This is a genomic window from Acidovorax sp. DMC1 (assembly GCF_056314325.1).
Genome location: NZ_JBQUYO010000007.1, coordinates 1 through 112,959, shown reverse-complemented (window position 1 = coordinate 112,959; position 112,959 = coordinate 1). Strand labels below are relative to the sequence as shown.

The 112,959-nt window shown below is 65.0% G+C and carries 104 protein-coding genes (1 of these 104 only partly in view); 44 read left to right on the top strand and 60 right to left on the bottom strand.

Features of this window, described 5'->3' with window-relative positions; genetic code table 11:
• Positions 1-640 carry the 3' portion of an SDR family NAD(P)-dependent oxidoreductase gene (locus tag ACT531_RS15395; protein WP_309828060.1) on the top strand. Its footprint begins 143 nt before the window's first position, so the window shows 640 of its 783 coding nt (coding positions 144-783); its start codon lies off the left edge, out of view; it ends in the stop codon at positions 638-640.
• A 6-nt stretch (positions 641-646) separates the two neighbouring features.
• Entirely contained in the window at positions 647-1,102 is a 456-nt protein-coding gene (locus tag ACT531_RS15390) for a nuclear transport factor 2 family protein (RefSeq protein ID WP_015016267.1), read from the top strand.
• A gap of 12 nt (positions 1,103-1,114) precedes the next feature.
• Here the strand turns inward: ACT531_RS15390 and ACT531_RS15385 are convergent, their stop codons facing one another.
• From ACT531_RS15385 to ACT531_RS15350, 8 genes are all read right to left on the bottom strand, one after another.
• Positions 1,115-2,020 carry a sugar phosphate isomerase/epimerase family protein gene (locus ACT531_RS15385; protein WP_422848098.1) on the bottom strand — a complete coding sequence of 302 codons (906 nt, stop codon included), beginning with the start codon at positions 2,018-2,020 and terminating at the stop codon, positions 1,115-1,117.
• A gap of 15 nt (positions 2,021-2,035) precedes the next feature.
• Complete coding sequence (locus ACT531_RS15380) at positions 2,036-2,935, bottom strand: VOC family protein (RefSeq protein ID WP_110960786.1); 900 nt, start codon at positions 2,933-2,935, stop codon at positions 2,036-2,038.
• A gap of 37 nt (positions 2,936-2,972) precedes the next feature.
• Positions 2,973-3,833 (bottom strand): shikimate dehydrogenase, encoded by an 861-nt coding sequence (locus ACT531_RS15375; RefSeq protein ID WP_043567043.1) that lies wholly within the window; start codon positions 3,831-3,833, stop codon positions 2,973-2,975.
• 129 nt (positions 3,834-3,962) lie between these two features.
• Positions 3,963-4,967 carry a TRAP transporter substrate-binding protein gene (locus ACT531_RS15370; RefSeq protein ID WP_476017967.1) on the bottom strand — a complete coding sequence of 335 codons (1,005 nt, stop codon included), beginning with the start codon at positions 4,965-4,967 and terminating at the stop codon, positions 3,963-3,965.
• A gap of 55 nt (positions 4,968-5,022) precedes the next feature.
• Positions 5,023-6,303, bottom strand: coding sequence for a TRAP transporter large permease (locus tag ACT531_RS15365; protein ID WP_476017966.1), 1,281 nt, complete (start codon positions 6,301-6,303; stop codon positions 5,023-5,025).
• 27 nt (positions 6,304-6,330) lie between these two features.
• Complete coding sequence (locus ACT531_RS15360; RefSeq protein WP_110960783.1) at positions 6,331-6,915, bottom strand: TRAP transporter small permease; 585 nt, start codon at positions 6,913-6,915, stop codon at positions 6,331-6,333.
• Between the two features lie 213 nt (positions 6,916-7,128).
• Positions 7,129-7,845 (bottom strand): TetR/AcrR family transcriptional regulator, encoded by a 717-nt coding sequence (locus ACT531_RS15355; protein ID WP_476017965.1) that lies wholly within the window; start codon positions 7,843-7,845, stop codon positions 7,129-7,131.
• Positions 7,846-7,917: 72 nt separating this feature from the next.
• A complete protein-coding gene (locus ACT531_RS15350) occupies positions 7,918-8,532 on the bottom strand; it encodes a glutathione S-transferase N-terminal domain-containing protein (protein WP_476017964.1) in 615 nt (204 codons plus the stop codon).
• A 131-nt stretch (positions 8,533-8,663) separates the two neighbouring features.
• Between ACT531_RS15350 and purB the strand changes: the two genes are divergently transcribed.
• Positions 8,664-10,043, top strand: a complete 1,380-nt coding sequence (purB, locus tag ACT531_RS15345; RefSeq protein WP_209816827.1) for an adenylosuccinate lyase — start codon at positions 8,664-8,666, stop codon at positions 10,041-10,043.
• Between the two features lie 103 nt (positions 10,044-10,146).
• Positions 10,147-10,707, top strand: coding sequence for a YaeQ family protein (locus tag ACT531_RS15340; RefSeq protein ID WP_476017963.1), 561 nt, complete (start codon positions 10,147-10,149; stop codon positions 10,705-10,707).
• 85 nt (positions 10,708-10,792) lie between these two features.
• On the opposite strand, the gene ACT531_RS15335 is transcribed toward ACT531_RS15340, so the two are convergent.
• Entirely contained in the window at positions 10,793-11,098 is a 306-nt protein-coding gene (locus ACT531_RS15335) for a putative signal transducing protein (protein ID WP_476017962.1), read from the bottom strand.
• 47 nt (positions 11,099-11,145) lie between these two features.
• Entirely contained in the window at positions 11,146-11,592 is a 447-nt protein-coding gene (locus ACT531_RS15330; protein ID WP_476017961.1) for a DUF3717 domain-containing protein, read from the bottom strand.
• 523 nt (positions 11,593-12,115) lie between these two features.
• Between ACT531_RS15330 and ACT531_RS15325 the strand changes: the two genes are divergently transcribed.
• The 3 genes from ACT531_RS15325 to ACT531_RS15315 all read left to right on the top strand — a co-directional run bounded on the left by ACT531_RS15325 (position 12,116) and on the right by ACT531_RS15315 (position 13,844).
• Entirely contained in the window at positions 12,116-12,871 is a 756-nt protein-coding gene (locus ACT531_RS15325; protein ID WP_060984482.1) for a TerC family protein, read from the top strand.
• Positions 12,872-12,962: 91 nt separating this feature from the next.
• Positions 12,963-13,421 carry a hypothetical protein gene (locus tag ACT531_RS15320; RefSeq protein ID WP_476017960.1) on the top strand — a complete coding sequence of 153 codons (459 nt, stop codon included), beginning with the start codon at positions 12,963-12,965 and terminating at the stop codon, positions 13,419-13,421.
• 69 nt (positions 13,422-13,490) lie between these two features.
• Positions 13,491-13,844, top strand: coding sequence for a phage holin family protein (locus tag ACT531_RS15315; RefSeq protein ID WP_422848110.1), 354 nt, complete (start codon positions 13,491-13,493; stop codon positions 13,842-13,844).
• Here the strand turns inward: ACT531_RS15315 and ACT531_RS15310 are convergent.
• The gene (locus ACT531_RS15310) at positions 13,812-15,290 is read right to left on the bottom strand and encodes a M48 family metalloprotease (RefSeq protein WP_476018071.1); all 1,479 of its coding nucleotides are present in this window, start codon (positions 15,288-15,290) and stop codon (positions 13,812-13,814) included. The genes ACT531_RS15315 and ACT531_RS15310 overlap by 33 nt on opposite strands.
• 186 nt (positions 15,291-15,476) lie before the next feature.
• Between ACT531_RS15310 and moaC the strand changes: the two genes are divergently transcribed.
• On the top strand, positions 15,477-15,998 hold the full coding sequence (moaC, locus tag ACT531_RS15305; RefSeq protein ID WP_476017959.1) for a cyclic pyranopterin monophosphate synthase MoaC: 522 nt from the start codon (positions 15,477-15,479) through the stop codon (positions 15,996-15,998).
• A gap of 8 nt (positions 15,999-16,006) precedes the next feature.
• On the opposite strand, the gene ACT531_RS15300 is transcribed toward moaC, so the two are convergent.
• The 11 genes from ACT531_RS15300 to sucC all read right to left on the bottom strand — a co-directional run bounded on the left by ACT531_RS15300 (position 16,007) and on the right by sucC (position 29,770).
• Complete coding sequence (locus tag ACT531_RS15300; RefSeq protein WP_476017958.1) at positions 16,007-16,750, bottom strand: hypothetical protein; 744 nt, start codon at positions 16,748-16,750, stop codon at positions 16,007-16,009.
• A complete protein-coding gene (locus tag ACT531_RS15295; protein ID WP_476017957.1) occupies positions 16,747-18,594 on the bottom strand; it encodes an O-antigen ligase family protein in 1,848 nt (615 codons plus the stop codon). The genes ACT531_RS15300 and ACT531_RS15295 overlap by 4 nt, the downstream gene beginning before the upstream one ends.
• Positions 18,522-19,007, bottom strand: coding sequence for a pilin (locus ACT531_RS15290; protein WP_476017956.1), 486 nt, complete (start codon positions 19,005-19,007; stop codon positions 18,522-18,524). The genes ACT531_RS15295 and ACT531_RS15290 overlap by 73 nt, the downstream gene beginning before the upstream one ends.
• A gap of 319 nt (positions 19,008-19,326) precedes the next feature.
• Complete coding sequence (locus tag ACT531_RS15285) at positions 19,327-20,115, bottom strand: MBL fold metallo-hydrolase (RefSeq protein ID WP_476017955.1); 789 nt, start codon at positions 20,113-20,115, stop codon at positions 19,327-19,329.
• Positions 20,116-20,125: 10 nt separating this feature from the next.
• Entirely contained in the window at positions 20,126-22,393 is a 2,268-nt protein-coding gene (locus ACT531_RS15280) for a CHASE2 domain-containing protein (protein ID WP_476017954.1), read from the bottom strand.
• Positions 22,394-22,465: 72 nt separating this feature from the next.
• A complete protein-coding gene (locus ACT531_RS15275; protein WP_015016290.1) occupies positions 22,466-23,116 on the bottom strand; it encodes an FHA domain-containing protein in 651 nt (216 codons plus the stop codon).
• Between the two features lie 41 nt (positions 23,117-23,157).
• Positions 23,158-23,946 carry a Stp1/IreP family PP2C-type Ser/Thr phosphatase gene (locus tag ACT531_RS15270; RefSeq protein WP_209816814.1) on the bottom strand — a complete coding sequence of 263 codons (789 nt, stop codon included), beginning with the start codon at positions 23,944-23,946 and terminating at the stop codon, positions 23,158-23,160.
• 17 nt (positions 23,947-23,963) lie between these two features.
• Complete coding sequence (locus tag ACT531_RS15265) at positions 23,964-26,558, bottom strand: CHASE2 domain-containing serine/threonine-protein kinase (protein ID WP_476017953.1); 2,595 nt, start codon at positions 26,556-26,558, stop codon at positions 23,964-23,966.
• A 308-nt stretch (positions 26,559-26,866) separates the two neighbouring features.
• Positions 26,867-27,553, bottom strand: a complete 687-nt coding sequence (locus ACT531_RS15260; RefSeq protein WP_476017952.1) for a TerC family protein — start codon at positions 27,551-27,553, stop codon at positions 26,867-26,869.
• A 144-nt stretch (positions 27,554-27,697) separates the two neighbouring features.
• Positions 27,698-28,594, bottom strand: coding sequence for a succinate--CoA ligase subunit alpha (gene sucD / locus ACT531_RS15255; protein ID WP_015016294.1), 897 nt, complete (start codon positions 28,592-28,594; stop codon positions 27,698-27,700).
• A 15-nt stretch (positions 28,595-28,609) separates the two neighbouring features.
• Positions 28,610-29,770: an ADP-forming succinate--CoA ligase subunit beta gene (gene sucC / locus ACT531_RS15250; protein WP_015016295.1), complete on the bottom strand. Its 1,161-nt coding sequence runs from the start codon at positions 29,768-29,770 to the stop codon at positions 28,610-28,612.
• Positions 29,771-29,973: 203 nt separating this feature from the next.
• On the opposite strand from sucC, the gene argC reads away from it, so the two are divergent.
• Positions 29,974-30,906: an N-acetyl-gamma-glutamyl-phosphate reductase gene (gene argC / locus ACT531_RS15245; protein WP_476017951.1), complete on the top strand. Its 933-nt coding sequence runs from the start codon at positions 29,974-29,976 to the stop codon at positions 30,904-30,906.
• Positions 30,907-30,961: 55 nt separating this feature from the next.
• Here the strand turns inward: argC and recX are convergent, their stop codons facing one another.
• Positions 30,962-31,420, bottom strand: coding sequence for a recombination regulator RecX (gene recX, locus ACT531_RS15240; RefSeq protein ID WP_476017950.1), 459 nt, complete (start codon positions 31,418-31,420; stop codon positions 30,962-30,964).
• Positions 31,421-31,504: 84 nt separating this feature from the next.
• Positions 31,505-32,581: a recombinase RecA gene (gene recA, locus ACT531_RS15235; protein WP_015016298.1), complete on the bottom strand. Its 1,077-nt coding sequence runs from the start codon at positions 32,579-32,581 to the stop codon at positions 31,505-31,507.
• 140 nt (positions 32,582-32,721) lie between these two features.
• Here recA and ACT531_RS15230 point away from each other — a divergent pair, with 140 nt between their 5' ends.
• A complete protein-coding gene (locus ACT531_RS15230; protein ID WP_476017949.1) occupies positions 32,722-33,243 on the top strand; it encodes a MarR family winged helix-turn-helix transcriptional regulator in 522 nt (173 codons plus the stop codon).
• Between the two features lie 9 nt (positions 33,244-33,252).
• On the opposite strand, the gene ACT531_RS15225 is transcribed toward ACT531_RS15230, so the two are convergent.
• Complete coding sequence (locus ACT531_RS15225; RefSeq protein ID WP_476017948.1) at positions 33,253-34,176, bottom strand: LysR substrate-binding domain-containing protein; 924 nt, start codon at positions 34,174-34,176, stop codon at positions 33,253-33,255.
• Between the two features lie 109 nt (positions 34,177-34,285).
• Between ACT531_RS15225 and ACT531_RS15220 the strand changes: the two genes are divergently transcribed.
• Together ACT531_RS15220 and ACT531_RS15215 are read left to right on the top strand one after the other, a co-directional pair.
• Positions 34,286-35,251: a Bug family tripartite tricarboxylate transporter substrate binding protein gene (locus ACT531_RS15220; protein ID WP_015016301.1), complete on the top strand. Its 966-nt coding sequence runs from the start codon at positions 34,286-34,288 to the stop codon at positions 35,249-35,251.
• Positions 35,252-35,393: 142 nt separating this feature from the next.
• Entirely contained in the window at positions 35,394-36,326 is a 933-nt protein-coding gene (locus tag ACT531_RS15215; protein WP_476017947.1) for an N-formylglutamate amidohydrolase, read from the top strand.
• Positions 36,327-36,350: 24 nt separating this feature from the next.
• On the opposite strand, the gene ACT531_RS15210 is transcribed toward ACT531_RS15215, so the two are convergent.
• The 3 genes from ACT531_RS15210 to ACT531_RS15200 all read right to left on the bottom strand — a co-directional run bounded on the left by ACT531_RS15210 (position 36,351) and on the right by ACT531_RS15200 (position 39,728).
• Entirely contained in the window at positions 36,351-37,562 is a 1,212-nt protein-coding gene (locus tag ACT531_RS15210; protein WP_476017946.1) for a serine hydrolase domain-containing protein, read from the bottom strand.
• A gap of 100 nt (positions 37,563-37,662) precedes the next feature.
• Positions 37,663-39,075: a sensor histidine kinase gene (locus tag ACT531_RS15205; protein WP_476017945.1), complete on the bottom strand. Its 1,413-nt coding sequence runs from the start codon at positions 39,073-39,075 to the stop codon at positions 37,663-37,665.
• On the bottom strand, positions 39,072-39,728 hold the full coding sequence (locus tag ACT531_RS15200; protein WP_476017944.1) for a response regulator: 657 nt from the start codon (positions 39,726-39,728) through the stop codon (positions 39,072-39,074). The genes ACT531_RS15205 and ACT531_RS15200 overlap by 4 nt, the downstream gene beginning before the upstream one ends.
• 148 nt (positions 39,729-39,876) lie before the next feature.
• Here ACT531_RS15200 and ACT531_RS15195 point away from each other — a divergent pair, with 148 nt between their 5' ends.
• The 3 genes from ACT531_RS15195 to ACT531_RS15185 all read left to right on the top strand — a co-directional run bounded on the left by ACT531_RS15195 (position 39,877) and on the right by ACT531_RS15185 (position 43,216).
• Positions 39,877-40,551 (top strand): response regulator, encoded by a 675-nt coding sequence (locus ACT531_RS15195; protein WP_015016303.1) that lies wholly within the window; start codon positions 39,877-39,879, stop codon positions 40,549-40,551.
• 80 nt (positions 40,552-40,631) lie between these two features.
• Entirely contained in the window at positions 40,632-42,083 is a 1,452-nt protein-coding gene (locus tag ACT531_RS15190) for a sensor histidine kinase (protein WP_110960762.1), read from the top strand.
• A 128-nt stretch (positions 42,084-42,211) separates the two neighbouring features.
• Positions 42,212-43,216, top strand: a complete 1,005-nt coding sequence (locus ACT531_RS15185; protein ID WP_476017943.1) for an MBL fold metallo-hydrolase — start codon at positions 42,212-42,214, stop codon at positions 43,214-43,216.
• 31 nt (positions 43,217-43,247) lie between these two features.
• On the opposite strand, the gene ACT531_RS15180 is transcribed toward ACT531_RS15185, so the two are convergent.
• The 4 genes from ACT531_RS15180 to ACT531_RS15165 are packed head-to-tail and all read right to left on the bottom strand — an operon-like array spanning position 43,248 to position 46,254.
• Positions 43,248-43,991 carry a DUF6882 domain-containing protein gene (locus tag ACT531_RS15180; RefSeq protein ID WP_476017942.1) on the bottom strand — a complete coding sequence of 248 codons (744 nt, stop codon included), beginning with the start codon at positions 43,989-43,991 and terminating at the stop codon, positions 43,248-43,250.
• Positions 43,992-44,013: 22 nt separating this feature from the next.
• Complete coding sequence (locus tag ACT531_RS15175; protein WP_476017941.1) at positions 44,014-44,751, bottom strand: SPOR domain-containing protein; 738 nt, start codon at positions 44,749-44,751, stop codon at positions 44,014-44,016.
• A 46-nt stretch (positions 44,752-44,797) separates the two neighbouring features.
• Positions 44,798-45,667: a biotin--[acetyl-CoA-carboxylase] ligase gene (locus ACT531_RS15170; RefSeq protein WP_476017940.1), complete on the bottom strand. Its 870-nt coding sequence runs from the start codon at positions 45,665-45,667 to the stop codon at positions 44,798-44,800.
• Positions 45,664-46,254, bottom strand: a complete 591-nt coding sequence (locus ACT531_RS15165; RefSeq protein WP_060984134.1) for an SET domain-containing protein — start codon at positions 46,252-46,254, stop codon at positions 45,664-45,666. The genes ACT531_RS15170 and ACT531_RS15165 overlap by 4 nt, the downstream gene beginning before the upstream one ends.
• Positions 46,255-46,373: 119 nt before the next feature.
• On the opposite strand from ACT531_RS15165, the gene ACT531_RS15160 reads away from it, so the two are divergent.
• From ACT531_RS15160 to ACT531_RS15140, 5 genes are all read left to right on the top strand, one after another.
• The gene (locus ACT531_RS15160; RefSeq protein ID WP_476017939.1) at positions 46,374-49,283 is read left to right on the top strand and encodes a DNA topoisomerase III; all 2,910 of its coding nucleotides are present in this window, start codon (positions 46,374-46,376) and stop codon (positions 49,281-49,283) included.
• Positions 49,280-49,501: a hypothetical protein gene (locus tag ACT531_RS15155; protein WP_476017938.1), complete on the top strand. Its 222-nt coding sequence runs from the start codon at positions 49,280-49,282 to the stop codon at positions 49,499-49,501. The genes ACT531_RS15160 and ACT531_RS15155 overlap by 4 nt, the downstream gene beginning before the upstream one ends.
• 32 nt (positions 49,502-49,533) lie before the next feature.
• Positions 49,534-49,872, top strand: a complete 339-nt coding sequence (locus ACT531_RS15150; protein WP_476017937.1) for a DUF4124 domain-containing protein — start codon at positions 49,534-49,536, stop codon at positions 49,870-49,872.
• Between the two features lie 201 nt (positions 49,873-50,073).
• Positions 50,074-51,057 (top strand): glycerophosphodiester phosphodiesterase family protein, encoded by a 984-nt coding sequence (locus ACT531_RS15145; protein WP_476017936.1) that lies wholly within the window; start codon positions 50,074-50,076, stop codon positions 51,055-51,057.
• A 134-nt stretch (positions 51,058-51,191) separates the two neighbouring features.
• Positions 51,192-51,944 carry a tyrosine-protein phosphatase gene (locus ACT531_RS15140; protein ID WP_476017935.1) on the top strand — a complete coding sequence of 251 codons (753 nt, stop codon included), beginning with the start codon at positions 51,192-51,194 and terminating at the stop codon, positions 51,942-51,944.
• Between the two features lie 36 nt (positions 51,945-51,980).
• Here the strand turns inward: ACT531_RS15140 and ACT531_RS15135 are convergent, their stop codons facing one another.
• Entirely contained in the window at positions 51,981-53,309 is a 1,329-nt protein-coding gene (locus ACT531_RS15135) for an MFS transporter (RefSeq protein WP_476017934.1), read from the bottom strand.
• Between the two features lie 132 nt (positions 53,310-53,441).
• Complete coding sequence (locus tag ACT531_RS15130) at positions 53,442-54,038, bottom strand: flavin reductase family protein (protein ID WP_476017933.1); 597 nt, start codon at positions 54,036-54,038, stop codon at positions 53,442-53,444.
• Between the two features lie 326 nt (positions 54,039-54,364).
• On the opposite strand from ACT531_RS15130, the gene ACT531_RS15125 reads away from it, so the two are divergent.
• On the top strand, positions 54,365-54,748 hold the full coding sequence (locus ACT531_RS15125) for a VOC family protein (RefSeq protein WP_015016318.1): 384 nt from the start codon (positions 54,365-54,367) through the stop codon (positions 54,746-54,748).
• Here ACT531_RS15125 and ACT531_RS15120 read toward each other — a convergent pair whose 3' ends face one another.
• From ACT531_RS15120 to ACT531_RS15105, 4 genes are all read right to left on the bottom strand, one after another.
• Positions 54,749-55,360, bottom strand: a complete 612-nt coding sequence (locus ACT531_RS15120; RefSeq protein WP_309827971.1) for a hypothetical protein — start codon at positions 55,358-55,360, stop codon at positions 54,749-54,751.
• 25 nt (positions 55,361-55,385) lie between these two features.
• Positions 55,386-56,207, bottom strand: a complete 822-nt coding sequence (locus tag ACT531_RS15115; RefSeq protein WP_309827969.1) for a DUF899 domain-containing protein — start codon at positions 56,205-56,207, stop codon at positions 55,386-55,388.
• Positions 56,208-56,391: 184 nt separating this feature from the next.
• Positions 56,392-57,084, bottom strand: a complete 693-nt coding sequence (locus tag ACT531_RS15110) for a Vgb family protein (RefSeq protein WP_476017932.1) — start codon at positions 57,082-57,084, stop codon at positions 56,392-56,394.
• A 44-nt stretch (positions 57,085-57,128) separates the two neighbouring features.
• Complete coding sequence (locus tag ACT531_RS15105) at positions 57,129-58,388, bottom strand: helix-turn-helix domain-containing protein (protein WP_476017931.1); 1,260 nt, start codon at positions 58,386-58,388, stop codon at positions 57,129-57,131.
• 111 nt (positions 58,389-58,499) lie between these two features.
• On the opposite strand from ACT531_RS15105, the gene ACT531_RS15100 reads away from it, so the two are divergent.
• The 6 genes from ACT531_RS15100 to ACT531_RS15075 all read left to right on the top strand — a co-directional run bounded on the left by ACT531_RS15100 (position 58,500) and on the right by ACT531_RS15075 (position 62,262).
• Complete coding sequence (locus tag ACT531_RS15100; protein WP_476017930.1) at positions 58,500-59,108, top strand: class I SAM-dependent methyltransferase; 609 nt, start codon at positions 58,500-58,502, stop codon at positions 59,106-59,108.
• On the top strand, positions 59,105-59,851 hold the full coding sequence (locus ACT531_RS15095; protein ID WP_476017929.1) for a tRNA-uridine aminocarboxypropyltransferase: 747 nt from the start codon (positions 59,105-59,107) through the stop codon (positions 59,849-59,851). Before ACT531_RS15100 ends, ACT531_RS15095 begins: the two co-directional genes overlap by 4 nt.
• 272 nt (positions 59,852-60,123) lie before the next feature.
• Positions 60,124-60,540: a hypothetical protein gene (locus ACT531_RS15090; protein WP_476017928.1), complete on the top strand. Its 417-nt coding sequence runs from the start codon at positions 60,124-60,126 to the stop codon at positions 60,538-60,540.
• Between the two features lie 178 nt (positions 60,541-60,718).
• Positions 60,719-61,204 carry a GNAT family N-acetyltransferase gene (locus ACT531_RS15085; protein ID WP_476017927.1) on the top strand — a complete coding sequence of 162 codons (486 nt, stop codon included), beginning with the start codon at positions 60,719-60,721 and terminating at the stop codon, positions 61,202-61,204.
• A 166-nt stretch (positions 61,205-61,370) separates the two neighbouring features.
• Positions 61,371-61,622: a hypothetical protein gene (locus ACT531_RS15080; RefSeq protein ID WP_476017926.1), complete on the top strand. Its 252-nt coding sequence runs from the start codon at positions 61,371-61,373 to the stop codon at positions 61,620-61,622.
• A gap of 67 nt (positions 61,623-61,689) precedes the next feature.
• Positions 61,690-62,262: a DUF1439 domain-containing protein gene (locus tag ACT531_RS15075; protein ID WP_476017925.1), complete on the top strand. Its 573-nt coding sequence runs from the start codon at positions 61,690-61,692 to the stop codon at positions 62,260-62,262.
• 25 nt (positions 62,263-62,287) lie between these two features.
• Here the strand turns inward: ACT531_RS15075 and uvrA are convergent, their stop codons facing one another.
• Complete coding sequence (gene uvrA / locus ACT531_RS15070; protein WP_476017924.1) at positions 62,288-65,383, bottom strand: excinuclease ABC subunit UvrA; 3,096 nt, start codon at positions 65,381-65,383, stop codon at positions 62,288-62,290.
• Positions 65,384-65,600: 217 nt separating this feature from the next.
• On the opposite strand from uvrA, the gene ACT531_RS15065 reads away from it, so the two are divergent.
• The 4 genes from ACT531_RS15065 (at position 65,601) to ACT531_RS15050 (ending at position 69,234) form a co-directional block, all read left to right on the top strand.
• Positions 65,601-66,779: an MFS transporter gene (locus ACT531_RS15065; protein WP_476018070.1), complete on the top strand. Its 1,179-nt coding sequence runs from the start codon at positions 65,601-65,603 to the stop codon at positions 66,777-66,779.
• Between the two features lie 126 nt (positions 66,780-66,905).
• Entirely contained in the window at positions 66,906-67,460 is a 555-nt protein-coding gene (gene ssb, locus ACT531_RS15060; RefSeq protein ID WP_015016327.1) for a single-stranded DNA-binding protein, read from the top strand.
• A gap of 380 nt (positions 67,461-67,840) precedes the next feature.
• Positions 67,841-68,416, top strand: coding sequence for a hypothetical protein (locus ACT531_RS15055; RefSeq protein ID WP_476017923.1), 576 nt, complete (start codon positions 67,841-67,843; stop codon positions 68,414-68,416).
• 104 nt (positions 68,417-68,520) lie between these two features.
• Positions 68,521-69,234, top strand: coding sequence for a Bax inhibitor-1/YccA family protein (locus ACT531_RS15050; RefSeq protein WP_015016329.1), 714 nt, complete (start codon positions 68,521-68,523; stop codon positions 69,232-69,234).
• Positions 69,235-69,370: 136 nt separating this feature from the next.
• On the opposite strand, the gene mnmA is transcribed toward ACT531_RS15050, so the two are convergent.
• The gene (mnmA, locus tag ACT531_RS15045; protein WP_476017922.1) at positions 69,371-70,540 is read right to left on the bottom strand and encodes a tRNA 2-thiouridine(34) synthase MnmA; all 1,170 of its coding nucleotides are present in this window, start codon (positions 70,538-70,540) and stop codon (positions 69,371-69,373) included.
• Complete coding sequence (locus ACT531_RS15040) at positions 70,537-71,478, bottom strand: LysR family transcriptional regulator (protein WP_056056686.1); 942 nt, start codon at positions 71,476-71,478, stop codon at positions 70,537-70,539. The genes mnmA and ACT531_RS15040 overlap by 4 nt, the downstream gene beginning before the upstream one ends.
• 189 nt (positions 71,479-71,667) lie before the next feature.
• Here ACT531_RS15040 and ACT531_RS15035 point away from each other — a divergent pair, with 189 nt between their 5' ends.
• The 3 genes from ACT531_RS15035 to ACT531_RS15025 all read left to right on the top strand — a co-directional run bounded on the left by ACT531_RS15035 (position 71,668) and on the right by ACT531_RS15025 (position 74,989).
• Entirely contained in the window at positions 71,668-72,759 is a 1,092-nt protein-coding gene (locus ACT531_RS15035) for a 4-oxalomesaconate tautomerase (protein WP_476017921.1), read from the top strand.
• Positions 72,760-72,837: 78 nt separating this feature from the next.
• The gene (locus ACT531_RS15030; protein WP_015016333.1) at positions 72,838-73,836 is read left to right on the top strand and encodes a Bug family tripartite tricarboxylate transporter substrate binding protein; all 999 of its coding nucleotides are present in this window, start codon (positions 72,838-72,840) and stop codon (positions 73,834-73,836) included.
• Between the two features lie 88 nt (positions 73,837-73,924).
• Positions 73,925-74,989, top strand: coding sequence for a porin (locus ACT531_RS15025; protein ID WP_476017920.1), 1,065 nt, complete (start codon positions 73,925-73,927; stop codon positions 74,987-74,989).
• Between the two features lie 121 nt (positions 74,990-75,110).
• Here the strand turns inward: ACT531_RS15025 and ACT531_RS15020 are convergent, their stop codons facing one another.
• Complete coding sequence (locus ACT531_RS15020) at positions 75,111-76,772, bottom strand: L-lactate permease (protein WP_295936551.1); 1,662 nt, start codon at positions 76,770-76,772, stop codon at positions 75,111-75,113.
• 350 nt (positions 76,773-77,122) lie between these two features.
• Between ACT531_RS15020 and ACT531_RS15015 the strand changes: the two genes are divergently transcribed.
• The 4 genes from ACT531_RS15015 to ACT531_RS15000 all read left to right on the top strand — a co-directional run bounded on the left by ACT531_RS15015 (position 77,123) and on the right by ACT531_RS15000 (position 81,950).
• Complete coding sequence (locus ACT531_RS15015; RefSeq protein WP_476017919.1) at positions 77,123-78,106, top strand: LysR family transcriptional regulator; 984 nt, start codon at positions 77,123-77,125, stop codon at positions 78,104-78,106.
• A gap of 192 nt (positions 78,107-78,298) precedes the next feature.
• On the top strand, positions 78,299-79,765 hold the full coding sequence (tcuA, locus tag ACT531_RS15010) for an FAD-dependent tricarballylate dehydrogenase TcuA (RefSeq protein ID WP_476017918.1): 1,467 nt from the start codon (positions 78,299-78,301) through the stop codon (positions 79,763-79,765).
• Positions 79,752-80,933, top strand: a complete 1,182-nt coding sequence (gene tcuB, locus ACT531_RS15005) for a tricarballylate utilization 4Fe-4S protein TcuB (RefSeq protein ID WP_476017917.1) — start codon at positions 79,752-79,754, stop codon at positions 80,931-80,933. Before tcuA ends, tcuB begins: the two co-directional genes overlap by 14 nt.
• Before the next feature lie 36 nt (positions 80,934-80,969).
• Positions 80,970-81,950, top strand: a complete 981-nt coding sequence (locus tag ACT531_RS15000; protein WP_309827917.1) for a Bug family tripartite tricarboxylate transporter substrate binding protein — start codon at positions 80,970-80,972, stop codon at positions 81,948-81,950.
• A gap of 36 nt (positions 81,951-81,986) precedes the next feature.
• Here the strand turns inward: ACT531_RS15000 and ACT531_RS14995 are convergent, their stop codons facing one another.
• The 4 genes from ACT531_RS14995 to ACT531_RS14980 form a co-directional block, all read right to left on the bottom strand.
• On the bottom strand, positions 81,987-82,475 hold the full coding sequence (locus ACT531_RS14995) for an NUDIX hydrolase (protein WP_116750205.1): 489 nt from the start codon (positions 82,473-82,475) through the stop codon (positions 81,987-81,989).
• Between the two features lie 44 nt (positions 82,476-82,519).
• Positions 82,520-83,020 carry a GNAT family N-acetyltransferase gene (locus ACT531_RS14990; RefSeq protein WP_476017916.1) on the bottom strand — a complete coding sequence of 167 codons (501 nt, stop codon included), beginning with the start codon at positions 83,018-83,020 and terminating at the stop codon, positions 82,520-82,522.
• A 17-nt stretch (positions 83,021-83,037) separates the two neighbouring features.
• Positions 83,038-83,742 (bottom strand): riboflavin synthase subunit alpha, encoded by a 705-nt coding sequence (locus ACT531_RS14985; protein ID WP_116748371.1) that lies wholly within the window; start codon positions 83,740-83,742, stop codon positions 83,038-83,040.
• 77 nt (positions 83,743-83,819) lie between these two features.
• On the bottom strand, positions 83,820-85,175 hold the full coding sequence (locus tag ACT531_RS14980) for an esterase-like activity of phytase family protein (protein WP_476017915.1): 1,356 nt from the start codon (positions 85,173-85,175) through the stop codon (positions 83,820-83,822).
• Positions 85,176-85,370: 195 nt separating this feature from the next.
• Between ACT531_RS14980 and ACT531_RS14975 the strand changes: the two genes are divergently transcribed.
• Positions 85,371-85,622 (top strand): hypothetical protein, encoded by a 252-nt coding sequence (locus ACT531_RS14975; RefSeq protein ID WP_056056709.1) that lies wholly within the window; start codon positions 85,371-85,373, stop codon positions 85,620-85,622.
• Between the two features lie 28 nt (positions 85,623-85,650).
• Here the strand turns inward: ACT531_RS14975 and ACT531_RS14970 are convergent, their stop codons facing one another.
• From ACT531_RS14970 to ACT531_RS14940, 7 genes are all read right to left on the bottom strand, one after another.
• Positions 85,651-87,369, bottom strand: coding sequence for an NAD(P)-binding protein (locus ACT531_RS14970; protein WP_476017914.1), 1,719 nt, complete (start codon positions 87,367-87,369; stop codon positions 85,651-85,653).
• A gap of 11 nt (positions 87,370-87,380) precedes the next feature.
• Complete coding sequence (locus tag ACT531_RS14965; protein ID WP_343734004.1) at positions 87,381-88,373, bottom strand: response regulator; 993 nt, start codon at positions 88,371-88,373, stop codon at positions 87,381-87,383.
• Entirely contained in the window at positions 88,370-92,122 is a 3,753-nt protein-coding gene (locus tag ACT531_RS14960; RefSeq protein ID WP_476017913.1) for a PAS domain S-box protein, read from the bottom strand. The genes ACT531_RS14965 and ACT531_RS14960 overlap by 4 nt, the downstream gene beginning before the upstream one ends.
• Positions 92,123-92,242: 120 nt before the next feature.
• On the bottom strand, positions 92,243-93,817 hold the full coding sequence (locus ACT531_RS14955; protein WP_476017912.1) for a polyamine aminopropyltransferase: 1,575 nt from the start codon (positions 93,815-93,817) through the stop codon (positions 92,243-92,245).
• Between the two features lie 85 nt (positions 93,818-93,902).
• Entirely contained in the window at positions 93,903-94,121 is a 219-nt protein-coding gene (locus ACT531_RS14950) for a DUF350 domain-containing protein (RefSeq protein ID WP_015016355.1), read from the bottom strand.
• A 73-nt stretch (positions 94,122-94,194) separates the two neighbouring features.
• On the bottom strand, positions 94,195-95,709 hold the full coding sequence (locus tag ACT531_RS14945) for a DUF4178 domain-containing protein (RefSeq protein WP_476017911.1): 1,515 nt from the start codon (positions 95,707-95,709) through the stop codon (positions 94,195-94,197).
• A gap of 114 nt (positions 95,710-95,823) precedes the next feature.
• Positions 95,824-96,873 carry an SPFH domain-containing protein gene (locus ACT531_RS14940; protein WP_015016357.1) on the bottom strand — a complete coding sequence of 350 codons (1,050 nt, stop codon included), beginning with the start codon at positions 96,871-96,873 and terminating at the stop codon, positions 95,824-95,826.
• A 272-nt stretch (positions 96,874-97,145) separates the two neighbouring features.
• Between ACT531_RS14940 and ACT531_RS14935 the strand changes: the two genes are divergently transcribed.
• Positions 97,146-97,418: a DUF2061 domain-containing protein gene (locus tag ACT531_RS14935; RefSeq protein WP_476017910.1), complete on the top strand. Its 273-nt coding sequence runs from the start codon at positions 97,146-97,148 to the stop codon at positions 97,416-97,418.
• Positions 97,419-97,636: 218 nt separating this feature from the next.
• On the opposite strand, the gene ACT531_RS14930 is transcribed toward ACT531_RS14935, so the two are convergent.
• Positions 97,637-97,942, bottom strand: a complete 306-nt coding sequence (locus ACT531_RS14930) for a flagellar basal body protein (protein WP_015016359.1) — start codon at positions 97,940-97,942, stop codon at positions 97,637-97,639.
• A 94-nt stretch (positions 97,943-98,036) separates the two neighbouring features.
• On the bottom strand, positions 98,037-99,017 hold the full coding sequence (locus tag ACT531_RS14925) for a LysR family transcriptional regulator (RefSeq protein WP_476017909.1): 981 nt from the start codon (positions 99,015-99,017) through the stop codon (positions 98,037-98,039).
• Between the two features lie 128 nt (positions 99,018-99,145).
• Between ACT531_RS14925 and aptA the strand changes: the two genes are divergently transcribed.
• The 4 genes from aptA (at position 99,146) to ACT531_RS14905 (ending at position 105,839) form a co-directional block, all read left to right on the top strand.
• On the top strand, positions 99,146-100,507 hold the full coding sequence (gene aptA / locus ACT531_RS14920; protein WP_476017908.1) for an omega-aminotransferase AptA: 1,362 nt from the start codon (positions 99,146-99,148) through the stop codon (positions 100,505-100,507).
• 20 nt (positions 100,508-100,527) lie between these two features.
• A complete protein-coding gene (locus ACT531_RS14915) occupies positions 100,528-101,172 on the top strand; it encodes a DJ-1/PfpI family protein (RefSeq protein WP_476017907.1) in 645 nt (214 codons plus the stop codon).
• Between the two features lie 55 nt (positions 101,173-101,227).
• Positions 101,228-102,745, top strand: coding sequence for a CoA-acylating methylmalonate-semialdehyde dehydrogenase (locus ACT531_RS14910; RefSeq protein WP_476017906.1), 1,518 nt, complete (start codon positions 101,228-101,230; stop codon positions 102,743-102,745).
• Positions 102,746-102,998: 253 nt separating this feature from the next.
• On the top strand, positions 102,999-105,839 hold the full coding sequence (locus ACT531_RS14905) for a beta strand repeat-containing protein (protein WP_476017905.1): 2,841 nt from the start codon (positions 102,999-103,001) through the stop codon (positions 105,837-105,839).
• A 109-nt stretch (positions 105,840-105,948) separates the two neighbouring features.
• On the opposite strand, the gene ACT531_RS14900 is transcribed toward ACT531_RS14905, so the two are convergent.
• The 5 genes from ACT531_RS14900 to ACT531_RS14880 all read right to left on the bottom strand — a co-directional run bounded on the left by ACT531_RS14900 (position 105,949) and on the right by ACT531_RS14880 (position 112,218).
• Entirely contained in the window at positions 105,949-107,220 is a 1,272-nt protein-coding gene (locus ACT531_RS14900) for a TolC family outer membrane protein (protein WP_476017904.1), read from the bottom strand.
• Positions 107,221-107,294: 74 nt separating this feature from the next.
• Complete coding sequence (locus ACT531_RS14895; protein ID WP_476017903.1) at positions 107,295-108,620, bottom strand: HlyD family type I secretion periplasmic adaptor subunit; 1,326 nt, start codon at positions 108,618-108,620, stop codon at positions 107,295-107,297.
• Between the two features lie 21 nt (positions 108,621-108,641).
• Positions 108,642-110,339 carry a type I secretion system permease/ATPase gene (locus ACT531_RS14890; RefSeq protein ID WP_476017902.1) on the bottom strand — a complete coding sequence of 566 codons (1,698 nt, stop codon included), beginning with the start codon at positions 110,337-110,339 and terminating at the stop codon, positions 108,642-108,644.
• A 1-nt stretch (position 110,340) separates the two neighbouring features.
• Positions 110,341-112,044 (bottom strand): type I secretion system permease/ATPase, encoded by a 1,704-nt coding sequence (locus ACT531_RS14885; protein WP_476017901.1) that lies wholly within the window; start codon positions 112,042-112,044, stop codon positions 110,341-110,343.
• 6 nt (positions 112,045-112,050) lie between these two features.
• Positions 112,051-112,218, bottom strand: a complete 168-nt coding sequence (locus ACT531_RS14880; RefSeq protein WP_476017900.1) for a hypothetical protein — start codon at positions 112,216-112,218, stop codon at positions 112,051-112,053.
• Between the last annotated feature and the right edge of the window lie 741 nt (positions 112,219-112,959).

The following is a 112,959-nucleotide window of genomic DNA, read 5'->3' as shown; positions in this document are numbered from 1 at the left end:
GCTGAACGCCTTTGTGGTGCAGCACCCCGGCAGCACCGCGCTGGCTTTTGACACGGCTGAACCTGCCCAGGTACAAGCCGCCGCCGCGCAGGTGCTGGCGGACGGCGTGCCCGACCTGGTGTGCTACTGCGCGGGCTACTACCGCGACATGCGCGCGACCGACTTCGACCTGACCGTGATGCTGCGCCACGAGCAGATCAACTACAACGGCGCACTGCATGTGCTGGCCGCCGTGCTGCCCGCCATGCTCACTGCGGCCCAGACGGGGCACCCTGGGCATGTGAGCCTGATCAGCAGCGTGGCGGGGTTCCGGGGCCTGCCCAAGAGCCTGGCCTACGGGCCCACCAAGGCCGCGCTCATCAACCTGGCCGAGGCGCTGTACCTGGACCTGCACGACCTGGGCCTGGGCGTGAGCGTGATTAACCCCGGCTTTGTGGCCACGCCGCTCACGGCGGGCAACGACTTCACCATGCCTGCGCTCATCTCCCCCGAAGCGGCAGCCGACGCCATCCTGCAGGGCTGGGCGCGCGGGCAGTTCGATATTCACTTCCCCAAGCGCTTTACGCGCGTGATGAAGCTGCTGCGGCTGCTGCCCTACCGGTGGTACTTTCCAGCCGTCCGCAAGTTCACGGGACTCTGAGTTTCCATGCAACCCCCTTACACCGCCCCCGCTACCGAAGAAGCCGTCACGCGCGTCATTGCGTTTTTTGAAAACCTGTCGCCCGCCGATGTGGCGACGATCGGCCAGTTCTACGCGCCCCAGGCGCGCTTCAAGGATCCGTTCAACGAGGTGGTGGGCGTGCCTGCCATCCAGGGCATCTTTGCCCACATGTTCGAGGCCCTGGAGCAGCCGCGTTTTGTGGTCACGGGCCGCGTGGTGCAGGGGCAGCAGTGTTTTCTGACCTGGGACTTTTTGTTCGCCTTCAAGGACTTCCACAAGGGCGTGACGCAGACGGTGCGCGGCGCCTCGCACCTGGTGCTGGACGCCCAGGGCCAGGTGACCTTGCACCGCGACTACTGGGATGCCGCCGAAGAGCTGTACGAGAAGCTGCCCGTGGTCGGAGCACTGATGCGCTGGCTCAAGAAGCGCGCCAATAGCTAACAGTGCAAGCCTTCATGCGGCTGCACGGATGCGCGGGTGCCCCGGCAGCGGCACGGCACGCTGCAACACGCCTTCGGCCAGCCACAGCGCGCTGTTCCATGCGCGTTGCGCCACATAGGGCAGCGGCAGCTGCTGGTAGTCGTCGTTGAAGACCTCGAAGCTGTAGTCGCCCTGGTAGCCCATGCCGTCTAGCGTGCGCACCAGCTCAGCCAGCGCCTGGCTGTGCACGCCCTCGCCGGGGAACACGCGAAAGTGCCGCGCAGTCTCGATGCGCTCCTGCACCGTGCGCGTCTCCTGCCACATGAAGTCCGACAACTGCACGAGGTAGATCTTGGCCGGGTCCACATTCTCCAGGGCCGAGAGCGGCGTGCTGGTGGCGAACTGGTGGTACGAGTCGATGGCCAGCCCGAGGTTGGGGCAATCGGCCTGCTCCACGGCCGCCCAGGCCTGGTGCACCTCGTTGATGTGGCGGCCCCACGAGAGGCCTTCAAACGCCACGCGAATGCCGTGCGGCAACGCCAGCAGGGCCAGCTTGCGCAGGTCCCGTGCAATGGCATCGGCGTCGGCCGTGGCGTGTGACGATGTGGAGCTGCAGGCCAGCAGCACGGGCGCACCCAGGTCGCGCGCCATCAGGATCATCTGCTTGGCAATGTCCACCTTGTAGCTGTGCAGGTGGCCTGAGAGGCCTTCAAAATCGCGCAGCACCTGAAAGCCCGTCACGCGCAGGCCGCTGTTGCGCACGGCGTGCACAGCGGCCTCGATGCCCGCAGGGTGGCCCACGATGTCGCGCGCGGCCAGCATGATCTGACCGAAGCCTGCGGCCTGGACGGCAGCGAGCTTGGCCTCCAGCGGCCCGGCCAGGCTGATGGTGTCCATGCCGAAGTCGGCGACGTTGCGTTGCATGGTGGATCGGCGCATGGGCGGTCTCCAGGCTCAGCGCGCGTCGAGCACCAGCTCGAAGCTGGGCGATGCTGCATCGGCACGCGTGAGGGCGCCGCGCGTGCCGGTGTGCACGCCCGTGGGCGACTCCACAAACTCCACGCCCCGCGCACGCAGTGCATTCACAGTGGCCAGCACGTCGGGCGTGCCAAAGGCCACGCGCTGCAGCAGCTCCTCGGGGTCGGCATCCAGTGCATCGACCTGCGGCTCAATCAGTTGCCAGTGCAATGTGCCGCACGGGCTGGACAGGATGCGGCCATGGGTGAGCACGCCAAACGACTGGTTGGGCGCCAGCTCGGCAAAGCCGAACAGCTCGCTGTAGAAGTGGATCCAGTCTGCCGCGCGACCCAGACCGATGTACTGCACCACACCGAACAGGCGCAGGCCCTGCAGCGCGGGCGGGCGCGGGTGGACGGTGGGGATGGGCACAAAGTCCACGTCGTAGATGGAGAACTCTTTCCAGCGGTCCACGAAGTAGATGCGGCTCGCGCCCACACCGTGGATGGCGGGGATGTTCAGCTCCATCACCTCGACCTCGGTGTGCACAGCCCAGGCGCCCAGCTCCAGTACACGGCGAAACGCTGCGGCGGCGTTGCTGACGCGGAATGCGACGGCCGCCAGCACGGGGGCTTCGGTGAGCGCAGGCGGTGCATGCAGGCCGGTGCGCTCGGCATCCTGGTGTGCGTTGACGATGATGTTCATGTCGCCCTGGCGGTACAGCAGCACCTCGCGCGAGCGGTGGCGCGCCACGGGCTGGAAGCCCATGCGCTCCAGCGCCTGGCCCAGCGCTTGCGGGCGGCTGGTAGCGTATTCGATGAACTCCACGCCCTGCAAGCCCAGGGGGTTGGGCAGTTCGCCCAGCGCTTCGCGGGCGGCCATCATCGGGGTGCTCATGGGGTTGGCTCCTTGTGGTTTGCTGCGGGCGTTGGCATCAGCGGGTACTGACCAGGCGGCGGAAATGCGCGTCCATGCGTGCGGCATCGGGCGCCTCGCCAGTGAACAGCTCGAACGCGCCCACAGCCTGGCCCACGGCCATGCCGCCGCCGTCCGACACGCGGCAGCCCAGTGCGCGCGCGGCCTGCACCAGCGCGGTGTCGAGCGGGAAATACACCACCTCAGACACCCACATCGCGGGCCGCAGCAGCGCCACGTCCAGCGGCAGGCCGGGCAGTTTGTCCATGCCCGTGGGCGTGGCGTGGATCAGGCCGGTGGCTTGTGCCATGGCCGCTTGGATGTCAGCCGCTTCGGCCCGGGCGCCGTAGAGCGCATTCACGTCGGCCGCCAGTTGCGCTGCGCGCTCGGGCTGTGCATCGACGATGCTCAGGTGCTCGGCGCCCAGGCGCAACACGGCGTGTGCAATTGCAGCGCCCGCACCGCCTGCGCCCAGCAGCACCACGCGGCGCAGGTCGGCGCCGGGCAGCGCGCGGGTAAAGCCCCAGGCCCAGCCCGATCCATCGGTGTTGTGCCCCACCAGTTGTCCATCACGGATAACCACGGTGTTCACGGCGCCCATAGCGCGCGCTTCTTCGGACAGGCTGTCGAGGTGCGGGATCACTGCCTGCTTGCAGGGGTAGGTCACGTTGCAGCCCGCATAGCCCATGATGCGCGCCGCTGACAACAGCGTGGGCAGATGCTCCACCGAGGACGCCGAGCGGTCCAGGTCAATGAGCTGGTAGTGCAGGCGCATGCCGTGGTGGCGTGCTTCTTCTTCGTGCAGCGCGGGCGACAGCGACTTCTGGATGCCGGCACCGATCAGCCCGATCAGCACCTTGCGGGGGCTTGTGGAGGACATGGTGGACATGGGTGTGGTGACCGGGGGATCAAGCAGCTGGGTGCTCATGGGGCGGGCGGAATGCGGGGTGAATGCACGGCCGGGCGTGGCCAGGCCATGGGCGGCCGTGCGAGGAGGACAGCGTGGGGCTTACTTGCCGCCGCGCAGCTTGGCCAGCGTGGCGTAGACCTCTTTCACCGTCTCGGCGCCGACTTTTTCGCTGTGCTTTTCGACCACGGGCTTGACCTTGGCGCGCAGCTTGTCCAGCTCGGCGGGCGAGAACTCGGACACCTGCATGCCGGCCTTCTTGAGGTCTTCCAGCGCCACGTTGGCCTGCACGCGCGACACACCGCGCTGGAAGGTGGTGGCCTCGGCCATGGCGTCGGTGAGCGCCTTCTGGTCGGCAGGGTTCAGGCTGTCCCAGAACTTCTTGCTCACGATCACGGCCTGGGGGTTGTACATGTGGCGCGTGACGGTCAGGTACTTCTGCACCTCCGCAAACTTGGACGACAGGATGGTGGAGAACGGGTTCTCCTGGCCGTCCACGGCCTTCTGCTCCATGGCGGTGTACAGCTCGGGGAACGGCATGGGAACGGCGTTGGCGCCCAGCGCGTTGAACATGTCGATGTAGATGGGCGACTGGATCACGCGGATCTTGAGGCCCGCAATGTCCTCGGCCTTGGTGATGGGACGCTTGCTGTTGGTGAGGTTGCGAAAGCCCAGCTCCCAGTAGCCCAGGCCGATCAGGTTCTTGGCCTGCAGCTTGTCGAGCAGCTTCTTGCCGAAGGGGCCGTCGGTCACGGCATCAGCCTCTTGGGGCGTAGCGAACAGGAAGGGGAAGTCGTAGATGCCGAATTCCTTGGCCTGGGCGGACAGGATGCCGGCATTGAGCACCGTCATCTCCACCGTGCCACCTTGCAGCGCCGACACGGTCTGCAGGTCGCCGCCCAGCGTGCCACCGGGGAAGAGCTTGACGGCAATGCGGCCGTTGGTCTTGACTGCCACCAGGTCTGCAAACTTTTGCGCGCCCTGGGCCTGGGGGTGGTCCTTCTGGTTCTGGAAGGCGAACTTGATGGTGCGCTCCTGCGCGTGCGCGGCGGGCAGCAGCGATGCGGCGACGAGGGCCGTGGCGAGCAGGGTTTTGAGCAGCTTCATGGAATGGTCTCCTAGGGTTTTGGGCAGGCAGGAACGGTAAGGGCGGAAGGGCGTGTCAGCCCCCCAGCAGGCGCAAGGGCACGAGTACGATGGACGGGAACAGCACCAGCAGGAACATGACAATGAACTGCGCCACCATGAACGGCATGACGCCCCGGGTGACCTGCGACATGGAAATGCGGCCCACCCCGGCCACCACGTTGAGCACGGTGCCCACGGGTGGCGTGATGAGGCCAATGGCGTTGTTGATGATGAACAGCACACCGAAGTACACCGGGTCAATGCCCGCTGCCTTGACCACCGGCATCAGCACGGGCGTGAGGATGAGGATGGTGGGCGTCATGTCCATCGCGGTGCCCACCACCATGACCAGCACCATGATCGCGATCAGCAACAGCGTCTGGTTGCCCATGAAAGGCTCCAGCATGCCGATGACGGCAGACGGGAGATCGGCCACGGTGATGAGCCATGCCGACACCATGGCGGCAGCCACCAGGAACATGACCACGGCGCTGGTGCGCGCAGAGGTCTGGAAGATCTCCACCAACTGGCGTAGGCTGAGTTCGCGGTACACGACCATGGCAACAAATAGCGAGTAGACGGCGGCCACCACAGCGGCTTCTGTCGGCGTGAATACGCCCATGCGCAGGCCCACCAGGATGATGATGGGCAGGCCCAGGGCCCACACGGCCTCGCGCAGCGCCAGCAGCAGCTCGGCGCGCGTGGCGCGCTTCGGTGGAGCCACGTTCTCGCGCCGCACCAGCCACCACCATGTCACCGCCAGCGAGAGTCCCAGCAGCACGCCCGGAACAATGCCCGCCAGGAACAGCTTGCTGATGGACACGTTGGCGGCCACGCCAAAGATCACAAAACCAATGGAGGGCGGGATGACCGGCGCGATGATCCCGGCAGAGGCAATCAGGCCCGCCGAGCGCTCCTTGTTGTGCCCAGCCGCCACCATCATGGGCAGCAACAGCGACGCCAAGGCGGCCGCATCCGCCACGGCTGAGCCCGACACTGCCGCCAGGATCACGGCCGCCATGATGGCCACATAGCCCAGGCCACCGGGGACATGGCCCACCACGGTGAGCGCCAGCTTCACGATGCGCTTGGACAGCCCGCCCACATTCATGATCTCGCCTGCCAGCATGAAGAAAGGCACGGCCAGCAGCGGAAAGCTGTCGGCGCCATTGATCACGTTTTGCGCCAGGATCTGCGCGTCGAACAGGTCCAGATGCCACATCAGCGCCACGCCGCAGATCAGCAGCGCGTAAGCGATGGGGATGCCGATCGCCATGGCAAGCAGCAGGGAGCCCAGGAAGATGGTGACGGTCATGGTGCGCGTTCCAGTGCAAAAGGGGGATCAGCGGCGCGGGCCTACCGAGGGAGGGGTGGCACTGGCGTCTTCCGCGCGGTGTTGCAGCGCCGCGAGTTCTTCGCTCTCCTGCACCATGACCAGTTCGTTTTCGCTCAGCGGCACAAACAGCGTGCGCAGCAGATCACGCAGCAGGATGGCAATGGCCGACCCGCCCATGAGCACACCGCTCGCGTAGAAGATGCCCACCGATGCCCCCGTGACCGGTGCTTCGGTGTCGGCATTGATCACCATCTGCGCCCAACTGCCCTTGAGCAGCAGCCAGGAGACATACAGCATGGCGACCTGCGCCAGAACCAGACAAACCTTTTTGCCCGCGGCAGGCAGGCGAGACACCAGCACGTCGGTACCCAGGTGTCCGTGCTCCCGCAAAGCCACCACGGCTCCCATGAACGTCAGCCACACGAACAGCCAGCGCGACAGCTCTTCGGACACCGTGATGCCCGAGTTCGCGGTGTAACGCAACACCACATTGCCAAACACCAGCACCACCATGATGGCCAGGCACAGGCCGGAAAGCATGTCGAGTGCGCGGGTGTATCGCCCGAGCCAGCGGTCGGCCAGTGCAAGCATGGTGTCTCCAGTCGTTATCGGTTGCTGTTTTTAAATTTTGTACGAACTGGTTAGTATTTGATCTAGGTGCAAACCCTGCTCGTTGGCGGCGGTCAGGCCATGCGGGAAAGGCTGCAATGCAGGGACGCACGGCGCCAGACGCAGAGCGCCCCCGGCTCCGATGTCCGGGAGCACCGCACGGTCAAGGCGCGCAATGCGTCGGAGAAATGCGAATCAGGGCCGCAGAAAGCGCACGATCATTTCAATGATCGATTCACGGCGTTGCGCCGTGGCGGCAGGCGTGTCCAGCGAGCGCTTGAAGATCGCGCCAAAGGTGTGGCGGTTGGCCACGTTGAAAAAGCACAGGGCGGAGATCGACATGTGCAGATCGACCGGGTCCACATCCGGACGAAAAACCCCCGCCGCCACGCCGCGCTGGTACACATCGCGCACGGCATGGATGACCGGGATGTTCAGTTCCTGGATCGTGGCCGATTGGGTGATGTACTCGCCCCGGTGCATGTTCTCGTTCATCACCAGGCGGATGAAGTCGGGGTTGGCGAGCTGGTAGTCCACCGTGAAGCCGACCAGGGTGCGCAGCGCCTGCTCGGGCGCCAGGTCTTCGAGGTGCAACTCGGACTCGATGCGGCGGATGCGCCGGTAGGCATCCTCCAGCACCGCCACGTACAGACCTTCCTTGCTACCGAAGTAGTAATAGATCATGCGCTTGCTGGTGCTGGTCAGTGCCGCGATCTCGTCGATGCGCGCCCCGGCGAGGCCCTTGTCGGCAAACTCTGCCGTGGCCACCTGCAGGATGTTGGCCATGGTGCGGTCCGGGTCGTTCACGCGCACCCGGTCGGCGCCCGGGGTGGCTGCGGCCTCGCGTGCGGCGCGCTGGCGGGTCGCCCTCGCACCAGAGACTAGGGGTGGATTTTGAACCATTTCGTTCATACACCCGGGAGCATACGGCAAGCGAAGGGTCGAACGGCACAAAGCCCCGCCGCACGCTGCGGCAGGACAGGATCAGGCAGGCTTGGTGTCAGCGAAGCTGGGGCGCTGCATCAGCTTGTCGAGCAGCTTGCCCAGGTTGGGGTACTCGCTGCGCCAGGCGATCTCGGGAAAGCGGAACTCCAGCCAGCCCAGGGCACAACCCACCGCAATGTCGGACAGGCTCAGGTGGATGCCGCTGCAATAGGGCTTGTCACCCAGGCCCTGGCTCATGGACTTGAGGCCATCGTTCACCTTGAGCAATTGGCGGTCGATCCAGGCCTGGCTGCGTTCGCTGTCCTTACGATGGACCCAAGTGGCTTCCAGGCGGGCCAGGATGCCGGCGTCCATCACGCCGTCGGCCAGCGCCTCCCAGGTCTTGACCTCTGCGCGCTCGCGGCCCTGGGAGGGGATGAGCTTGCCCACGGGCGACAGGGTGTCGAGGTATTCCACGATGACGCGCGAGTCAAACACGGCCTCGCCGCCTTCCATCACCAGGCAGGGCACCTTGCCCAGCGGGTTGGATGCGGAGATGTGGGTGTCGTCTGCCCAGACGTTTTCTTGCACGAACTGGTAGTCGAGCTTTTTCTCAGCCATCACGATACGTACCTTGCGCACGTAGGGGCTGGTGGTGGCTCCGATCAATTTCATGGTGTGTCTTCCAGTGCGCGGGGATGCTGAACAATTCGGGTTTGATTCTATCGACAGCGACCCGGCGTGAGGCTGACTGATGCGCCGCCCCCACAAACCCCGCCAACCCACCCCGCCTACAATGGCGCGCCATGAGCCTGTCCACCATCACCGCCCTGTCGCCGCTTGACGGCCGTTACGCCCCCAAACTTGCCGCCCTGCGCCCGATCATGAGCGAACACGGCTACATGCACCGCCGCGTGCAGGTGGAAGTGGCCTGGTTCATTGCGCTGTCGGATGCGGGATTTGCAGAGTTCAAGCCCCTCACTACCGGAGCACGTGCTTACTTGCTGGGCCTGGTCAAGAACTTCTCCGAGGCTGACGCCGCCGCCATCAAGGAGATCGAAAAGACCACCAACCACGACGTGAAGGCGGTCGAATATTGGATCAAGAGCAAGTTCGAAGCCCGTCCTGAGCTGGAAAAGGCCTCCGAATTCGTGCACTTTGCCTGCACCAGCGAAGACATCAACAACACCAGCCACGCGCTACAACTGCGTTCCGGCCGCGACCAGGTCATCCTGCCGGGCCTGGACCGCATCATGCTCAAGCTGCGCGAAATGGCCCACGCCTTTGCCGACGTGCCCATGCTCAGCCGCACGCACGGCCAGACGGCCAGCCCCACCACCGTGGGCAAGGAAATGGCCAACGTCCTGATGCGCCTGCAAACGGCCTGCGAGAAGATCGCCGCCGTCAAGATCATGGGCAAGATGAACGGCGCCGTGGGCAATTACAACGCCCACTTGTCCGCCTGGCCCGAGTTCGACTGGGAAGCCTTCAGCAAGAAGGTGATTGAGACCCCCGAACCGCTGGGCCTGGGCCTGACCTTCCAGCCCTACTCGATCCAGATCGAGCCGCACGACTACATGGCCGAGCTGTTCGACGCCGTGGCCCGTGCCAACACCATCCTGATCGACCTCTCGCGCGACATCTGGGGTTATGTGAGCCTGGGCTACTTCAAGCAGCGCCTGAAGGCGGGCGAAATTGGCTCGTCCACCATGCCGCACAAGGTCAACCCCATCGACTTCGAGAACGCCGAAGGCAACCTGGGCCTGGCCAACGCACTGCTCAAGCACCTGTCTGAAAAGCTGCCCATCAGCCGCTGGCAGCGCGACCTGACCGACAGCACCGTGCTGCGCAACATGGGCGTGGCGCTGGGCTACGCCACGCTGGCATACGCCTCGCTGCTCACCGGCCTGAACAAACTCGAAATCAACGAAGAAGCGCTGGCCGAAGACCTGGACGCAGCCTGGGAAGTGCTGGCCGAACCCATCCAGACGGTGATGCGCCGCTTTGGTGTGCAAGGCGCCTACGAAAAGCTCAAAGAAGTGACCCGCGGCAAGACCGTGACGGCCGAGGCGCTGCACGGGTTGATCCAGTCGCTGGAGATTCCCCAGGCTGAAAAGGACCGCCTGCTGGCCATGACGCCCGGCAGCTACGTGGGCAAGGCGGCTGAGCTGGCACGCCGCGTATAAAAAAATGATAGCTGCCCGCGCTTATTGCGTGGGCATTTAAAACCTCTGGAGCTGCCAAAGCAAGCAAACACTTGCGCTGGCAGCTCTTGTTTTTGATACATCCATGGCCATCAAATCCACCATCTTCAAGGCGAACCTGCAGATCGCCGACATCGACCACGGCTACTACGCCGACCATGCGCTCACCCTGGCCCGCCACCCCAGCGAGACGGACGAGCGCATGATGGTGCGGCTGGCGGCCCTGGCCATGCAGGCGCACCAGCTCAATGACATGTGCAATGGCGACGCCACATTGGCGTTTGGCGCGGGCCTGTCCGACCCGGACGACCCGGATGCGTCCCTCACTGACTTCACGGGCCGCAAGCGCCTGTGGATCGAAGTGGGTCAACCTGAGGACAAGCCGCTTACCAAGGCCTGCAGCAAGGCGGACTCCGTGATCGTCTACTGCTTCAACCACGCCGCAGAAATCTGGTGGAAAGGCATCGAAAGCAAGCTCTCGCGCTTAGACAAGCTGCAGGTCTGGCGCATCCCCACCGAAGCCTCCCAGGCCCTGGCGCAACTGGCCGAACGCAGCATGCAGCTGCAGGCCACCGTGCAGGAAGGGGCCATCACCCTGAGCAGCACGCAGGGCAGCGTGCATGTGGAGCCGGTGCGCTGGAAGTAAGGGAGTTTTGAGCCAAAGTGCCCGCTAGCGCTAGTGCAACAAGCCTCAATAGCTATTAAATGTATAGCAAACGAGTCCTATGCCGTCAGTCGCGCGGCATGAACGCGCCGCAATTCCAGCATTGCTCAAAACCGCCTTCCACCATCTCGCCGCAGGGGCAGGCCCAGTGGCGCTGTGGCAGGTCTTGCAGCTCCTGCAGCAAGGCCCGGGCGCGGGCAACATGCTCTTCATGGTCCAGCCAGATCTCGGGCAGGCACTGGTCGGGCGGCAGGTGGCCCGCAGCGGCCCCCAGGTACTGGCGCTGAACGGAGGCGGTCATGCCCGCCTCGCACAGCAGGTCCGCCCACAGGGTGGCGATGGCGATATTCGGGGCTTGGGTCAGACGCTGCATGGCACCACCTTAGCGGTTTGCCGGGCCGACGCATAGCCCGCCACGCGCTAAACCCCCTTGCTGCTGGCGGCGCCCGGGGTCGTCACCCCCTCGGCCGCCCGCTCGGCATACCGGTTGAACCGCCAGGCCGAGTGCTCCAACGTAATGCGACGCCACACCCCTCGCTTTTCCGCTGGCGTGAACGATAGCCAGAATTGCACTTCGTCGAACGTGCGTCCGCAGCCTTTGCACAGATCGTCGCCCTGGCTGGTGGAACAAATGGCGATGCAGGGCGTGTCGGGTGTCGTGTCGTACCAGCTCTGCCATGCGGCCATGGCGGAGTGAGGCAGGCTGTCCTCGTCGATCTCCGTGGTATGACCATAGACCATGCGGGCATAGACCTCCCCCAGGGCCTGGACCTCAGGCGCCAGGCCCAGCCCCTCGGCCGATGCAGGCGCGCGGTGGCGCCAGTAATTGATGGCGGCTTCGATGTCGGTGATGTGGATGGCAGCCATGGGAACGGGGCGAGAGGGCAGAAGCGCAGCGTTACAGCAGGAGAAGGGGGCTGGATCATAGCGGTCCGCCACAAGGGACGCTGGCAGTGGTGGTATCCATCGTCTGCCCGCCTCAGCCACCTCACCAGCCCCACAGAAGTACGCAGTAACCACAACGCCCGAGCCCTTGCGCTGCCACGCCGGGGATGTTCCAATCGCTGTCTCGAAGGGGAGTAGCTCCCGCCTTGCCAGCCGACCCGCCATCAGTCGGGCCGTGCCAGCGCAAGGCATCGGATTTGTCGTCAATACGAAGCCATGCTTCCGGCGATCCGGGTTCACATACAGCCAGCCTGTGTGGAACTGAGCAAGACCTTTGATGGGCCCACCGTGGGCTGATCAAGGCCGTCCCTTCGCTTGCCAACGCACCCCTGTCTGGGGCAAGCCTTCCTTGACCAGGTCACCCAAAGCCCCCTATCCCTGCGGGGGACTCGGCGCTACAGTGGCGCCAGGATCCTCGTTTCGCGCCACTGACATTGAGGAATTTATGGACTTTTTGGCTTCGCCCGAATTCTGGCTCGCACTCGGCCAGATCATCATCATCGACATCCTGCTGGGAGGCGACAACGCCGTGGTCATTGCCCTGGCCTGCCGCAAACTGCCTCCCGCACAGCGCACCAAGGGCATCATTTGGGGCACAGCCGGTGCCATCGTGCTGCGCGTCATCCTGATCGCCTTCGCAATGACCTTGCTGGCACTGCCCTTCCTCAAGTTCGTGGGCGCACTGCTGCTGGTGTGGATTGGCGTGAAGCTACTGGCCCCCGATGAAGACGGCCATGGCGACGTGCAAGGCAGCGACAAGCTGCTGGCCGCCATCAAGACCATCATCGTGGCCGACCTGGTCATGAGCGTAGACAACGTGATCGCCATTGCCGGTGCGGCCCAGAATGCGGGCGACCATTCGTTCCTGCTGGTGGTGCTGGGTCTGCTGATCTCTATCCCGATCATCGTCTGGGGGAGTCAGCTGGTCATCAAGCTCATGGAGCGGTTTCCCCTCATCATCACGCTGGGCGGGATGCTGCTGGGCTGGATTGCGGGCGGCATGCTGGTCACAGACCCGGCGCTCGCCAACCCCGACAAGTGGCAGTGGATGCTCAAGATGCCCGTCGATAGCGTGACCGGCGAAGTGACCGATGTCGTGAAGTACGGGGCGAGCGTGGCTGGCGCGCTGCTGGTTTTGCTGGCGGGCAAGATCATTCTGGCTCGCCGCGCCAGTTCCGGCTCTGCACCGGCTGGGCACTGACCTGACCGTTTCGCGCGGATTGCATTGCATCTGAGGCAGCACTGGGGGCCATACCGCGCCCCTGTGGCCTGCCGCACACTTGGAGGTGGGTATGGACAAAGTCATCGTGTATGTGGACGACGCAGCGTACGCGCAGCAGGTACTCGCCCCCCTGTGCGGGCGCCCCGCCAGCGCGAACACCCATTGGGTGCTTGTAGCGTGTGCACCCCGCATGACCCACCGCGTCAGCAAATGGGTGAGCCACAGCACCCGTGAGAACTGGCGCACCAAATGGGCGGACAAGCTGTTCGCACAAATTGTCCCGACGTTGCATGCACCTTCGGGCGCGGTGACCACGGTAGTGGCCAAGGGCCCGCTGGCCGAACTCACGGCCCAAATTCAGGCAGATGCCGGTGATGCAGTGGCGGCACCCGTGGTGGATGCACGTCGCCCCAAGTCCGAGCCCGTGCAGCCCGCCGGCCGTCTGGACGGGCGCTGGTCGTCACTGTCGGGCACCCTCGGCAGTGTGCTCACCGGCGTTGGTGTGTTGTGGGTGCTGGCGCTCGAATAATCCGCTGAGGAGGGCAAGCTCGCCACATCCAGCGATGGCACAGGTGCAGGCCAGTGCTATTCTCCGGCCATGCGACTTCTTCTGAAATGGCTGCTCAGCGCTGCATCGCTGCTGTTTGTGGCTTACATCTACAGCGGTGTGGAGGTGAAGAGCTTCACCTCGGCATTGATCGCGGCCTTCGTGATCGGCCTGTTCAATGTGGTGTTACGGCCGGTGCTGGTCGTGCTTACCTTGCCCGTCACCATCGTCACGGTCGGGCTCTTTCTTTTCGTCATCAACGCGCTCATGTTCTGGGCAGCGGCCAGCGTGCTGGATGGCTTCCATGTCGCAGGGTTTGGCGCTGCGATGCTGGGTTCGCTGATCTATTCGGTGCTAGGCGTGATCATCGAATCAGCGCTCGGCGGCCTGTTCGCGAAGAAGTGACTCCATCGCGCGCAAACGGGTGTCGATGATGGAAGCCTCAATGTGGTCCACCGCAGGTCCACCTCGGCGGGCCATCTCTTGGCCGGCCTTGAACCGGTCTACCGCAGCAGCATAGTCATACCGCGCGGCTTGCGCTTCGGCCTCTGCACGAATCGCCCTCAACGCCTGGCCTTGCGCTTGCCAGCTTGATGCGAGCAGTTGCCACACGGTCGCATCCTTGGGGTGGGTGGCCACCCAGGTTTGCAACGCCTGCGTGGCGTCCGCTGCTCGGTTGGCGCGCAACAGGGCTTGAGTACGCAGCACCAACTCTGGCCTGCGTGCGTTGTTGCCCTCTGGCATGGACGCAAGGGCTGCAGAGGCATCGCCCGCTGTCAGCTCGATCTCCGCCGCCAACAGGCGTGACAGGCGGTGAGCGGCGGGGTCCTGCCGCACCAGGTCATCCAGCTGGCGGGCAACCAGACGCGCATTGGCTGCATCACGCAGCTGGCTGCTTGCCAGCGCCGCCGCATACAGCGCGGCGGCCCGTCGCGGCAGCGGCTGTGACTGAAACCCTGAGCCCTTGGGCTCCGCAATCCACTGACGCAAAGTGTCCACCCCAGGATTGGACAACACGCGCGCCCGCGCGGCCACCATGGCATGTTCGCTGGAAGTCTGCGTTGGGCCCCCAGGCGCAGACGCTGCTCCCGGAGGGATGCGCGACTGCATGTCTGCCATGCGCTCTGTGGTCAGCGGATGGCTGCGCAAATAGGGCCACGATCCGTTGTCGTTGAGCCGGTTGGCCTGCTGCAGCTTTTCAAACATGCTCACAAAGCCCTGGGGCGCGAAGCCTGCCGGGGCCATCAGCCCATAGCCAATACGGTCCGCCTCGCGCTCCATGTCCCGCGAGAAATTGAGCTGGTTCTGAATGGCCAAGGCATGACCACCTACGACCAGGGCCTGCGTGGCGCCAGGGTTTTTGCTGGCTGCAAGCGCCCCCAACACCATCGCCCCCAGCAGTAGCGGCGTCTGCTTGCTCTGCTGCGTGATCAGCCGCGAGATATGGCGCTGAGTCACATGGCTCAGTTCGTGCGCTAACACGGAAGCCAGTTCATCACGTGTCGCCACCACACCAATCAAACCCAGATGCACCCCTAGGTAGCCGCCGGGCAGGGCAAACGCATTCACCGTGCGGTCTCGACCCAGCAGGATTTCCCAGGCAAAGCGCTCATCAAGCTCGGCGCTGAGTTCACCACGTGACTTGGCTGCGGAGAGGAGAGGCTGCCAGATTCCCTGTACATAGTCGGCCACAACGGGGTCATCGACGTAGTCGGGGTCCCTGTACAGCTCGCGGATGATGCGGTCGCCCAGACGGCGCTCGGCGCTGGTGGTGAGGTCGCTGGAGTCGCCGAGGGTGGGAAGCTCAGCCTGAGCCTTAACTCTTGCAGGAGCAAAAGCGCCGCACGCCATGAAAGAAAGAGCGGTCAACACAGAAAGACATCGCATCCGCGGGCTTTTTTTATTCAATATCCACACTCGGGGACTCCCTGCTGTCATCCATCACCCAACACGCTGTTTGGTGGTGGATCACCTTATGATGCACTGACTTTCTAATTGTTTCACACAGGCTTGCAACCCAGCTCGCGCGCCAAGATCATGAGCCCCAAAACATCAGTCCTCCCTGAAACAGCCAATGCCTCGCCTCTTACCCACTTCGACGCTCAAGGCAAAGCCCACATGGTTAACGTTGGCGCTAAAGCCACTACGCATCGATTAGCAGTGGCTACCGGTCGCATCGAAATGCGGCCTGAAACCTTAGCATTAATCGAATCGGGTACCACCAAAAAAGGTGACGTCCTGGGAATCGCCCGTGTCGCCGGCATCATGGCCGCCAAGAAAACAAGCGATTTAATACCCTTGTGCCACCCCCTTGCAATAACGCGGGTTGCTATTGAGTTTGAGACTGATAACATCCCCACAACGGGCACTTCGTGCATATTATGTGCAGCCACTGTGGAAACGGTAGGACAAACCGGGGTCGAGATGGAAGCACTGACGGCTGTACAAATTGCCCTTTTAACAATTTACGACATGTGCAAGGCGGCAGATCGGGGAATGGTAATCACGGAAGTAAAAGTTAGGGAAAAGCGGGGAGGAAAATCAGACTATGCTGCCTGATGGCTATATCATCCCCCCAATGGATCCCATTCTGCAAAATCAATGATTTCTGCATCGCCATTCAGAATGACCGACCAAAACCCCTTAACACCTTGCAACGGTAAATAATATAAAACATCACCATCGTGGTAGATTTTTTTCTCAATCAAAATCTCCAGCAAATTGGGCGCGCTGGCCACTAATTTTGCCTCGGAGAGCACGCTAGATTGCGACTCTTGATAGGACCTCCAGAGCTCGGTTCTGAATGCCAATGGTATACCCGACAATGCGTCCATGGTGTACTGATATTGCTCCTTAGAATCACTAAAAGGGCGTAAAGCCACATAGCGGGGTGCTGAAAAAATTCCCCTTGTTAATTCAGCAGGGATTTTTTTAGCAAAAGCCCCCTCCAAATCCATTTCCCGCACTACGGAATATTGTCCGTACTCATAGACAAGGTAGGCTGGCCTAGCGGACGCCAGAGACCACACGCCGTAAACCAAAGCTCCCATCTGCAAAAAAATAACAATAGAAACATCAAAAAGTATTTCTTTTTTCGATTTTATTTTGGAAAATACAATTAATGTAAGCAATGGGCCCATGACAAAATCGATTGCAACCAAGGCAGCAAACATCTGCAGGCCGCCGGATATTTTTACAAAATGCCCAGGATACCAAACCTGAAATACCAAGATTGCAGCACAAACGGATAAGACCAGACTAAAAAGCAAATGATAAAAAGAAGCCTGCCAGCGGTTTTTGACTGCAATCATTCAACACCCCCAGACTCCTGAATCTCCTTACGCAATAACTCTATTCTGCGCAATGCTACATCTTTTGCGTGCTTTCCATAAAAGGATTCCAGGATTTTCAATGCTGAATCTGCAGAGTATTTAGAGCCTTCTGCAACGCCATGCAGTCCCGATGCAACTGCATAGCCACGCAAAGCAGGCTCATAGGGATTACGGAAAGCTGCCTTCCGGTATTCTTCAATTTCTTTCGAATTCATTGTTGCAAAGTCATTTTGCCTCACCATGAAGATCAAGGCTTGTAGATTAGTCAACAACAGAGATTGCGGATAAGAATAGCCTGGAGGAAACGTACCTGCACGGGCCGCCTCAAACCTTGCAACTTGGAGAGAATATGCTAACCTGTAATAGTCCACAACTACGACACTACCAAGGGCGAAAAAACTTAAAACAACTAGTGATGTAACTATTTTTTTTATGCCAGCCTTTAACTCACCCGTACCGCGCCCTTCACTCTGTAAGCCCGACCCCTGCTCCATTAATTTAAAGCTAGCGAAGCCCATGATATACATAAAAAGCAACAGGCTATTTAAATACGCATGCGGGTATTCAGTATTGCAAGCAACAGCAAATGGTATCACTGCAAGAACCACGAATTGATTATCCTGAATCCAACTATTTTTAATCAATCGAATTGCAAAATACCCAATCAATAACACAAAGATAATGGCAACAGGTACTCCAAAAAGAAGCGCCATATCCAACGCAATGTTATGCGACCAAAAACTGACCAATACGGGAATTGCGTTAGCGGCCTGCTGCACCTGCACCTGCACGATTTGTCCAGGCCCGTAGCCCCACCAAGGTTGCTGCAGCACCCCGTCTATAAAACCCAGCATCAGAGAAGTTCGCGAGCCCATGGCCAGACGACTCGTGCGGATCAACCCCAATTCCAGCGCTGACGAAACGGTCGGCAGTGCCCAGAAAAGTGAAAACACCGCGACAAGCAGGGCACTATAGAACACCATTGAACGGCGGCGTTCTCGGCAAAAATACACTGAGAAACCCAGAATCAGCACAGCAGACAATAAGCCTGCTCGTGATTGCGTGAGGGCCACGCCCAATCCCAGAAAACTCACCAACAGAGCCGTAGCCCAATGGGTCAGAATGCCGCGCTGATTCAGACAAAATGCAGCCGCAATGCCTACTGCCGTATGCAATGCCATACGATTGGCTTGTGCAAAATTTCCCGAAGGGCGCACATTCTCAGGCAACTGAATCACCCAGAAACCCAAGCCGTCGAGTTGCAGCCACTGATACAGAGCTTCAGCGACGCTGGTTATGCCCGATACGAGTAACAACAAACATAAGACCTCGATGCCACCACTGCGATGCAGCGCCGCCGAAATACGGCCTTGCTCCAAAGCAACGAAGGCCCCTATGGCGTATAGAGTGACTAAGGCTACGTCACCCAAAAACACTTCAGGATTGAACAGCAAATGTCCGCAGGCAACAAATGGCAGTGCCAACAAAAACCAACTCAGATAATCTAAAGGGACACCAACCTGCCGTGAGTGTTTTCGAGATGGTAACGCACATGCCGCTACCACGAAAAGTAAGCTGACAGCTGCCCATCCCTCTGACTGAAACTTAAGCCACGGGTAATACAGATCGCTAGCATGCCAACTGACAAATGCACAGAGCAGGGCAAAGGCCCAAAGTAGTTGCGACATAGAAAACAGGAAGCCCAAATAAAAAACGGCGGTAAGACCGCCGTTTTTTAGACTGCTCTGTATTAACCGCGGCAAGAAGAAGGCAAATACTTCGTGCTCACAGTGGTGCCGTCCGTAGTGTTGCCACAACGCCATTTGTACACCTTCGTACGAACATCGGTGTTTGCGAAGAGGGTCGTGTCATCTTTCATGGGAGCCAAAGACACGATCTTCGAGTCAACAACAGCAGCGATGTTTTGAACAGTAACCCGCACAACGCCAGTGTTTGTTACATGCAATTCGTCAACATACTTTGTTTCTGCGCTGGCACCGATTGGGCAGCCCCACTTTTCGTCATCTGCAGCTGGCAGAGTTGCAGCGGTGGTGCCTTCGATCAGTTCTTGGACGCTGGTGCGGCAGCCCGACAACGCCAGAGTGGGCTCAGACATCTTGGCTCGGATGGTGTAGTCCTGGTACGCAGGCAGAGCCACAGCAGCCAAAATACCGATGATCGCAACCACGATCATCAGTTCGATCAGGGTAAAACCCTTTTGGATAGAACGCTTCATGAAGAACTCCTAAAAAAATTGCAGATGCGAGGTGGATATGCAATTGCTGTGCCTGGTGCCCAAAACAAGCACTATTTCGGACTTGAGCAGCCAAAGGCCGTAGCAACAGGTAAGAACTCCTCCACACCTTGTACAAGTGCATCGGGAGTCAAGCCGATTTTCGAGGCGTTCCCCAGGAAAACGCCTCCTTCGAGTCTAGGTGATGCAAAAAGCTTCCATCCCCAACTAGACCGCCCGAATTCACACAATCAACGACCCAAGACTTTTCATAGTTTTACATTTTTGTCGTTCAGTATTGTCAGAACGGCGCGCAACGGAATCAAATCTCCAACGTCTGCCCGGCAACCAGCCACCGAATGTCATGAGGGCCATGACGCTCGATGGCGGTGCATTCAAGCTGTCGGATCTCGTTCATGATGAGCGATGTCTCAGAAGGCTTCGTGTGCGTAATGTAGATGGGATAGCGCTGTGTTACCGGGACGTTAGCCAGTTCCTGCGCCAAGGTGGCAGGGGACAGATGAAGACTGCGGCAGGCTAGGTCGCTTTCGCGATCGCTGAAAGCCGTCTCTATCACCAAGCAAACCACTGACAATAGGTTGACGCGAGTCCAAAAGGCAGGATTGCGTTCAGTGTCGCCGCTGAATACCCACCAGCCGGTGTCGCCTTCCACCGCAAACCCCACGGCAGGGACGGTATGGTGGGCTGGCAGCACTTCGATCTGAACACCTGCGATGCTCAGTACGTCACCGCATACAAAAGCTTGATATTGCAAAAACGGAGATGCAGCAGACGGTATCGCACTGAAATCAGGCCAGATGACATTGTTGAACACATGCTTCTGCAGCGCAGAGATGGTGGCAGCCAGGGCATGCACTTGCACCGGGTGACGGCGCTGCGACGACACCGCGTCGAGCATCAGGGGCAGCGCGGCGATGTGGTCCAAGTGGGAATGTGTCAGGAGTACGTGGTCAATCTTGCCCATCTCTTCCAGCGTCAGGTCACCCACGCCGGTGCCAGCATCGAGCAAGATGCTGTCACCAATCAAGAACGATGTCGTGCGACAGTCCTTGGCGATAGCGCCGGAACACCCCAGCACGCGAACCTTCATGTCGAGCCTTCTACTTGGTGTCGAAATTGGTGGCGCTGTCCCAGTCAGGATTAAAAGGCAACCCACGCAGGCCTTCGACCCGTGCAGCATACAACTCGTAGAGAGTGCAATGAGGTCGGCAACCTCGCAACTGCGCCATCAGCTTGTCGCATTGTGCCCACTCCTGCGCCGCATAGGCTCGCAGAAAACCCTCCCATAACACCAGTTCTTCGCCAAGTTCGGCGGGTAGCTGATCCCGGGGCGCCAGCGGCTGGTAAATCGGGACGGCCTGCGCCTTGCCCTTGACGCGAACGCGATCCATGGCCTGCCATGCAAACTGAGGGGCGAGCTGCATGGCGGACTCGCTCACCACGATCGACGTGCCGTAGTGTTTGGACAACCCCTCAAGCCGCGAGCCAAGGTTGACCGCATCCCCGATGACCGTGTAGCTGCGCCGGATGTCAGAGCCCATATCTCCCACGCACATGACGCCCGTATTGAGACCAATGCCCACTCCGATCTCGGGCAGGCCGCGCTGGCGATGATTGGCGTTGATTTGCCCAATGGCCTGCGACATTTCCAGGGCCGCAGTCACCGCCAACTGCGCGTGGTCTGGTGTAGCCACAGGAGCTCCCCAAAACGCCATAACGCAGTCGCCCATGTATTTGTCGATGGTGCCGCGGTGACTGCGGATGATATGGGTGAGCTTGCTGAACACTTCATTCAACAACCCCTGCAGCTGCAAAGGCTCCATCCGCTCAGACATGGCGGTGAAGCCCCGCATGTCGCAGAACATCACCGTCAGCTCCCGGTTGGTGGCCTGCATGCTGTAGTGCTCCGGCTGCTTGACCATTTCGGCCACCAGTTCTGGAGGCACATAGGCGCTGAACAGCGCTGCGAGTTCGCGCTTGGACCGGCTTTCCACAAAATAACCGTAGGCCATGTTGAGCGCGAAGGCCAGCATGGACATCACCACCGCCGTAGCCAGCGGCAACGCCAAACCTTGCGCAATGTACATCCACAGGTTCAGCCCCACGAGCGCAGAAACCACGCCGGCGCTCAGTAAGACCGCTGAAGATGCAGACAGGAGCGGCAATGCCACCGCCAAAAGTAGCCCTGCGCAGAGGAGCTGCAGCACATCAAACCCGGCGGCATAGTCGGGCCGGACGATGCTTTTGCCATCCAGGAATGCCGACAACACGTTGGCATGGGTTTCTACGCCAGGGTAGGTTCTGCCCACTGGCGTCACACGCAAATCGAGCAAGCCAGGCGCGGTGGACCCAACCAGCACCAATTGATCCTTGAGCTGGCCCGGTGGGAGCACGCCATCCAGAACGTCCGACGCTGAGATGTACCGAAAGGAGCCCCCTTTGGCATCTCCCGGTCCCCGATAAGGAATGAGGGTGGCCAGTTGCTGGTCTACAGGGAGTGCCAGCGTGCGACCATCCTGGCGCAACACGATGCTTTGCAGCAAATCATGCGTCCCAACGGGCGTGGGGTTTACAAAGCCCGGATGGATTTCTGGCAACCCGATGGCTGTGCGGAACATGGCCAACGCCAGCGACTCGTAATACTGCCCCTGGTACTCGGCCAACAACGGCAGGGAGCGAACGACCCCATCCTCGTCCGTGATGGAATTGAAGAACCCCGCAGCAGGGGCTGCGCGGGTCAATGCCTCGATATTGCTGCTATAGCCGCGCCAAGTGGTTGCTCCCAGCGGCAGGCCCCGTAAGCGTTCCAACGGGAGCGCAGAGTCCGGCAGCGTGCCTTTCGTGATGCCATCGCGGTCTTCGCCCGAAAGGTAGTAACCCAGCACCACGGGCTGCCCACGCAAGGACTGCGCAAAAAGCGCGTCATAGTCCAGCGACGGTGCCAGTCTTTTCAGTTGCTCCTGGAAGGCCGGCTGGCTGCGCAAAGGGCCTTGGGCCAGCTCTTGCAACGTAGAGAGACCTGAACTCTCGTCGGCCTCGGCAAACAGAACGTCAAACCCGATGACCGACACTTGCTGGCGCTCAAACAGTTCGCGCACCAGCGCGGCCAATTTGTCCCTGCGCCAGGGCCATTGGCCCACACGCCCCAGACTTTTCTCGTCGATATCGACAATGACGATGCGCTCGTCCAGCGTTCGAGGCATGGTCACCCGCAGGCGGGTGTCGTAGATGATGTTGTCCAGTCTCTCCAACACCTGCAGGTGGAGCACATCGGCCACATGCAGCAGTGCAAAAACCAGCGGTATCAGCGTGACTGCAATGCGCCGCCAGCGTCGGCGGAACAGGTGCGACAGGGACTGCAGCAGCATGGGTCCGCGCGCAAGGAGAGAAGATTCAGTTCAGCAAAGGCCCGCAGCCATAGCGCGGGCCCATGCCAAGCGTCAGGTCTGTTCGAACTGCATTTCGGTGCCAGCCAGTTCCAGACGATCGCCATGCTTGAGGGGAACAGGCGAAGCACCAATGGCCGCACCGTTGAGCAGGGGCATTTCAGGCCCCTCCACGTGAGCCAATACAAAACCTTGGTGCCGCTTGGTGATGGATGCCACGGCCACGCCAGGCTTGCCAATGGTGGTCACAACCTTTTGCAAGGACACCTCGCGCCCCGCTGCAGCGCCCGACATGACACGAATCACTGCTGAAATCGGAGCGGGCGCAGGGGCGGCTGGCGCGGGCCTGGCGGCGGCTACTGCAGGCGGCACCATGCCGGGCTTGAAGATCATGGTCTTCTCGAAATTCTGACCTTCGGCATCCTGCAAAAAGCGGATCTTGTACTTGCCCACCTCGACCGTGTCGCCATTGCGCAGCTCCTGGCGCTTGACGGCCTTGGCATTCACGTAGGTGCCGTTCGTGCTGCCCAAATCCTCAATCTCCACATCGTGTCCCACCATGTGGAGCACCGCATGTTCACCGCTCACCGCGAGGTTGTCGATCACGATGTCGTTGTATGGGCGCCGACCCAGCGTAGTCCGCTCCTTGGTCAGCTGCACTTCCTTGATAACAACGCCGTCGATTGAAACGATCATTCTCGGCATGATCCACTCCTGATGTGATGAATTGTTGTAGTTCGGGCCGTTCAAGAGGCCCCTAGCAATCGGGACATGAGGCCGCGCTTCTTGCCTCCTGCGGCAGCCTGCACCAGCAGCACGCTCACGTTATCACGACCACCGTTGGCATTGGCGGTGTCAATGAGCAGTGTCGCTTTTTCTTCCAAAGGCATGGGCGCCCGTATCAGCTCCGCCAGATCCGAATCGGACACCATGTCGGTGAGCCCATCGGAACACAGCAGGAACAGGTCATTCGGCGCCACCTGGAACTCGTTGACTTCCATCAGCACATTGGGCTCCACACCCAGGGCCCGGGTCACCAGATTGCGATTGGAAGACAGGGCCGCCTGCTGCGCCGTCAGCAGCCCTGCATCGACCTGCTCCTGCAACCAGGAATGGTCCCGCGTGATCTGCTGCAAAGCACCATCGCGCAGGCGGTAGCAGCGCGAATCGCCGATATGCCCCAGGATCAGGCGGCTGCCGTGGAACACCGCCACCACCAGCGTCGTACCCATGCCCGCGTACTGCGGATTGGAGAGCGACGCCCCCAAAATGGCGTGGTTGGCGTTCTCGACACAGATTTCCAGCGCCCGGCGCACGTCCGTGGACTGGGGACTTGCGCCCGCTTGGGCCAGCCAGCGGGCCATCTCGGTACGAATGAAGGTGGTGGCCATGCCGCTGGCCACCTCACCCGCGTTGTAGCCGCCCATGCCATCGGCCAGTATCGCGACCTGCGCATCGCGGTCAACGGCGACCGCGTCTTCGTTGTTGGAACGCACGCGGCCCTTATCGGTCCGCGCAGTGAATTCGTAGGTCATGGATGTGGAGGCGTGCGTCATGGGGCGCCCGAAATCGGCGGGGCTGCCGCACCCCGCACGGCGGGGGGCTCCATCACGGTTTCCTGAAAATCCGCCATTTCTTGCCCTGTTGCATCGCGGTCCGCATCATAGACGACTGCCTCAGGGCTGGATTGCGCGTCGCCCGCCAAGGCCTGCCGCAGGTCCGCCGCAAACTGCCGCCCGGTCTGATAGCGTGCCTCCGGGCGCTTTTGCAAGGACAGCGCCACCACCTTGGCCACAGCCGCTGAAAGTTCAGGGCGCAGCTGCCGCACATCGGGAGCCTCCACGCTCGCAATCTTGTGCATCAGCTCGGTCATGGACGCACCCCGCAGCGGCAGCGTACCCGTCAGCAACTGGAAGAGGGTGATGCCCAGCGAATAAAGATCCGAACGCCCGTCGACCTTCTTTCCGGCCAATTGCTCCGGGGACATGAAGCTGGGGGTCCCCAGAACAAGCCCCGTGCGGGTCTTGCTCGAATCCGTGATGCGCGCAATGCCAAAGTCCGTCACCTTCACCGCGTCGGTACTGCTGTCAAACATGATGTTGGCCGGCTTGATATCGCGGTGCACCACGTTATGGGCATGGGCATAGTCCAGCGCATCGGCCACCCTGGCCGCAACGGAGAGTACGGTGGGGACTGGCAGCAGCCGGTCCTGGCCGCAAGCATGGGTCAGGTCCTGGCCTTTGAGGAACTCCATGGCGATGTAGGCCAAGTCATGCTCCTCGCCGGCATCAAAAATGGTGACGATGTTCGGATGCTGCAATCGCCCCGCAGTTTCGGCCTCGCGAAAAAACCGCGCGCGCGCATCAATCAAGGCATCGCCTTCAAACTCCTGTCCCAAGGCCAGCGTCTTGATGGCCACGACGCGGCCGATTTTGGGATCGCGCCCCAGATACACCACCCCCATGGCACCTTTGCCAATTTCGCGATCAATCTGGTAGCGGCCCAACATGGGCACGCCGACGCTCGCATCGCCTGGCAGGCGGGGTGTTGCGGCGGAGGCGCCAGGCAAAGAGTCTGTGGCGCCCTGCGGAGCTTGCGCCCCCCCTTGAGCCTGCGCCTTGGCACGCTTGTAGCGGCTGCGAGCGTCCTTGTAGTGCCGGTCATGGCGCAGGATATGTTCGTATACCGCCTGCGCCTTGCCGAAGTGGCGCTTGCGCTCGAAGTCCTCCGCCAGATGGTAGAGATTGTCCAGAAGTGCGCCGCTGGCAGGCACCTTGCGCAAGCGCTCAAAGGCCATGTCCAGCTGCCCTTGGCCTTGCAGGGCCAAGCCCATCATGCGGTCGGCTTCGGCGGCTTCGGCAGAGCGCGCGGAGGTTTCGCTGCGCTGCCCTTGGTGCAAAAGTGCTACGACGGTGGTACCGGTCAGTACGGCCAGAACGGGCGACAGCAACGAAAGCCACAAACCGCCGTAACGCAAAAGAGTCCACTCCGTGGCAACACCCGCAAGCACGAGCCCAGCCCCCACAGCCACCACCAAGGGGCGAGCCAAACGGGGCGCTACCAGCACCACATAGAGCAGCGCCAGCGCCAACACCAGCCAGGTGAGCGGCATGGCCCAGCCTGGTTCGACCACCCCCAATCCGAGGCGCATGGACGACACGGCTTGCGCAAGCACCTCCACGGGATGGACGAGACGCTCTCCCACCCTCACAGCGGCAGCGCCCGGCGCATATGTCATTTCGCCCACCAGCACGATCTTGCCCTTGAGGCTGCCGGCGGGAGCCGTTCCATCGAGCACACTTGCAGCTGAGAGCGTTGGGAATGTGCCTGCGCTGTCGCCAGACACCTGCCAGCGGGGGCGCAGCATGACTCCTGCATTGGTGGGAATGTTCAACCCGCCCAGGCGCAAGCCCTCCGACGCATCCAGCGCACGAAGGTCATCCAGGCCCAGGTGCAGGCTGTGTTGTACCGCCAGCAACGCCAAGGACGGCACCCCGACGCTGTCGTAGCGAAGCAGCAGAGGAATCTGGCGCACACGACCGTCGTTGTCGGGCTCTACGTACACATGCCCCACTCCCGCCGCCACCGTTCCCAACGACGGGATGGGGTGCTGCGCGGATTGCAGCGTGGTGGCAGTCGTACCCGGGTCGGGTGCCGTGCTGCGGCGTACGTACGCGGGCAGAGGGGCTGCAGCACCCGCATTTTCATACCGCGAGGCCAGAAACACGTTACCCGCCCGCTGGATGGATGCCGTCAGACGCGCATCTCCGTCCAGTGCGGCTTCTGCCTCTCCTACCACGCGGCCCAGCTCGGCTGTCAATGGGGTTGCTTCTGTCGAAGCAGACAGGGTGTCGCGGATCTTTCGCAGATAAACCAACCCCCTGTCACTCTGGGGCTGCGTGAACGCGGGGGTGTAAACAACGGTTTGGGCGCCCGCTGCGGAGAGGCGATCAATCAAGCGGGCATGGATATCGCGCGACCAGGGCCACGGGCCCAGTGCTGCCAAGCTGGCATCGTCCATGCCCACAATCACCACGTCGGCCAGCGGGGCGGGTGACGAGGTGCGGATGGCCGCGTCGTAGAGCTTGAGTTCAAGCGTGAGCGATGCGCCCGTCACTGCGCACAGGCCTGCAACAGCCAATGCCACCAATCCGCCCCACAAGCCATCGGTACGCCATCCACCCATCCGCCGCGCCGAGGTTTTTCGTCCCACTTGCTGTTGTTCCACTCAGTATTGGGTGGGTTTCAAGCAATAACCGCGCCCAAGCAAACACAGGCAGTCGGGACAGCAGAGACAAGGGGATGGGCGGCGAATCGGCCCCCGGGGCAGCGTCAGGTGCCGTTCTTGTCACGCAGCCTTTCCATGGGAAGTGACTGCTGTGCCATTTTTGTCACACGTTATATCTGACACAGCAGCCGAGGCTTGCGCGCAAGCCCCGGCCGCAGCTCCAGCCGTCAAGTGGCGGAGGCGCTGTTCGACCCCTTGCGCCAGAACTTGCCGACGCCTACGACCAGCGCTGCGCCGAGTGCGGCCGCCACATAGTGCAGTGCGGGATGCGCCACCGCATAGTCGTGCAAGATGGCATCGCTGGCGATGGTTTCCCCACCCACCCAACCAATCAGGGCTGCACCCAGCACCACGATGATGGGGAAACGCTCCATGAGCTTGATCATGAGGGTGCTACCAAAGATGACCAGCGGAATGCTGATGGCCAAGCCCAGCACCAGCAGCACCACATTGCCCTGTGCCGCAGCGGCCACGGCGATCACGTTGTCGAGGCTCATCACCAGGTCGGCAATGAGGATGGTGCGAACGGCGGCCATCAGGCTGCCATAGGTCTTGGACTCGCCCTCTTCCTCGTCGTCATCGCTGAGCAGCTGAAAACCAATCCACAGCAACAGGCACCCCCCCACGATCTGCAGGAACGAAAGCTCCAGCAGCTTGGCCGCCACCACCGTCAACAAGATCCGCAGAACCACGGCGGCGCCAGAGCCCCAGAACACGGCTTTCTTTTGCTGATGGGGGGGAAGGGACCGGGCGGCCAGCGCGATGACCACCGCGTTATCGCCCGAAAGAATGATGTTGATCCAGACGATCTTCACCAGGCCGATCCAGAAATCGGCGCTTTGCAGAAACTCCATGACTGACTCCACTGTTATGAATGCAAGAAGCGCCCGGAACCGGGGTTCCGAGCGCTTCTCTTTTTGTTGGAGCCGCTAGTCTAGCGGTCTGTGCCGAGCGCCGCGTCCGTAATTGTGCTTACGGTCGCGACGGGGCCAGGCAACTTACTTCAGCTGGGCCTTGAGCAGCTTGCCCAGTTCAGACGGGTTGCGCGTGATCACGAAGCCCGACTCTTCCATGATGGCGAGCTTGGCGTCGGCCGTGTCCGCACCGCCGGAGATCAGCGCGCCCGCGTGGCCCATGCGCTTGCCGGGAGGGGCTGTCACGCCAGCGATGAAACCGACCACGGGCTTCTTCATGTTGGCCTTGCACCATTGGGCGGCTTCAGCTTCGTCAGGACCGCCGATTTCGCCGATCATGATCACGGCGTCGGTGTCTGGATCGTCGTTGAAAGCCTTCATCACGTCGATGTGCTTCAGGCCGTTGATGGGGTCGCCACCAATGCCCACAGCGCTCGATTGGCCCAGACCCACTTCGGTCAGCATGGCCACGGCTTCGTACGTCAGCGTGCCCGAACGGGACACCACGCCGATACGGCCCTTGCGGTGGATGTGACCGGGCATGATGCCGATCTTGATTTCGTCAGGCGTGATAAGGCCAGGGCAGTTGGGGCCCAACAGCAGCGTCTTCTTGCCGCCGGCAGCTTCCTTGGCCTTCATCTTGTTGCGCACCATCAGCATGTCCTTGACGGGAATGCCTTCGGTGATGCAGATGGCCAGGTCCAGGTCGGCTTCGACGGCTTCCCAGATCGCGTCTGCGGCGCCTGCTGGAGGCACGTAGATCACCGACACGGTGGCGCCAGTCTGCTGGGCGGCTTCCTTGACGGAGGCGTAGATTGGGATGTTGAAGATCGACTCGCCCGCCTTCTTGGGGTTCACGCCCGCCACGAAAGCGTTCTTGCCGTTCGCGTATTCCTGGCACTTTTCAGTGTGGAACTGGCCAGTCTTGCCCGTGATGCCCTGGGTGATGACCTTGGTGTCTTTGTTGATGTAGATCGACATGTGTGTTCTCCGGGCTTACTTGACGGCAGCAACGATCTTGGTCGCAGCTTCGGCCATGGTGTCTGCAGCGATGATGGGCAGGCCGGACTCGGCCAGCATCTTCTTGCCCAGCTCTTCGTTCGTGCCCTTCATGCGCACGACCAGCGGCACGTTCAGGTTCACGGCCTTGCAAGCGGTGATCACGCCGGTGGCGATGGTGTCGCACTTCATGATGCCGCCGAAGATGTTGACCAGAATGCCCTTGACCTTGGGGTTCTTGAGCATGATCTTGAAGGCTTCGGTGACCTTCTCGGGGGTAGCACCGCCGCCCACGTCCAGGAAGTTGGCAGGCTCGCCGCCGAACAGCTTGATGGTGTCCATGGTGGCCATGGCCAGGCCAGCGCCGTTCACCAGGCAGCCGATGTTGCCGTCCAGGCTGATGTAGGCCAGGTCGAACTTGGAAGCTTCCACTTCGGCAGGGTCTTCTTCGTCCAGATCGCGGAAGGCGACGATTTCGGGGTGGCGGAACAGGGCGTTGGCGTCAAAGTTGAACTTCGCGTCCAGGGCCATCAGGTTGCCCTTGGAGTCGCAGTTCAGCGGGTTGATTTCCACCAGCGACGCATCGGTGTCCATGTAGCACTTGTAGATCTTGGCGAAGATGTCCACAGCCTGGTCGATGGAAGCGCCGGTCAGGCCGATGGCGGCAGCCACCTTGCGGCTTTGCGCTTCGGTGATGCCGGTCAGCGGGTCGATCATCTCGGTGACGATCTTCTCAGGCGTGGAGTGGGCCACCTCTTCGATGTCCATGCCGCCTTCGCTCGAAGCGATCAGGGCGACCTTCTGCGTGGCGCGGTCGGTGACCAGCGAAACGTACAGCTCGTTCTTGATGTCGGCGCCATCTTCGATGTACAGGCGGCGGACCTTCTGGCCTTCGGGGCCGGTCTGGTGCGTGACCAGTTGCATGCCCAGGATTTCGCTGGCGCGAGCCTTCACGTCATCAATGGTCTTGGCGACCTTCACGCCGCCGCCCTTGCCACGGCCACCGGCGTGGATCTGGGCCTTGACCACCCACACGGGGCCGCCGAGCTTCTGGGCTGCTTCCACGGCTTCTTGCACCGTGAATGCGGGAATGCCACGCGGAACGGGCACACCAAAATTGCGCAAGATTTCCTTGCCTTGGTATTCGTGAATCTTCATGAGGTCTCTCTCAGGGAAGGGTGGTAGTTACCCGTTTACCATGAACAGTTGTCTGGCCGCGGGCTTGGGACATGGCAACCCGCGACTGTATCATGCTGCAACGCACCATCCTTGTGCCTGGCTTACATCCAGGGTTGGCGTCGCAGCCTTTCCCATCCCTTTTGCCGGCAGACGCTGCCGTCCTTTTTTGCAGGAGCACCTCCATGTCCAAAGTCTTTATTGATGGCGAAGCCGGCACCACAGGCCTGCAGATCCGCGAGCGCCTGCAGGCCATGCCGCAGATCGATCTGGTCAGCATTGCGCCCGAGCTGCGCAAAGATCCTGCCGCCAAGCGCGACCTGATCGCGGGGGTGGATCTGGTGGTGCTGTGCCTGCACGACGACGCCGCGCGCGACACCGTGGCCATGGTGGACGAGATCGAGCGCAGCTCGGGCCGCAAAGTCAAGGTCATCGATGCCAGCACCGCGCACCGCACGGCCGATGGCTGGGTGTACGGGTTTCCAGAACTCGCCGCAACGCAGGCGCAAGCAGTGCGCGAAGCCAGCCGCGTATCCAACCCCGGCTGCTACGCCACCGGGGCCATTGCCATCTTGCGCCCGCTGGTCGATGCGGGGCTAATCCCTGCGGACTACCCTTTGAGCCTGCCCTCGGTGTCGGGCTACTCCGGTGGTGGCCGCACGATGATCGAAGCGTACCAGGCAGGTACGGCAGCACCTTATGAAGCGTATGCGCTGGGCCTGTCGCACAAGCACATCCCAGAGATCCTGCGCTACACCGGGCTCACGCGCCGCCCGGTGTTCATCCCTGCAGTGGGCAACTTCCGCCAGGGCATGTTGGTGCAGTTGCCGCTGCACCTGGACTTGCTGCCCGGCGCCCCCAAGGCCAGCGACCTGCACGACGCGCTGGCTGCCCACTACAGCCGCACCAACACGCCCGAACAATGGGTGAGCGTGCTGCCGCCCACCGACGATTTGAAGCTGGCAGCCGACACGCTGACCGACACCAACCAACTGGAGCTGCGCGTGTTTGCCAACGAACAATACCGGCAGGCGGTGGTCATTGCGCGCCTGGACAACCTGGGTAAGGGCGCCAGTGGCGCCGCAGTGCAGAACCTGCAGCTGATGCTGGGCGTCTAAGCACACCACAGCCCTAGCGAAGGTGGGTCGAAAGCCCTGCTTGTGAGCAGTGCGCTCATCCCTCGTCGGAATCGTCGGCGCCCTGCACGGCGCGCCGCACCACATCGCCCGAGAACCCCCGCGTCAGCAAGAAGCGCATCTGTTTGGCGCGGGTTTGCGGGTCGGTGGCGGGCTCGCCAAACTTGCGGCGCCACACCTCGCGGGCACGCTCCAGTTCGCTGCCTTGCAACTGGGCCACTGCCTGCTGCACGGCCTCGGCGCCCAGCCCTTTGGATTGCAGCTCCTGTCGGATGCGCGATGCACCCAGGCGCCCTGCGCGCCGGTTCAGCACCGACTCCACGACCCGCGCCTCGCTGATGAAGTCCCGGGCCTGCAGGTCGTCCAGCACGGCCTCCAGGTCTTCGCCCTCTTGCACATGGGGGCTGAGCTTGCGCTGCAGCTCGGCCCGCGAATGCTCGCGCTGGCTCAGCAGCCGCAGTGCACGGCCTTTGAGCGAGAGCGCAGTGAATCCCATGGCTGACCAAACGCTATATTTTCAATAGCTGCCGGCGCATATGGAATGTGCGCCTGCAGGCCATTTGGCTTCAAAAACCGCAAATCACTCGTCTGCAGCCGCTGCCGGGGCTTGCAGTGCGCCAGGCAGCAGCGCAATGCCCAGCCCTTCGCGCACCTTGTTCTCGATCTCGCGGGCCAGGTCGGGGTTTTCACGCAAAAACTCGCGGGCGTTGTCACGGCCTTGGCCGATCTTCTCGCCGTTGTAGGCGTACCAGGCACCGCTCTTTTCGATGACCTTGGCGTTCACGCCCATGTCGATGATCTCGCCTTCGCGACTGATACCTTCGCCAAACAGGATGTCGAACTCGGCCGTCTTGAAAGGCGGGCTCACCTTGTTCTTGACCACCTTGACCTTGGTCTCGTTGCCGATGGCTTCGTCGCCCTTCTTGATGGTGCCGGTGCGACGGATATCGAGGCGCACGGAGGCATAGAACTTCAGCGCGTTACCGCCGGTCGTCGTTTCCGGCGAGCCGAACATCACGCCAATCTTCATGCGGATCTGGTTGATGAAGATGACCATGCAGTTGGTCTTCTTGATCGTGGCGGTGAGCTTGCGCAGCGCCTGGCTCATCAGGCGGGCCTGCAGGCCGGGCAGCGCGTCGCCCATTTCACCTTCGATTTCGGCCTTGGGGGTGAGGGCTGCCACCGAGTCCACGATGATCAGGTCCACGGCGCCCGAGCGCACCAGGCTGTCCACGATTTCCAGGGCTTGTTCTCCGGTGTCGGGCTGGCTGATCAGCAGGTCGGACAGCTGCACGCCCAGCTTCTGGGCGTATTGCACGTCGAGGGCGTGCTCGGCATCGACAAACGCGCAGGTGCCGCCTTGCTTTTGCATCTCGGCCACCACCTGCAGCGTGAGCGTGGTCTTGCCCGACGATTCCGGTCCATAGATCTCGACCACGCGGCCGCGCGGCAGGCCGCCCACGCCCAGGGCGATGTCCAGGCCCAGGGAGCCGGTAGAGACCACCTGGATGTCCTCGATCACCTCGCCTTCACCCAGGCGCATGATCGTGCCCTTGCCAAATTGCTTCTCGATCTGGGCGAGCGCGGCGGCCAGGGCCTTGGCCTTTTCGGTGTTCACGGGCAATGCGGGGTTGGTGCCTTTGACTGCGACGTCCATGAGAAACTCCTTGAAAAACAACAGGTTGGATGCTTGCATTGCTCTGCGGTTAATCACAGGCTGGATGCTTGAACAGTAGTTTATGCGAGCAATGAAATCCAGATAAAGCGATTTTTAGTCAGTTTGCCTGACAATATCGCATGGCCGATTTTTCCCCTGCCGCCGTCTCCGCCCCATCCGCCCCGGAAGCTGATGACCGCTGGCGCCAAACCCACCTGGGCCGCCTGATGGGCAGTGCATTGCGCCGCTTCGACGCGCGGGTGCTGCAGCTCATGGCGCGCAACGTGGAGGTGCCGCTGGCACTGTCCAACCTGGCGGCGCGCGACCAGGTGACGGCTGCGCACGTGCACATCACCCGGCACCTGGCCCTGCAGGGCGACCGGCTGACCGACCTGGCCCAGCGCGCGGGCATGACCAAGCAGGCCATGGCCAACCTGGTGGACCAGTGCGAGGCCTGGGGGCTGGTCACACGGCGGGCAGACCCACTGGATGCGCGGGCGCGGCGCGTGTGCTTCACGCCCACCGGCCTGGCATGGCTGCAAGCGTTCCAGGATGCGGTGGCGCAGGCCGAGGCGGAGTTCCGCGCCGAGGTGGGCCAAGACGTGGCCACCGTGGTGGCGATCGGGCTGGAGGCCTATGCGGGCGGCGATACGGGCGTCTAAGAACTGGTTCTATGCCCCCACAGGCTCAGCGCACGCCAGCAACCATTCCTTGAAGCACTGCAGCGCGTGCAGTTGCGTGCGGCCTTCGGGGTAGCAGAACCAGTAGCCCACATCGCTCCGGTAGCCGCCACGCAGGTCGGCATCGGGCAAGGGCTCGCGCACCAGGCCCGCCGTGATTTCGTCCTGCACCAGGCAGCGCGGCACCAGCGCCAGGCCCATGCCTGCCATCACAGCGCGGATCATGGTCTGGAACTGGTCAAACTGCGGCCCAGCCAGCGGGTCGATGAGGCCCTCCACCCCGTGCGTCTCGCTCCAGCGCAACCACGCCTCAGGCACGGTCACGTGGCGCAGCAGGGTGTAGCGGGCCACATCGCGCGGGGTGTGGATGGGCCAGTCGGCCACCTTGGTGCGGGGGGCGATCAGCGCCACCTCGTTGCCCGTGATGTGGTGGGCGTGCGCACCGGGCCAGTGGCCGTCGCCGAACAGGATGGCGCAGTCCAGCTCGGGCCGGGTGAAGTCGTAGCTGTGCACATAGGGCACAAAGTGCAGCGTGATTTGCGGGTGCTGCTGCTGGAACTGCGGCAGGCGCGGGATAAGCCATTTGGCCGCAAACGTGGGCAGGCTGGACAGGTGCAGCGCGCCGCCGCCGTCATCGCTGGTGATCAGCTCCAGCGTGGCGGCCTCGAGCTGCGCCAGCACGCCTCGCACGGCCTTCTCGTAGCGCTCGCCCGCCGGGGTCAGCGCCAGGCGCTTGCGGCTGCGCTCGAACAACGGTACGCCCACCCAGCCCTCCAGTTCCTTGACCTGCTTGCTGACCGCGCTTTGGGTGAGGTGCAAGGCCTCGGCCGCGCGGGAGACGCTGCCAAATCGCGTGACCATGGAGAACGCGCGCAACAGGTGCAAAGGGGGCGACAACCGGCGGAGGGAGGACATGGGCTCAGCGCTTGATCATTCCAATATGGAATGTTATCAGGCCCAACCATTGCTTGTTGATTGGGAGCAGCCTCCGTAACCTTGAGTCTCTTCAACAGGAGAATCCTCCATGCAACGCCGTCATATGCTCTCAGCGCTGGCCGCTGTATCTTTCGTTCCTGGAATATCCTTGGCGCAAGAGGGCAAGCCTCTGCGCATCATCGTGCCCTTCCCCCCGGGCGGAGCGACCGACATCACGGCCCGCAGCCTGCAAGAGCCGCTGGCGCGCATCCTCAAGCAGCCCGTGGTGCTGGAGAACCGGGGCGGTGCAGGCGGCTCCATCGGCATGGCCGAAGTGGCGCGGGCTCCGGCAGACGGCCTGACCCTGGGGGTGGCCACGCTGTCCACCCATGGCGTGAACCCCGCCGTCTACAGCAAGCTGCCATACGACCCCACCAAGGACTTTGTGGGCGTGACCGAGATCGTCAAGGCGCCTGGCGTGATCGTGGTGAATCCGACGGTACTGCCCGTCAAGGACCTCGCCGAGCTGGTGAAATACCTCAAGGCCAACCCCGGCAAGGTGTCGTACGCCACCCCCGGCAATGGCACCATCGGCCACATGTGGGGCGAGCTGTTCAAGCGCGCATCGGGCACCTCCATGGTCCACATCGCCTACCGGGGCGCGGGCCCGGCCATCAACGATGTGCTGGCGGGCCAGGTAGGGGTTTACTTTGACCAGGTGGCCTCGTCGCTGCCCTACATCAAGGCGGGCAAGCTCAGGGCGCTGGCCGTGTCCTGGCCCGTGCGGCTGGACGTGCTGCCCGACGTGCCCACCTACGCCGCGCTGGGCTACAAGCAGGCCAACGAACCCTCGTGGTTTGGCATGGTCGCCCCCACGGGCACACCCACCGCCGTGGTGGAACGCATCCAGCAGGCCGTGGCCCAGGCCCTGAAGGAACCCACCGTGCGGGAGCGCCTCGCGGGGCAGGGCCTGTACCCATCGGGCACAACGTCCAAAGAGTTCACCGCGCAGATCGCCCACGAGATCGAGAAAATGAAGGGCGTTGCCGCCTACGCCAAGGTGGTGCTCGACTGACCTGATTCCCCCCCGGGCCCTGGGCCCGGGGACGGCCACAGCCGGGATGACGAAACGACGCGGATGCCCCTCAGGGATAACCATAGTCACATCCCGGTCTGGGCGGCTAGGCCAGCCGCCCTCCTTTGCGCACACTCTGCCTATGCATGCAGCCTTGAAACTGATCCACCACCGCTTCCAGCAAGCCCAGCCCGGCGTCACCGGCTCCCCGGGGCTTGCCACCCAACCCTCCACCGCCACCGTCACTGCGGTGCCCGGCAGCACCCCGCTGGTGCTCGACTCTCCCCACAGCGGCACCCAATACCCCGACGACTTTGGCTCCGCCCTCGACCTGGCCACGCTGCGCCGGGCCGAAGACACGCACGTCGAGAAGATCTACGCCTTTGCCCCCCCGCTCGGCGTGGCCTGGGTCGAGGCCCATTTCCCCCGCATCTACCTGGACGCCAACCGCGACACCACCGAGCTGGACACCAGCCTGCTCGACGGCGACTGGCCCGACCCCATTTCCACTGACCCCAAGGTGCTCAGCAAGGTGCGCTTGGGCAAGGGGCTGATCTGGAAGTTCACCGACCAGGGCGAGCCCATCTACCAGCGCCAGCTCACGGTGGCCGAGGTGCGTGCGCGCATTGTCCGCTGCTGGCGCCCGTACCACGCCGCCGTGGCACAGGCCATCGATGCCGCCCACGCGCGCCATGGCTACAGCATCCACCTCAACTGCCACTCCATGCCCGCTGTGGCCGGGCGCTTTGCCACCGAGTTTCCGGGGCTGGAGCATGCCGACTTCGTAGTGGGCGACCGGGACGGCACCACGGCCAGCCCGGCGCTGTCGGCGCTGATCTGCGAGCACCTGCGCGCGTGCGGCTACAGCGTCGAATACAACCACCCCTACAAGGGCGTGGAACTGGTGCGCCGCTACGGCAACCCCGCGCAGCACCGCCACAGCATCCAGGTCGAGATCAACCGCAAGCTCTACATGGACGAGCAGACGCTCGCCCAGCACCCCGAGGGCATGGCCCGCCTGCAGGCCGACCTGCAAGCCCTGGTACACAAGCTGCTGGCGCACGACCCGCGCTGAGCACCCGGCGCGGGCCCGGCGGGCTCAGGCCACCAGCGTGGAGACACCGTCGTAGAGCTGGCCCATGCTCTCTGCCGTGGCGATGTTGCTGTGGGCCAGGCCCGCGCGCGAGCCATCGAGTGCGACCACCGACATGGCCTGAAAGCCCGCGTCCTGGCCGTTGTGCAGCAACCAGCCTGTGCCGTGCGCCGCATGCACCAGCCAACCCAGGCCATAGCGGCCTGCGGGGGCGTGCCCCAGGTCCTGCAGACCCTTCACGTAGCTTCGCGGCAAGGGGGTGGCGTCGCCGCGCAATGCCCGCAGATGCCACTGCAGCCACCGTGCGTCCTCGTCCACCGTCAGGCTCACGGCGCCTGCCGGGTCCAAGACCTCCAGCCACACACGTTCCGGCGCCTCGGCCAGCGGCAGGGGCTGCAGCCGCCCGTCCAGGATTTCATGCCCGGCGGGCTGCTGGCTCCCGGCACGCATCGGTTCTCCCACAAAGAGCGACAGGCCCAGGGGCTGGGCCACGCGCTGGCGCAGCAGATCCGCCCACTCCAGGCCCGTGGCCGCGCGCAGCATGCGGGCCGCCAGCGCATAGCCTGCGTTGGAGTAGGCAAAGCCGGGGTCCGCGCCTGTCCCGCGAACGGGCGGCTGGCGCAGCAGCCACTGCAGGAAGAACGCCTCCGCCTGCGCAGGTTGCTGCCAGCGCGCCAACACCTCGGGGCCCACTGCATTCACGAACAGGTCCACGTCTTCGATGGCTGAAAAACCCATCACCCCAGCGCGGTGGTCCAGCAGGTCGCGCAGCGTGATCTGCTGGTAGGCGGGCAGGGCGCTCTGCGCCAGCTCGGGCAGTGTCTGGGCCAGCGTGCTGTCCCAGCGCAGCAGGCCCTGGTCCACCACACTCGCGGCCGCGCAGGCCGTCATGGCCTTGGTGTTGGAGCCGATGGCCATCAGGTCGCCCGTGGCCAGGGGTGCATTGCCCGCCAGGCGGCGCAGCCCCGCGACGGCTGTGCGGACCTGGCGCGGGTCCGCCCACCCGGCTGCTGCGCCCACCACGCCCTGCTTCACCAGCCCTTGGGCCAGAGCCTGCACCCGCTTGTGGGCTTCGTGGGGGCCGTCGTCGTCGCCACCGCCGCAGGCGGTGAGCACACTGCCCAGCGTGGACAGACCTGCGGCGGCCAGCCAGTGGCGGCGCGAGAGGAGGAGGGCGCTGCGCGCCGTGGAAGGGGTAACAAGGTGGGTAGGGTTCATGGCATCTCGTGAAGTGAAGAAGATGCCGGGATTGTTGAAACGCGAACCTTGGGCGAACCCAAAGATCTGCGCTGGGCGTGGAGCTGCCGGGTGCGGATTGTCAGCCCGCCACCGGCCAGCGCAGCGTGAAGCCCACGCCCCGCCCGTGAAGCCCCGGCCCCAGGCGGACCTGCCCGCCCAGGTGGCCGATGGCCTGCTGTGCAATGGTGAGCCCCAGGCCCGATCCGCTGCTGCGCGCGCGCGGCGAGCGCCAGAAGCGCTCAAACACCCGGTCTTGCTCGCCGGCCGCTATGCCCGGGCCGTCGTCGGCAATCCAGACCACCACGTCGCCGCCCTCCTGCCGCACCCGCAACTGCACCTCGCGCCCCGCACCGGGGCCGCAGCCGTGCTTGAGCGCGTTGTCCAGCACATTGCCCAGGGCGGACCAGAGCAGCTGTCGGTCAAACGGCAGCTCCAGGGTGTCCGGGCCGTCAAGCGACAGCTCCACACCCAGACCCTCGGCCCAGCCCGCGCGCTCTGCCAGGCAGTCCTGCAGCAGCGCCATCAGGTCCTGGGGCGCGGCGGGGTGCAGCGCGGGGGCTTCTTCCAGTGCCGCCAGTGTGAGCAGCTGTTCGCTCAGGTGCGCGGCGCGCTGCACGGCGCGCATCAGCGCCTCGCTGGCCTGCGCGCGTGCGGGGCCTTCGGGGGCTTGCGCCAGCACATGGGCCTGGGTGGCGATGACGGCCATGGGCGTGCGCAGCTCGTGGGCAGCGTCATGCACCAGCGCCTTTTCGCGCGCCAGGTGGGCGCGCAGGCGGGCCAGCAGCTGGTCGAACGACTGGGCCAGGCCGTGCAGCTCGCGCTGGGGCGGCAGGTGCTGCAGCGGCCGCAGGTCGTGGGCCGAGCGCGCGGCGATCTGGGCATCCAGCCGCGCCAGCGGGCGCAGCCCCGTGCGCACGGCCAACCACAGCGGCAAGCCCACCAGCGGCAGCGCCAGCAGCACCGAGGCCGCCAGATCTTCGCCCATGAAGCCCAGCAGCCGCGCATCGGCCAGGCGGGGCTCGGCCACCACCACGCGCCAGGGGCCCGTGCTTTCCCACGCCACCCAATGGGGTGTGCCAGCCACGTCCATCGCGGCATGGCCTGCGTCGCCCGCCAGCACCACCGCGTGCACACCGGCCGTGCTGCTGTGCAGCAGCTGGCCTGTGCGGTCCTGCAGCTGCAGCAGCACCAAGGTGCCCTGCAGCAGATCCACATCGGCGCGCATGGCGTTGAGGGTGTGGGCCATGCCGTGCACCAGCGCGCGGGCCTCGGCGGGCTGGTCCAGCGTGGCCAGCGCCCCTGCCAGCCCCTGGGCGAGCTGGCGCACGCCGGGGTTGGTGTCCATGGCGCGGTAGTGGGTGATGGCCGCCTGGCCCAGCAGCACCAGCCACACCAACGCCATGGCCGCGAGCAGCGCCAGCAGGGTGCGGCGCATGAGGCTCGGGCCCCACCAGCCGCGTGGGCGCGCGGGGGTTTCGGTCGGTGGTGTCATGGCTGCAGCCGGTAGCCCACGCCACGCACCGTGACCACGCGCTCGGCGCCGATCTTCTTGCGCAGGTTGGAGACATGCACCTCCAGCGTGGCGGCGTCCAGCGCGTCGCCCAGGGGTTCGAAACGCTGGGCAAGCACGTTCTTGGCCACCACCTTGCCGGGTTCGCGCGCCAGCTCCACCAGCAGCCGGAACTCGCGCGGTGACAGCGCCAGGGGCTCGTCGCCCACCCAGGCCTCGTGCCGCCGAGGCGCCAGGCGCAGTGCGCCCAGCGTCCACTCCTCGCTGGCCTGGCGCGCACTGCGCCGCAGCACGGCGTGCAGGCGCGACAGCAGCTCGGGCACATCGAAGGGCTTGAGCACGTAGTCGTCGGCACCGCCGTCCAGGCCGTCAAGCCGGTCCTGCAAGGCGGTGCGGGCCGTGATCACGATCACCGGCAGGCTGAGGCCCGCGCGGCGCCAGCGACGCAGCAACGCCATGCCCTGACCGTCGGGCAGGGTCAGGTCCAGCAGCACGGCGGCGACCTCGTTGGCGTCGGGCAGGGGCGGCGTGGCGGCCACGCTGCGCAGCCATTGCACAGTGAATCCGCCCTGCTGCAGGGCTTGCAGCAGGGCCTGGCCCAGGTCCAGGTCGTCTTCGATGAGCAGGATGTGCATGGCCGCCATTTTCCGTGCCCCAAGCTTGCAGTCAGCCAAAGACGCCGGACAGGGAGCGGGCGCCTTGGGCACCCTAAAATCCTCGCACAGGCAGACAATGACGACACAGGCCCGCCCACGGGCCGCACCACCCAAGGAGACAGTCCGCATGCGCATCCTCATTGCCGAAGACGACCAGGTGCTGGCCGATGGCCTGCTGCGCACGCTGCGAGCCTCGGGCGCCGTGGTGGACCATGTCGCCAGCGGCAGCGAGGCCGACGCGGCGCTCATGACCAACAACGAGTTCGACCTGCTCATCCTGGACCTGGGCCTGCCCAAGATGCATGGGCTGGAGGTTCTGAAAAAGCTGCGCGGCCGGGGCTCCGCCCTGCCGGTGCTCATCCTCACCGCCGCCGACAGCGTGGAAGAACGCGTGAAGGGCCTGGACTTTGGCGCCGACGACTACATGGCCAAGCCCTTCAGCCTGCAAGAGCTCGAAGCCCGCGTGCGTGCCCTCACGCGCCGGGGCATGGGCGGCACAAGCAGCGCGATCAAGCACGGCCCGCTGGTGTACGACCAGGCCGGCCGCGTGGCCACCATCGACGGCAAGATGATCGAGCTGTCCGCCCGCGAGCTGGGCCTGCTGGAGGTGCTGCTGCAGCGTGCCGGCCGCCTGGTGAGCAAGGAGCAGCTGGTGGAGCGCCTGTGCGAGTGGGGCGAGGAGGTGAGCAACAACGCCATCGAGGTCTACATCCACCGCCTGCGCAAGAAGATCGAAGGCGGTCCCATCCGCATCGCCACCGTGCGCGGCCTGGGCTACTGCCTTGAGAAGATCCCCAGTTAACTATCAAAACGATAGCTGCTCGTGCATATGAATCTAGCGCTATCGGGTGTTTTGGCTTCAAAAATGCCTCGGCGGGCGCTGTGAAGATCTTCCAGCGCGAGCAGCGCTCCCTGTTCGGCGAAATCCTGGACTGGATGCTCACGCCGCTGCTGCTGCTGTGGCCCGTGAGCCTGGCGCTGACCTGGCTGGTGGCGCAGGGCCTGGCCAACAAGCCGTTTGACCGCGCGCTGGAGTACAACGCCCACGCCCTCGCCCAGCTGGTGAGCGTGGTGGGCGACAAGGCCCAGTTCAACCTGCCCCAGCCCGCCAGCGAGATCCTGCGCGCCGATGACTCCGACATCGTGTACTACCAGGTCATCGGCCCGGGCGGCGAGTTCCTCTCGGGCGAGCGCGAACTGCCCGAGCCCCCGAGCGACGAGGTGCCCATGTCCGGCGAGGTACGGCTGCGCGATGCCGAGATGCGCGGCATTGACATCCGCGTGGCCTACATCTGGGTGCGCCTGCCGCTCAAGGACACGCCGGTGGCGCTGGTCCAGGTGGCCGAAACGCGCGAAAAGCGCAGCGTGCTGGCCACCGAAATCATCAAGGGCGTGATGCTGCCGCAGTTCGTCATCCTGCCGCTGGCGGTGCTGCTGGTGTGGCTGGCGCTGGCGCGGGGCATCCAGCCGCTCAACCAGCTGGAGCAGCGCATCCGTGCGCGCAACCCCGACGACCTCTCGCCGCTTGACGACCGCACCGTGCCGCTCGAAGTGGCGCCACTGGTGTCGTCCGTCAACGACCTGCTCACGCGCCTGAACGATTCGCTGGCCACCCAAAAGCGCTTTCTGGCTGACGCCGCCCACCAGCTCAAGACCCCGCTGGCGGGCCTGCGCATGCAGGCCGACCTAGCCCAGCGCGAAGGTACCAGCACCGAGGAGCTCAAGCGCTCGCTGCAGCAGATCGGCCGCTCCAGCATCCGCGCCACGCACACCGTCAATCAGCTGCTGGCACTGGCCCGGGCCGAAGGCAGCGGTGTGGGCATTGCCCGCCAGCCCTGCGACCTGGCACGCCTGGTGATCGAGGTGGTGCGCGACTCGGTGCCCCGCGCGCTCGACAAGCACATCGACCTGGGCTACGACGGCGCCGAGCCGGGATCGCCGGGCGTGCTGATCGACGGCAACCCCACGCTGCTCAAGGAGCTGGTGCGCAACCTGGTGGACAACGCCATCAACTACACCCCCTCCACGCCCGACAAGCCCGGCGTGGTCACCGCCCGCGTGCTGGCCGACACCTTCGGCCATGTGCTGCTGCTGCAGGTCGAAGACTCCGGCCCCGGCGTGCCCGAGGCCGAGCGCGAGCTGGTGTTCCAGCCGTTCTACCGCGCCCTGGGCAGCGAGGCCGATGGCTCCGGGCTGGGCCTGCCCATCGTGCTGGAGATTGCCAGCAAGCACGATGCCGAGGTCACGCTCGAAGACGCGCGCCCTGGCCAGACCCCGCCCGGCGCGCGCTTCAGCGTGCGTTTTGCGGCGCGGGACGTGGTGGCAGGCAGCTGACCCTGTGGCAGAAGACAAGGCCGGCACGCCGCAGGGTTGATGCGCCGGCAACCCGCCACAGCACCGGGCATCCGGCATCATGCGGCCTCATAGCTTGGCCCGATCTTTTTGCACGGACGCAGCCCCCCATGACCTCACCGCCCCGCCGCTTTGCCAACACGCACCCTGACGTGGTGATCGGCAACTTCCCCTGGTACGAAATGGTCTGGCGCTCGCTGCGCGGCGATTTCAAGCCGCGCAGCGAACCGGCGGGCGGCTACGCGGCATTTGCCCGGCAGTGGACGCAGCCCGTGGACCCTGCGCGCCTGGCGCAGCGCCAGCAGGCGCCCGTGATCACCTGGCTGGGCCATGTCTCCATGCTGCTGCAGGTGGCGGGTCTCAACGTGCTGATCGACCCCACGCTGTGCGATTTTGCGGGCCCCCTAGGCCGCTTCGGCGCCCCGCGCCGTGTGCCCGCGCCCCTGGCGCCCGAGGACCTGCCGCCCATCGATGTGGTGCTGATCTCGCACAACCACTACGACCACTTGTGCTACGGCACCCTGCGCCGGCTGCGCGACGCGGGCCAGTCACCCCGCTTTGTGGTGCCACTGGGGCTGGCCGACTGGTTCACCCAGCGGGGCATGGGCCCCGTCACCCCACTGAACTGGTGGGAGCACGCCGACATCGCCCCCGGCGTGCGCGTGGTGTTCACACCGTCGCAGCACTGGAGCCGCCGCACCCCGTGGGATACCAATGCCTCGCTGTGGGGCGGGTACCTGCTGGAATGGGCGCGCCCGCAGGCGGCGGCGCCCTGGCGCTTTCTGTTCCCGGGCGATACGGGCTACAGCGAAGACTTCAAGGCCATCCGCCAGCGCCTGGGGCCGGTGGACTTTCTGGCCCTGCCCATCGGCGCCTACCTGCCCCGCGACTTCATGAAGCCCATGCACGTGAACCCGGAAGACGCCGTGCAGCTGATGCTGGATGTGGAGGCCAGGCAGGCCATGGGCGTGCACTGGGGCACGTTCATGCTGACACAGGAGGCCTTCGACCACCCACCGCGCGACCTGGCCGCCGCACTGGCGCAGCGGGGCCTGCCGCTGGACCGCGTCTGGCTCCTGCGGCAGGGCGAGACGCGCGCCATCCCGTTGCCATAGCGCTGCACCCGGGTGGGCGCAGCAATCGTGCTCACGCCACGCGTTGCACCGACATCAGGGCCATGTACAAAAAGCCCCGCTCCATCGGCACGCGGTACACCCCCTGGGCGCCCAGCACCTGCGCGGCCACGCCCGACAGCTCCCAGCCATCGACGGCATCGCCCTTCCACAGCGGCACCGTGAGGTGCAGAAAGCCCTGGGCTTCGCCCCACTCCCGCACGGCCGCGATGCGCGACACCACCGGGGCTTCGTTGTGGAAATTGGCCCAGGCCCACAACCAGGTGCCACTGACCTCCGACACCGATCCGATGAACTCGATGTCGGCCACCACCCGGGGCACGCCACCGGCCGAAAAGGTCAAAGTGCCGGCGGACTGGTCGTAGTCCCAGCGCTCAAAGCTGGCGATGCCGTAGTCCTGCTCCAGCGCGCGCTGCTTGTCCCGCAGCGCGTGGTGGCCCTGCGTCACCGCCTCGATCCAGGCGGCTTGGGTGTCGCCGTCCAGCGCCTCCACACTGCGCGCCATGGCGTCCTGGTAGCAGTGGTGGCACAGGATCTGAAGGTCCAGGCATTGCGTGTTGTGCTCGGTCCACTCACCCCCCTGCCGCATCAGCTCGGCGTTGCAGCTGGCGCACCATGCGTCCGGGTAGGGGGTGTCTGGCGAGGGTGCATCGCAAAACCAGCGCTGCACCGGGTGACGGCACAGGTGGCCGCACACGAAGGTGGGTGCGGCATCGCCGTGCTCGCCGCACTGGATGGACGTTGGCTCTTCATTCATGGTGGCAATGTGCAAAAGGGGGTCAGCCGCAGGCACGCAGCGTCTTGCCCGCCATGGCCGTGCGCAGCACATCCAGCTGGGCACGCAAGGCGTCGTTCACGGCGGGCAGGCGCAGCGTGAAGCCGGGGGCTTCGGCACGCTCCTGAATCACGCGGGCGGTGCGCACGCCCTTGGTGCCCAGGTTGGTCAGCTCGCGCTCGGCCGCCTCCTTGGAGGCAAAGCGGCCCAGCGACAGGCCCAGCTCGAGCGTGCCTCCGGCGCGGTCGTGGTCCACCTTGCGGGCGCGCAGCTCGGCGCGTTTGCGGTCCAGAGTTTCGATGTCGTCAAACCGCCCCATGTAGACCATCCAGCGGCCTGGGATGGGCGTGGGCTCCAGCGTCCAGCTGCCGGCGGGCAACCCGGCGGCCGCCGTGCGCAGCGCTTCGGCCTGGCGGTCGTCAAACACGCCAGCCTGCAGGCACTCCGCAGAGTCTGCGGGGGGCGAGGCGGCCGGTGTGGTGGGGGGGGCGGGGGAGTCGTTGGCGGCGGTGGCCTGGGAGGGGGAAGCGGGGGTGGACGTGGAACCGGGAGGCGCAGCGGAGGAGGTCTTGCTGGGGTTGACCTTCAGGATCTGCAGCGTTTCGGGCCGGATCTGCTGGTTCATGCGCTGGGGTTCCGACTGCTCCTGCGGCGCGTAGCCCAACGGGCGCAGCAGGCCCTGTGACCACGCGTAATAGCCCGCGTTGGCCAGGAGCAGCACGATCACGGCAAGACGGAGCATGGGGCGCGGCCTTTCAAGAACACTCGCATCGGAAGGAAAAGCGGGCTCACACCGGTGGCACCGCTGTCGGCCGCACGCTGATTTCGGAACTGGTGATGGCCTGCATGCCACCCGCCGTGTGCACCAGCAGCGCCCCGTCATCACCCACGCCATGCGCGGTGCCCGTGTGGCCGTCGCTCAGCGTCACGGCGCGGCCCTGCAGCACATCGCGCGCCGCAAAGCGGGGCTGCATGGGCGCAAAGCCATAGCCCGCAAACGACTGCAGCATGGCCACCAGCGGCGGCACGATGCGCAGCAGCGCGGTGGGCGCGTCCAGGCCCGGCTCCACCTCCTGCAGGCTGCCGGGGGGCATGCTCATGCCCTCGGGGCTGCGGGGCAGCACGTTGATGCCGATGCCCACCACCACATAGCGCGCGGTGCTGGTGTTCGTCTGCGGGGCTACGGCCTGGGCGGCCTGGGGCGCCACAAAACTCGCGGTCTCCACCAGAATGCCGCCCAGCTTGCGGTCGCCCGCCGCACCGCCCAGCCAGAGGTCGTTGGGCCACTTGAGCCCCACGCGAGCGGGCTGGTTCGCGCCCAGCGGCGGCAGCACGGGCTGCAGGCTCTCGGCCACGCTCACTCCCACGGCGAGCGACAGGCCCGACCAATCCTTGGGTGCCAGCGGCAAGCCCAAGGACATCATCAGAGAAGCCCCCACATCGCTTTGCCATACCCGCCCCAGCCGCCCACGCCCTGCGGTCTGCTGCTCAGCCACCAGCAGGGTGGGCTCGCACTGGCCGTTGCGCGCACGGCGCATCAGCTCGGTGTTGGTGGAGTCGATGGTGGGCAGCACCTCCACCGTAAAGCCCGGCAGCAGCGGGGATACCGCCTCCCAGATGGCTTCGGCGGGCCAGCGGATCGGAGAGGTGGCGCTCACTGGCTGCGGCCTCGCGGCTTGGCCTTCTGGGGAGCCTTGGCGGCCTTCTTGACCTTGGTAGAAAACGGCTTGGACGGTGGCAGCGGCACCGGCGGTGCCCAGCCGCGCTTGGGCGCCAGCAGCGTGCCCCGGCAGTTGGGGCTGCCGCACCAGCAGGGGTACTCGGCCTTGAGCTTGGGGGTATAGCGCTCTTCGATGATCAGGCCGTAGTCGTAGTTCAGCTCTTCGCCCGCCTTGATGTTGCGCAGCGCGGTGATGAAAATGCGGCCGTCGCGCTCGTCGGCGTAGCAGTTGGGGTTGCAGCTGTGGTTGATCCAGCGCGACGAATTGCCGCCGAACTTTGCATCGATCACATGGTCTTCATCCACATGGAAGTAGAACGTGTGGTTGGGCTGCAAAGGGTCGTGCGGGTGCCGGTCCTGCGCTTCCTGCCAGCCGATCACTTCACCCGTGTATTCGACAAGGACCTCGCCCTCTGCAATATCCTGCACGGCAAAAACGCCCTTGCCGTGCACGCCCGAGCGCCGGGTCTGGATGCGACGCCCCTGCGCAGGGGTCGGGGTTGCAGGCGGTGCGGTGCGGGGCATGGCAAAAACTCTGTTAACTTGAATATGCACACATGCGCGTGCGCGTGTACGCGTGAGGCAACGGATTGTAGAAGCGACCGGCCGGATGCCGGACAGCCAGACTGGCGAGAAACCAAAAAATGACCAAGACCCTGGTAATTGCAGAAAAACCCTCGGTGGCGCAAGACATCGTGCGCGCACTGACCCCCGTGGCGGGCAAGTTCGAGAAGCACGAAGACCACTTCGAGAACGACCGCTATGTCGTCACCAGCGCCGTGGGCCACCTGGTGGAGATCCAGGCCCCCGAGCAATTCGATGTGAAACGCGGCAAGTGGAGCTTTGCGCACCTGCCTGTGATCCCGCCGTACTTTGACCTGAAGCCCGTGGACAAGACCAAGAGCCGCCTGAACGCGGTGGTCAAGCAGGCCAAGCGCAAGGACGTGACACAGCTCATCAACGCCTGCGACGCGGGCCGCGAGGGAGAGCTGATCTTCCGCCTGATCGAACAGTACGCCGGTGGCGCCAAGCCTCTGGGCAAACCGGTCAAGCGCCTGTGGCTGCAGTCCATGACGCCCCAGGCCATCCGCGACGGCTTTGATGCGCTGCGCACCGAGCAGCAGATGGCGGGCCTGGCCAGCGCGGCCCGCAGCCGCTCCGAGGCCGACTGGCTGGTGGGCATCAATGGCACGCGGGCCATGACGGCGTTCAACTCGCGCGATGGTGGGTTCTTCCTGACCACCGTGGGCCGGGTGCAGACGCCCACGCTGTCGCTGGTGGTGGAGCGCGAGGAAAAGATCCGCAAGTTCATCAGCCGCGACTATTGGGAAATCCACGCCACCTTTGGCGCGGAAGCCGGCGAGTACCCCGCCAAGTGGTTCGACCCCAAGTGGAAGAAGGGCGAGGATGTGGAAATGCGCGCGGACCGTGTGTGGTCCGCCGCCGAGGCCACGGCCATTGCCAACGCCGTGCGCGGCAAGCAGGCCACAGTCACCGAAGAGAGCAAGCCCACCACCCAGGCGTCGCCCCTGCTGTTCGACCTGACCAGCCTGCAGCGCGAGGCCAACGGCAAGTTCGGCTTCTCGGCCAAGACCACGCTGGCCCTGGCGCAAAGCCTGTACGAGCGTCACAAGGCCCTGACCTACCCGCGTACCGACTCGCGCGCGCTGCCGGAAGACTATCTGCCCGTGGCCAAGCAGACGTTTGAGATGCTGGCCGACAGCGGTATGCGCCACCTGGCGCCCCACGCGCTCACGGCGCTGAACAACAACTACATCCGCCCGTCCAAGCGCATCTTTGACAACAGCAAGGTGAGCGATCACTTTGCCATCATCCCCACGCTGCAGGCACCGAGCGGCCTGAGCGAAGCCGAGCAAAAGCTGTACGACCTGGTCGTGCGCCGCTTCATGGCGGTGTTCTTCCCCAGCGCTGAATACACGGTGACCACGCGCATCAGCACCGTGGCCCCGCACAGCTTCAAGACCGAAGGCAAGGTGCTGGTCAAGCCGGGCTGGTTGGCCATCTACGGCAAGGAAGCCGCCGACGAAGTGGAAGGCGGCAAGGACGGCGACAAGGGCCAGAACCTGGTGCCGGTGAAGCCCGGCGAGAGCGTCAACACCCTGGCTGCCGACCCCAAGAGCCTCAAGACCAAGCCCCCCGCCCGCTACTCCGAAGCCACGCTGCTGGGCGCCATGGAAAGCGCGGGCAAGCAGATCGACGACGACGAACTGCGCGAAGCCATGCAGGAAAAAGGCCTGGGCACCCCTGCCACGCGTGCGGCGATCATCGAAGGCCTGCTGACCGAAAAGTACATGCTGCGCGAGGGCCGCGAAATCATCCCCACGGCCAAGGCCTTCCAGCTCATGACGCTGCTGCGCGGTCTGGAGGTGGAAGAACTCTGCCGTGCCGAACTCACGGGCGAGTGGGAGTACAAGCTCTCGCAGATGGAGAAGGGCCAGCTCAGCCGCGAAGCCTTCATGCAAGAGATTGCCGCCATGACCGAGCGCATGGTGAAGAAGGCCAAGGAATACGACCGCGACACCATCCCCGGCGACTACGCCACGCTCGAATCCCCTTGCCCCAACTGCGGTGGCGTGGTGAAGGAAAACTACCGCAGGTATGCCTGCGTGGGCAAGCCGGGCGCAGAAGGTTGTGGCTTCAGCTTTGGCAAGTCGCCCGCCGGCCGCACGTTTGAAACGGCCGAGGCCGAACAGCTGCTGCGCGACAAAAAGATCGGCCCACTGGAGGGCTTCCGCTCCAAGGCGGGCTGGCCGTTCACCTCTGAGATCGTCATCAAGTACGACGACGAGGCGCACAACTACAAGCTCGAATTCGACTTTGGCGACGACAAGAACGCCGAGGAATCCGGCGAGCTGGTGGAGTTTGAAGACGCCTCGCTGGGTGCCTGCCCCATCTGCGGATCGGAAGTGCACGAGCACGGCAGCAACTATGTGTGCAGCAAGGCCGTGCCTACTGCCGCGCAGCCCACGCCCAGCTGCACCTTCAAGAGCGGCAAGATCATCCTGCAGCAGCCCGTGGAGCGCGAGCAGATGCACAAGCTGCTGGAGACCGGCAAGACCGACCTGCTCGACAAGTTCGTGAGCATGCGCACGCGCCGCAACTTCAAGGCCCACCTGGCGTGGGACAAGGAGGCAGGCAAGGTCAACTTTGAATTTGCCCCCAGCAAGTTCCCACCCCGCCCAGGAGCCGCTGCAAAAACAATAGCAGCCAAGGCAAAAGCCACTAGCGCTACCGCCAAAAAGCCCCCTGCAAAGAAGGCCGCAACCAAAACCGCTGCCGCCAAAGCCCCGCGCAAGGCCGCCGCAGGCAAGGCGCCCAGCGCCGCCCTGGCCGCCGTGATCGGCAACGAGCCCGTGGCCCGCCCCGAGGCCGTCAAGAAGATGTGGGAATACATCAAGGCCCACAACCTGCAGGACCCCAAGGACAAGCGCACCATCGTCGCCGACGACAAGCTGCGCGCCGTGTTCGGCAAGGACAGCGCAGGCATGTTCGAACTGGCCGGCATTCTGGGCAACCACCTGGGCGGCGAATGATGAAGCCGCTGAACAGGGCACCTACCGCGTCGATGGCGGGCAGCGTCTGCCGCAGCGCGCTGGTGGCCATCGCGGTTGCAGCTGCGCTGGGGGGTTGCACCACCACAGGCTCCGCGCGCTCCAGCGACCCGGCCAGCCAGCAGCAGCCCCAGGGTGCCAGCGGCGTGACCGTGTTTGGTGACATCGACGTGAACGTGACGCGCGAGCGCACACGCTGACGGACCTTAGCAGGCACTCTCACCGCATCAGCATGCGTAGCCGCACTGAACGCACCGTCCTCACCGCCATTGCGATCGTGGTGGTGGCTACCGCCGCCGCTGCGTGGTGGACGCGCGATGCCTGGCTGCCGCAGGCAGGGCCGTGGTCCGCACAGATGTGGAAAAAGATCACCCGCCCGGGCCCCGACACCCTGCCGCCTGACAAGCGGCCCGCCCAGGCGCAGCCCGCGCGCAACGGAGCCTCAACGCCCGCTGCGCCGCAACCGCGCAAGTGTGTGAAAGACGGCCGCACTACCTACACCGACCAGCCCTGTCCCAAGGGCATGCAAGAGCTGCCGGTGGATGGCGCGGTGACCTCGCTCCCGCCTTGACGGTTCGCTGCCCATCGGACAAAGGCGTAACCAGACGCCTGAACCCGCGCTTGCATGCGGCATGGGTTCTTGTATCGCAGGGTTCACTGTCGCCCCGGTGTCTCCTGCGTTTCTGTCCTGCGCATATCCGCGCCACCATGTCACGCCGCTGCAATGGCGCCGCCCTAGAGTCGGCCTCTTTTCAGAAACGGAACCGCTGCCATGAAAGCCTTGTCCTCCTTCGCCGCCGTCTGCCTGTCTGCCCTGGTGCTTGCCGGGTGTGGCGGTAGTGACGATGCGCCTGCACAACCCCAGGTCATCGCGCACCGTGGCGCCAGCGGCTATCTGCCCGAACACACACTGGGCGGCTACGAGCTGGCCATCCGCATGGGGGCCGACTTCATCGAACCCGACCTGCAGATCACCAAAGACGGCGCGCTGGTCGCCATCCACGACGACACCCTGAACCGCACCACCAACGTGGCCACGCTGTTCGCGCAGCGCAACGGCGGCTACAAGGTGTCGGACTTCACCCTCGCCGAAATCAAGACACTGACCGTGGTGCCCACCGGCACGGGCAAGGCAAGCTATCCGGGCTTCACGCCCAGCTCGGCCAATGCGTTCGCCGTACCCACCTTCCAGGAAGTGGTGGACCTGGCCAAGAAGCAAAGCAGCACCGCAGGCCGCGAAGTGGGCATCTACCCCGAGGCCAAGCAGGCCGACCCCGCCATGGAAGACGGCATCTTGAAGACCCTGGCCGCCAACGGCTACAACGCCACGAGCAAGGTCTTCATCCAGTCGTTCAGTGATGCCACACTGCGCAGCCTGCGCACCAAGCAAGTCGCGCAGAACAACAAGATGCCGCTGATCCTGCTGGGGGTGGCCACCACCGCAGCGGACGGCACCGCGCGCATGGGGGTCACGGGCACCACCGGCGTGCAGGCACTCGCGCTCAAGGATGTGGCTGCCTTCACCGAGGGGGTGGGCGTGCTCATCAACAACACCACCTACCCGGTCACGAAGTCCTTCATCGACCAGGCCCACGCCGCAGGCCTGAAGGTGCACGGCTGGACCTTTGCACAGGCCGATGCCGCTCCTGCCGCCGCAGAGTTCCGCAAGTACCTGGACATGGGCATGGACGGCATGTTTGCCAACTACCCCGACCTGGCGTTGACCGCGCGTAACGCCTACGTGCAGGGCAAGTAACCCTGGCGCAGCGAAGGGGGCAAACCAGATCCCGCACACGGCGTGCCGGTGCGCTGGATAGCCCCCATGCGACAACCGGGCGGGCGCATCTGGGCTAGTCTTGCGGCAACGCCCTGTGCTTGAGCCTTTTGACCATGTCCTCTTCTGCTCCTTCCCGATCCCTGCCCCTGCGCGGCGCCACCAACTTCCGCGACCTGGGCGGCTACACCGGCCACGGCGGCCGCTCGGTGAAGTGGCGCCGCATCTTCCGCTCCGACCACCTGGCAGGCCTCACACCCGAAGACCAGGCCCTGCTGGCCGACCTGGGTGTGGCCCGCGCGGTGGACTTTCGGGGCCAGGCCGAAAGCGCCGCGTATGCCTACGCGCTGCCCGGCGTGGCCTACCACCCGCTGCACATCGAGCCCACGGTGGTACAGCGCGCGCTGGAGCTGCAAAGCACCGGCCGCCAGCTCACCGCCCAAGACGCCGTGGGCCTGATGCAGGACACCTACCGGGGCTTTGTGCACGACAACGCTCCGCGTTTTGCCGAGCTGTTCCGCCTGCTGCTGGCCAGCGACGCGCCCACCGTGTTCCATTGCACGGCGGGCAAGGACCGCACCGGCTTTGCCGCCGCCCTCATCCTGCTGACGCTGGGCGTGCCGCGCGACGTGGTGATGCACGACTACCTGCTCACCAACGCGCTGTACCAGCGCCCACACGGCATGGGCAGCCACGCACCAGAGGAAGTGCTGCGCGTGCTGTGGCGCGTGCAAGAGGAGTTTCTGGACGCCGCCCTGCACATGGTGGACAACGACTTTGGCGGGCTGCAGGCGTATCTGGTGGACGTGCTGGGCGTGGACGCTGCCGCGCAGAAGGAACTAGCGGGGCGGTATCTGCAGGCGGCCTGAACCGCCGATGGTGCCTGCTGGCAGCGCCAGCCCGGCTTACCCCAGGCTGTGCTCCGGCCGCGCTGGCGCAACGCGCTGTTGCCGCACGCGCCAGAACAGCCAGCCCACGATCGACAAGTTCAGCAGATTCCACGCCATGCCGTTCAAAAACGCCGCGCGGTAGCTGCCCGTCAGGTCGAAGATCCAGCCCGACATCCAGCCCCCCAGCGCCATACCGATCAGCGTGGCCATGATCACTGCGCCCACGCGGGCACCGGCCTCCTGCGGGGCAAAGTACTCGCGGATGATGATGGCGTAGGCGGGCACGATGCCGCCCTGAAACAGCCCGAACATCGCCGAGATCACATACAGCGGCACCAGCCCGTCAAATGGCAAAAACAGCGCCAGCCCCACGCCCTGCAACGCCGAGCCCAGCAGCAGCGTGCGCACGCCGCCAATGCGGTCGCAGATCACGCCCGACACCAGGCGGCTGACGATGCCGCACGCCAGCATCAGCGACAGCATCTCGGCCCCGCGCGCCGCGCCAAAACCCAGGTCGGTGCAATAGGCGACGATGTGCACCTGTGGCATCGCCATGGCCACGCAGCAGGCCACACCCGCCACACACAGCAGCAGCTGCGCATGCAACGGGCGCAGGCCAAACGGGCGGCTGCGGTCGAACGACAGCGCTGCAGGCGCCATACCGGCTGCCGCACCTTGCGCCGATGCGGCCGGTGCAGGGGCTGCATCCATCTGCGCCACCGGCGCGCGCTGGCGCATGCGCAGCGCCAGCAGCAGCATGCCCACGCCACACACCAGGCCCAACAGCACATAGGTGTGGCGCCAGCCGATCAGCTCGATGCCGTGCTGCACGATGGGCGGCCACAGCGCGCCCGCAATGTAGTTGCCGCTGGCGCAGATCGCCACCGCAATGCCGCGCCGCTTGTTCCACCACAGCGCGGTGTCGGCCATCAGCGGCGCAAACGTGGCCGAGCTGCCAATCAGCCCCATCAGTCCGTGCGCCAGCCCAAACCCCCAGATGCTGCCCGACAGCCCAGCCCACACAAACCCGCCACACACAGCCACCGCGCCCACGCACAGCACCGGCATCAGCCCATGCCGGTCGGCCATGCGCCCGGTCCAGATGCCGCCCAGCCCCAGGCACACCATCATCAGCGTGTAGGGCAGCGACGCATCCGCACGGCCCACGCCAAACTCGGCCTGCACGGCGGGCAGCACCACCGACACCACATACATGCTGCTGTTGCCCAGCACCACTAAACCCAGCGTGGTTAGCAGGCGCCACGCGGCCTGGCGGGAGTCGATGAGGGAGGCAGGTGCCGCTGCGCTAGCGGCGGCGGTTGTGGCTGGGGAGGGGTGGGGCATTGAAGCAATTTACCCGAACCAGTGTCCGGCCTGGGCACGACGTACGCTTCTGCAGACAGGCACCGTTCTGCGCCGACCCCACGGGTTGCCGGGTACCCGGCCGGGCCTGGAACAAGCAGAGGACGCCGGACCTCACACCCGCACCGACGCCCCCGTCGCATAAAACTGTCCACCCGCGACGTAGTGCAGCGTGCGCAAGTCATCCGGCGCGGTGTCGAACTCCCAGTGCCCGTTGCGGAACACACGTTCGTCGGCCCAGGCGGCCACCACTTCGCCAATGAAGAGGTCGTAGGCCTGCTGGTTGTGGGGCTCGGGGACCACGCGGCACAGCAGCCAGGCGGCGCAGCCTTGCACCAGCGGGGGCATGGTCTGCGCGGGTTGGCCCGGTGCTTCAAACAACTCCACGCCATGGCGCTGCAGCTTGTCGGGCGTGGTCTTGGCGGTGTCGGTGCCCAGGGCGACGGTGAGCGCGGCCTGCGGCACGGTGGGCAGCTGCAGGGCAAACAACCCGCTGGCCTCCACCAGCTCGCGCGTGCGCGTCGCCTTGTCGAGCACCACGGTGACCTTGGGCGGCGCAAAGTCCAGTGCGCAGGCCCACGATGCGGCCATGACGTTGTGCTGGCCTGCATGGGTGGCCGACACCAGCACGACGGGGCCGTGGTTGAGCAGGCGGTAGGCCTTGTCGAGGGGCACCGGGGTGAAGTGGGGCGGGGAGGCAGTGGGCAGCATGGGGTGTGATGGCTTGTTCAAAGGGCGATACGAGGGGTATGAGATGGAGCGCGGAAGCTATTGGCGCTGAGGATGTTTGCTATAAATTAGATAGCTATTCAGGCATGTTGTACTAGCGCTATGGCGCATTTTTGCCTCAAAACGGCTTCCATGCAGCCTGTGTGGACGCCCGGGGGCCACAGAGGCTGCCGCCAAAAGGCGCCCCAGCCAGAGTGCCGCACAGGGGCTTGTGGCACGCCCCTGTGACGGCGATAGCCACCCGCTAACATGCCACCGCCAACCGTTGGCCACAACCCGCCCCTTGAGGGGCTTACAGGAGACGATGAATGTTCAGTCATGTGATGGTCGGTGTGAACGACCTGGAGCGGTCCAAGAAGTTTTATGACGCGCTGCTGGGCACGCTGGGTGTACCGCCCGGGGTGGCCAACAAGAACCGCTATTTCTATCGCGGCCCCACCGGTACCTTTGGCATCACCACTCCCATCAACGGCGAACCCGCCACCTTTGCCAACGGCGGCACCATCGGTTTTGCCATGCAGTCGCCCGAACAGGCCGACGCCTTTCATGCCGCCGGCGTAGCCAACGGCGGCGTTACCTGCGAAGACCCACCCGGCTGGCGCGAAGGCCCCGGCGGCAAGCTGTACCTGGCGTACCTGCGCGACCCGGACGGCAACAAGATCTGCGCCCTGCACCGCCCGGCCAAGGCCTGATCAGCGGACAGGGCCGCCGCTGCCACCCCGGTGGCGCACAAGACAGCGCTGGGTGGCCTGCACCGCTTGGCAGGCCGCAGCGGCCATGGCCCCGGTGACGGCCAGCATGGCCAGGATGTGAACACCCAGCGCGGCCAGCGCCAGCAACAAGGGGGTGGAGAGCCCGCCACCCGCTGGAGCCGCCCCACCTGCTGCGCCATCACCCCCGCACAGCGGGGCCAGCGCAGGCATCAGCGCCAGCCCGGCACCGTGCACCGTGGCCACCCCAAAGGACCAGACTGCCATGCCCATGGGCCCGGCGGGCTTGCGCAGGCGATGCCACACCGCCGCCGGCCAATGCGCGCGAGTGAGCACCACCACCCCAGCCATGCCGCCCGCTACCGCCAGCAGCGCGGATGGCGACAACGATAGCCCCCACACCGCCGCAGCCGCCGCCAATGCCACGGCGGCCAGGTGCCCGCAGGCCATGGGCAGCAGTGCGCGCAGCGGCATGCTACGGTCGTTGGCGTGCAGGCTGCAGGCGGTGGCCAGCCCCCAGCCCGTGAGGGGGTTGAGCCCGTGCAGTGCGCCCATGGCAGCGATGGCCAGCCAGGACCAGAGGGTGGCGTCCATGGTCGCGGTCTCAACCGTGTGTGGTTCAGCTCCGTGTGGAGCAGCACCCGCCCGGCGCCGTGTGGCCCGGTGAAGGCTGTGGCGCCTGTGCAGCTGGTGCCGCCGCAGACCCAGCCGCTGGCAGGGAAGGTGCATACCGGTCGTGGTGGCGCACCCAGTCCATGGGGTAGGCGGGGTTGGTCTCGTGGCGGCCTCGGGGCGCGAGGTCCAGCAGCTGGTAGGTGCCCATCATGGCCTCCACGCCGCGCCCGAAGGTGGAGTAGGCGTGGAACACCTCACCCGCGTCACTGCGCACAAACACGCTGATGCCCGGCGCCTCATCGGCGGGGAACGGCTGCATGCCGTAGTTGTAGAACACCTCGCCGTGGCCGCGTGCGCGCTGCTCGGGCGTGAAGCTCACGGCAAAGTCGTGGTTGAAGTCGCTGCCATGCGACGACGCCCAGCGGAACTGCCAGCCCATGCGCTGGCGAAAACGCTCGATCTCGGCCAGCGGCGCGCGCGAGACGGCGAGCACCGATACATCGCGGTGCTGCAGGTGCAGCTCCATGCCGCCCATGTGGTCGGCCATGAAGGAGCAGCTGGGGCAGCCCTGCTCCCACCCCGGGCCAAACATGAAGTGCTGCACCAGCAGCTGGCTGCTGCCATCGAAGAGGTCGGCCAAGGCGCGCGGACCCTGCAGCGTGTCCAGCGTGTAGCGCTTGTCCACGCGGGTCCAGGGCAGTGCGCGGCGCTGCGCGGCGACCTCGTCATGCAGGCGGGTCAGGGCCTTTTCGCGGGCCAGCAGCGCATGGCGCTGAGCCAGCCATTCGTCGGCAGAAACCACGGGGTGGGAAGTGGGTGCGTTCATGGGGGTGCTCCTGGTGGGTGATGGATGACGTTGCGGGACGAAGAATTGCATGGGGAGGGAGGCGCTGGCAGGCGCACCTGTCCCCGGCCTGCGACATCGCGTGATGCGCGCAGGGCCTGTGGTGGCAAGGGGTGGTGGTTGCGGCGGGGCGCCGCGTCGCTCAAGGGCTGAAGGTGTCAGGGGCTCAGGGGCGGGCCGCCTTGGGCCGGCGCACAGCGCGGACCTTGCCGCTGCCGCCGCCCCCGCAGTAGAAGAGGTCGGCACCGTCCGATTCGAGGCCGCTCACGCCCACGCCTGGAGGCATGTCGAGCTGCTGCAGCACGGCGCCGGTGGCGGGGTCGATGTGGCGCAACGTGCTCTCGTCACCCTCCCAGGTGCCGTGCCACATTTCGCCGTCCACCCAGGTCACGCCGGTCACGAAGCGGTCGGACTCGATGGTGCGCCGAATGGCGCCCGTGGCGGGGTCGATCTGGTGGATCTTGCGGTCGCGGTACTGGCCCACCCACAGGCTGCCTTCGGCCCAGGTGAGGCCCGAGTCGTTGCCGTTGCCAGGGGCGGGGATGGAGGCCACCACCTGGCCGGTGGCGGGGTCGATCTTGTCGATGCGCGCCTCGGTGATCTGGTACAGGTGCCTGCCGTCAAACGCAGTGCCGGCATCGCTGGCCACCGCCAGCGTGCGCTGGGTCTCGCCCGTTGCGGCATCGAAGGCCACCAGGTGCGCCCCCGTGGCCGCCCAGACATGCTGGCCGTCATGGGTGACGCCGTGCACGCTGTCCGCGCCCGCAAAGGGGCCGTATTCGCGCACGATCTCGGCGGGTTGTGAAGGGTGGTGGCGGAGGGTGGCGGGTGTCGGTTCGCTGTGGGTGCATGCGGTCATGGTTGGCTCCTTTGGGGTGGCCCGGTGGGGGCTTGGCGTCCACTTTATGCAATCGGCAGCGCAGCAGGGAGTAACAAGATCGTCGTGAATCCGGACAGCGGCGGCGCCAGCCAGCGCTGCGCACGCGCGCGGCCGATGGAGCGCACACGGCCTTGTGCTTCCAGCTCGGCCAACGCGCGCTGCACGGTGCGCTGGCTGGCATCCGTGGCCAGCGCGAGCGCCGAGGTGGACCAGGCCGCACCGTCCGACAGCAGAGCCAGCAGCGCCGCCTGCTCGCCATCGATGGGCGGCGCCAGCACCACCACCGGCCGTGCGTCCAGGGGCTGCAGCACAAAGCCGCGCGCCGTGGCCTCGATGCGCGCCAGCGGCCGCAGGAGCGCGCGCAGGCGCCCCACCTCCACCCGCAGCCGCGCGCGGTGGGTGTCGTCCGGGTGGCGGGTACGGAAGGCCTGGGCAATCAAAGCCTCACGCTCTGCATCCCCGGGCCAGGCCTGCGCCAGCGCGCGGGCGAGGGCAAACAGAATGGGTCGGCGTGCCAGGGGTTGCCACACGGCAGCGGCGTCTGGGGCAGATGGGGCCGCGCCCACCCCCACGCAGCGCCGGCACGCATCCACCACCAGCGCGCCAGACGCCAGCAGGTCGGCCACCTCTGACAGACGCAGCGGTTGGTCCACACCGGCCTCCACGCGGCGCGCTGCGGGCTGGTCCAGCATGGCGCGCGCCTGCGCCACCTCGGCCAGCAGGGCCGGCACGCGGGCTTGCAAAGCGGCCTCATGCGCGCGGCCCAGGGCAGCGCGGGCGGCGGCAATGTGCAGCGAGCGCAGTGCCAGTTCGGCCAGGGTGAGGTCGGCCATTGCCCGCAGGGCGGGGGGCAGTTTGCCCGCTGCGGGGGCGGCCGCCAGGGCATTCATGGCCGCTGCAGCTTCGTCCAGGCGGCCGATGCGCAGCAGCCGTCGCGCCGCAATCAGCCGCGCTTGGGTGGCGTTGGCGGTGTCGCCGTGGTCTTGCAGCGTATTGGCGGCCTCCAGCAGCGGGCGGGGTGACCCGCCGAGGTCGCGCATGGCCAGCGCCACCTCGGCCTCAGCCACCACGCATCGGGCGCGCGCCTGGGCTTCGTGGGTGCCAAAGGCGCGCGCAGCCTGCCGCAGCAGGTCGCGCGCACGGGGGTGTTCGCCCAGCTGCGCCATGGCAATGCCGCGCAAGGCCAGGGCGGGCGGGTCGTCGCGCAGGGCCACTCGCTTGAGGGCGCCCAGCGGGTCCCCGGCGGCCAGGGCGCGGGCAGATGCGGAGATCAGCGAATCCATGGGCCACAGACTACACGCCCGCCGTAGCCGCCGTCACGCCCACGCCAGACACCCGGCCGGGTGCGAGATACTCTGGCGCTTTGCTGCTTTCTCCGCCACAAGGACCGTCCATTGAAATCCGCCAATGCCACCACCTTCGACGAGGCCTACTACCAGCGCTTCTATTTCGACAAGAAAACCAGCGTGGTGGACCCGCAGCACATGGAGCGCCTGGGCACCTTTGTATGCAGCTACCTCAAATACCTGCGTGTACCGGTGCGCCGCGTGCTCGACGTGGGCTGCGGCATCGGGCTGTGGAGGGACATCATGGCGCAGCACTTTCCCGCCGCCAGTTACCAGGGCGTGGAGTTCAGCCCCTACCTGTGCGAGCGCTTTGGCTGGCAGCAAGGCTCGGTGGTGGACTATGTGGCAAGCGAGCCGTTCGACTTTGTGATCTGCCAGGGGGTGCTGCCCTACCTGAGCCCGCCCGACCTGAAGGCCGCCCTGCACAACCTGGGCCGCCTGAGCTGGGGCGCGCTGTACATCGAAGCGGTCTCGCGCGAGGACTACGAGCGGGACATCATCGACGAAGACATCACCGACAACCGCGTGTTCCGGCACCGAGCCGACCTCTACCGGCGCGGGCTGCAAGAGGGCGCCATCGAGCTGGGCGGCGGCGTGTGGCTCAGCCGCAAGGCGGAGGTGCCGCTGTTTGCGCTGGAGCAGGCGGGCGGCCAGTGAACCACTCCACGCCCCCAGCCCCCCATGCGGTAGCCCGCCTGCGCGCCGAGCGCCTGGCCCGCAGTGCCAAACCCTTTTTGGCGCGGGGCGGCCCCAAGGGCGAGCGCTGCGCGGGCTGCCGCCTGGTGCCCAGCCACTGCATCTGTGCGCTGCGCCCCCAGCTACCCACGCGCGCGGGCATGTGCCTGTTGATGGCGGACATCGAACCCCTCAAGCCCAGCAACACCGGCTGGCTGATTGCCGATGTGGTGGCCGACACCTATGCCTTTGGCTGGGCGCGCACCGAGGTGCACCCCGACCTGCTGGCACTGCTAGCCGACCCGCAATGGCAGCCGTATGTGGTGTTCCCCGGCGAGTTCGTGGCGCCCGAGCGCGTGGTCACGCAGGTGGCCACGGCAGAGGGCAAGCGCCCGCTGTTCGTGCTGCTCGACGCCACCTGGCCCGAGGCGCGCAAGATGTTCCGCAAGAGCCCCTACCTCAACCACCTGCCCGTGCTGAGCCTGCAGCCCGAGCAGCTCTCGCGCTACCACCTGCGCCGGTCCACGCGCATGGACCACTTCTGCACCTCCGAGGTCGGCGCGCTGTGCCTGGAGCTGGCGGGCGAACTGCAAGCCGCACAGGCGCTGGAGGCGTACCTGGACGTGTTCACGCACCACTATCTGCAGGCCAAGCACCAGTTGCCGGTGGCGGCAGACGAAGCAACGCACCTGCGGCTGCGCGGTCTGACCGAGACGGGTAATTAAGGCGCCGCCGGAGCCAATATGCGGACGATGCGCGCCGTCGTCGCCCTGATGCGCTTTGGGGCGGCACAGCGCCAAAAAATGGACAAAGAGCGTGACATGAACGCTTACAAAAATGCACGTTTTGTAAGGCGCAACGCGACGAATGCAGGGCCTCTGCGCGGCACAATCCGCAGCGCTTGAACCATCGGGTCGAGCGCGGGTACCGGCCAGGGAGGGGCTGGTGGCCGCCGTTGCGAGAACAGGTTCTCCAAACCGTCCATTGAAAGAACACTATGAGAAAACACACGCTGGTGATTGCATCCCTGAGCCTCGCCGTGGCCTCGCTGGCCCATGCCGGCAAGGCCGAGCGCGACTTTTTTGCGGCAGAGGTAACGCCTGCCCTGCAGTCTGCCGCCAGCACCCTCAAGCAGTCTTGCGGCTGCAATGTGAAGATGGAAGTGAAGCAGGAAAGCTTCCAGACCGTGGACCACCTGCGCCAGGTGCGCTACGCAGCCGGCACCATCGTGGACAACGCTCCGCGCTACTGCAACGATGCCCCCTCCAAGGCGGCGGTGTGCAAACTCAAGACCCTGGAATTCGCCCGCACCGGCACTACGGCTTTCAAGTTTGTCGCAGGCAAGGGTGCCATCACCCTGGACGAAAGCTCCTACCCCAGCTGGGACATGCTCACCGCCGAACTCGACAAGTAAGCGCGCGGTTCCCACCCCGGTCTGGCCAACGCCCGGCATCGCCTTTCGCGGTGCCGGGCGTTGGTGTTTCTGCGCGATCGTCCGCAGCATGAAGCAAGGGGATGCCGACCAGAGCAAGCTGCTGCGCAATGGTCTTGCGGCACAATCGCGCGCCCTGTTCTCTGTGAGCGACCCGCCTATGCTCTCTGTCCACATCCGCAACTTTCGCCCTGGCGACGAGCCCGCGCTGCGCGCCGTTTTCCATGCCTCGGTGCATGGTCTGGCGTGCAAGCACTACAGAGCCGAGCAACTCGATGCCTGGGCACCACAGCGCTATGAGGCCGCAACCTGGGCAGAGCGCATGCGAGCCAACCAACCCTTCGTCGCACAAGCGCAGGGCGATGGCCCCATTGCGGGGTTTGCCGATCTGCAGGCCGACGGTTGCATCGACATGTTCTTCGTGGCTCCAGCGTTTTCCGGCCAGGGCGTGGCCCGGGCGCTGATGGCGCATATCCACGCGCAGGCCCAGCAGCGCAACATCCCCCGTCTGCACGCGTACGTGAGTCTGACTGCCGAACCATTTTTTGCCGCCCAGGGCTTTGTGGTGGAGCTGCGCCAGCAGGTGGAACGTGCCGGCGTGGTGCTGCACAACGCGCGCATGGCCAAGACGTTGGTGGTCAGCTGACTTTTCACTCCTGATTTGATAGCTGACCGCGATTAATCCACAAGCCCTGGAGGTTCATTGGGGTTGCAGTGCCGATCCCGCTCAGTGCCTTTTCGTCGCCGGTGCCTTACAGTAGCCGCCCCGCAGCAGACAAACCCACACCCCAGCCCACGATGGCTGCTACCCCATGACCAAAGACTTGGCACGACAGAACGAACTCAAACCCATGGCCCTGTGCGAGCCCTGCCAGGGCATCCAGCGCAATTGGCGCAAGGCGCCGGGCCACGCCGAGCTGGTGCAGCGCGGCAACCGCAAGGAAGACCGTGACGACGGCACCGTCACCATCACCCGCTACGTGTGCGACCGCTGCGGCACCGCGTGGGAGTACGAGAACGACAAGAACAACCAGCGGACGGGCTGGTTGGTGGTGGGGCGCTGAGCGCAATCTGCGCCGGGGCACCTTTTCGCTGCCTCGAAGTCACACCGGTTTTTGCCGGAGAACGCCCATGCTGCACCGCCGACGATTTCTGACCGCCGCCACTCGTGGCCTCGCCCTGGGCGGCGCGGCACTGCTGGTGGCGCGTGGCGCACAGGCCCAGCCCAGCTACACCGTGCCCCTGGCGCAGCTGCAGTCCATGGTGGACCCCAAATTTCCCCGCAGCGTGCCGGTGCAGGGCCTGTTCAACCTGACCGTGCAGACGCCGCACTTGCGCCTGCTGCCCGAGGTGAACCGCCTGGGCGCGGCCATGGCGCTCGACGTGGCTGGCCCGGCTTTGCGGCGCAGCTACCCAGGCAGCCTGGATGTGGAATTTGCGCTGCGCTACGAGGCCAGCGACCGCACGTTGCGCGCCCACCAGATCCAGCTGGGCCGCATGGAGTTTCCCGGCCTGCGCCCGGCGGTGAACGAGCTGCTCAATGCCTACGGCCCACAGCTGGCCGAGCAGTCGCTGCGCGAGGTCACGCTGCACCAGCTGCGCCCGCAAGACACGGCGGTGTTCGACGGTCTGGGCCTGCAGCCAGGGCCCATCACTGTGACGGCCAAAGGGCTGACCGTGGCGTTTGTGAGCAAGGCACCCTGAGAGCCTGCCCTGTCAGCCCGCGCGCTCAGGCGGGCGATTTGGATTTGTTCAGATACGGCGCCAGATAACGTCCTGTATGGCTGGCAGGGTTGGCAGCCAGCTCTTCTGGGGTACCCACACCCACCACGGTGCCACCACCCGCGCCGCCCTCGGGGCCCATGTCGATGAGCCAGTCGGCCGTTTTGATCACATCGAGGTTGTGCTCGATGATCACGATGGTGTTGCCCGCATCGCGCAGCTGGTGCAGCACCTTGAGCAGCAAATCAATGTCCGCAAAGTGCAGGCCGGTGGTGGGCTCGTCCAGGATGTAGAGCGTGCGTCCGGTGTCGCGTTTGCTCAGCTCCTGCGCCAGCTTCACGCGCTGGGCTTCGCCGCCCGACAGCGTGGTCGCCGCCTGGCCTAGGCGGATGTATGACAGGCCCACGTCCAGCAGCGTCTGCAGCTTGCGCGCGATGGTGGGCACGTCTTTGAAGTACGCCGCCGCGTCTTCCACCGTCAGCTCCAGAATCTGCGCAATGTTCTTGCCCTTCCACAGCACTTCCAGCGTCTCGCGGTTGTAGCGCTGGCCGTGGCAGATGTCGCAGGGCACGTACACATCGGGCAGAAAGTGCATCTCCACCTTCACCACCCCGTCGCCCTGGCAGGCCTCGCAACGGCCACCGCCCGAAGACTGCGACACGTTGAAGCTGAAGCGTCCGGGGCCGTAGCCGCGTTCCTTGGCGGTGTTGGTCTCGGCCATCAGTTCGCGGATGGGGGTGAACAGGCCCGTGTAAGTCGCAGGGTTGCTGCGCGGCGTGCGGCCAATGGGACTCTGGTCCACGTTGATGACCTTGTCGAAGTACTCGATGCCCACGATCTCTTCGTGCTCGGCCGGTTCTTCGTGCGCACGGTGAATCTGCCGCGCTACGGCGGCGTACAGCGTGTCGTTGACCAGTGTGCTCTTGCCCGAGCCCGACACCCCCGTCACGCAGGTTAGCAGGCCCACGGGGAAGTCCACCGTCACGCCCTTGAGGTTGTTGCCCGTGGCACCCACCACGCGCAGCGCCTGCACGGCACCTTGGCGCGCATGGTGCTCGGCCATGCGTTCGGCACGGCGCTTGCTGGCTTCGGTTTGCGGAAAGCGCGATTTGGCTTTTGTCTCGACAACCGGCGCAGGCTGGTCCAGAACCGGCAGCCAGGGCGTGCGCCGCTGGGGCACGGCAATCGTGCGCGTTCCCGACAGGTACTGGCCCGTGAGCGATTGCGCATTGGCACGCACTTCGTCGTACGTGCCCTGTGCCATCACCCGCCCACCGTGCACACCCGCACCGGGGCCCATGTCGATCACGTGGTCGGCGGCGCGCATCATGTCTTCGTCGTGCTCGACCACGATCACGCTGTTGCCAATGTCGCGCAGGTGCTGCAAGGTGGCAATCAGCCGGTCGTTGTCGCGCTGGTGCAGGCCGATGCTGGGCTCGTCGAGCACGTACATCACCCCCGTCAGGCCCGAGCCGATTTGCGACGCCAGGCGGATGCGCTGCGCCTCGCCGCCCGACAGCGTTTCGGCGCTGCGGTCCAGGCTCAGGTAGCTCAGGCCCACATCGTTCAAGAACTGCAGCCGCGTGGCAATCTCGCGCACCACCTTGTCGGCAATCTCGGCCTTGGCGCCGGTGAGCTTCAGCGCGTGGAACCATGCGTGCGCATCGCTCAGCGTGGCGTGGCTCACTTCGTAGATGGCGCGGGCTTGCTCAGCGTCGCCCACCTTCACATGGCGGGCCTCGCGGCGCAGGCGTACGCCGTGGCATTCTGGGCAGGGCTGGGTGCTGCGAAAGCGCGCCAGGTCTTCGCGCACCACCACCGAATCGGTCTCGCGGTAGCGGCGGGCCATGTTGGGGATGATGCCCTCGAAGGGGTGCTTCTTGGTGACGGTTTTGCCCTTCTGCGCGCCGCTGTCGAGGATGTAGCTGAAGGCAATCTCTTCCTCTCCCGAGCCATGCAGGATGGCGTGCTGCACAGCGGCAGGCAGCGATTCAAACGGCGCTTCAATGTCAAACGCGTAGTGCTTGGCCAGGCTCTCCAGCATCGCAAAGTAATAGCCGTTGCGCCGGTCCCAACCCTTGATGGCACCGCTGGCTAGACTGAGCGTGGGGAAGGCCACCACACGCACTGGGTCGAACACCTCGCGCTGGCCAATGCCGTCGCACGCCGGGCAGGCGCCCATGGGCGAGTTGAACGAGAACAGGCGTGGCTCCAGCTCGGCCAGCGAATAGGTGCACACCGGGCAGGCGAACTTGCTGCTGAACAGGTGCTCCTGCCCCGTGTCCATCTCCAGCGCCAGCACGCGGCCATTGCCTTCGTGGCCACCCACGCGCAGTGCGGCCTCGATGCTCTCGGCCAGGCGCTGTTGCAGGTCGGCCCGCACCTTCACGCGGTCGATAACCACGTCGATGTCGTGCTTCTCGGTCTTCTTGAGCTGGGGCAGGGCTTCATGTTCATAAATCTGCCCGTCCACCCGAAAGCGGATGTAGCCCAGTGCCTGCATCTGCGCAAACAGCTCGGTGAACTCGCCCTTCTTCTCACGCGCCACGGGCGCGAGGATCATCAGCTTGGTGTCCTCGGGCAGGGCCAGCACGGCGTCCACCATCTGGCTCACGGTCTGCGCGGCCAGCGGCAGGCCGTGGTCGGGGCAGAACGGCGTGCCCGCGCGGGCGTACAGCAGACGCAGGTAGTCGTGGATCTCGGTCACCGTGCCCACGGTGGAACGGGGGTTGTGGCTGGTCGCCTTCTGCTCGATGGAAATCGCTGGCGACAGACCTTCGATCAGGTCCACGTCCGGTTTGTCCAGCCGCCCGAGGAACTGCCGCGCGTAGGCCGACAGGCTCTCGACATACCGCCGCTGCCCCTCGGCGTACAGCGTGTCGAACGCCAGACTAGACTTGCCCGAGCCCGACAACCCCGTGATCACCACCAGCTGGTTGCGCGGGATGTCCAGGTCGATGTTCTTGAGGTTGTGCGTGCGCGCCCCCCGGATACTGATGCGCTGCTCGCGCAGGGCGCGGGCGAGGTACACACCATCGGCGGATCGGTCGTCGGTAACATGGGGAAGGGTCACGGGCGGGCTCGGTGCAGGAAAACCCACCATGATAGGACACCCAAGCTTTCTCGCGCAGCCCTCCTGCATTACCCACCACGGTGGCGCACCGTCCCTGCTGGCCACGCTTTGAAGGCCTCCGAGCAGCCAACCAGCCAATCGGCGAAAATCCCGGTTTTGCTTCTTCGGGCCTTAGCGCACCACCGTGCCGGATTCTTCTTCCCTGTCAGCCACCGCCGCCTCCCGGCAACCCACCCCCAGTAGCCAGATGACCCCGCTGGAGCGCCGCTCCAGCGTCAGCCTGGCGCTCATTTTTGCGCTGCGCATGCTGGGCCTGTTCCTGGTGCTGCCCGTGTTTGCCCTGGAGGCGCGCAAGTACCCCGGCGGGGACGACCCAGCGCTGGTGGGGCTGGCCATGGGCATCTATGGCCTGACGCAGGCGGTCCTGCAGCTGCCGCTGGGCATCGCGTCTGACCGCTTCGGGCGCAAGCGGGTGATCGTGCTTGGTCTGCTCGTTTTTGCGGGCGGCAGCTTGCTGGCCGCGCTGGCAGACTCTTTGACCGGGCTGCTGGTGGGCCGGGCGCTGCAAGGCGCCGGCGCTGTCTCGGCTGCTGTGACAGCGCTGCTGGCCGACCAGACCCGCGACAGCGTGCGCACCAAGGCCATGGCCCTGGTGGGCGGCAGCATCGGGCTGATGTTTGCTGTGGCGTTGGTGGCTGCCCCGGTGTTGGCCGCCCATATTGGCCTGTCGGGCCTCTTTGGCCTGACCTGTGCGCTGGCCCTGGCCGGTGTGGCGGTGGTGGTGTGGTGGGTGCCGCCCGAGCCGCTGCAGCACCAAAACGCCCCCCGGGGCCGCCTGGCCGATGTGTGGGGCCACCCCGATCTGCTGCGCCTGAACCTGGGCGTGTTTGTGCTGCACACCGTGCAGTTGTCCATGTGGGTGGCTGTGCCGGCCATGCTGGTGCAGGCGGGACTCACCAAAGACCACCACTGGCAGGTGTACCTGCCCGCCGTGGTGCTGTCATTTGCCGCCATGGGGGGGCTGTTTGCGCTGGAGCGCGCGGGCCGCCTGCGCGCCGCCCTGCTCGGTGCCATCGCCCTGGTGCTGGTGGTACAGGCCGGGCTGGGCCTGCTGGCAGCCAGCGGCATGCCGGCCACGCTGTGGGTGCTGGGGCCGCTGCTGTTCGTTTTTTTCTGCGGATTCAATGCGCTGGAGGCCAGCCAGCCCAGCCTGGTATCGCGCATGGCGCCCGCCCACCTGCGCGGCGCCGCGCTGGGCAGTTACAACACCCTGCAGTCGCTGGGCCTGTTTGCGGGCGGTGCGTTGGGTGGTGCGCTGGTCAAGTGGGCGGGCGCTCCGGGCCTGTTTGCTGTGACCACCGCGCTCACTGCCCTGTGGCTGGTGCTGACCTGGCCGCTGCGGCCCGTGGGGCGCGGCGGGCACTGAACGGCAGACCATGCCGTCCCGCACGGGCTGCCATTGCCCCCGGGGTTGCGGCACAATGACGCGTTTGGCGTCTGGAATCTCTCTCCAAATCCGGCGCTTTCCTCCCTTAAAGGCATAGACAGCACCATGGCATCCGTAAACAAAGTCATCATCGTCGGCAACCTGGGCCGCGACCCAGAAATGCGCACCTTCCCCAGTGGCGACCAGGTGGCCAACGTGACGATTGCCACCACCGACAAGTGGAAAGACAAGCAGACCGGCGAAATGAAGGAAGCCACCGAGTGGCACCGCGTGGTCTTCAACGGCCGCCTCGCCGAAATCGCCGGCCAGTACCTGCGCAAAGGCTCGCAGGTGTATGTAGAAGGCAGCCTGCGCACCCGCAAGTGGACCGACCAGAGCGGCGTTGAAAAATACAGCACCGAGATCCGCGCCGACCAGATGCAGATGCTGGGCAGCCGCCAGGGCATGGGCGGTGGCGGACAGGGCGGCGGACAGCAAGGCGGTGGATACGACGACGGCTACGGTGGCGACCAGGGTGGCTACGACCAGGCCCCGCGCCGTGCAGCGCCAGCGCCGCGCCCCATGGCCGCCCCCGCACAGCGCCCGGCGCCCGCCCCTGTGGCACAGGCACCGCGCGCGGCCTCCGGATTTGACGACATGGACGACGACATTCCGTTCTGACAGCTTCTGGCACCGGATTCAGTACCCAGCCCGCACCCGCAAGGTGTGGGCTTTTTTTTGCCTGTGCGCAAGGCATGCCCAACCCCACGGAAAACGTCGCCTGTGGGCGTCAAAACGTAGCAACTCGCAACAGGAGGTGCTGGAGCCCACCCGACTCACAAGCGCCAGCACGGCCATGGAGCGATGGCTTTTACAACGGCACGCACGGGCGCCGCTTCTCAGTTTTGTCCAGTTCGGCACCACCGCGACAAACCAACAATTCCTTACATCCGATACGGAAATATCAAAGATCATCGCTGCCTGGCGCGCTAAAGAGGTGCAAAACCCGGCGGCCAGCCATTACCAAAAACCAATATTCCAAAGAGAGAGAGAGGGTCGTGATGCCTGGGTTCGTGCGCAAGATTTTGATATTTGTCACTGGCTATGCGTGGCTGCTGCTACTGGCTGGCCCAGGGCTGATCGCACTGTCGGTGTACAGCGGCTGGAAGGCGGAAGACGGCCACGCCTACGTGGCGCGCGAAAGCCTGCAGACCGTGTCCGGTACCGTGACGCAGGCCTCTGAAGTCACCGTCAAGCGCAAGCGTCGTACGACCAAGAAGTACTACGAAATCACGGTCCAGCCCGACACCGCTGGTGCCGAGGCGCGCAAGCTGCGCATCGACCACAGCACGCCGCAGCAGCTGGTGAGCAACCTGATCGACGAAAAAGTCACCGCCTTGGTCGATGGCAGCGACAGCGACCTGGTCTATGAAGTATCGGCAGACGGCGCGACCGTCATCAGCTACGACACCACCAAACAGCGGCTGCAGGCCGAAGCCGCCTCTTCCGCGCAGTCCTTCAGCGGCGCAGGCACCTGGATCTTTGCCATTTTGCTCACGCTGGTGGGAGCGGCAGGCGTTTGGTCCAACCGCAAGCTGCGCGCCGCCGACGAAGCACACCAGCTGGCCGCCGCCTGACGGCCATACCCCATAAAAAGAGAGAGGGAGGGAGGGGCAGCGCCCGGGGCGCGCTCCTCCCATCGTTTGCGCCAACCTGAGCGCTCACTACGGAGGACCACACCATGAACCCCAACGCACTTTCGCCACAAACCCCTGCGGGCGCTCCGATGGAGCGGCGCGATTTCATCGTCTCCACCTACAAGCACCTGGGCGTGGCCATTCTGGCCTTTGTCGTGCTGTCGGCGGTGCTGATGGTGAGCGGACTTTCCACCGCCGCGGCCAAGATGCTCATGGCCAGCGGCAGCAAATTCTTGTGGCTGGGGGTCATGGGCGCTTTCATGCTCGTGGGCTGGCTGGCATCGCACCTGGCCGACAACTCGGACAACCCTCAGACACAGCTGATGGGCCTGGGCCTCTACGTGCTGGCGGAAGGGCTCATCTTTGCCCCGATGTTCGGCATTGCCCAGCTTTTGGTGCCCGGCGCCATTGGCGCTGCCGCCTTCATCACGCTGCTGCTGGTGGCAGCGCTCACCTGGACGGCGTTCAGCAGCAAGACCGACTTTTCGTTCCTGGGCGGCATCCTGAAGGTGGCGGGCCTGGTGGCACTGGGCACCATCATCGCGGGCGCCATCTTCGGCTTCAAGCTGGGCATCTGGTTCTCAGGGCTCATGGTGCTGTTTGCGGGCGCCTGTGTGCTGTACGACACCTCGCGCATCATCCACGACTACCCTGCAGACCGCCCCGCCGGCGCAGCGCTGCACCTGTTCGCATCGATTGCGCTCATGCTCTGGTACGTGCTGCGCATCCTGATCAGCCTGGCCATGAACGACGACTGACACGCCAGGGCACCGCCCCACAAAAAAGCCGGAGCGATCACCGCCCCGGCTTTTTTGCATCTGGAAAGAGAGTTTCAAGACAAATCAGGCGCAAGCGCCAGATTCCATTGCCCTGACAGCTATTAATTTTGAAGCATCAACGGGCCATGGCTGGCTGCACCGCCGGCGCATGGCCGGTGGGCTGCGGCAGCCCTTCCACGGCAGCAATCACGCCACCGCCCAGGCAGACATCGCCGTCGTACAGCACCGCGCTCTGCCCCGGCGTCACTGCCCACTGGGCGTCCGGGAACTGCAGCGCAAAGCCGTCGGGCACAGCCTCCAGCGCGCACGCGGCGTCCTGCTGGCGGTAGCGCGTCTTGGCGGCATAGGTGCCAGGTGCCGGGGCCTGGCCAGCGCACCAGCTCACGTCCTGCGCCACCAGGCGGTGCGATAGCAGCCAGGGGTGGTCATGCCCCTGCACCACACGCAGCGTGTTCTTCTCCAGGTCCTTGCGGGCCACGAACCAGGGCTCGTGCGCGCCGCCACCGCGCTGAGCGCCTTTTTCCTTCACACCGCCGATACCCAGGCCCTGGCGCTGGCCCAGGGTGTAGAAGCTCAGGCCCACGTGCTGGCCCAGCTTGCGCCCCCGGTCGTCCAGGATCGGGCCGGGCGCATGGCTGATGTAGCGGTTCAGAAACTCGCGGAACGGCCGCTCACCAATGAAGCAGATGCCTGTGGAGTCCTTCTTCTTGGCATTGGGCAAGCCGATTTCTTCGGCGATGCGGCGTACTTCGGTCTTGTGCAGCTCGCCCACGGGGAACAGCGTCTTGGACAGCTGCGCCTGGTTCAGGCGGTGCAGAAAGTAGCTCTGGTCCTTGCTCGGGTCCAGCCCCTTGAGCAGCTCGTGCAGGCCTGTGGCCGGGTTGTGGCGCACGCGGGCATAGTGCCCCGTGGCGATCTTCTCCGCCCCCAGGCGCATGGCATGGTCCAGGAAGGCCTTGAACTTGATCTCGGCATTGCACAGCACGTCGGGGTTGGGCGTGCGGCCGGCCTGGTACTCGCGCAGGAACTCGGCAAACACGCGGTCCTTGTAGTCGGCCGCGAAGTTGACGTGCTCAATCTCGATGCCGATGACATCGGCCACAGCGGCTGCGTCCACAAAGTCGATGTTGGACGAGCAGTACTCGCTGTCGTCATCGTCTTCCCAGTTTTTCATGAAGATGCCGACCACCTCATGGCCCTGCTTTTTGAGCAGGTAGGCGGTCACGGCCGAGTCCACGCCGCCGGAAAGGCCGACGACAACGCGCTGTTTGGTAGGGGAAGTCATTGCCCTGATTGTATTTTTGATGCCGCCGGGGCACTGCGCGGGCGCGCAGAACGCGTAGCCACCAGCAGGTCATACAGCTGCTGCGCGGCAGGCGACAGGGTTTTGCCCCGGCGCTTGATCAGCCCCATCTGCCGCGTGACGATAGGCTCCACGAGCGGGATGCTGACCAGCGTGGGATGGTCCTTGCCCGGCATGGCCAGGCTGGGCACGGCCGCCACGCCCAGGCCCGCCTCCACCAGGCCCAGCAGCGTGGTCACGTGCTTGGCCTCGTACAGGCACTGGGGCCGGTCGGGCACGTTGGCCAGCGCCAGGTCCATCAGCAGGCGGTTGCCCGAGGTCTTGCCCACCGACATGAAGTCGTGCTGGCCCAGCTCGGCCCAGCTCACCTTCTTGCGGCGCGCCAGCACATGGTCGCGCCGGCAGGCAGCCACAAATCGCTCGGCCAGCACGGGCTTGAACTCGATCTCGGCCTCCTGGCTGCCAATGAAGTTCAGGCCAAAGTCCGCATCGCCCTGCGCCACGGCCACCAGCACCTCGTTGGCGCTGGCGTCGTGCACCTTCACGCGGATCTTCGGAAACCGCTCGTGGTAGCGCTTGACCACCTGCGGCAGAAAGTAATACACGGCCGAGGGCACGCAGGCAATCGTCACCTCGCCCATGCGCCGCGCGGCCACATCGCCCAGGCCCATGAGCATGCCGTCCAGGTCGTCCAGCCACACGCGCGTCTTGCGCGCAAAGTCGCGCCCCACGGCCGTGAGCGTGACGCGTCGCGTGGTGCGGTCGAGCAGGCGCACACCCAAGGCTTCTTCGAGCTTGTCGATGCGGCGGCTGAATGCGGGCTGCGAAAGGTGGATGGCTTCGGCGGCCGCACGAAAGCTCTGCAGCTCGGCCACGGCCGCAAAGGCCTGGATGTCAGCAAGGTCGAATTTGTTGTTCATCGGGCGTCCTTCGTGTGCGCTTCAGCGTATTGGCAGCGTTGCAAGCCGTGCATCAAACGATCAGAACATTGCAATTCACGGCCGAGATTGAAGCATGTACAAGCCGCGTTAGCCTATTGCACAGCATGCATCAATCGTTGCCAACAATGCAATTCACAGATCATCGAAGGCGTCGCACCATGCCGACCCATGAGCACCAACATTCCTTGCGTTCTGATGCGTGGCGGCACTTCCCGGGGGCCGTTCTTCCTGGCCGACTGGCTGCCGCGCGACCCCGAAGCCCGCGACCGCACGCTGATTGCAGCCCTGGGCTCGCCGCACGAGTTGCAGATCGACGGCCTGGGCGGCGGCAACTCGCTGACCAGCAAGGTCGCCATCGTCTCGCGCTCCACGCAGCCCGACTGCGATGTGGACTACCTGTTTGCCCAGGTCAGCGTGCAGGAGGCCCGCGTGGACACCCGTCCCAACTGCGGCAACATGCTGGCCGGTGTGGGGCCCTTCGCCATCGAGCAGGGGCTGGTCCCTGCAGACCCCGAAGGCCAGACCACCACCGTGCGCGTCTACAACGTGAACACCCGCTCCCGCATCGATGTGCAGGTGTGCACAGCGGGAGGCCAGGTGCACTACGACGGCGATGTGCGCATTGACGGCGTGCAGGGCACGGCCGCACCGGTGCTGATGAACTTCCTGGACGCCTGGGGCGCGGTCACCGGGCAGATCTTTCCCACCGGTCAGCGCATCGACACCATCCAGGGTCTGCAGGTCACCTGCATCGACGCCGCGCAGGTGATGGTGCTGGTGCGCGCCGCCGACCTGGGCCTGCGGGGCAATGAAACACCCGCCGAGCTGGACGCCAACACCGCTTTGCTCGCCCGCCTGGAGGCCGTGCGCCTCGAAGCTGGTCAGCGCATGGGCATGGGCGATGTGACCCACAGCGTGCTGCCCAAGCCGGTGATCTTGTCGCCAGGCACATCACTAGGCAGCGTGGTGTCGCGCTACTTCACCCCCCACCAGTGCCACCGCTCGCATGCCGTCACGGGCGCGATTGGCGTGGCGGCGGCCTCGGTACTGCCGGGCACCGTGGCCACCGACGAACGGCATGCACCCGCCGCCGGGCTGCGCCGCGTGGAAGTGCAGCACCCGGCAGGCCGCATCCAGGTGGAGGTGGAGCTCAGCGAGGTGGATGGCCAGTTCAAGCTGGTGCAGGCCGCGCTGGTACGCACCGCCCGAAAGATTCTGGAAGGCACGCTGTTCGTGCCCGAAAGCGCCCCCGCGCACTGAGCGCTCTTCAGGGCGCCGCTTGCGCAGCGCCCGCCCAACGACTTCAACGATTCCAACCATTACGACAGGAGACAAACCATGACCCGTTCCATTCACTCCACCACGCGCCGCACGGCACTGGCCACGGCGGCACTGGCGCTCGCGTCCAGCGCCTTCTGGGCCGCAGGCACCGCCCATGCGGCCTATCCCGAAAAGCCCATCACGCTGGTCGTGCCCACCGCCGCCGGGGGCGGCAACGACGGCATGGCGCGCGTCGTGGCCATCAAGCTCTCCACCCTGCTGGGCCAGCAGGTCATCGTGGAGAATAAGGCCGGGGCCAACGGGGCCATTGCGGCCGAATACGTGGCCCGTGCGGCACCCGATGGGCACACCATCTTGTTCGGCTACATCGGCACCCACGGCATGAGCCCCGCGCTGCAGAAGCTGCGCTACGACCCCATCACGCAGTTCGAGCCCATCGGCATGGTGAGCTACTCGCCCACGCTGATGGTGGTGAACCCCAAGGTGCCCGCCAAGACCGTGAGCGAGCTGGTGGCGCTGACCAAGGCCAAGCCCCATGACTTCAACTACGCATCGGCCGGCAACGGCACGGCCCCACATTTCTCAGCCGAGATCTTCAAACTGGAAAGCGGCGCCCAGATGGCCCATGTGCCCTACCGGGGTGCGGCGCCCGCGATGAACGACACCATGGCCGGGCAGACGCAGGTGATGTTTCCTAGTCTGTTCTCCGCCTACCCGCACGTGAAGGGCGGCAAGCTGCGTGCCCTGGCGCTGGCCGGGCCCAAGCGCTCGTCGCTGCTGCCCGATGTGCCCACGCTGGAGGAGGCCGGCATCAAGGGGGTGGAGATCACCCAGTGGTATGCCCTGTTCGCACCCGGCAAGACACCCCGCCCGGTGATCGACCTGCTCAACAAGATCTTGAACACCGCACTGGCCGACAAGGACGTGGTGCGCCGCATCGAGGAACAAGGCGCGGTGGTGGACACCAGCACGCCCGAGCAACTGGCACTGACCGTCAAGCAGGAGCTCGCCAAGTGGAAGGGCGTGGTGGTCAAGGCCCAGCTCACCCCCGATTGAGCCCCGGCGAAGACGGCTCTGGGAGGCAGACGGGCGCCACCGCCCCTGCGCGGCACGCGTGCCCACATTTCAACAAGCGGAGACACAGATGAGAACAAGGATGACAGCGGCCTGCGCTGCACTGATCGGCCACTGCGCAATGGCACAAGGCACCGACGTGACGCTGTACGGCGTGGTGGACCTGGGCCTGCGCAACGGCAGCGGCCTGTCCGCATCCAACGCGCCCACGGCCGGCTCCAGCCACAGCCTGGGCAGCGGCATCCACACCACCAGCCGCTGGGGCCTGCGGGGCAGCGAAGACCTGGGCGGCGGCGCCAAGGCGCTGTTCAACCTGGAGAGCGGCCTCAACGCAGACACCGGCGCACCGGCCAATGCCACCAAATACTTCGACCGCGCATCGTGGGTGGGCCTGCAAGGCGGCTGGGGCACCCTGGCCCTGGGCCGCCAGACCACCACGCTGGCCGACGCCATCTCGCCCGTGGACCCACTGGCCATGCGCTTTGCCAGCTTCAACCCTAACATCGGCGTGACCGCGCTGAGCCAGCATGGCCTTGGCATCGAGTACGGCAGCGCAGGCGCCAATTCGGGCTCGTACCGGCTGGACAATTCGCTGAAGTACACGGGCCGCTTCGGCGGCTTCACCGCACGTGCCATGTGGGGCCTGGGCGAAGTCGCATCGCAGGCCTCGGCCTTGTCGTCACGCGGTGTGGGCTTGGCGTGGGCTGCGGACGGCTTTGTGGTGTCCGGCGCCTACCAGAGCTTCAACGACGCCAACAAGCGATCACTCGACGGCACCACCCTGGGCGCCGCGTACCAGTGGGGCAATGTGCGCCTGGCCGCCAACGCCGGCCGCAACAAGGCAGAGACAGCCGAAGGCCGCTTCACCGTGCAGCGCGTGTTGTCCGCCGGTGGCACCTGGGCGGCCACGCCCTGGGTGGACCTGACGGCGGCCTACTACAAGGTGGACCGTTCGCGTACCGGCGCGGCCGACGACGGTTACGGCCGCCTGGTGGCGTTTGCCGAATACAAGCTCTCGCGCCGCAACAAGGTGTATGCCGAACTGGACAACACCCGCTGGCGCAACGGCTTCCAGGGCACGGCCAACAAGGCCACGGCCACCGGCATCTCCGCCGGTGTGGTGCACACGTTCTGAGCCCTGTAGGCCGATACGGCGGGCGCTGGGCACAGGTCTTTTGGAGGCTTGTGCCCCAAAGCTCCCTTTGGCGCGGAGCACACCCGCCGCAGGGGGCGGGAAGGGAGAGTCTGTCGACCCGCTATCGCACCACCATGGACGTGAAGGGCCACACATAAGCCTGCAGACTCACCAACAGCCCCACCAGGCAGGCCAGCGCGATCGAGTGGAAGAAGACGAAGCGCAGGATGTCCCCTTCATGGTTGAACCAGCGGGTGGCGGTAGAGGCCACAACAATCGACTGCGCATCGATCATCTTGCCCATCACGCCGCCCGAGCTGTTGGCGGCGCCCATGAGGTTGGGCGAAAGGCCCAGCTGTTCGGCCGCCACCTTCTGCATGCCCCCGAACAGCACGTTGGACGCAGTGTCCGAGCCGGTCAGCGCCACCCCCAGCCAGCCCATGAGGGTGCCAAAGAAGGGGTACAACACGCCGGTGTTGGCGAATGCCAGACCCAGGGTGGTGTCCGTGCCCGAGTAGCGGGTGAGCGTACCCAGGGCCAGCATGAGCACGATGGTCAGCAGCGAATAGCGCACCAGCCAGATGGTGCGGAAGAACGTGCCGACGATGGCGACCGGGCTGTAGCGCATGAGCAGGGCACTGATCAGTGCGGACAGCAAGATGCCCGTGCCGGTGGCCGACAGCAGGTTCAACGTGTAGACCGCGCCTTCCTTGGTGGGCTTGGGCACCACCGGAGGCATCTTCTCAATGAGGTTGTGCAGCCCGTCCATCGGGAAAGCCGGGGCGAAGATGCCGTTGAGCGCTGCCTTCACCGATGGCAGCCCCCAGACAAACACACACACCGACAGAATCAGCCAAGGCATCCAGGCGTTGATCAGCTGGGCGCGTGAGTAGCGAACGACCGGCTGTGCAGGCTTGGCTTCGGCAGCGCTTGGGTCGTGGCCCCGCATCGAAGGCGAGGTCCAGATCTTCTTGGGCTGCCACACGCGCAGGAACGCGATCAGACTCGCCATGGAGATGATGGCCGCAATGATGTCCACCAGCTCGGGGCCGATGTAGTTGGAAACCAGGAACTGCGGAATGGCAAACGACACACCGGCCACCAGAATGGCAGGCCAGATCTCCCACATGGCCTTGCGCCCCGCAAATGCCCAGATCAGCCAGAACGGCACCAGCACCGAGAAGAAGGGCAACTGGCGGCCGATCATGGCCGTCACCTCCATCAGATCGTAGCCATGGACCTTGGCCAGCGTGATCACTGGTGTGCCCAGGGCACCGAACGCCACGGGGGCGGTATTGGCAATCAACGACAGACCCGAGGCAGCAAGCGGCGAGAAGCCCAGCCCGATCAGGATCGCGGCAGTGACCGCCACGGGCGTGCCGAAACCGGCGGCACCCTCAAAGAACGCGCCAAAGCAAAACGCAATCAGCAACAGCTGGATGCGGCGGTCTTCCGTGATGTTGGACAGCGAGTCCTGCAGCACCTTGAAGCTGCCGTTCTGCTCCGTGAGCTGGTGCAGAAAAATGATGTTCAACACGATCCAGCCGATCGGCAGGAGCCCCGTGAAGCCGCCATACAAAGCGGCGCGACCAGCCATGTCGGCAGGCATGCCATAGGCAAATATGGCCACCACCAGTGCTGCGACGAGCCCCATGCCCGCAGCAATGTGGGCTTTGATGTGAAAGAACCCCAGGGCGGCCAGCATGATGATCACCGGGATCGCAGCCAGTGCGGTGGACACAACCATATTGCCCGCCGGGTTGTAGATTTGTTGCCAGATCATGGCCTGTCTCCGTTCGGAAAGGGTTGAAGTGAAAAGATGCGGGCGCAGCATTCGCCTGTGCCAGCTCGCCGGCGGATTCTTCGGGAAAGCGCTGGTGGCGCTCTTGAAATGCAGTCCACCGGCGGTGCAAATAATTTCAAGTCCCCAGCTTCCACAGGGAATTGACGCGCCCCGGATGCGCGGACTGCGTGTTTACCCGGAGCAACGGCGTCAGCCTGCTGAAAGTGCTGCGTTGCGCGCGCCGCACGCAGTCGCCAACGAGTCAGGTGCGAGTGGCGGCACCGGTGTATTTGTGCCCCCGGGGGCAACGGACACGCCGGAGTACAGTGCCGCATGACCAAAAGGGCGCCATGGAACTGAGACAACTGCGCTATTTCGTGCGTGTGGTGGAGCAAGGCTCCATGAGCCGCGCTGCGCTGGACCTGGACGTGGTGCAGTCCGCGCTCAGCCAGCAGATCACCCGGCTGGAGAGCGAGCTGGCCACGCGGCTGCTGCAGCGCACGCCGCGTGGCGTGACGCCCACCGAGGCGGGGCTGGCGTTCTTTCGCGAGGCGCAGCTCACCCTGCGCCATGCCGACCAGGCCGTGCGCGCAGCGCAGCAGGCGCGGCTGTCGGGCACCGTCACCGTGGGGCTGGCGCCCACCACCTCGGGCGTGCTGGGCCTGCCGCTGATGCAGGCCATGCGCACACGCTACCCGGACGTGCGGCTGCACATGGTGGAGAGCATGTCGGGCCACCTCACAGCCATGCTGCATGCGCGCGAGCTGGACCTGGCCGTGCTGTTCGACACCCGCCTGCACCAGGCGCAGCAGGCCACCGGCGCGCGCCGCTGGGACATGGCGCCGCTGCTGGAGGAGGACCTGTTCCTCATCTGCGCCCGCAGCGATCCCGGCAGCCCCGGTGGCCGGCAGCTGCCGGAAACCATCACCGTCGCCGAGCTGGGGCAGGAGCCGCTGATCCTGCCCACCGGCCCGCACGGCCTGCGCAGCACGCTGGACACCGCCTTTGCCCGCGACCGCGTGGCGCCGCACGTGGTGCTGGAAGTGGACTCGCTCGCCATGGTGATGGCCGCCGTGGACGCAGGCCTGGGCTCCACCGTGCAGCCCTGGGCCGCCATGGGCCGCTACCCCGATGCCGCTGAGCGCTTTCAGTGCGCACGGCTCACCGACACGCCCGCACGCCGCGTCAATTTGCTGTGCAGCCTGCCCGACGAAGAGCTCTCGCCCGCTGCGCTGGCCGCGCGGGTGGTGCTGACGGACTGCGTGCGTGAATTGGTGACGAGCGGCCAGTGGTTTGGCACGACATGGATAGGCGGACAAGACACCAGCGCCTGAGCGGCCACCCCGCAGCCATCACGATCCGTGATACCCCCATGACCTGAACCCGCTGCTCAGCGGGCCTGCGTCTCCCTACAGTCGCCATCACCCCGATGAACGACACGGCGACCACGCCAGGAGACACCCCATGGGCCCCACACCCCCTTCTTCATTCCCCCGCTCGCAGCACACCGCCGGGAGCCACCGGCCATGAGCGGCGATGCTGTGGTCGATGTGCTGGTGATCGGCGGCGGCAATGCCGCCCTGTGCGCCGCCCTGATGGCACGCGAGGCGGGCGCCAGCGTGCTGCTGCTCGAATCCGCCCCGCGCGCCTGGCGCGGCGGCAATTCCGCCCACACGCGCAACCTGCGCTGCATGCACGACGCGCCGCAAGATGTTCTGGTCGACGCCTACCCCGAGGAAGAGTTCTGGCAGGACTTGCTCAAGGTGACGGGCGGCCTCACCAACGAACACCTGGCGCGCCTGGTGATCCGCGAATCCAGCACCTGCCGGCCCTGGATGCGCCGCCACGGCGTGCACTTTCAGCCCGCGCTGGCGGGCACGCTGCATGTGGCGCGCACCAACGCGTTCTTCATGGGCGGGGGCAAAGCGCTGGTCAATGCGTACTACCGCAGCGCCGAACAACTGGGAGTGCAGATCCGCTACGAAGCGCCCGTGGAGCGCATCGAGATGGACGGCCGCCGCTTCATCGCTGCCCACCTGGCGAACGGCGAGCGCATTGCCGCCAAAAGCTGCGTTCTGGCTGCGGGCGGCTTTGAATCGAACCGCGAATGGCTGCGCGAGGCCTGGGGCCAGAACGAGCGGGGAGAGTGGCCGGCCGACAACTTCCTGATCCGCGGCACGGTCTACAACAAGGGCGTGCTGCTCAAGCACCTGCTGGATGACCACGGCGCCGATCGCATCGGCGACCCCACGCAGGCGCACATGGTGGCGATTGACGCGCGCGCGCCGCTGTACGACGGCGGCATCTGCACGCGCATCGACTGCGTGTCGCTGGGCGTGGTGGTCAACCGCAACGGCGAGCGCTTCTACGACGAGGGCGAGGACTTCTGGCCCAAGCGCTATGCCATCTGGGGCCGCCTGGTGGCGCAGCAGCCGGGGCAGATTGGCTACTCCATCATCGACAGCAAGGCCATCGGCCGCTTCATGCCGCCCGTGTTCCCGGGCGTGAAGGCAGACACGCTGACCGAGCTGGCACAAAAGCTGGGTCTGCCGGTGGACACCTTCACCCGCACGCTCGGTGCCTACAACGCCGCCTGCCGCGTGGGCCAGTTTGACCACACCACACTGGACGACTGCCACACCGAAGGCGTGGTACCCGCCAAGACGCACTGGGCGCGGCCCATCGACACCGGGCCGTTCTACGGCTATGCGCTCAAGCCCGGCGTCACCTTCACCTATCTGGGCCTGCACACCGACGACACGGCTGCGGTGCGCTTCAACAACCAGCCCAGCCCCAACCTGTTTGTGGCTGGCGAAATGATGGCCGGCAATGTGCTGGGCAAGGGCTACACGGCCGGCGTGGGCATGAGCATTGGCACCGCATTTGGCCGCATTGCGGGCACGCAGGCAGCTTTGGCCTCCAAACAGCCGATAGCGCCAGTCGAACATGCCTCAAATGCTACAAAACAAGGAGCAAACCATGCAAACGCTTGAGGCCCTGACGCGCGACGCGCGGGCGCTGGCGAACGGCGATATGGTGCTGTCTGCACCCGAAACCGAAGTGGCGCGCCAGCTGCAGATCTGCAACGCCTGCCGCTACTGCGAGGGCTTTTGCGCCGTGTTCCCGGCCATGACGCGGCGGCTGGAGTTCGGCAAGGCCGACATCCACTTCATTGCCAACCTGTGCCACAACTGCGGCGCCTGCCTGCACGCCTGCCAGTACGCGCCGCCGCACGAGTTTGCGGTGAACATTCCCCAGGCCATGGCCCAGGTGCGCGGCCAGACCTATGCCGACTACGCCTGGCCACCCGCACTGGGCCAGCTCTACCAGCGCAACGGCCTCACGCTGGCGCTGGCGCTGGTCGCAGGGCTCACGCTGTTCCTGCTGCTGGCCGTGGCGCTGCACGGCCAGGGCATTGCCGCGCTGTGGCAGGCCCCCGCAGGCGGCTTCTATGGCATCTTTCCGCACAACCTGCTGGTGAGCCTGTTCGCACCCGTGTTCCTGTTTGCCGTGCTGGCACTGGGCCTGGGCGTGCGCCGCTTCTGGCGCGACGTGACGCCCGCCACCAGCGGCGCGCCGCTGAGCGCCCCCGCCACGGCCGAGGCCACCGATGCCGTGCTGCGCCTCAAATACCTGGACGGCGGCCACGGCGATGGCTGCCACAACGAGGACGATGCCTACACCCTGTCGCGCAGGCGCATGCACCACCTCACGTTCTACGGCTTCATGCTGTGCTTTGCGGCCACCAGCGTGGCGACGCTGTACCACTACCTGCTGGGCGCGCCCGCACCGTACGACCTGCCCAGCCTGCCCAAACTGCTGGGCGGCGTGGGCGGCATCAGCCTGGCCGTGGGCACCGCAGGCCTGTGGCGGCTGAACCTGCGCCGCCACCCGCAACACGGCGACGCCGCACAAAAGCCCATGGACTGCGCCTTCATCGCCCTGCTGTTCCTCACCGCCACCAGCGGTCTGGCCTTGTGGGCCGCGCGCGGCACGGCCGCCTTGCCGCTGCTGCTGTGCCTGCACCTGGGCGCCGTGATGGCACTGTTTGCCACCATGCCCTACGGCAAGTTTGCGCACGGCATCTTCCGCACCGCCTCGCTGCTGCGCCATGCGGTGGAGAAGCGCCAGCCCAACCCCATCGGCCTCGGCGCCGACTGATCCCCCCACCCACCATCCACGATGAAGGAGACCTCCATGAAAAAACGCACCCTCTTGATGAGCGCGCTGGCGCTCGCCACCGCTGCCGCGACACTGTCTGGCGCAGCCCATGCGCAGGATTTCCCGCCCAAAAAGCCCGTCACGCTCGTCGTGGGCTTTGCCGCAGGCGGCGCGGCCGATGCGGCGGCGCGGCTCATCGCCAAGAAGCTGGGCGAGAACATCGGCCAGTCGGTGGTGGTGGACAACAAGGGCGGCGCGGGCGGCAACATCGCCCACCAGTTTGTGGCCAATGCGCCCGCCGATGGCTCGGTGCTGCTGCTCGGATCGGTGGGGCCGCTGACCATTGCGCCGCACCTGATGAAGGTGAACTACGACCCCTTCAAGGATCTCGCCGCCGTGTCGGGCGGCGTGAACTTTCCGAACGTGCTGGTGGTGCACAAGGGCGCGGGCGTGAAGACGCTGGCCGAGTTTGTGCAGCTGTCCAAAAAGAAGCCCGGCAGCGTGGACTTTGCCTCCACCGGCGCGGGCTCGGCATCGCACCTGGCGGGCGAACTGTTCAACCAGCGCGCGGGCATCGACATGACCCACGTGCCCTACAAGGGCGGCGCCCCGGCGTTGCAGGACCTGCTGGGCGAGCGCGTCACCTCGTACTTTGCCGCGCCGCCCACCGCGCTGCCGCACATCGAGGCCGGCAAGCTCATTCCCCTGGCCACCACCGGGCTCACGCGGCCGTCCTACATGCCCAACATCCCCACCGTGGCCGAAGCGGGCTACCCGGGGTTTGAAGCGCTCAACTGGTACGCCTTCGTGGCCCCCGGCAAGACGCCTGCGCCGCTGCTGGACCGCTGGAACCAGGAGATCGTGAAGGTGCTGAACGACCCGGGCGTGAAGGAGGCACTGAACAAGCACGGCCTCACGCCGCAGCCCACCACACGCGCCGAGCTGACTGCCTTCATGAAGAAGGAATCGACCCAGTGGGCCACCATCATCAAGGAACGCAAGCTGACGGCGGACTGAGGCCACAAGAACTCGCGTCGCCCAGCCCGCGCAGAGCTATTGCGCAGCGGGCTCGGTGACCGAAATATCGGTGTGCACCAGGGTCAGCGGAAAACGCTGGCCCGCCAGGTAGTCCTCCAGGCAGCGCAGCAGCAGCGGGCTGCGGTGGCGTTCGGGGCAGGCGCGGATCTCGTCGGGCGTGAGCCACAGCGTGCGCACGATGCCGGTATCGAGCGTGCGCCAGTCGTGGTGCGTGCCCAGCGTGCCTGCAAACGCAAAACGCAGGTAGGTGGTGTCGTCGCCCGTGCGCGTCTTGGTGAAGCGGTTGAGGTACACGCCGATCAGCGCCGTGGGTTCGAAGTCGTGGGCGGTTTCTTCCAGCACCTCGCGCGCACAGGCCTGGATGGGCGACTCGCCCGGGTCCAGGTGGCCGGCGGGGTTGTTGAGCTTGAGGCCGTCGGTGGTTTCTTCCTCGACCAGCAGAAAGCGGCCATCGCGCTCTATGAGGGCGGCCACGGTGACGTTGGGTTTCCAGCGGTGGGGCATGGCGGGCATTATGACGAGGGCCGGTGACAGAGCGCCTACAAGGTCTACAACGCTCGCGCCATGTACACGGCGCCGTCGCCGTAGCTGGCCAGGCGGGCCTGCTGGGCGGCGTTCTGCAAGGGGTGCAGCGCATAGCCCTGCCGCTGCCAGTAGGCCTGCGAGCCCTGCACCGAGACCAGCGCGCTGTGCCGCAGCCCTTCTGCGCGGGCCTGCGCCCACAGGGGCTGCAGCAGCGCGTGGGCCAGGCCTTGCCCTGCATGGGCAGGTAGCACGGCCATGTCGTGCAGGTACAGCGTGTCGGGCTGGGCGGTGGCTTCAAAGTCGCCATGCAGCGGGGTGACCTTGCCACGCACGCTGCGGTAGGCCGCCAGGTAGGCGCACACCACACCAGCTTGCTCCAGCACCAGCGAGCAGTTGGCGGGGCTGGCGAGGCGGCGGGCAAACACCTCGCCGCTCTCCACAACCCCCTCGCCATAACAGGCCAGTTGCACGGCCAGCAGGTCGGCCAGATCGCTCAGCGCCAGCGGGCGCACCACCACGGACATGGGAGAACGTCGCTGGGTCAGTGCGGCAGCACGGGCGCCTGCACAAAGTCGTCGAGCGACAGGCCCTTTTCCTTCAGCAGCGCCTCCAGCACCGGCTGCAGGCGGCCCAGGCTCTCCTGCACGGCCTCGCGCACGGTGTCCACCACCACCTGGGTGCTGCGCTCGATCTCGATGTTCAGGCGGTCGCCCACCTTCTTGTGCTCAAACACCGTGGCGCGGCGGGTCTCGGGGATCATCCAGATCTCGAACCAGCCCTCTTGCCGGTTCACCTCGGCCACCGTGAGGCTGGCGCCATGGATGGCGATGTAGCCCTTGGCAAAGATGTAGCGGCGAAACGCCTCAGGCACGGCCACGCGCCACACCAGGTTGTTGTCGAACTCGCGCCGCTCGATGAGCGTGCCGGTGAAGTCCACATGCCCCGACAGCGGGTGGCCGCCGATCTCGGCGCCGTCCTTGGCCGCGCGCTCCACGTTCACACGGTCGCCCTGCGCGTAGCTGCCCAGCGTGGTGATGTTCAGGCTCTGCAGCATCACGTCAAAGTTGGCCTGCGTGGGCGACAGGATCTCGGTCACGGTGAGGCACACGCCATCGGTGGCCACGCTGGCGCCAATGGCCAGGTCCTGGCAAAAGCCCTCGGGGAAATCGAGCGTGAACGTGCGCAGCCCTGCGCGGTCGTGGATGGCGGCAATGCCTGCCGTGGCTTGGACGATGCCTGTGAACATGGTGGCGCGGCTTGTGGAGCGTTGGAAGGGGAACCGGGAATTTTGCCACCCGGCCCCCACCGCGCGCTGGTGCCGGGTTACTTGGCCCGGAGCAACTCGCCCACTTCGAGCAGCACAAGCTCGTTGTCATCCGCCTTGTTCGGGTCGCGGCTGCTGCTGAAGGGCAGGTTGTTGTCGTTGCCTACCACGATGTGCGTGCCGTCCACGATGTCCACGTTCTCGATGGTGAAGAACGGGAAGGTCAACACGCCGTTGTTCAGCGGCTTACGGGCCAGGCGCTGCGGGTCCTGGATGTTCATGAGGTCGATGTAGCCCACCTTGCGGATCTCGCCGCCCACGTTGGCGTCGCTCAGCTCGACCTTATAGACGCGCTTGAACTTGGCCAAATCGTGGAAGCAATCCGTGCGTTTCTGGCCTTCTGGGCAGGCCTTGTCGGCTGTGCCTTCGCCGTTGTCGCGCTCGATAATCAAACCGGTAGTGCTATCGATCATGTTGAAGTCGCCAATCGCGTGGTGGTTGGCCTCCAGCACGTAGTTCCAGTGGCGGCCGGTCCATTGCTCGGTCTTCACATCGAACTCCAGCACACGCAGGTACTGCTTGCCGCCCACGTTTTCGTACGCCTTGGCGCTGTCGTTCCACAGCGCGCCTTCCAGCAACGCATAGAGCTTGCTGCCGTCCTTGCTGGAGGCCATACCTTCGTAGCCCTTGGAGCGCTTGACTTCAAACGGCGTGGGCTTGGCGTCGGGGGCGCCGGGCATGAGCACGCCGGGCGCATCGGGCGAGCGCACGACCTTGCCGTCCACCTGCGTCTCGAACACGGCCAGCACCTTGCCGTTCAGGTCGGCCTTGATGAGGAAGGGGCCAAACTCTTCGCCGATCCACAGCGCGCCACCGGCGAACTGGAAGCTCTCGGGGTCGAAGTCGGCGCCGGTCAGGTAGCGCTTGTCGGTGCCTTCGTGGGTGATGCGGAAGGGGATCTTCTTGTCGGGGTCGTGCAGGAAGATGGTCTTGAGGCGATTGAACTGGCCCGACTTGAAGTCCACGGTGTAGTGGCTCAGGTGCAGCATGAAGTCGGGCGAGTTGGCCTTGGAGCCGGCGCCGTTGTCGGTGAGGATCCAGAACGAGCCGTCGGCCATGCGTTTGATGCCCGAGTGGCCCTGTAGGGGTTGGCCCTGGAAGGGCAGCGACACACCCGTGTCACGGCCGCCCGACTGGCCCATCACGCTGCCCACGGTATCCACACGACGGGGGGTGGTGAACTTGCCAGCCACCTGCAGGTCTTGCGGCGCGTCCTTGGGCGCGGCAATCACGGTGAGGGCGGGCAGCACGGCGTGGCCGGCCAGCGTGGCCGGGAAGGCCTGCTGGGCGATGGCGGGGGTGGCGGCGGCGCACAGCAGCGCTGCGCAGGCGGCAATTTGGGACAGTCGGGACATGGTGGTCAAGGTGAAAAGAGCCAAAACCGTGAACGATGCCGCCGCCCTGTGACACCGCCATGAAAGGCCGTTCTCCAACGCCCCCCACCAGGCAACGCCGAATCGGGCACACACCAGGAACCGTGCCAGGGACCTTTTTCCGCTGGCAGGAGTCACACCCACCTCACCCCACCCGCACAGCCTGCGCACCCTGCCATGGAAACCCTCTCTGCACTGCAATCCCTCGGCCTGGAGCTGCCCAGCCCGGCCTACATCGTGGGGGCCATCCTGTTTGGCCTGATCGGCATGGCGGCCTACTGGCACGGCAAGCGTGCGCAGCAGCCGCGCACCCGCTGGTGGGGCGTGGCGTTGATGTTCTATCCCTATGTCGTTTCGGCCACCTGGCTGCTGTACGCCGTGGGCGTTGCGTTGTGCCTGGGGATGTGGTGGGACGGGCAGCGCGGCTAGGAACGGTCTGGACGAATCGCCGCAGGCATCAACCGGCGGCGGCCACCAGCCCCGCGCCGTGCCCACGCGTGAAGGCCTCTTCAAACACCGAATACCCCGACCAGTCGGCATGCGCAAACGCCAGCCGTGCGGTGGTGGGCGTGGGCAACCAGGCGACGCGCTCACCATTTGATAGCGCCTTGGGCATGAAAGACCTGCGCTCCAGGCCGATCTGGCTTAAAAACTGCTGCAATCCCGGTGTCGGGATGGACATGGCGTGCCCATAGCGGGTGATCTCCACGCGCGTGGCGCGCTGGCGCAGGTCGGGGTGCGGCACGGCCAGGGCGGCCAGGGCGGCATCGGCCCATTGTTGCCAGGGCTGAGTGGCCAGTTGCTGACGGCCGTCCGCCCGGTCGCCCAGTGCCTGGTAGTAGGTGAGCACGGTGGGGCCGGCCAGCGTGGCGCGGGTGTCCAGGCGCTGGTGGCCGGCGTTGACATAGCCCAGCCCCCCCGCCGTGGGGTCGGCGTACAGGACGTTGTCCCAGGCCGGCGCAGCGCCCGGGCGGTCGGTGAGCGGGCTGTGGATGTGGATGTTGGCCACCAGCCAGGGCGCCCACGACAGGCTCTGGGCCGCCCCGGTGAGGAAGGCGGGCGGGTTCTGCACCACGCGCGCCGCCACGAAGACGGGCAGCGCCACGATGCAGCGTGGCGCCTGCCAGCGCTCCACGCTGTCGGTGGCGTGGTTGAACGCATCCACCTCCACGCCGTGGCGGCCTTCGGTGATGCGCAACACGCTGGTGCCGGTGCGCAGCTGGCCGCCGCCGTTGGCGGTGTTGGCCAGCGGCTCGGCCAGGCGCCGGGTGATCCAGCCATTGCCCTCGGGCCAGGTGAGCACGCTTTCGCGGGCTTCGTCCACAGCCTCGCCGGGCGCATGAAAGCCGTGGCGGCTGGCAAAGTAGTGGATGCCCGCCCAGGCCGAGACACGGTCGGCCCCGGCGCCGTAGTCGTCGCGGCAGCAGTAGTCCAGGTACCAGCGCAGGTGGGCATCGTCCAGCCCTTCCTGCGCCAGCCAGGCGGCGAACGTCATGGCGTCCAGCGCCTGCTGGCTGGGCGCCAGCGGGCGCCTGGCGGTCCACAGCTTGAGTGCGGGCATGGCAAACCGCGCGGCCTTCGACTCACGCTCCACCGCCTGCGCAAAGCGGCGGTACTGCGCCAGCGTGGCCTCGCCCACGCCCTGCACGGGCAGCAGGCCCTCCTGCCACTCGCCCTCGAAGTACAGGCGCTCCTGCGGGCTGTGGCACAGGTGGCGTTCGTCGTACTGCCAGCGCCCGGCCACGCGTTGGCGCAGGCCCAGTTCTTCCATCAGGTCCTGCACCTCGCGCGCGTCGTCGCCGGGCACGGGCAGGTAGTGCGCGCCCTGCGGGCAGGCCAGGCCATTGACGGCGGTGCCCCGGCTGTTGCCGCCTGCGGTGTCTTCCAGCTCCAGCAGCGCAAAGTCCTGCACGCCCGCCAGGCGCAGCGCGCGCGCGGCCGCCAGCCCCGCCACGCCCCCACCGGCAATGATGACCTGCGCGCGCCGCACCACGGCGGGCTCGGGCCAGGTGCCGCGCGCCAGCCACTCGCGCAGCTGGTGGCCGCGCGCCATATCGATGCCGGTGAAGCCGCCTTCCAGCGGCGGCACGGCACGGTCGCACCCACCCAGCGCGGCCGTGGCCAAGGCGGCGGCGCCCGCCACAAACTGGCGGCGCTGCAGGGTCCAGGGGGTCATGCGGTCACGCATCAATCCGACCAGCGTGCGCGGATCTCGAGCAGCTGCGGCACCAGCGGGGCAAACAGCGCCACCAGGGCGGGATCGAAGTGTTTGCCCGCCTGCGCTGTGATGTGGTCCAGCGCGTCCTGCACGGGCCAGGGCTCCTTGTAGGGGCGGCGGGTGGTGAGGGCATCGAACACATCGGCCACGGCCACGATGCGCGCCGACACCGGGATGGCCTCGCCCGCCAGGCCGCGCGGGTAGCCGCTTCCGTCCCACTTTTCGTGGTGGGCCAGCGCAATCTCGCGGGCCAGCTGCAGCACGCCGGACGGGTGCTCGCCAATGATCTCGGCGCCGATCTCGGGGTGGCGGCGCATGGTGTCCCACTCAGCGGCGTCCAGCGGGCCCGGCTTGCGCAGCACGGCGTCGGGGATGCCGATCTTGCCCACGTCGTGCATGGGCGCGGCATTGAGCAGGTCTTCGGCCCAGGCCGGGCTGTGGCCGGCGGCCAGTGCCAGCAGCTGGGCAAAGTGGCTCATGCGGATCACATGCATGCCGGTTTCGTTGTCCTTGTACTCGGCCGCACGGCCCAGGCGCTGCACGATCTGCAGGCGGGTTTCGCGCAGTTCGTCCATGCGCACCAGCGACAGGTGGGTGCGCACCCGCGCGCGCACCACGGGCGGGCTGACGGGCTTGGTGATGTAGTCCACCGCGCCTGCGTCAAACCCGGCGGTTTCGTCCTGGCTGTCGGTGAGGGCGGTGATGAAGATCACCGGGATGGAGGCCGTGGCGGCATCGGCCTTGAGCGCGCGGCACACCGCGTAGCCATCCAGGTTCGGCATCATGATGTCGAGCAGCACCAGGTCTGGCCGCTGCTCGCGCGCCACCTGCAGCGCGCGTTCGCCGTCGGTGGCAAACAGCAGGCGGTAGTCGGCCTGCAGGATGTGGCGCAGCACCTGCAGGTTGGTGGGCTCATCGTCCACCAGCAACAGGCGGGGCCGCTGGTCAGGGGCCGGGGTCATGCGGGGTTCTCCAGGGGTTCGTCCAGCCAGTGTGTGCGCAGCTGCTGCAACTGCACCACGGCCTGGTCAAAGTCAAAGGTGTCGATGGCCTCCTGCAGGCGCTCTGTGGCGGCCGCAGGCAATAGCTGCACCAGCACGTCCAGCGGCGGCTGGGCCAGTTCGGACTGCACCAGGGCCCGCTGCAGCGCGTGAGCGGCGTCCAAGGCCTGCTGGCGCTGGTCGGGGGTCAGCGGTGCGTGCTGGCCCACGCCGGGGGCAGGTGCTGCGGCGGCCTCCACCTCGTGGGCCAGAGCCTGCTGTACGGCCTGCAACGCGACGGGCAGGGCGGCCACGAGCGGCGGCAGTGCCGTCCGGTCCAGGCTGTGGGCCGCCTCCTCGATGCGCTGCGCCAGCGTTTGCAGCGGGCCCAATGCCAGGTTGCCTGCCGCACCGCGCAGGCGGTGGGCCAGCGCGCGGGCCGCATCCATGTCGGGCTGCGCCACCATGGCCTGCAAGGTGGCTGGGGTGGCCGCGTGATCGACTAGCAGGCGCGCCACGGCATCGCGCAGCAAAGCACGCTGGCCCCACAGGCGGGTGCCGCGTTCCCAGTCCACGGCAGGCACTGCGGCCTGGGGGGCGGGGGGCATGTCGGGGCCGCGCGACAGGGTCTGCAAGCTGCTCCAGTCCGAGGAGGAGGTGTCGGGCTGCAGGTGCAGCACGCGGGCGATCTCGCGGAACAGGCGGGCGGGCTCCAGCGGCTTGCTGGCAAAGCCGTCCATACCGGCAGCGCGGGCATTGCGCCGGTCCTGCTCCAGCACGCTGGCCGACAGGGCGATCACCGGCACCGGCTTGCGCCGTTGCGCCTGCTCGAACGCGCGGATGCGGCGCGTGGCCTCCAGGCCGTCCATGACGGGCATCTGCAGGTCCATCAGCACCACGTCGAAGCGCCCGGCTTCATAGGCAGAGACTGCGTTTTCGCCGTCCCGTGCCACGGTGACCTGGTGGCGACCCCGGTCCAGGTGAATCTGCAGCAGCTCGATGTTGGCTGGCACATCGTCCACCACAAGGATGCGCAGCGGCGGCAGCTGCACGGCCTGACTGACGTTGGCCACGGCAGCCAGGGCCTGGCCCACGGGCAGCGGCACACATACCGTGAACGTGGTGCCCACCCCCAGGGTGCTGCGCACACTGATGCTGCCGCCCATCAGCTCGACCAGCTGCCGCGAGATGGTCGTGCCCAGGCCCGTGCCGCCGAACTGCCGCGTGGTGGATGCGTCGGCCTGTGCAAAAGGGTCGAAGATGCGCTCCAGGTGCTGCGCGGCGATGCCGATGCCGGTGTCCTCCACCTCCATCACCAACGTGCCGTCGTGGTAGTCCAGCCGCAGCAGCACATGGCCGCGCTCGGTGAACTTGAGCGCGTTGCCCAGCAGGTTGAGCAGCACCTGCTGCAGGCGCAGCGCATCGCCCCGCAGGTAGGGCGGTACCCGGTCGTCCGTCACGCACTGCAGCGCGAGCCCTTTCTTGCCGGCATGGATGCGCAGCGAGGCGAGGATCTGGTCGCACACCTCCTGCAGCGAAAAGTCGGCAATCTCCAGCTCCACCGCGCCTTTTTCAAGCTTGGCAGTATCCAGGATGTCGTTGAGCAGGCGCAGCATGGACCGCGCCGCATGCTGCACGGTGCCCAGGTGGCGACGCTGCTGCGCGTCCATAGGCGTGTCGAGCAGGGCCTCGGTGAAGCCGATGATGGCGTTCATGGGCGTGCGGATCTCGTGGCTCATGTTGGCCAGGAAAGTGCTGCGCGCCGCGGCGGCTTGCTCGGCACGCTCCTTGGCGGTGCGCAGCTCTTGCTCCATGGCGCGGCGCTGGGTGAGGTCGGTCGCAAACTTGACGACCTTGAAGGGTTGGCCCTGCGCGTCAAAAATGGGGTTGTAGGTGGCCTGGATCCAGATGCGCCGGCCGTCCTTGCCGAGTCGCTGGTACTCACCGCCATCCAGCTGGCCAGATCGCAGCTGTTGCCAGAACTGCGCATACGCCTCGGTCTGCACGTAGGCGGGCTCGCAGAACATGCCGTGGTGCTGGCCCACGATCTCCTGGAGGCCATAGCCCATCAGACTGAGGAAGTTGTCATTGGCGTGGAGCACACGGCCCTGCATGTCGAACTCCACTACCGCCAACGCGCGGTTGATGGCGCGCACGGTGCTTTCGAACTCTGCGTTGCGTTCCTTGAAGGCGGTCATGTCCATGATGACCCCGTCAATCCATTGCACTTGGCCATCGTCCCCCACCACGGGGCGCCCGCTTTCGGACACCCAACGCAAGCGGCCCTCGCGATCACGCAGGCCAAACTCCACGTGATAAGGCCTGTGCTCCTCAATGGCTGCCGACACCTCGTTCCAAAGACGGTCCACCTCTTCAGGCAGCGTTAACTGTGTGAAGTTGACACGCCCTTGCAGGAAGTCTTGCGGCAGCCACCCCGTCAGCGCTGTCACGGCATCACTGATGAACAGCATGGTCCAGTCGGCGTCATAGCGGCAGCGAAAAGTCACACCAGGAATGTTCCCTATCAGCGAGCGCAAACGCTGCTCGCTCGCCTTGAGCTCCTGCTCCATCGCGCGGCGCTGGGTCAGGTCGCTGATGAACCCCACAAACACCGGTTCGCCATCCAGCGGTACGCGTCCAACGGCAATGCGAATGGGCACGGTATTGCCGTCGGGGCGCAAGGCCAGAACCTCGCGGCTGTTGGCGCCGACCACGCCACCGCCCTGGCCCTGCAAGTAGCGCTGCAGGTAGGTGTCATGGCGAGAGCGATCAGGCTCGGGCATGAGCATGGACACGTTCTGGCCCACCACATCCTCAGGGCGCCACCCCAGGATGCGTTCGGCCGCCGCATTGAAGGACTGCACCCGGCCCTGCGCATCAATCATCACCATGCCATCCACGGCCGTGTCGGCAATCGCGCGCAGGCGGGACTCGCTCTGGCGCATCTGCAGGAACATTTGCCGGTAGCGCAGGCCGGCGTTGATGGCGATGACTAGTACACCAATAACCAGGGCCACGGCAGCCACCGCCAGGGCCATGGGGGTGCCCTCTGCAGCAGCCAACAGCTCCAACTCGTTTGGCACCTCGATAAAGCGCAACGCCGCCATCCCGGTGTAGTGCATGCCCGCAATGGCCAGCCCCATGACCACGCCCGCTGCCAGGTTCAGCCAGCGGGCCCGCCAGCGAACCACCCGCTCCAGTCCAAATCGCACCCACAAGGCCACAATGGCCAGCAGCACGGCCACCAAGACGGAGGCCGCAAAGCCCCAAGGATCAAAGCGCATGAATGGAGCCCACTGGGACGCCTCCATGCCGATGTAATGCATGGCGCCAATGCCAGCGCCGACGAGCACGCCGCCGACGACCAAGGCTGCACGGCTGATTTCGCGGCGCATCAGCAGCCCCAGCGCAACCCACGACGCAGCCACGCTCGGAAGCATAGACAGCGCTGTCATCCAGGGATCAAAACGCCCTCGCCCACACACTGTGAATGCGAGCATGCCGATGAAGTGCATCGACCAGATGCCCCCACCCAACGCCATCGCACCCGACCCCCGCGCCATCTGGCGCATGAAACGGGTGTCTGCACGCCGGGCCAGGCCCGCCATTTGTAGCGCCAGCACAGACGCCAGCACCGCCATCGCTACAGACAGCGCCACCAGCCAAGGATCATGCTGGGCCCAGAGCAGCGGATAGGGCTGTGCGTTAGAGAGGAAAAAGAAATCCGGCATCGGGAGCCCACGGCGATCAGGTCTTGACAGCTTTGTAGCCGATTGTGACGCCCGTGCCACCGGGCAGAACCCCTGCAAATTGCTCGGCGAATGCCCGTTGGCCCCCAAGCCATCGCCGGCTCAATGCGCCACCACCTTGCCCCATTCGCGCTCGTAGCTGTGTACCAGCGCCTGGTTGGACAGGCGGTTCACATCGGCCGGCACCCGCGCCATGTCGAGCGGAAAGTCAAACAGCAGCGGCAGCGACGGGGGGCTCAAAAACCGCAGCCCGGGCGGCAAGGCATCGGGCAGGCGCCAGGGCCTGCGACTGGCAATGACATACCCCCATTCGCCAAAGCTGGGCACATGGGCATGGTACGGCGCCGTCGAGAGGCCCACGGATTCGATGGTCTGCACCACCGTCCAGAAGCTCTGGCGCGCCACCAGCGGCGAGGTGGTCTGCACCACCGCGTAGCCACTGGCGGCCAGCCGCTTGTCCAGCAAGGCATAAAAGCTGTTGGTGTAGAGCTTGCCGATAGAGAAGTTGGTCGGGTCGGGAAAGTCCACCACGATCACGTCAAAAAGGTCTGTCCCCTGCTGCAGCCACCCAAAGGCATCGGCATTGACGATGGTCACCTTGGGGTTTTGCAGCGCTTGGCCGTTGAGCTTTGCCAGCGTGGGGTTCTCGCTGAAGATGCGCGTCATGGCCGGGTCCAGCTCGACCAGGGTGACGGACTCGACCGAGGGGTACTTGAGGATCTCGCGCACCGCCATGCCGTCGCCGCCGCCCAGCACCGCCACCCGCTTGGGCGCCCCGTGCGCGGCCATGGCGGGGTGTACCAGGGCCTCGTGGTAGCGGTATTCGTCGGACTCGGAGAACTGCAGGTTGCCATTGAGATATAGCCGGTGGCCATAGCGGCCCTGCGTGACCACGATCCGCTGGTAGGGCGTGGCCGTGGTGAAGATGATGCGGTCTTGGTAGAACTTGTCCTCGGCCAAACTCGTGATCTGCTCTGCCCCCGCCAGCCCCGCCAGCAACAGGCCCACCACCATCATGCAGGCGAACAAGTGGGCTTGAAGGCGCCGCAGCTCATGCCGGAACAGCCACACCGCCCACAGCGCCACAGCGGCGTTCATCAGCCCGAACAGCAGCCCCGTGCGGATGAGCCCCAGGTGCGGCACCAGCAGCAGCGGAAACGCCAGCGACACCGCCAGCGCGCCCAGGTAGTCGAACGTGAGCACCTGCGAGACCAGGTCCTTGAGCACCACGTTGCGCTTGAGGATGCGCATGACCAGCGGAATCTCCAGCCCCACCAGCGTGCCCACCACCAGCACCATGCCGTACAGCAGAAACCGGAACGCGCCCGGCGCGTACGCATTGGCCAGGAACAGCGTGGCGGGCAGCGCGCCGCCGATCAGCGCCACCAGCAGCTCGATGCGCAGGAAGTGCGCGGGCAGCTGCCGCTCGAAGTAGCGCGACAACCACGAGCCCAGGCCCATGGCAAACAGGTAGGTGCCGATGATGGTGCTGAACTGCAGCACCGAGTCGCCCAGCACATAGGAGGCCAGCGCACCGGCGGCCAGCTCGTACAGCAAGCCGCAGGCCGCCACGACGAACACGCTGATGAGCAGCGCAATGTCGATGGGGCGGGGGCCGGAGGATGTGGGCGGCACCGCAGGTGCGGGCGCAATGGAAGGCGGGGTGGGAGACGACAAGGCGGCGGTCAGCGCACCCTGCCGGGTGCGCCGCTTCGTTCATTCAAGCGGTAGGGGCTCGAAAACGCGTCAATGCGTTAATGCGTCAATGGATGGCAGCCGCCACGATGATGCTGATGCCCAGGCACATCGCCGCCACCACCAGGCCCAGCGCCTGGTTCTGCTTTTCAACGATCTCGCGCCACAGGTCATAGGGCGTGATCTTGTCGACGATGACAAAAGCCAGCCAGAAGATGATGACGCCAATGATGGCGTAGAGGATGGACCCGAGAAATGCTGCGGGTTTGAGCCATTCGAATCCCATCATGGTGTGATCTCCTTGAAACGTGTGGTCAGTGACAGTGGGGGGTAGACGGTGGACAAGCGCAGACGCTGCACTACTTGTGGCTGCCGCCCGACGAATATCCGCCGTACGAGCCCCCCGAGCTGCGGTAGCTGGAGGACGAGGAACAGTTTTCGACCCGGGGATCGCAGCTGGAGCAGCGGCTCAGCAGAATGAGCAGGATCAAGATCACCACCGCGATCAGGATGATGGTGCCGCAGCCCAGGCCGGATTTGGCCACGAATGGACCGGGGTCGTCGCGCTTCAGGACATCTTTCTTGTCGTCCAGCTTGAACGCCTTGGCCACCGTGTCGCTGGAGAGCTTGTCGCCCGCTGACCAGGTGATCTCGTTCGGGCTCTGCTCCATCGACAGCAGGCCCTTGGCGCTTGCAAAGTCGCGGTTGGTGGTTTTCTGCCCGCGTGTGACCTGCCAGTAGAACTCGCCCAGCACATAGGTGGTCTCGGCCTCGTAGGTGTACTTGAGGTCGTACTTGGTGCCCATGTACGTGGCGGAGCGGCCCGTGGCCGCCATCTGCGGCGCGCCGGTGGTGGGGCGCACCATGCTCCAGCCTTCTTCGGAATCGACCAGGAACGCAAAGCCGCGCTTCTGGTTGTAGAGCAGGTATTCGCTCCAGCCAAAGTGCTCGTCGTCGCCGGGCTCCACGCCCATGCGGTGCTGAAAACCCACCACCTGCCAATGCACGCCTTGCAGCTGGCCCTTGCTGCCCAGTGGGATCAGGGGCTGCACGGGTTCGTCCTGCTCGGCCGAGCGCAGCTCGCCGCCCACGCCGCTGTCCAGGCTGATGATGCTGGCGCACGAGCCGCAGGTGATGCTCTTGGAGGTGGACAGTTGCACCTGCACGGGTGCACCGCAATGCGGGCAGTTGAACTGGCGGCCTTTTTCGTCCTTGGCCGATTCGTCTTTCAGGCCCTGGAGCTGCAGGTCTTCGAGCAGCACGGCCTTGCCGCGCTCGACGTTGGGCGGGGTGTGGCCGTAGTCGATGCTGACCACTTCGCCGTCGGCACTGCGCAGCTCGACCATGCCGAACGGCTGGCCCAGCGGCGGCAGCTTGGGCAGCTCGCCCTGGGCCGAGATCAGCTGCGCCTGGCCGGTGTAGGCCACGCTGTAGGGCTTGCCGTTGATGGCCGTGGTGGTGCCGATGCGAAAGCGCTCGGGCGCAGGCATCTCGCGGCCGGGGTCGATGGGCCGGGTAAAGACGTAGGCACCGTTGTCCTCGCCCAGCGTGGCCAGCGTGCCGTCATTCAGAAAGGCCGCCCATTCGGTCCACACGCCCGCGTCGCCCTTGTACTGCAGGCGGCCGATGAGGGTGAAGGGAACGTCCTTGCCATCGAGCTGAATGCGCCCGCTGGCCATCAGCTGCAGCGGGCTGTGGTCGTCGAACAGCTCGGCCATCTTGCCCAGGCGCGTGAGCACGTCGCCACTGCGCACCACGGTGCTCTGACAGTAGCCGCAGACGGCATGGGTGGACTGCGCGCTCTTGAACTCCACCGGCGCGCCACAGCCGGGGCAGGGCGCGCGGTAATAGCGCTGGGTGGGGTCGGTGGCCATCGTGTGGAGTGTTCTGCCCGCGCCGCACTAAACGGTTTTGAGGCCTTTTTGGCCTCTAGCGCCTATCCCTCCAGCGCAAGCAGCTATTTTTATGATAGCAATCGAGCCAATCGGTCAGACCAGCTTCTTGAGCAGTTCGGCCTTCTTGGCGTCGAACTCTTCCTGCGTGAGGATGCCCTTGGACTTGAGCTCGCCCAGCTTCTCCAGCGTGGCCATCACGTCTTCGGGCTTGACGCCCACCGCAGCGGCTGCCGCTGCGGGCGCAGCCTGGGCTGCTGCACCGCCACCTTGCAGGCCCTGTTGCAGGTTCTGCGCGAGCACCTGCCCCAGCGCCACACCGGCGCCCAGGCCCATCGCGTCACCCGCCACACCACCGCCGTTGCTGGCGCCCTCGGCAAACTTGGGGATGGCCTGCGCCGTCTGGTACTGCATGAATTTGGCCATGTCGTTGCCGACCATGCCCATGCCGATCTTCTGGTCGAGGATCTTCTGCAGCTCTTCGGGCAGCGAGACGTTCTGCACCGTGAGGGACTCGATCAGGATGCCCAGCTTGGCAAAGATGGGCGCGAGTTCTTTGGTCAGCGCATCGGCAAACATGACCTGGTTGGCCGCCAGGTCCAGGAACGGCAGGCCGCTGCCCGCAATGGCGTTGCTGATGTTCTGCAGCACCAAGCCGCGCAACTGGCCTTCGAGGTCGGCCACGGGGTAGGACTCGCGCGTGCCCGAGATTTCGGTGTGGAACAGCTTGGGGTCGGCAATGCGGAAGGCGTAGTTGCCGAACGCGCGCAGGCGCACGGCGCCAAAGTCCTTGTCGCGGATCGTGATGGGCTGGGGCGTGCCCCACTTCTGGTCGATCTGCTGGCGCGTGCTGAAGAAGTACACATCGCTCTTGAAGGGGGACTCAAAGAGCTTGTCCCAGTTCTTGAGGTACGTGAGCACCGGCAGCGTCTGCGTGGTGAGCTTGTAGGTGCCGGGGCCGAACACGTCGGCCACCTGGCCTTCGTTCACGAAGATGGCCATCTGCGACTCGCGCACCACCAGCGTGCCGCCGTTCTGGATTTCCATGTCGCGCATGGGGAAGCGCCAGGCCAGCGTGCCGTCCCCCTCTTCGGTCCACTGAATGATGTCAATGAACTGTTTCTTGATGAAGTCCATGAGGGCCATGTGTGCTCCCAAAGCAAAAGAGGGGGTTGAAAAGAGCGGCCATCATAGCAACGGGTGCTTTGGTCGCAGCGGCTTTTTTCAGTCCTCGAACGTGAACTAGTTCACACGCAGAACCAGTCTGTTTGGGATAGGCGCTGTGGCGCTTCGCCCAGCGTCATTGGATAGCGGCTATCTGCGCTTTAGCGATGATCAATTGGCTTTCGCTATTGCGAATCACTACCATTTCTCCATCGCTGTACCTCCCCCGCAGCCTGAAGAAAAAGGAACCCGCCATGTCCCACATCCGCCGCGCCGCACGCCAGAACAAGACCATGCTGATGAAGACCGGCAGCTACTACCTGATCCACATCAGCGTGGCCGCCCTGGTGGCCTATGCCGTCACCGGCAACCTGTGGGCCTCGCTCACCCTGAGCCTGCTGGAGCCCACGGTGCAGGCGGTGGCCTTCTTCTTCCATGAAAAGGCGTGGGACCGGGCGGGGCGGCGCGCTGCACGCCAAAGCGCTACGGCATCGCCCAACAGCAGTCCCGCCATACAGGGCGCCTGAACAAACTCACGACAAGGAGCACCACCATGTACGCCATTCCATTGCGCAGCCGCACCGCCACAGGCCTGGCCTTTCAACGCTGGCTGGTCCAGCGCCTAGCGGGGCTGGCACATGCCAGCTGATAACGGGCAATCCTCTCTGCTTGCGCCAGAAACGAACATGCCCCGGCCAGCGGGGCATGGGGGTGGCAACACAGACGGGCGCTGAATGGGCAGGGCTCAGGCCTTCACATCCAGCAAGGAGCCCATCATTTCGTCCTGCGTCTTGATGGTCTGCAGATTCGCCTTGAACGCGTAGGTGGCCGACATCTGCTCCACCGCCTCCTGCTCCAGCGCCACGCCCTTGGCGTCCTGCTCGCGTTGCACGGTGGCGCGCACGCCGGCGCTTTCAGCCACTTCTTCTTGTGCAACCACCTCGCGGCGGTAACCGGGGGTGTTCATGTTGGCCACGTTGTTGGCCGACGCGTCCAGCCGCAACTGGGCGGCCTGAAGGCCTGAACTGCCGATGGAAGAAATACTGGCCATGGGCGCTGCTCCCGATGTCACACAATGTTGCAAAGAAGGCGAATTGTCCGCCTCACCCAGGCCGCTGGCAAGCCGCAGCCCCGCAATGCCCCTGTCAGCGACCGGGGCGGTGCGCGTCTTCCAGGCATTGCGCAAACGCCTGGGCCGCGCGGGCGGGCGCGGGCGAGCGGCGCATCAGGCTCACAAACTGGCAGTGGTAGTGGAATAGCGCAGGGTTTACTGCCTGCATGCGGCCCTGGCGCTCGAAGGCCTCGGCGTAGTGGTCGGGTAAGAACCCGAGAAAGCGGCCCGACAGGATCAGCGTGGCAATGGATTCCTGATCAAACCCCGTGGCCGCGCGCTGCAGCCGGGCCTGGTGGCTCAGCTCCATGTTGGGCGAGTGGTAGCCCAGCCCCGCAAACTGGTAGCCCCGCACCGCGTGCCAGTCGGCCGGGGGCGATGACGCCCCAAACAGCGGATGGCCCGCGCCGCAATACAGCAGCATGGTCTCGCCAAACAGGTCGGCGTAGGCCAGGCTTTGCGAGCTGCGGTGCGCAGGGATGATGCCCACTTGGTAGCTGCCGTCGATCACGCCACGCTCGATGGCGTTGATGGAGCCCACATGCAGCTGCAGCTGCACATCGGGCGCCTGGGCGGTAAAGGCGGCAATCGCCTCGCCAATGCGGGCGGCCGGGTTGCTGGCGGTCTTGTCGAACACCGCCACGGCCAGCTGCCCGCCCATGCGCGAGTGGATGTCGTCAACGCTGTCGCGAAAGCTGCGCACAGAGGCCAGCAGGCGCAGGGTTTCGTCATACACCCGCTGCCCCTCGGCCGTCAGCGCAAACCCCGCCCGCCCCCGGCGGCACAGCGTGAGGCCCAGGCGGGCTTCCAGGTCCTTGATGTGGCGGCTCACGGTGCTGGTGCCGATGTTCAGCTCCAGCTCGGCGGCCGACATGCCGCCGCACTCCACCACGCTCTTGAAGACCTGCAAAAGGCGCAGGTCCATGTCGCTGAGCTGGCCCAGCACGGCGCGGTGTTTTCCGGGTCCGGCAGGCGCGGAGGTGGGTGGGGCTGGAATTGGGTCTTTTACTTGCATAAATCGTCAAGTAAACATTGATATTGGATTATTTGAGAGATTAACAGGCGGCGCAACAATGCCCTACGTCAAGCCCCAGCCCGCTGGGGTTGCCTGCATTTTTTGCCGCCTTTGCACTGGAGAACCCCATGAGCTTCGTCAACATCGAAAAACCCGCCGCCGGTGCCGAAGGCCCCCGCATGGACGCCGAATGGCTGGACGCGCACTGGATGCCCTACACCGGCAATCGCCAGTTCAAGGCCAACCCGCGCATGATCGTGGAGGGCAGCGGTGCCTACTACACCGACTCCGAAGGCCGCAAGATTTTTGACGGCCTCTCGGGCCTGTGGTGCGCGGGCCTGGGCCATGGCCGCCGAGAGATCGCCGAGGCTATCGGCAAGCAGGCGATGAAGCTCGATTACGCGCCCGCCTTCCAGTTTGGCCACCCGTTGTCGTTCGAGCTGGCCAACCGCGTCAAAGAGCTGACGCCCGCAGGGCTGGACTATGTGTTCTTCACCGGCTCGGGCTCCGAGTCGGCCGACACGTCTCTGAAGATGGCCCGCGCCTACTGGCGCGCCAAGGGCCAGGGCACCAAGACGCGCCTGATCGGCCGCGAAAAGGGCTACCACGGCGTGAACTTCGGCGGCATCTCGGTGGGCGGCATCGTGGCCAACCGCAAGCTGTTTGGCCAGGGCGTGGAGGCCGACCACCTGCCCCATACCCAGCCACCTGCGGGCTCGTTCCACAAGGGCATGCCGCCCACGGGCAGGGAGCTAGCCGACCGCCTGCTGGAAGTGATTGCGCTGCACGATGCATCGAACATTGCGGCCGTCATCGTCGAGCCCTTCTCGGGCTCGGCCGGTGTGGTGATCCCGCCCGTGGGCTACCTGCAGCGCCTGCGCGAGATCTGCACCCAAAACAACATCTTGCTGATTTTTGATGAGGTGATCAGCGGTTTTGGCCGCAGCGGCGCCTGGACGGGTGCCGAAGCCTTTGGCGTGACGCCCGACATCCTGAACTTTGCCAAGCAGGTCACCAACGGCGCGCAGCCGCTGGGCGGCGTGGTGGCCACCAAAGAGATCTACGACACCTTCATGGCGGCAGGCGGCCCCGAGTACATGCTCGAATTCCCGCACGGCTACACCTATTCGGCCCATCCTGTGGCCTGCGCAGCGGGCATTGCGGCGCTCGACATCCTGCAAAAAGAAGACATGATCGGCCGCGTGAAGGCGCTGGCCCCGTACTTTGAGCAGGCGGTGCACAGCCTCAAGGGCGCCAAGCATGTGGCCGACATCCGCAACTTTGGCCTGGCCGCTGGCTTCACCATTGCAGCGCTGCCCGGCGAGCCCGCCCGCCGCCCTTATGAAATTGCGATGAACTGCTGGAAGAAGGGCTTTTACGTGCGCTACGGTGGCGACACCATCCAGCTGGCACCGCCCTTCATCAGCACCCAGGCTGAAATCGACCGCCTGATCAGCGCCCTGGGCGACGCCCTGCAAGAAACGGCTTGAGGCACAAGCCCGACCGGCCCATGCGCATCTCCATCCTCACCTTCGACGCCTTCAACGACCTCGACTCGCTCGTGGCGTTTGGCATGCTCAGCCGAATCGCGCTGCTGGGCGACACGGACTGGCAGGTGCGCATTGCGAGCCCCACGCCGCGCGTCACGTCCATGAACGGCCTGACCATCGACGCGCACGAGGACCTGAGCCAGTTGGCCCAGGCCGATGCGGTGCTGGTGGGCAGCGGCATGAAGACGCGCGAGGTGGCGAACACCCCGGCGCTGATGGAGCAGCTGCGTGCGCTGAACCCTGAACGCCAGTTGCTGGCGGCGCAGTGCTCAGGCACCTTCTTGCTGAGCCGCCTGGGCCTGCTTCGCGGCACGCCCGCCTGCACGGACCTGACCAGCAAGCCCTGGGTGGTGGAGTCGGGCGTGGACGTGGTGCCGCGCGCCTTCACTGCCCGTGGCAACGTGGCCACGGCGGGTGGGTGCCTGGCGTCGCAGTACCTAGTGGCGTGGCTGATTGCGCGCCTGAAGGGGCTGGACGCCGCGCGCGAGGTGCTGCACTACTTTGCCCCGGTGGGCGAAAAGCAGGAATACATCGACCGCGCGCTGGCCCATGTGCTGCCGGTCTTGGAGCTCCAGGCCGCGGCAGCCGAATTACTATTAATTTGATAGCTTGTGGCGCATATTGCACTATCGCTTCCGGCACTTTTGACCTGAAATCATCATGAACCACGACAAGAACGTCACCACCACCATCGGCCACCTGATCGACGGCAAGATCGTTGCCGACACAGAGCGCACGCAGCCCGTGTTCAATCCCGCCACCGGCCAATCGACCACCAGCGTGGCGCTGGCTAGCAAGGCCACGGTGGAAGCCGCGATCGCCTCCGCCGAGGCCGCTTTCCCTGCCTGGCGCAACACGCCTCCGCTCAAGCGCGCCCGCGTGATGAGCAAGCTGAAAGTGCTGCTCGAAGAAAACGCCGACAAGATCGCCGCCATGATCACCGCCGAGCATGGCAAGGTGCTGGCTGATGCGCACGGCGAGCTGCAGCGCGGCATCGAGAACGTGGAATACGCCAGCTACGCGCCCGAACTGCTCAAGGGCGAGCACAGCCGCAACGTGGGCCCCAGCATCGACTCGTGGTCCGAATTCCAGGCGCTGGGCGTCACCGCCGGCATCACCCCCTTCAACTTCCCGGCCATGGTGCCGCTGTGGATGTGGCCTATGGCCGTGGCCTGCGGCAACACGTTCGTGCTCAAGCCGTCCGAGCGCGACCCTTCGTCCACCCTGTTCGTGGCCCAGCTCGCGCTGGAAGCCGGCCTGCCCCCCGGCGTGCTGAACGTGGTCAACGGCGACAAGCTGGCCGTGGACACCCTGCTGCAAGATCCACGCGTCAAGGCCGTGAGCTTTGTGGGCTCCACACCCATTGCCGAATACATCTACAGCGAAGGCTGCAAACACGGCAAGCGCGTGCAAGCCTTGGGCGGCGCTAAGAATCACGCCGTGCTGATGCCTGACGCTGATGTGGACAACGCCGTGAGCGCCTTGATGGGCGCGGCCTACGGTTCGTGCGGCGAGCGCTGCATGGCCATTCCGCTGCTGGTGGCCGTGGGCGACGCAGTGGGTGACGCCGTGATTGCGGGCCTGAAGACCGAGATCGCCAAGATGAAGGTGGGCCCCGGCACCGACAACAGCAATGACATGGGTCCGCTGGTCACCAAGCCGCACTTTGACAAGGTGAAGGCCTACGTGGACAGCGGCGTGGCCGAAGGCGCCACGCTGGTAGTGGATGGGCGCTCGGTGAAGGTCGCCGGGCATGAAGAAGGCTACTTCCTGGGTGCCTGCCTGTTCGACAACGTCAAGCCCGGCATGAAGATCTACCAGGAAGAAATCTTCGGCCCCGTGCTGGGCGTGGTGCGCGTGAAGACGCTGCAGGAAGCCATGCAGCTCATCAATGACCACGAATACGGCAACGGCACTTGCATCTTCACCCGCGACGGCGAGGCCGCCCGCTACTTCACCGACCACATCCAGGTCGGCATGGTGGGCGTGAACGTGCCCCTGCCCGTGCCGGTGGCGTACCACTCGTTCGGCGGCTGGAAGCGCAGCCTGTTCGGCGACCTGCACGCCTACGGCCCGGACGCCGTGCGCTTCTATACCAAGCGCAAGACCATCACGCAGCGCTGGCCCTCGGCGGGCGTGCGGGAGGGGGCGGTGTTCAGCTTCCCCAGCAGCCGCTGAACGCGGAATGAACATGGGGTAGCTGCAGGGAATCGCGGTGGCTCCTCAGAGTCATCCAGCCCTGGGGTGCCCCGTTGGCCCCTCTTGGTGTGAACAATGGCACAAAGCTTGTGCTTTGAAGCCACATTGCCGTGTAACTCCTCTAGTGAAACCGCAGCATTCCGATACACTCCGTTGATATCACTATGGGGAGGGCTCGCGCAAGCTTTGCCCAGTCCTCATCGCGGCACCCATTTTCTGCAAGGGTTTCATCATGGCTCTCATCAACGGCACTAACCTCAACAACTCTCTCAGCGGCACAGCGCTTGCCGACGTCATCAACGGCTTCGATGGCAACGACACCTTGTATGGCCAGGGAGGAGATGACCAGTTGTTTGGCGGCAATGGCAATGACGTGCTGAATGGGGGCACCGGCGCTGACTTTATGGACGGCGGTAGCGGCAACGACACCTTCCACGTGGACAACGTGGGTGATGTCGTGAGCGGAGGTGCCGATACTGATCTGGTGCAAGTCACGCTGGCAGCAGGCCTCTACACCCTGGCCGGCGATGTGGAAAACGCCACTGCCATGGGCGCAACCCTGATCAATCTCCAAGGCAATGGCCTTGACAATGTACTGACGGGCAACACCGGCTCCAACCAGCTATTCGGCGCTGGCGGCAACGACACGCTCAATGGTGGCACCGGTGCAGACTACATGGAAGGCGGCACTGGCGACGACACCTATGTGGTGGACAACGCGGGCGACACTGTCGCCGAAGCCGCTGGCGAAGGCACGGACCTGGTGCAGGTCACTATGACCACGGGCACCTATACCCTGGGCTCCGATGTAGAAAACGGCCAGGTCATGGGTTCCAGCGCAGCAAGCATTGTCGGCAACACGATGAACAACTACCTGACCGGCAGCAGCGGTGCGAACACCCTCACGGGCCTGGATGGGAACGATACGCTGGATGGTGGCGCGGGCAACGACCGGCTCATCGGTGGCATAGGCGACGATACCTACATCGTGAGTACTGCAGGCGACGTGATCGTCGAAGCCGCTGGCGAAGGTGCTGACCATGTGGAAGTGGCCTTCACTTCGGCAGGCACCTACACGTTGTCCGACTACATCGAAACTGCCACCGTCACCTCAGGCGCCCAAGGCGTCAACATCACCGGCAACTTCCAGGCCAATGTGCTCACAGGCAGCGCGCTCAACAACGTGCTCTCGGGCGGTGGCGGCAACGACACGCTGGAGGGCCTGAGCGGCAACGACACGCTCGATGGCGGTGCAGGCACCGACCGGGCGATCATCAATGGCAACTTTGCCGACTTCGTCATCACGGCAGCTCCCTCAGGCCTCGCCGGCGACATCCAGCTCAAAAGCCTGACCCAAACCATCATCATCCGTGGTGTGGAAGTGCTGGAGTTCAACGACGGTGACAAAGTCGTGGCAGAACTGAGCATTCCCACCAATGGCAACGACTTCCTCACCATGACAGGTGTTGGAGGGCAAATCAATGCGCTGGCGGGCAACGACACCGTTATCGGCACCGCAGGCAATGACACCATCGACGGCGGCAAGGGCAGTGACCTGATGTCGGGTGGCCTGGGCGACGACGTCTACTATCTGGACTCGCTGACCGATAGCCCAGTGGAAAACCCTGGCGGCGGCAATGACAAAATCTATCTGTCAGTTGCTTCCGGCACCTACGTGTTGCCCACCGAGGTGGAGTGGATTCAGGTGACATCGACCGGGGCCGTGAACGTAACAGGACACGACACCACAGGCAATACCATCACAGGCGGCAGCGGTGCCAATATCCTTACCGGCGGCACCCAAAACGATACCCTGGACGGCGGTCTTGGCAACGACAAGCTCATTGGTGGCTTGGGTGATGATTTGTATGTGGTCAACGTGGCAGGTGACGTGGTCACCGAAAACGTTGCCGAGGGCACTGACACCGTCCGTGTCGCGTTTTCAGCTGCTGGTACCTACGTCCTTGCGGCCAACGTCGAGAACGCAATCGCGGTTGGCGCAATCAACGTGAACATCACGGGCAACTTCCTGAACAATGAGTTGACCGGTAATGACGGCAACAACCTGCTCAACAGTGGCGAAGGCAACGACACGGTCATTGGCAGCTTGGGCAACGACACCGTGGACGGTGGTATCGGCTCCCTGGACATGCTTGATCTGAGCGCCTACGGCACCTCCGGCGATTGGACTGTCACTCGGATTAACACAACAGACATCAAGCTCACCTATACCCTGTTGGCCAATACGTCCGTCACCCTGCGCAACGTGGAGTTTGTCAAATTCAGCGACACAACGACGTCGCCAGAATCGTTGCTGGCGACCGCGAGCACGCCTTTTGCTGACAACCTCTACCTTACCGTTCCTGGAACCCTGGACGGCGGTGCTGGCAACGACACGCTGCATGGCAGTTCAGGCAACGACACGCTGATCGGCGGCACTGGCAATGACGTGATGTACGGCGGAGCTGGCAACGACACCTACCGCGTGGACTCGGCAAGCGACGTGATCGTAGAAAACTCCGATGAGAACCCCGGTGACAACGGGGACACGGTTGAAGTGTTCATGACTACAGGCACCTATTCGCTGGGCTTGGGCAATGATCTGGAGATTGGCATCATCAAGTCCACTGGCGCGGTGAACTTGACGGGCAATGAGCTAGACAACACGCTCACCGGTGGCGCGGGTGCCAACATCCTCATCGGGGGAGCAGGCAACGACACGATCAACGGTGGTCTGGGCGCTGATGTGCTGACTGGCGGAGCTGGTAACGACGAGTTCGTATTCGATACAACGCCGAGCGGCACCAACACGGACAAAATCACGGATTTCGTCAATGGTGAAGATCACATCACTATTGACCTCTCAGGGACCATTTATGGAGGCGGCGTGATCAATGGGGCGGATCTGGACATCACCACGAGCACCTATTTCCGCTACAACGCAGCCACAGGCGCACTGATGTTTGACTCGGATGGTTTCGGGGTTGGCAAGGCCAGCATCAATATCGCGATTCTGGGCACCACCACTCACCCAGCATTTTTGCTCGCCTCGGATGTCACCATCATTGGGTGAGATCAAGAACCGGTGTTGCTGTAGCACAGCAAATTAAAAGCCGCCCAGAGGGCGGCTTTTTTCTGGGTGACTACGGTAAGTGCCTGCAGGAATCACCGGAAAGCAAACACTACTGAAGCAACCCGTTCACTGCCGCGATACCTGCCGCTTCGTCACCTCCTGCGAGAGCCTGCAGGCGCACATAAGCTACCAGCATTTCGTAGCGCGCACGCGCCAAGTCGCGCTGGGCCTGTGCTTTTTTCTGGTCGGCATTGAACACGTCCACCAGGGTGCGCACGCCGGCCTGCATGGATTTGCGGCTGGACTGGGCCAACTGCTCAGCCGATCGCTCCGCTTGTTCCAGCGCACGCACCCTCAGAAAGCCTTCGGTGACGTTGCGATACTCGGTGGTGACACGCAGAGCCAGATCGCGGCGTGCAGCTTCCAGTAATTCCTCGGCCTGGGTCTGGCGCGCCACCGCCTCACGCACGGTGGCGTTCACGTATCCACCGGCATACAACGGCACACTAAGCTGCAGCCCGATGGTGCGATTGAGGTACCGCGTCGCAGGCGATGTGACATTTTCACTGTCGCTACGACTCCACTGGGCCACTGCATCCAGCGTGGGCAAGTGGCCGGAGCTGGCTTTGTCCACCTCCAAGCGGGCCGCTTCCAGCCTCGCCTGCAACTGGCGCAGTTCGGGGCTGCGGGCCTCAGCGTTCGCCAGCCAGTCCTCCAAGCTGCTGGATGGCGGGCTCCAGGTGGCTAGCCGATCGACCGCCAAAGAACGCAACGTCGCCAAGTCCACAGGCGCATTGATCAACAACGCCAACTGGCGCTGAGCAAAACCCTGCTGCTGGCGCGCCTCCAGCTCCAACGCAACGGCCATGTCGAGGCGGGCCTGCGCTTCGTCAATGTCGGTGCGGGTGCCACTGCCACCCGCGAATTGTTTGCGGGCAGCTTCAAGCTGGGTGCTGGTGGCTGCTTTCTGTGCATCCATGAAGTCCAGCTGATCCCGTGCAAACAGGATCTGGGTGTACGCCTCTGCCACGCGCACAGCCAGGTTCTGCGTTTCTTTTTGCAGCCCGGCCTCCACGTCATCACGCTGAGCTTGGGTCTGCTCAATGGTGACCCCGATCGCCTTGCGATACAGCGGCTGGCGCAACGTGAGTGTGGTGTTCTTACTGGAGTAGCGGTCGTTGACGGTCGCCTCCTGGCCCAAAAAATTGGGCTGGGTGCGATCCAAGTTGTTACGCTGGTAGCCGGCGCTTATGCTCAGATTGGGATAACGCTGCGCCTTGGCCTGGCTGACGCGCTCATCGCTGGCCTGCAACGCCGCTCGCGCGGCGCGGGTGGTGGCGTCCTGTAGCAAGGCTGCCTGGTAGGCCTGCTGCAAGTCCATGGCGTACGTGGGTACGCCCATCATCATCAAGGCCGCACATGCCAACGCGGTGGAAGCTGAGGGTCGCTGCACCATCATTCTTCCTTCATCGAACCAGCCATGCGCTTGAACAACGGTGCAGCCAAATAAGTCAACAGGCTGCGTTCACCCGTCTTGATGACGATTTCGGCAGGCATACCAGGCTGCAACTGACGACCTCCCAGCGCCTTCATACCTTCCGGCGTCAACTTGACCCGTGCAAGGTAATAGCTCACGTTGGTTTGAGCATCTGTCAGCAGATCACCCGACACTGTAGCGACCTGTCCGCGGACCACCAGTTGGGGTGTATGCGCAAAGGAAGCAAACCGCACGTCCGCCGCAAGACCCCTATGCACGCGATCCACCAGATGCGGCGCCACGCGCGCCTCCAGCACAAGCGGCTCGCCAGGGGGCACGATGGACATGAGCTGCTGCCCTGGCTGCACCACAGCACCCACGGTCTGCACAGCGAGCCCCACCACTTGCCCTGCGGCAGGCGCCCGAAGTTCAGTACGTGCAAGCTCGCCTCGCAAAGCGTTGTAGCGCTGACCTTCGGGGTCGACATCGCGCACCGTCTCTGCCAAGGCCGCTTCGACCTCTTTGCGGTACTCCTGCTTGCGCGAGAGGATTTTCTGGCGCAGTTCGGCCACGGTGCGCTGACTGCGTGACGTATTGCCCAGGAGTTCGGCGATGGCAAGGTTGGCATCGGCTGTCTGACGCTCCAGCTCCAGCTGCCGGTTCCGCGGCGCATAGCCCTCCTTCACCAGTTCGCGGGTATGACCCAATTCGTCCTGCAACAGAGCGCGCTGGGCCCGGCGGCTTTCCAACATACCGGCGTAGGACTGCAGGAGTGCATTCAAGCCTTGAACGTTTTCTTCCAAACCCTGCAAGTCAGCGCGCAGGGCCGCACGGCGCGATTGCAATAGTTGCCTCTGGTTATCGAGCAGCTGTCGGATTTGCGGCTCCGCCTCGGCCGCGGCCAACAGATCCGACGCAAAACGTGGCGTATCCGAATCTGCCTTCTCGGCCTCCAGACGCCCCTGCATGGCACGCAAAGTGAAATAGCGAAGACGCGACGCTTCGTGGTTGGCACGGGTGGTGGCATCGTCCAGAACGATGAGAGGCTGACCTTCTCGAACAGTCTCGCCCTCATGCACCAAGACTTTGCGCACGATGCCGCCCGACAGGTGCTGCACCACCTTGCGTTTGGTGTCCAGCGTGACCATGCCCTGGCTCGGCACACCTTCGTCCAGTGGTGCAAGAGCGGCCCAGAGTAGAAAACCGCCCAGCCCCAGGCCCAGTGTCCACAAGCCGATGCGCGCTGCACGGCCAGTATCGGTGGGGGGCTCAGGCAAAGGAGAGGTCGTCAGGGGAATCGACATAACTTGATTTGGACAATGGATTCAGACAGGCAACGCCTGCGGTGCGGCAGATGCGGGCTTCAGCTGGGCGAGTACCACGTCGCGCGGGCCCTGGGCACGCAAACGGCCTTCATGCAGCACCCACAGCTGGTCAGCCAATGCAAGCGCACCCGCACGGTGGGTAACCAGCAAGACAGTAGCGCCCCTTTGGGTGAGCACGCGCAGCGTCTGCAACAGCGCGGCTTCACCCGCGTCGTCCAGATGGGAGTTGGGTTCGTCGAGGACAACAAGGTCAGGCTCCCCATACAACGCACGAGCCAGCGCGATGCGCTGCCGCTGGCCACCGGAAAGCGAACGCCCCCCTTCGCCCACCGGAGTGTCATAACCCTTCGGAAGACGCAGCACCATCTCGTGCAAACCAGCGGCCTGTGCCGCTGCAACGACCTGCGGAGCGTCCAACTTACCGTTGACAGTGTGAAAACGCGCAATGTTTTCCGCTACCGTACCGGTGAAAAGTGCTGTCTCTTGCGGCAGATAGCCCACACGCAAACCGCCGGTCGTCAGCTCGCCGCCGGTCAGAGGCCATGCACCCGCCAGCGCGCGTGCCAAGGTGGACTTACCCGAGCCCGACGCCCCCAACACCACTGTGAGGGTGCCGGGCTGCAGCGTGAAGTCAAGCCCGTGCAGGACGTCCTGCACACGTCCAGGCGGGGCCACACGCATGCCATGCGCAACAACGGGACCTCCCGCCCCGGAGACGTTTCGCGCGCCACTTTGTGTAGCGGCAGCCGGATAGTCCGCCAACAGCGTTGCCAGGCGGCCATAAGCGTCACGTGCACCCAGTAGACCGCGCCATATGCCCACCAGTTGATCGATCGGCGCCAGCGCGCGTGCCATCAGGACGTTGGCGGCAATCATCGCGCCAGGCGTGAGTTCTCCGTGAATAACCAGAAGGGCCCCACCCGCCAATGATGCGGTCTGCTGCGCATAACGCACAAACTTGCTCCATGCGGTGATCCGATGCGTGAGCCCCTGCAAATCCACGTGGCGCCGGGCTGCACGGGCATGCAGCCCAAGCCACCTCTGGCGCAGTGGCAGCGCCATGCCCAGCGCTTCCACAGCTTCGGCGTTGCGCAACTTGCCCTGCAGATACCCATTCGACTCTGCCTGCGCCTGAGACAGCGCCTGGGCCGGCGCAATCGTGCGGCGCTGACCGAGCCACGCCAGTGCGGCCTGGATGAGCGCGAACCCGATGGCCACTAGGCCAAGCAGCGGATGCAGCAGAAAGAGCGCCGCCAAATACACCAGAGTCCAAGGCAGGTCACAGAACGCGAGAATGCCAGGCCCCGTGAGAAACTGACGCAGCTCCGTCCAATCGGAGAAAGGCTGGCCACGCTGCGCTTCTGGCTCGCGGGCACTGCGTGCAAAGGCAGCGGAGCAAATACGCGGCCCTAAAACTTGATCCAGCCGCCCCCCCAGACGCACAAGCAGGCGAGCACGCATCGCGTCGGCAAAGCCCATTGCGACGAACAGGAACAGCGTGACCAGGGACACCACAAGAAGCGTGAGTTCACTGCGGCTGACCATGACGCGGTCATATACCTGGAGCATGTAGAGCGTGGGCGTGAGCAGCAACACACTCACAACCATGCTGAATAGCGCCACCACCGCCCAAGCGCGGCGCTGGGCCCAGAGGGCCCGGCCAATGTCACCGCGTGAATGATTGCTGAAAATATTCATGTCACACGGCTACGGAGTTGTTGTTCTGATTGGCTTTCTGCAGCGCAGCCAACACCTCGTCACGAGGGCCAAAAGCGCGCTGCGCTCCCCCAAACAACACCAGCGCTTTGTTGGCCACAGCCAGCACGCCAGGCAGATGGGTCATGACCACTGTGGTCGCGCCGCGCGCCTTGGTATACGCAATGGCCTGCACCAGTGCCTGATTGCCCGCCTCGTCCAGACTCGCATTGGGCTCGTCCAACACCACGAACGCAGGAGCACCATACAGTGCGCGTGCCAAAGCCACGCGCTGGCGCTGCCCGCCGGACAACATCACCCCCTCTTCTCCGACCGGAGTGTCATAGCCCTGCGGCAAGGCAGCAATCCAGTCGTGCAGCCCTACTGCACGCGCGGCCTCGTGCAGCGCCGCCATGTCGGGTTCGCCAAAGCGGGCTATGTTCTCGGCCAGCGTGCCAGCCAACAGTTCAACACTTTGCGGCAAATAACCGAGGTGCGGGCCCAGCTCGGTCTTGTTCCAGGTGCTGACGTCGGCTCCATCAAGACGCACACTTCCCCCCAACGGTGCCCACAGGCCCACCAGCATGCGAGCGAGCGTGGTCTTGCCGGATGCGGAGGGACCAATCACCGCCAGCACGTCCCCCGGCTGCAGGCCGAACCCAATCTGGCGCAGCATTGGAGGGCCACCAGCGGACGCCGCGGCTGTGAGGCTTTCCACCGCCACATGACCTCGCGGCGCGGGCAGGGACATGGAGGGCGCAGCAGCGGGCATCCGCTCCAGAAGGTCCGAGAGGCGCTGCCATGCCAGGCGTGCTTGGACCACCTGGCGCCATTGAGACACCAACTGCACCAGCGGGGCGAGCACTCGCGCCCCCAGCACAGAACTGACGATAAGCATGCCCGCTCCCCCGGGTAACTCATCACGCAATAGCAACCATGCCCCTAGCCCCAGCAATGCCGAGGATAGCGTAATCTGCAACCCACGGCCTAGCGCCTGGTACATGCCCGCGTTGTCGGAGGCACGGGCCTGCAATGTCATCGTCTCCCGGTGCATGCGCAACCAGCGCGCCTGCATGTCTGGCGCCATGCCGAGCGCAGCCACCACTTCAGCGTGACGCAAGGTGCCATCTACGTAGGTACGGGCTTGAATATCGGCTTGATTGGCGCGAGCCAGAGGCTCAGTAGTGCTACGCTCGTTAAGCCATGAGATCAGGGTTTGCAACAGAGCGAGGGCCAAGGCCACCCAGCCCAGCACAGGCTGAATGAGGAACAGAACCACAAGCGCAATCAAGGCGACAGGAGACTCCAGCGCCGCTGCCAAGGCTGCGCCATGGAAGGCGTCGCGCAGCGTACGCAAATCGGAAAGAGGCTGCGTTCCAAGGGTCAGCCCCTTTTTGAGATGGGCGGATTGCGTCGCCTCGAATGCGCGGGGCGCCAGTTCAGCATCGAAAGCACTACCCGCCTCACGCAGGGTTTCGGCACGGGCCCACTCCAGTACCTCCATCACGGCCAAAGCAACCAGCGCCATGAGCGTGAGCATGGCAAGCGTCAGAACGTTGCGGCTATCCACCACACGTCCGTACACCTCGAACATGTACACCGTAGGCACGAGCACCAGCAGTCCTGCGAGCACAGAAAACACAAAAGCCCGCCGCAAGGCGGGCGTCTGCCGCGCAAGGGCCTGCGCGACTTCGACGGGAGGGGTCATTGCAGATTATTTGGAGAAAAACAGCGCCACACCCACAATCTCGTCTGCGCCCGTGGCCACCATGCTCAGGGCATTCTTGGCGGAATTCAGCGTGGCAATACCGTTGAATAGCGTGGAGGCCCCGTCGGAACAAGTCTCTCTGAAGGCAGCAGTGTAGGCGCTGGCGTTGGTCATGGCTGTAAGAGTTCCGGTGTAAGTGCAGCCTGTCGTGCTACTGCCAGACACGGCGCCAGAGGTAGCCACGGTCCAGCTCACGCTTTGCGCATTGCCACCGACCGATGCCTTCCAGGCCCCTGCGGCATCGGCCTGCACTGCGGCTGAAGTCAATGCGTCGGTTTGCGCCAAGGTCAACGCGCCACTCGGCAGACCGCTCAGCGTCAGAGATTTGGGTGTAGATGCAGACGCGCTCCACTGACCATTGACAGATGCGGCTGCAGTGCTCTGACCTAGTGCATAGGCCTTACCACCCAGAGTGCCGCTGTCCTGCGCGGTGAGCTTAACAAGGCGACTTGCATCGTTAGCCAGGAGCCAGACTGTCGCAGATGAGTTCGCGGCGGGTGTCCCAATGGCCGTATACGCAGGCGTGCTCCCTGCCGCCGTAGCCCAGCGCCCCTGCACTTGCGTTGAAGGACCGGATGCAGAAGGTCCCTCACCACCGCCTCCACCACCACAGGCAGTGAGGGCACAGGCCAGCAGAACGTAGAGTGTCAAACAAGGTTTGTTTTGCACAGTGGATGCTCCTAATAGAAAGTGTGAACTGTTTTGAGTGCCCGCCCGCACTGGCAGAGCAACAACGGCCATCCGAGCAGCCGCGAAGAAGAAGAGCTTGATGCAGCCCTCAGAACCAGAACCCGTGAGGCATATCCGGCGCCATTCCCACTACCGACAGCGCCATGTGCCCCGGCGCCCCCGGGT

Coding starts and splice junctions, on each gene's coding strand:
- ACT531_RS15390 (WP_015016267.1), top strand. CDS start 647: ATGCAACCCCCTTACACCGCCCCCGCTACCGAAGAAGCCGTCACGCGC.
- ACT531_RS15385 (WP_422848098.1), bottom strand. CDS start 2,020: ATGCGCCGATCCACCATGCAACGCAACGTCGCCGACTTCGGCATGGAC.
- ACT531_RS15380 (WP_110960786.1), bottom strand. CDS start 2,935: ATGAGCACCCCGATGATGGCCGCCCGCGAAGCGCTGGGCGAACTGCCC.
- ACT531_RS15375 (WP_043567043.1), bottom strand. CDS start 3,833: ATGTCCTCCACAAGCCCCCGCAAGGTGCTGATCGGGCTGATCGGTGCC.
- ACT531_RS15370 (WP_476017967.1), bottom strand. CDS start 4,967: ATGAAGCTGCTCAAAACCCTGCTCGCCACGGCCCTCGTCGCCGCATCG.
- ACT531_RS15365 (WP_476017966.1), bottom strand. CDS start 6,303: ATGACCGTCACCATCTTCCTGGGCTCCCTGCTGCTTGCCATGGCGATC.
- ACT531_RS15360 (WP_110960783.1), bottom strand. CDS start 6,915: ATGCTTGCACTGGCCGACCGCTGGCTCGGGCGATACACCCGCGCACTC.
- ACT531_RS15355 (WP_476017965.1), bottom strand. CDS start 7,845: ATGAACGAAATGGTTCAAAATCCACCCCTAGTCTCTGGTGCGAGGGCG.
- ACT531_RS15350 (WP_476017964.1), bottom strand. CDS start 8,532: ATGAAATTGATCGGAGCCACCACCAGCCCCTACGTGCGCAAGGTACGT.
- purB (WP_209816827.1), top strand. CDS start 8,664: ATGAGCCTGTCCACCATCACCGCCCTGTCGCCGCTTGACGGCCGTTAC.
- ACT531_RS15340 (WP_476017963.1), top strand. CDS start 10,147: ATGGCCATCAAATCCACCATCTTCAAGGCGAACCTGCAGATCGCCGAC.
- ACT531_RS15335 (WP_476017962.1), bottom strand. CDS start 11,098: ATGCAGCGTCTGACCCAAGCCCCGAATATCGCCATCGCCACCCTGTGG.
- ACT531_RS15330 (WP_476017961.1), bottom strand. CDS start 11,592: ATGGCTGCCATCCACATCACCGACATCGAAGCCGCCATCAATTACTGG.
- ACT531_RS15325 (WP_060984482.1), top strand. CDS start 12,116: ATGGACTTTTTGGCTTCGCCCGAATTCTGGCTCGCACTCGGCCAGATC.
- ACT531_RS15320 (WP_476017960.1), top strand. CDS start 12,963: ATGGACAAAGTCATCGTGTATGTGGACGACGCAGCGTACGCGCAGCAG.
- ACT531_RS15315 (WP_422848110.1), top strand. CDS start 13,491: ATGCGACTTCTTCTGAAATGGCTGCTCAGCGCTGCATCGCTGCTGTTT.
- ACT531_RS15310 (WP_476018071.1), bottom strand. CDS start 15,290: ATGGCGTGCGGCGCTTTTGCTCCTGCAAGAGTTAAGGCTCAGGCTGAG.
- moaC (WP_476017959.1), top strand. CDS start 15,477: ATGAGCCCCAAAACATCAGTCCTCCCTGAAACAGCCAATGCCTCGCCT.
- ACT531_RS15300 (WP_476017958.1), bottom strand. CDS start 16,750: ATGATTGCAGTCAAAAACCGCTGGCAGGCTTCTTTTTATCATTTGCTT.
- ACT531_RS15295 (WP_476017957.1), bottom strand. CDS start 18,594: ATGGCGTTGTGGCAACACTACGGACGGCACCACTGTGAGCACGAAGTA.
- ACT531_RS15290 (WP_476017956.1), bottom strand. CDS start 19,007: ATGAAGCGTTCTATCCAAAAGGGTTTTACCCTGATCGAACTGATGATC.
- ACT531_RS15285 (WP_476017955.1), bottom strand. CDS start 20,115: ATGAAGGTTCGCGTGCTGGGGTGTTCCGGCGCTATCGCCAAGGACTGT.
- ACT531_RS15280 (WP_476017954.1), bottom strand. CDS start 22,393: ATGCTGCTGCAGTCCCTGTCGCACCTGTTCCGCCGACGCTGGCGGCGC.
- ACT531_RS15275 (WP_015016290.1), bottom strand. CDS start 23,116: ATGCCGAGAATGATCGTTTCAATCGACGGCGTTGTTATCAAGGAAGTG.
- ACT531_RS15270 (WP_209816814.1), bottom strand. CDS start 23,946: ATGACCTACGAATTCACTGCGCGGACCGATAAGGGCCGCGTGCGTTCC.
- ACT531_RS15260 (WP_476017952.1), bottom strand. CDS start 27,553: ATGGAGTTTCTGCAAAGCGCCGATTTCTGGATCGGCCTGGTGAAGATC.
- sucD (WP_015016294.1), bottom strand. CDS start 28,594: ATGTCGATCTACATCAACAAAGACACCAAGGTCATCACCCAGGGCATC.
- sucC (WP_015016295.1), bottom strand. CDS start 29,770: ATGAAGATTCACGAATACCAAGGCAAGGAAATCTTGCGCAATTTTGGT.
- argC (WP_476017951.1), top strand. CDS start 29,974: ATGTCCAAAGTCTTTATTGATGGCGAAGCCGGCACCACAGGCCTGCAG.
- recX (WP_476017950.1), bottom strand. CDS start 31,420: ATGGGATTCACTGCGCTCTCGCTCAAAGGCCGTGCACTGCGGCTGCTG.
- recA (WP_015016298.1), bottom strand. CDS start 32,581: ATGGACGTCGCAGTCAAAGGCACCAACCCCGCATTGCCCGTGAACACC.
- ACT531_RS15230 (WP_476017949.1), top strand. CDS start 32,722: ATGGCCGATTTTTCCCCTGCCGCCGTCTCCGCCCCATCCGCCCCGGAA.
- ACT531_RS15225 (WP_476017948.1), bottom strand. CDS start 34,176: ATGTCCTCCCTCCGCCGGTTGTCGCCCCCTTTGCACCTGTTGCGCGCG.
- ACT531_RS15220 (WP_015016301.1), top strand. CDS start 34,286: ATGCAACGCCGTCATATGCTCTCAGCGCTGGCCGCTGTATCTTTCGTT.
- ACT531_RS15215 (WP_476017947.1), top strand. CDS start 35,394: ATGCATGCAGCCTTGAAACTGATCCACCACCGCTTCCAGCAAGCCCAG.
- ACT531_RS15210 (WP_476017946.1), bottom strand. CDS start 37,562: ATGAACCCTACCCACCTTGTTACCCCTTCCACGGCGCGCAGCGCCCTC.
- ACT531_RS15205 (WP_476017945.1), bottom strand. CDS start 39,075: ATGACACCACCGACCGAAACCCCCGCGCGCCCACGCGGCTGGTGGGGC.
- ACT531_RS15200 (WP_476017944.1), bottom strand. CDS start 39,728: ATGCACATCCTGCTCATCGAAGACGACCTGGACCTGGGCCAGGCCCTG.
- ACT531_RS15195 (WP_015016303.1), top strand. CDS start 39,877: ATGCGCATCCTCATTGCCGAAGACGACCAGGTGCTGGCCGATGGCCTG.
- ACT531_RS15185 (WP_476017943.1), top strand. CDS start 42,212: ATGACCTCACCGCCCCGCCGCTTTGCCAACACGCACCCTGACGTGGTG.
- ACT531_RS15180 (WP_476017942.1), bottom strand. CDS start 43,991: ATGAATGAAGAGCCAACGTCCATCCAGTGCGGCGAGCACGGCGATGCC.
- ACT531_RS15175 (WP_476017941.1), bottom strand. CDS start 44,751: ATGCTCCGTCTTGCCGTGATCGTGCTGCTCCTGGCCAACGCGGGCTAT.
- ACT531_RS15165 (WP_060984134.1), bottom strand. CDS start 46,254: ATGCCCCGCACCGCACCGCCTGCAACCCCGACCCCTGCGCAGGGGCGT.
- ACT531_RS15160 (WP_476017939.1), top strand. CDS start 46,374: ATGACCAAGACCCTGGTAATTGCAGAAAAACCCTCGGTGGCGCAAGAC.
- ACT531_RS15155 (WP_476017938.1), top strand. CDS start 49,280: ATGATGAAGCCGCTGAACAGGGCACCTACCGCGTCGATGGCGGGCAGC.
- ACT531_RS15150 (WP_476017937.1), top strand. CDS start 49,534: ATGCGTAGCCGCACTGAACGCACCGTCCTCACCGCCATTGCGATCGTG.
- ACT531_RS15145 (WP_476017936.1), top strand. CDS start 50,074: ATGAAAGCCTTGTCCTCCTTCGCCGCCGTCTGCCTGTCTGCCCTGGTG.
- ACT531_RS15140 (WP_476017935.1), top strand. CDS start 51,192: ATGTCCTCTTCTGCTCCTTCCCGATCCCTGCCCCTGCGCGGCGCCACC.
- ACT531_RS15135 (WP_476017934.1), bottom strand. CDS start 53,309: ATGCCCCACCCCTCCCCAGCCACAACCGCCGCCGCTAGCGCAGCGGCA.
- ACT531_RS15130 (WP_476017933.1), bottom strand. CDS start 54,038: ATGCTGCCCACTGCCTCCCCGCCCCACTTCACCCCGGTGCCCCTCGAC.
- ACT531_RS15125 (WP_015016318.1), top strand. CDS start 54,365: ATGTTCAGTCATGTGATGGTCGGTGTGAACGACCTGGAGCGGTCCAAG.
- ACT531_RS15120 (WP_309827971.1), bottom strand. CDS start 55,360: ATGGACGCCACCCTCTGGTCCTGGCTGGCCATCGCTGCCATGGGCGCA.
- ACT531_RS15115 (WP_309827969.1), bottom strand. CDS start 56,207: ATGAACGCACCCACTTCCCACCCCGTGGTTTCTGCCGACGAATGGCTG.
- ACT531_RS15110 (WP_476017932.1), bottom strand. CDS start 57,084: ATGACCGCATGCACCCACAGCGAACCGACACCCGCCACCCTCCGCCAC.
- ACT531_RS15105 (WP_476017931.1), bottom strand. CDS start 58,388: ATGGATTCGCTGATCTCCGCATCTGCCCGCGCCCTGGCCGCCGGGGAC.
- ACT531_RS15090 (WP_476017928.1), top strand. CDS start 60,124: ATGAGAAAACACACGCTGGTGATTGCATCCCTGAGCCTCGCCGTGGCC.
- ACT531_RS15085 (WP_476017927.1), top strand. CDS start 60,719: ATGCTCTCTGTCCACATCCGCAACTTTCGCCCTGGCGACGAGCCCGCG.
- ACT531_RS15080 (WP_476017926.1), top strand. CDS start 61,371: ATGACCAAAGACTTGGCACGACAGAACGAACTCAAACCCATGGCCCTG.
- ACT531_RS15075 (WP_476017925.1), top strand. CDS start 61,690: ATGCTGCACCGCCGACGATTTCTGACCGCCGCCACTCGTGGCCTCGCC.
- uvrA (WP_476017924.1), bottom strand. CDS start 65,383: ATGGTGGGTTTTCCTGCACCGAGCCCGCCCGTGACCCTTCCCCATGTT.
- ACT531_RS15065 (WP_476018070.1), top strand. CDS start 65,601: ATGACCCCGCTGGAGCGCCGCTCCAGCGTCAGCCTGGCGCTCATTTTT.
- ssb (WP_015016327.1), top strand. CDS start 66,906: ATGGCATCCGTAAACAAAGTCATCATCGTCGGCAACCTGGGCCGCGAC.
- ACT531_RS15055 (WP_476017923.1), top strand. CDS start 67,841: ATGCCTGGGTTCGTGCGCAAGATTTTGATATTTGTCACTGGCTATGCG.
- ACT531_RS15050 (WP_015016329.1), top strand. CDS start 68,521: ATGAACCCCAACGCACTTTCGCCACAAACCCCTGCGGGCGCTCCGATG.
- mnmA (WP_476017922.1), bottom strand. CDS start 70,540: ATGACTTCCCCTACCAAACAGCGCGTTGTCGTCGGCCTTTCCGGCGGC.
- ACT531_RS15040 (WP_056056686.1), bottom strand. CDS start 71,478: ATGAACAACAAATTCGACCTTGCTGACATCCAGGCCTTTGCGGCCGTG.
- ACT531_RS15035 (WP_476017921.1), top strand. CDS start 71,668: ATGAGCACCAACATTCCTTGCGTTCTGATGCGTGGCGGCACTTCCCGG.
- ACT531_RS15030 (WP_015016333.1), top strand. CDS start 72,838: ATGACCCGTTCCATTCACTCCACCACGCGCCGCACGGCACTGGCCACG.
- ACT531_RS15025 (WP_476017920.1), top strand. CDS start 73,925: ATGAGAACAAGGATGACAGCGGCCTGCGCTGCACTGATCGGCCACTGC.
- ACT531_RS15020 (WP_295936551.1), bottom strand. CDS start 76,772: ATGATCTGGCAACAAATCTACAACCCGGCGGGCAATATGGTTGTGTCC.
- ACT531_RS15015 (WP_476017919.1), top strand. CDS start 77,123: ATGGAACTGAGACAACTGCGCTATTTCGTGCGTGTGGTGGAGCAAGGC.
- tcuA (WP_476017918.1), top strand. CDS start 78,299: ATGAGCGGCGATGCTGTGGTCGATGTGCTGGTGATCGGCGGCGGCAAT.
- tcuB (WP_476017917.1), top strand. CDS start 79,752: ATGCAAACGCTTGAGGCCCTGACGCGCGACGCGCGGGCGCTGGCGAAC.
- ACT531_RS15000 (WP_309827917.1), top strand. CDS start 80,970: ATGAAAAAACGCACCCTCTTGATGAGCGCGCTGGCGCTCGCCACCGCT.
- ACT531_RS14995 (WP_116750205.1), bottom strand. CDS start 82,475: ATGCCCCACCGCTGGAAACCCAACGTCACCGTGGCCGCCCTCATAGAG.
- ACT531_RS14990 (WP_476017916.1), bottom strand. CDS start 83,020: ATGTCCGTGGTGGTGCGCCCGCTGGCGCTGAGCGATCTGGCCGACCTG.
- ACT531_RS14985 (WP_116748371.1), bottom strand. CDS start 83,742: ATGTTCACAGGCATCGTCCAAGCCACGGCAGGCATTGCCGCCATCCAC.
- ACT531_RS14980 (WP_476017915.1), bottom strand. CDS start 85,175: ATGTCCCGACTGTCCCAAATTGCCGCCTGCGCAGCGCTGCTGTGCGCC.
- ACT531_RS14975 (WP_056056709.1), top strand. CDS start 85,371: ATGGAAACCCTCTCTGCACTGCAATCCCTCGGCCTGGAGCTGCCCAGC.
- ACT531_RS14970 (WP_476017914.1), bottom strand. CDS start 87,369: ATGACCCCCTGGACCCTGCAGCGCCGCCAGTTTGTGGCGGGCGCCGCC.
- ACT531_RS14965 (WP_343734004.1), bottom strand. CDS start 88,373: ATGACCCCGGCCCCTGACCAGCGGCCCCGCCTGTTGCTGGTGGACGAT.
- ACT531_RS14960 (WP_476017913.1), bottom strand. CDS start 92,122: ATGCCGGATTTCTTTTTCCTCTCTAACGCACAGCCCTATCCGCTGCTC.
- ACT531_RS14950 (WP_015016355.1), bottom strand. CDS start 94,121: ATGGGATTCGAATGGCTCAAACCCGCAGCATTTCTCGGGTCCATCCTC.
- ACT531_RS14945 (WP_476017911.1), bottom strand. CDS start 95,709: ATGGCCACCGACCCCACCCAGCGCTATTACCGCGCGCCCTGCCCCGGC.
- ACT531_RS14940 (WP_015016357.1), bottom strand. CDS start 96,873: ATGGCCCTCATGGACTTCATCAAGAAACAGTTCATTGACATCATTCAG.
- ACT531_RS14935 (WP_476017910.1), top strand. CDS start 97,146: ATGTCCCACATCCGCCGCGCCGCACGCCAGAACAAGACCATGCTGATG.
- ACT531_RS14930 (WP_015016359.1), bottom strand. CDS start 97,942: ATGGCCAGTATTTCTTCCATCGGCAGTTCAGGCCTTCAGGCCGCCCAG.
- ACT531_RS14925 (WP_476017909.1), bottom strand. CDS start 99,017: ATGCAAGTAAAAGACCCAATTCCAGCCCCACCCACCTCCGCGCCTGCC.
- aptA (WP_476017908.1), top strand. CDS start 99,146: ATGAGCTTCGTCAACATCGAAAAACCCGCCGCCGGTGCCGAAGGCCCC.
- ACT531_RS14915 (WP_476017907.1), top strand. CDS start 100,528: ATGCGCATCTCCATCCTCACCTTCGACGCCTTCAACGACCTCGACTCG.
- ACT531_RS14910 (WP_476017906.1), top strand. CDS start 101,228: ATGAACCACGACAAGAACGTCACCACCACCATCGGCCACCTGATCGAC.
- ACT531_RS14905 (WP_476017905.1), top strand. CDS start 102,999: ATGGCTCTCATCAACGGCACTAACCTCAACAACTCTCTCAGCGGCACA.
- ACT531_RS14900 (WP_476017904.1), bottom strand. CDS start 107,220: ATGGACTTGCAGCAGGCCTACCAGGCAGCCTTGCTACAGGACGCCACC.
- ACT531_RS14895 (WP_476017903.1), bottom strand. CDS start 108,620: ATGTCGATTCCCCTGACGACCTCTCCTTTGCCTGAGCCCCCCACCGAT.
- ACT531_RS14890 (WP_476017902.1), bottom strand. CDS start 110,339: ATGAATATTTTCAGCAATCATTCACGCGGTGACATTGGCCGGGCCCTC.
- ACT531_RS14885 (WP_476017901.1), bottom strand. CDS start 112,044: ATGACCCCTCCCGTCGAAGTCGCGCAGGCCCTTGCGCGGCAGACGCCC.
- ACT531_RS14880 (WP_476017900.1), bottom strand. CDS start 112,218: ATGACCAACGCCAGCGCCTACACTGCTGCCTTCAGAGAGACTTGTTCC.